Annotated in this window: 86 protein-coding genes, 2 tRNA genes, 2 rRNA genes, 1 other RNA gene and 2 pseudogenes (1 of these 93 running past the window's edge); 34 read left to right on the top strand and 59 right to left on the bottom strand. The window is 60.4% G+C overall.

Features of this window, described 5'->3' with window-relative positions:
• From truB to rlmE, 13 genes are all read right to left on the bottom strand, one after another.
• Positions 1–334, bottom strand: partial view of a tRNA pseudouridine(55) synthase TruB gene (gene truB / locus Q6A48_RS10585; RefSeq protein WP_304554057.1) — the start only. 584 nt of this gene lie to the left of the window's left edge; only the first 334 of its 918 coding nucleotides appear in the window; it begins with the start codon at positions 332–334; the stop codon falls past the left edge of the window.
• A gap of 3 nt (positions 335–337) precedes the next feature.
• Positions 338–733 (bottom strand): 30S ribosome-binding factor RbfA, encoded by a 396-nt coding sequence (gene rbfA, locus Q6A48_RS10580; protein WP_304554056.1) that lies wholly within the window; start codon positions 731–733, stop codon positions 338–340.
• Positions 734–892: 159 nt separating this feature from the next.
• The gene (gene infB, locus Q6A48_RS10575; RefSeq protein WP_304554055.1) at positions 893–3,409 is read right to left on the bottom strand and encodes a translation initiation factor IF-2; all 2,517 of its coding nucleotides are present in this window, start codon (positions 3,407–3,409) and stop codon (positions 893–895) included.
• Between the two features lie 27 nt (positions 3,410–3,436).
• Positions 3,437–4,918, bottom strand: a complete 1,482-nt coding sequence (gene nusA / locus Q6A48_RS10570; protein ID WP_003177868.1) for a transcription termination factor NusA — start codon at positions 4,916–4,918, stop codon at positions 3,437–3,439.
• Positions 4,919–4,977: 59 nt separating this feature from the next.
• Entirely contained in the window at positions 4,978–5,436 is a 459-nt protein-coding gene (rimP, locus tag Q6A48_RS10565) for a ribosome maturation factor RimP (protein ID WP_042728716.1), read from the bottom strand.
• Between the two features lie 140 nt (positions 5,437–5,576).
• Positions 5,577–5,653: transfer RNA gene (locus tag Q6A48_RS10560), tRNA-Met, on the bottom strand.
• A 97-nt stretch (positions 5,654–5,750) separates the two neighbouring features.
• Positions 5,751–5,836: transfer RNA gene (locus tag Q6A48_RS10555), tRNA-Leu, on the bottom strand.
• Positions 5,837–5,857: 21 nt separating this feature from the next.
• Positions 5,858–6,241: a preprotein translocase subunit SecG gene (gene secG, locus Q6A48_RS10550; protein ID WP_003197714.1), complete on the bottom strand. Its 384-nt coding sequence runs from the start codon at positions 6,239–6,241 to the stop codon at positions 5,858–5,860.
• A gap of 4 nt (positions 6,242–6,245) precedes the next feature.
• The gene (gene tpiA / locus Q6A48_RS10545; protein ID WP_304554054.1) at positions 6,246–7,001 is read right to left on the bottom strand and encodes a triose-phosphate isomerase; all 756 of its coding nucleotides are present in this window, start codon (positions 6,999–7,001) and stop codon (positions 6,246–6,248) included.
• A gap of 66 nt (positions 7,002–7,067) precedes the next feature.
• On the bottom strand, positions 7,068–8,405 hold the full coding sequence (gene glmM, locus Q6A48_RS10540) for a phosphoglucosamine mutase (protein ID WP_304554053.1): 1,338 nt from the start codon (positions 8,403–8,405) through the stop codon (positions 7,068–7,070).
• A 16-nt stretch (positions 8,406–8,421) separates the two neighbouring features.
• On the bottom strand, positions 8,422–9,273 hold the full coding sequence (gene folP / locus Q6A48_RS10535; RefSeq protein WP_304554052.1) for a dihydropteroate synthase: 852 nt from the start codon (positions 9,271–9,273) through the stop codon (positions 8,422–8,424).
• An 8-nt stretch (positions 9,274–9,281) separates the two neighbouring features.
• Positions 9,282–11,192 (bottom strand): ATP-dependent zinc metalloprotease FtsH, encoded by a 1,911-nt coding sequence (gene ftsH / locus Q6A48_RS10530; RefSeq protein ID WP_304554051.1) that lies wholly within the window; start codon positions 11,190–11,192, stop codon positions 9,282–9,284.
• A gap of 190 nt (positions 11,193–11,382) precedes the next feature.
• On the bottom strand, positions 11,383–12,033 hold the full coding sequence (gene rlmE / locus Q6A48_RS10525; protein WP_304554050.1) for a 23S rRNA (uridine(2552)-2'-O)-methyltransferase RlmE: 651 nt from the start codon (positions 12,031–12,033) through the stop codon (positions 11,383–11,385).
• Between the two features lie 107 nt (positions 12,034–12,140).
• On the opposite strand from rlmE, the gene Q6A48_RS10520 reads away from it, so the two are divergent.
• Positions 12,141–12,449: a YhbY family RNA-binding protein gene (locus tag Q6A48_RS10520; protein WP_304554049.1), complete on the top strand. Its 309-nt coding sequence runs from the start codon at positions 12,141–12,143 to the stop codon at positions 12,447–12,449.
• A 10-nt stretch (positions 12,450–12,459) separates the two neighbouring features.
• Here Q6A48_RS10520 and Q6A48_RS10515 read toward each other — a convergent pair whose 3' ends face one another.
• From Q6A48_RS10515 to grpE, 8 genes are all read right to left on the bottom strand, one after another.
• Positions 12,460–12,864: an MFS transporter gene (locus Q6A48_RS10515; RefSeq protein WP_304554048.1), complete on the bottom strand. Its 405-nt coding sequence runs from the start codon at positions 12,862–12,864 to the stop codon at positions 12,460–12,462.
• 28 nt (positions 12,865–12,892) lie between these two features.
• Positions 12,893–13,369 (bottom strand): transcription elongation factor GreA, encoded by a 477-nt coding sequence (gene greA / locus Q6A48_RS10510; RefSeq protein ID WP_304554066.1) that lies wholly within the window; start codon positions 13,367–13,369, stop codon positions 12,893–12,895.
• Between the two features lie 2 nt (positions 13,370–13,371).
• The gene (gene carB / locus Q6A48_RS10505; RefSeq protein ID WP_304554047.1) at positions 13,372–16,593 is read right to left on the bottom strand and encodes a carbamoyl-phosphate synthase large subunit; all 3,222 of its coding nucleotides are present in this window, start codon (positions 16,591–16,593) and stop codon (positions 13,372–13,374) included.
• 105 nt (positions 16,594–16,698) lie between these two features.
• A complete protein-coding gene (carA, locus tag Q6A48_RS10500; protein WP_304554046.1) occupies positions 16,699–17,835 on the bottom strand; it encodes a glutamine-hydrolyzing carbamoyl-phosphate synthase small subunit in 1,137 nt (378 codons plus the stop codon).
• Between the two features lie 255 nt (positions 17,836–18,090).
• Positions 18,091–18,897, bottom strand: a complete 807-nt coding sequence (dapB, locus tag Q6A48_RS10495) for a 4-hydroxy-tetrahydrodipicolinate reductase (protein ID WP_304554045.1) — start codon at positions 18,895–18,897, stop codon at positions 18,091–18,093.
• A 9-nt stretch (positions 18,898–18,906) separates the two neighbouring features.
• The gene (gene dnaJ, locus Q6A48_RS10490) at positions 18,907–20,031 is read right to left on the bottom strand and encodes a molecular chaperone DnaJ (protein ID WP_304554044.1); all 1,125 of its coding nucleotides are present in this window, start codon (positions 20,029–20,031) and stop codon (positions 18,907–18,909) included.
• A gap of 367 nt (positions 20,032–20,398) precedes the next feature.
• Positions 20,399–22,351 (bottom strand): molecular chaperone DnaK, encoded by a 1,953-nt coding sequence (gene dnaK / locus Q6A48_RS10485; protein WP_256207084.1) that lies wholly within the window; start codon positions 22,349–22,351, stop codon positions 20,399–20,401.
• A gap of 65 nt (positions 22,352–22,416) precedes the next feature.
• The gene (gene grpE / locus Q6A48_RS10480) at positions 22,417–22,983 is read right to left on the bottom strand and encodes a nucleotide exchange factor GrpE (RefSeq protein WP_304554043.1); all 567 of its coding nucleotides are present in this window, start codon (positions 22,981–22,983) and stop codon (positions 22,417–22,419) included.
• A 241-nt stretch (positions 22,984–23,224) separates the two neighbouring features.
• Here grpE and recN point away from each other — a divergent pair, with 241 nt between their 5' ends.
• Entirely contained in the window at positions 23,225–24,898 is a 1,674-nt protein-coding gene (gene recN, locus Q6A48_RS10475) for a DNA repair protein RecN (RefSeq protein ID WP_304554042.1), read from the top strand.
• A gap of 89 nt (positions 24,899–24,987) precedes the next feature.
• On the opposite strand, the gene fur is transcribed toward recN, so the two are convergent.
• A complete protein-coding gene (fur, locus tag Q6A48_RS10470; protein ID WP_304554041.1) occupies positions 24,988–25,392 on the bottom strand; it encodes a ferric iron uptake transcriptional regulator in 405 nt (134 codons plus the stop codon).
• Between the two features lie 97 nt (positions 25,393–25,489).
• Here fur and Q6A48_RS10465 point away from each other — a divergent pair, with 97 nt between their 5' ends.
• A complete protein-coding gene (locus Q6A48_RS10465) occupies positions 25,490–26,017 on the top strand; it encodes an outer membrane protein assembly factor BamE (RefSeq protein ID WP_042730877.1) in 528 nt (175 codons plus the stop codon).
• Between the two features lie 58 nt (positions 26,018–26,075).
• Here Q6A48_RS10465 and Q6A48_RS10460 read toward each other — a convergent pair whose 3' ends face one another.
• The 3 genes from Q6A48_RS10460 to Q6A48_RS10450 are packed head-to-tail and all read right to left on the bottom strand — an operon-like array spanning position 26,076 to position 28,229.
• Positions 26,076–26,378 (bottom strand): RnfH family protein, encoded by a 303-nt coding sequence (locus tag Q6A48_RS10460; RefSeq protein ID WP_304554040.1) that lies wholly within the window; start codon positions 26,376–26,378, stop codon positions 26,076–26,078.
• Positions 26,375–26,818: a type II toxin-antitoxin system RatA family toxin gene (locus tag Q6A48_RS10455; RefSeq protein ID WP_042730879.1), complete on the bottom strand. Its 444-nt coding sequence runs from the start codon at positions 26,816–26,818 to the stop codon at positions 26,375–26,377. The genes Q6A48_RS10460 and Q6A48_RS10455 overlap by 4 nt, the downstream gene beginning before the upstream one ends.
• Before the next feature lie 7 nt (positions 26,819–26,825).
• Positions 26,826–28,229 (bottom strand): sodium-dependent transporter, encoded by a 1,404-nt coding sequence (locus tag Q6A48_RS10450; RefSeq protein ID WP_304554039.1) that lies wholly within the window; start codon positions 28,227–28,229, stop codon positions 26,826–26,828.
• A 118-nt stretch (positions 28,230–28,347) separates the two neighbouring features.
• Between Q6A48_RS10450 and smpB the strand changes: the two genes are divergently transcribed.
• Positions 28,348–28,830: an SsrA-binding protein SmpB gene (gene smpB / locus Q6A48_RS10445; RefSeq protein ID WP_042730880.1), complete on the top strand. Its 483-nt coding sequence runs from the start codon at positions 28,348–28,350 to the stop codon at positions 28,828–28,830.
• A gap of 186 nt (positions 28,831–29,016) precedes the next feature.
• On the opposite strand, the gene Q6A48_RS10440 is transcribed toward smpB, so the two are convergent.
• Positions 29,017–29,784: an FCD domain-containing protein gene (locus tag Q6A48_RS10440; RefSeq protein WP_304554038.1), complete on the bottom strand. Its 768-nt coding sequence runs from the start codon at positions 29,782–29,784 to the stop codon at positions 29,017–29,019.
• A gap of 261 nt (positions 29,785–30,045) precedes the next feature.
• Between Q6A48_RS10440 and Q6A48_RS10435 the strand changes: the two genes are divergently transcribed.
• The 10 genes from Q6A48_RS10435 (at position 30,046) to Q6A48_RS10390 (ending at position 42,207) form a co-directional block, all read left to right on the top strand.
• Entirely contained in the window at positions 30,046–31,740 is a 1,695-nt protein-coding gene (locus Q6A48_RS10435) for a lactate permease LctP family transporter (protein WP_304554037.1), read from the top strand.
• A gap of 150 nt (positions 31,741–31,890) precedes the next feature.
• Positions 31,891–32,715 carry a (Fe-S)-binding protein gene (locus Q6A48_RS10430; protein WP_304554036.1) on the top strand — a complete coding sequence of 275 codons (825 nt, stop codon included), beginning with the start codon at positions 31,891–31,893 and terminating at the stop codon, positions 32,713–32,715.
• On the top strand, positions 32,712–34,169 hold the full coding sequence (locus tag Q6A48_RS10425) for a LutB/LldF family L-lactate oxidation iron-sulfur protein (protein WP_304554035.1): 1,458 nt from the start codon (positions 32,712–32,714) through the stop codon (positions 34,167–34,169). Before Q6A48_RS10430 ends, Q6A48_RS10425 begins: the two co-directional genes overlap by 4 nt.
• The gene (locus Q6A48_RS10420) at positions 34,166–34,837 is read left to right on the top strand and encodes a LutC/YkgG family protein (RefSeq protein ID WP_304554034.1); all 672 of its coding nucleotides are present in this window, start codon (positions 34,166–34,168) and stop codon (positions 34,835–34,837) included. Before Q6A48_RS10425 ends, Q6A48_RS10420 begins: the two co-directional genes overlap by 4 nt.
• The gene (locus Q6A48_RS10415) at positions 34,834–37,644 is read left to right on the top strand and encodes an FAD-binding and (Fe-S)-binding domain-containing protein (RefSeq protein WP_304554033.1); all 2,811 of its coding nucleotides are present in this window, start codon (positions 34,834–34,836) and stop codon (positions 37,642–37,644) included. Before Q6A48_RS10420 ends, Q6A48_RS10415 begins: the two co-directional genes overlap by 4 nt.
• A 126-nt stretch (positions 37,645–37,770) precedes the next feature.
• Complete coding sequence (locus Q6A48_RS10410) at positions 37,771–38,061, top strand: PA2433 domain-containing protein (RefSeq protein ID WP_304554032.1); 291 nt, start codon at positions 37,771–37,773, stop codon at positions 38,059–38,061.
• Positions 38,062–38,155: 94 nt separating this feature from the next.
• Positions 38,156–38,552, top strand: a transfer-messenger RNA (tmRNA) gene (gene ssrA / locus Q6A48_RS10405).
• 187 nt (positions 38,553–38,739) lie between these two features.
• Positions 38,740–39,996, top strand: a complete 1,257-nt coding sequence (locus tag Q6A48_RS10400) for an integrase domain-containing protein (RefSeq protein WP_304554031.1) — start codon at positions 38,740–38,742, stop codon at positions 39,994–39,996.
• A gap of 952 nt (positions 39,997–40,948) precedes the next feature.
• Positions 40,949–41,929 (top strand): integrase domain-containing protein, encoded by a 981-nt coding sequence (locus tag Q6A48_RS10395; RefSeq protein WP_304554030.1) that lies wholly within the window; start codon positions 40,949–40,951, stop codon positions 41,927–41,929.
• Positions 41,926–42,207: a hypothetical protein gene (locus Q6A48_RS10390; RefSeq protein WP_176683253.1), complete on the top strand. Its 282-nt coding sequence runs from the start codon at positions 41,926–41,928 to the stop codon at positions 42,205–42,207. The genes Q6A48_RS10395 and Q6A48_RS10390 overlap by 4 nt, the downstream gene beginning before the upstream one ends.
• A 9-nt stretch (positions 42,208–42,216) precedes the next feature.
• Here the strand turns inward: Q6A48_RS10390 and Q6A48_RS10385 are convergent, their stop codons facing one another.
• From Q6A48_RS10385 to Q6A48_RS10370, 4 genes are all read right to left on the bottom strand, one after another.
• Positions 42,217–46,029 (bottom strand): RNA-directed DNA polymerase, encoded by a 3,813-nt coding sequence (locus Q6A48_RS10385; RefSeq protein ID WP_304554029.1) that lies wholly within the window; start codon positions 46,027–46,029, stop codon positions 42,217–42,219.
• Between the two features lie 226 nt (positions 46,030–46,255).
• Positions 46,256–47,398, bottom strand: a complete 1,143-nt coding sequence (locus Q6A48_RS10380) for a beta family protein (protein WP_304554028.1) — start codon at positions 47,396–47,398, stop codon at positions 46,256–46,258.
• Complete coding sequence (locus tag Q6A48_RS10375; protein WP_176683250.1) at positions 47,395–48,609, bottom strand: ImmA/IrrE family metallo-endopeptidase; 1,215 nt, start codon at positions 48,607–48,609, stop codon at positions 47,395–47,397. Before Q6A48_RS10375 ends, Q6A48_RS10380 begins: the two co-directional genes overlap by 4 nt.
• Complete coding sequence (locus Q6A48_RS10370; RefSeq protein ID WP_176683249.1) at positions 48,599–48,877, bottom strand: type II toxin-antitoxin system HigB family toxin; 279 nt, start codon at positions 48,875–48,877, stop codon at positions 48,599–48,601. The genes Q6A48_RS10375 and Q6A48_RS10370 overlap by 11 nt, the downstream gene beginning before the upstream one ends.
• A 665-nt stretch (positions 48,878–49,542) precedes the next feature.
• Between Q6A48_RS10370 and Q6A48_RS10365 the strand changes: the two genes are divergently transcribed.
• The 3 genes from Q6A48_RS10365 (at position 49,543) to Q6A48_RS10355 (ending at position 52,844) form a co-directional block, all read left to right on the top strand.
• Entirely contained in the window at positions 49,543–49,926 is a 384-nt protein-coding gene (locus Q6A48_RS10365; RefSeq protein WP_176683248.1) for a nucleotide pyrophosphohydrolase, read from the top strand.
• Positions 49,927–49,950: 24 nt separating this feature from the next.
• Positions 49,951–51,819, top strand: coding sequence for a DUF2075 domain-containing protein (locus Q6A48_RS10360; RefSeq protein WP_304554027.1), 1,869 nt, complete (start codon positions 49,951–49,953; stop codon positions 51,817–51,819).
• A 416-nt stretch (positions 51,820–52,235) separates the two neighbouring features.
• Positions 52,236–52,844: a hypothetical protein gene (locus tag Q6A48_RS10355; RefSeq protein ID WP_304554026.1), complete on the top strand. Its 609-nt coding sequence runs from the start codon at positions 52,236–52,238 to the stop codon at positions 52,842–52,844.
• Between the two features lie 958 nt (positions 52,845–53,802).
• Here the strand turns inward: Q6A48_RS10355 and Q6A48_RS10350 are convergent.
• Both Q6A48_RS10350 and Q6A48_RS10345 read right to left on the bottom strand, forming a co-directional pair.
• Entirely contained in the window at positions 53,803–54,879 is a 1,077-nt protein-coding gene (locus Q6A48_RS10350; RefSeq protein ID WP_304554025.1) for a BsuBI/PstI family type II restriction endonuclease, read from the bottom strand.
• On the bottom strand, positions 54,879–56,801 hold the full coding sequence (locus Q6A48_RS10345) for an HsdM family class I SAM-dependent methyltransferase (RefSeq protein WP_304554024.1): 1,923 nt from the start codon (positions 56,799–56,801) through the stop codon (positions 54,879–54,881). The genes Q6A48_RS10350 and Q6A48_RS10345 overlap by 1 nt, the downstream gene beginning before the upstream one ends.
• A 346-nt stretch (positions 56,802–57,147) precedes the next feature.
• Here Q6A48_RS10345 and Q6A48_RS10340 point away from each other — a divergent pair.
• A pseudogene (locus tag Q6A48_RS10340) lies at positions 57,148–57,299 on the top strand (site-specific integrase); the annotation flags it as partial.
• A gap of 22 nt (positions 57,300–57,321) precedes the next feature.
• Positions 57,322–57,873, top strand: a complete 552-nt coding sequence (locus tag Q6A48_RS10335) for a hypothetical protein (RefSeq protein ID WP_304554023.1) — start codon at positions 57,322–57,324, stop codon at positions 57,871–57,873.
• Between the two features lie 169 nt (positions 57,874–58,042).
• Here the strand turns inward: Q6A48_RS10335 and Q6A48_RS10330 are convergent, their stop codons facing one another.
• Positions 58,043–58,903, bottom strand: coding sequence for an NmrA/HSCARG family protein (locus Q6A48_RS10330; RefSeq protein ID WP_304554022.1), 861 nt, complete (start codon positions 58,901–58,903; stop codon positions 58,043–58,045).
• A 157-nt stretch (positions 58,904–59,060) separates the two neighbouring features.
• Here Q6A48_RS10330 and Q6A48_RS10325 point away from each other — a divergent pair, with 157 nt between their 5' ends.
• On the top strand, positions 59,061–59,936 hold the full coding sequence (locus Q6A48_RS10325; RefSeq protein ID WP_304554021.1) for a LysR family transcriptional regulator: 876 nt from the start codon (positions 59,061–59,063) through the stop codon (positions 59,934–59,936).
• 21 nt (positions 59,937–59,957) lie between these two features.
• Here the strand turns inward: Q6A48_RS10325 and Q6A48_RS10320 are convergent, their stop codons facing one another.
• A complete protein-coding gene (locus tag Q6A48_RS10320) occupies positions 59,958–60,896 on the bottom strand; it encodes an AraC family transcriptional regulator (protein ID WP_304554020.1) in 939 nt (312 codons plus the stop codon).
• Positions 60,897–60,916: 20 nt separating this feature from the next.
• A complete protein-coding gene (locus Q6A48_RS10315; protein ID WP_304554019.1) occupies positions 60,917–61,750 on the bottom strand; it encodes an oxidoreductase in 834 nt (277 codons plus the stop codon).
• A gap of 199 nt (positions 61,751–61,949) precedes the next feature.
• Between Q6A48_RS10315 and Q6A48_RS10310 the strand changes: the two genes are divergently transcribed.
• The 3 genes from Q6A48_RS10310 to Q6A48_RS10300 all read left to right on the top strand — a co-directional run bounded on the left by Q6A48_RS10310 (position 61,950) and on the right by Q6A48_RS10300 (position 65,925).
• Positions 61,950–62,465 (top strand): sigma-70 family RNA polymerase sigma factor, encoded by a 516-nt coding sequence (locus Q6A48_RS10310; RefSeq protein WP_304554018.1) that lies wholly within the window; start codon positions 61,950–61,952, stop codon positions 62,463–62,465.
• Positions 62,452–63,432 (top strand): FecR domain-containing protein, encoded by a 981-nt coding sequence (locus Q6A48_RS10305; protein WP_304554017.1) that lies wholly within the window; start codon positions 62,452–62,454, stop codon positions 63,430–63,432. The genes Q6A48_RS10310 and Q6A48_RS10305 overlap by 14 nt, the downstream gene beginning before the upstream one ends.
• A 120-nt stretch (positions 63,433–63,552) precedes the next feature.
• Positions 63,553–65,925 carry a TonB-dependent siderophore receptor gene (locus Q6A48_RS10300; RefSeq protein WP_304554016.1) on the top strand — a complete coding sequence of 791 codons (2,373 nt, stop codon included), beginning with the start codon at positions 63,553–63,555 and terminating at the stop codon, positions 65,923–65,925.
• 66 nt (positions 65,926–65,991) lie between these two features.
• Here the strand turns inward: Q6A48_RS10300 and Q6A48_RS10295 are convergent, their stop codons facing one another.
• The 4 genes from Q6A48_RS10295 to pmrG form a co-directional block, all read right to left on the bottom strand.
• Positions 65,992–67,473, bottom strand: coding sequence for a leucine-rich repeat domain-containing protein (locus Q6A48_RS10295; RefSeq protein ID WP_304554015.1), 1,482 nt, complete (start codon positions 67,471–67,473; stop codon positions 65,992–65,994).
• Positions 67,474–67,557: 84 nt separating this feature from the next.
• On the bottom strand, positions 67,558–67,899 hold the full coding sequence (locus Q6A48_RS10290) for a DUF6124 family protein (RefSeq protein WP_304554014.1): 342 nt from the start codon (positions 67,897–67,899) through the stop codon (positions 67,558–67,560).
• A gap of 628 nt (positions 67,900–68,527) precedes the next feature.
• Positions 68,528–69,370, bottom strand: a complete 843-nt coding sequence (locus tag Q6A48_RS10285) for a phosphatase PAP2 family protein (RefSeq protein WP_304554013.1) — start codon at positions 69,368–69,370, stop codon at positions 68,528–68,530.
• Positions 69,371–69,394: 24 nt separating this feature from the next.
• Positions 69,395–70,066 carry a lipopolysaccharide core heptose(II)-phosphate phosphatase PmrG gene (gene pmrG / locus Q6A48_RS10280; protein WP_304554012.1) on the bottom strand — a complete coding sequence of 224 codons (672 nt, stop codon included), beginning with the start codon at positions 70,064–70,066 and terminating at the stop codon, positions 69,395–69,397.
• Between the two features lie 263 nt (positions 70,067–70,329).
• On the opposite strand from pmrG, the pseudogene Q6A48_RS26210 reads away from it, so the two are divergent.
• Both Q6A48_RS26210 and Q6A48_RS26205 read left to right on the top strand, forming a co-directional pair.
• A pseudogene (locus Q6A48_RS26210) lies at positions 70,330–71,343 on the top strand (methyl-accepting chemotaxis protein); the annotation flags it as partial.
• A 42-nt stretch (positions 71,344–71,385) separates the two neighbouring features.
• Complete coding sequence (locus Q6A48_RS26205) at positions 71,386–72,249, top strand: methyl-accepting chemotaxis protein (protein WP_440137891.1); 864 nt, start codon at positions 71,386–71,388, stop codon at positions 72,247–72,249.
• 53 nt (positions 72,250–72,302) lie between these two features.
• On the opposite strand, the gene Q6A48_RS10270 is transcribed toward Q6A48_RS26205, so the two are convergent.
• Together Q6A48_RS10270 and Q6A48_RS10265 are read right to left on the bottom strand one after the other, a co-directional pair.
• Positions 72,303–72,722 (bottom strand): type II toxin-antitoxin system VapC family toxin, encoded by a 420-nt coding sequence (locus Q6A48_RS10270; RefSeq protein WP_304554010.1) that lies wholly within the window; start codon positions 72,720–72,722, stop codon positions 72,303–72,305.
• A complete protein-coding gene (locus Q6A48_RS10265; RefSeq protein ID WP_304554009.1) occupies positions 72,719–72,964 on the bottom strand; it encodes a FitA-like ribbon-helix-helix domain-containing protein in 246 nt (81 codons plus the stop codon). Before Q6A48_RS10265 ends, Q6A48_RS10270 begins: the two co-directional genes overlap by 4 nt.
• A 266-nt stretch (positions 72,965–73,230) precedes the next feature.
• Between Q6A48_RS10265 and Q6A48_RS10260 the strand changes: the two genes are divergently transcribed.
• From Q6A48_RS10260 to Q6A48_RS10245, 4 genes are read left to right on the top strand one after another with little or no spacing between them, the layout of a single operon-like run.
• Entirely contained in the window at positions 73,231–75,774 is a 2,544-nt protein-coding gene (locus tag Q6A48_RS10260; protein ID WP_304554008.1) for a Tc toxin subunit A, read from the top strand.
• A 36-nt stretch (positions 75,775–75,810) separates the two neighbouring features.
• Positions 75,811–80,367: a Tc toxin subunit A-related protein gene (locus tag Q6A48_RS10255; RefSeq protein ID WP_304554007.1), complete on the top strand. Its 4,557-nt coding sequence runs from the start codon at positions 75,811–75,813 to the stop codon at positions 80,365–80,367.
• A complete protein-coding gene (locus Q6A48_RS10250; protein WP_304554006.1) occupies positions 80,364–84,851 on the top strand; it encodes a SpvB/TcaC N-terminal domain-containing protein in 4,488 nt (1,495 codons plus the stop codon). Before Q6A48_RS10255 ends, Q6A48_RS10250 begins: the two co-directional genes overlap by 4 nt.
• Complete coding sequence (locus tag Q6A48_RS10245) at positions 84,848–87,658, top strand: RHS repeat-associated core domain-containing protein (protein ID WP_304554005.1); 2,811 nt, start codon at positions 84,848–84,850, stop codon at positions 87,656–87,658. Before Q6A48_RS10250 ends, Q6A48_RS10245 begins: the two co-directional genes overlap by 4 nt.
• Before the next feature lie 142 nt (positions 87,659–87,800).
• Here the strand turns inward: Q6A48_RS10245 and Q6A48_RS10240 are convergent, their stop codons facing one another.
• From Q6A48_RS10240 to Q6A48_RS10225, 4 genes are all read right to left on the bottom strand, one after another.
• On the bottom strand, positions 87,801–88,169 hold the full coding sequence (locus Q6A48_RS10240; protein WP_304554004.1) for a glyoxalase superfamily protein: 369 nt from the start codon (positions 88,167–88,169) through the stop codon (positions 87,801–87,803).
• 137 nt (positions 88,170–88,306) lie between these two features.
• Positions 88,307–89,767, bottom strand: a complete 1,461-nt coding sequence (locus Q6A48_RS10235) for an N-acyl-D-amino-acid deacylase family protein (RefSeq protein ID WP_304554003.1) — start codon at positions 89,765–89,767, stop codon at positions 88,307–88,309.
• Position 89,768: 1 nt separating this feature from the next.
• Complete coding sequence (locus tag Q6A48_RS10230) at positions 89,769–90,629, bottom strand: MurR/RpiR family transcriptional regulator (protein WP_304554002.1); 861 nt, start codon at positions 90,627–90,629, stop codon at positions 89,769–89,771.
• A gap of 27 nt (positions 90,630–90,656) precedes the next feature.
• Positions 90,657–92,006 (bottom strand): GntT/GntP/DsdX family permease, encoded by a 1,350-nt coding sequence (locus tag Q6A48_RS10225; RefSeq protein ID WP_304554001.1) that lies wholly within the window; start codon positions 92,004–92,006, stop codon positions 90,657–90,659.
• 411 nt (positions 92,007–92,417) lie between these two features.
• On the opposite strand from Q6A48_RS10225, the gene Q6A48_RS10220 reads away from it, so the two are divergent.
• A complete protein-coding gene (locus Q6A48_RS10220) occupies positions 92,418–93,863 on the top strand; it encodes a SulP family inorganic anion transporter (protein WP_304554000.1) in 1,446 nt (481 codons plus the stop codon).
• A gap of 141 nt (positions 93,864–94,004) precedes the next feature.
• On the opposite strand, the gene Q6A48_RS10215 is transcribed toward Q6A48_RS10220, so the two are convergent.
• The 3 genes from Q6A48_RS10215 to mdaB all read right to left on the bottom strand — a co-directional run bounded on the left by Q6A48_RS10215 (position 94,005) and on the right by mdaB (position 96,585).
• Complete coding sequence (locus Q6A48_RS10215; protein WP_304553999.1) at positions 94,005–94,910, bottom strand: NAD-dependent epimerase/dehydratase family protein; 906 nt, start codon at positions 94,908–94,910, stop codon at positions 94,005–94,007.
• A gap of 103 nt (positions 94,911–95,013) precedes the next feature.
• Positions 95,014–95,925 carry a LysR family transcriptional regulator gene (locus Q6A48_RS10210; RefSeq protein WP_304553998.1) on the bottom strand — a complete coding sequence of 304 codons (912 nt, stop codon included), beginning with the start codon at positions 95,923–95,925 and terminating at the stop codon, positions 95,014–95,016.
• Positions 95,926–95,994: 69 nt separating this feature from the next.
• A complete protein-coding gene (gene mdaB / locus Q6A48_RS10205; RefSeq protein ID WP_304553997.1) occupies positions 95,995–96,585 on the bottom strand; it encodes an NADPH:quinone oxidoreductase MdaB in 591 nt (196 codons plus the stop codon).
• A 201-nt stretch (positions 96,586–96,786) separates the two neighbouring features.
• On the opposite strand from mdaB, the gene Q6A48_RS10200 reads away from it, so the two are divergent.
• Positions 96,787–97,101, top strand: coding sequence for a putative quinol monooxygenase (locus tag Q6A48_RS10200; protein ID WP_304553996.1), 315 nt, complete (start codon positions 96,787–96,789; stop codon positions 97,099–97,101).
• Here Q6A48_RS10200 and Q6A48_RS10195 read toward each other — a convergent pair.
• Positions 97,091–97,855 (bottom strand): sulfite exporter TauE/SafE family protein, encoded by a 765-nt coding sequence (locus tag Q6A48_RS10195; RefSeq protein WP_304553995.1) that lies wholly within the window; start codon positions 97,853–97,855, stop codon positions 97,091–97,093. The two genes, Q6A48_RS10200 and Q6A48_RS10195, sit on opposite strands and share 11 nt — an antisense overlap.
• A 211-nt stretch (positions 97,856–98,066) precedes the next feature.
• Here Q6A48_RS10195 and Q6A48_RS10190 point away from each other — a divergent pair, with 211 nt between their 5' ends.
• Together Q6A48_RS10190 and Q6A48_RS10185 are read left to right on the top strand one after the other, a co-directional pair.
• Positions 98,067–98,948: a LysR substrate-binding domain-containing protein gene (locus Q6A48_RS10190; protein ID WP_304553994.1), complete on the top strand. Its 882-nt coding sequence runs from the start codon at positions 98,067–98,069 to the stop codon at positions 98,946–98,948.
• 98 nt (positions 98,949–99,046) lie between these two features.
• Positions 99,047–99,391: a cupin domain-containing protein gene (locus tag Q6A48_RS10185; protein ID WP_003177747.1), complete on the top strand. Its 345-nt coding sequence runs from the start codon at positions 99,047–99,049 to the stop codon at positions 99,389–99,391.
• A 226-nt stretch (positions 99,392–99,617) separates the two neighbouring features.
• On the opposite strand, the gene mmsB is transcribed toward Q6A48_RS10185, so the two are convergent.
• Complete coding sequence (gene mmsB / locus Q6A48_RS10180) at positions 99,618–100,505, bottom strand: 3-hydroxyisobutyrate dehydrogenase (RefSeq protein WP_304553993.1); 888 nt, start codon at positions 100,503–100,505, stop codon at positions 99,618–99,620.
• Between the two features lie 10 nt (positions 100,506–100,515).
• Positions 100,516–102,042 carry a CoA-acylating methylmalonate-semialdehyde dehydrogenase gene (locus Q6A48_RS10175; RefSeq protein WP_304553992.1) on the bottom strand — a complete coding sequence of 509 codons (1,527 nt, stop codon included), beginning with the start codon at positions 102,040–102,042 and terminating at the stop codon, positions 100,516–100,518.
• Between the two features lie 138 nt (positions 102,043–102,180).
• Here Q6A48_RS10175 and Q6A48_RS10170 point away from each other — a divergent pair, with 138 nt between their 5' ends.
• Positions 102,181–103,128: a LysR family transcriptional regulator gene (locus tag Q6A48_RS10170; RefSeq protein ID WP_304553991.1), complete on the top strand. Its 948-nt coding sequence runs from the start codon at positions 102,181–102,183 to the stop codon at positions 103,126–103,128.
• On the opposite strand, the gene yfiB is transcribed toward Q6A48_RS10170, so the two are convergent.
• The 8 genes from yfiB to Q6A48_RS10130 form a co-directional block, all read right to left on the bottom strand.
• Positions 103,125–103,628, bottom strand: coding sequence for an outer membrane lipoprotein YfiB (gene yfiB / locus Q6A48_RS10165; RefSeq protein WP_304553990.1), 504 nt, complete (start codon positions 103,626–103,628; stop codon positions 103,125–103,127). The two genes, Q6A48_RS10170 and yfiB, sit on opposite strands and share 4 nt — an antisense overlap.
• Before the next feature lie 3 nt (positions 103,629–103,631).
• Complete coding sequence (dgcN, locus tag Q6A48_RS10160; RefSeq protein WP_304553989.1) at positions 103,632–104,897, bottom strand: diguanylate cyclase DgcN/YfiN; 1,266 nt, start codon at positions 104,895–104,897, stop codon at positions 103,632–103,634.
• On the bottom strand, positions 104,894–105,469 hold the full coding sequence (gene yfiR / locus Q6A48_RS10155) for a regulatory sequestration protein YfiR (RefSeq protein WP_304553988.1): 576 nt from the start codon (positions 105,467–105,469) through the stop codon (positions 104,894–104,896). The genes dgcN and yfiR overlap by 4 nt, the downstream gene beginning before the upstream one ends.
• Before the next feature lie 127 nt (positions 105,470–105,596).
• The gene (gene recD, locus Q6A48_RS10150) at positions 105,597–107,696 is read right to left on the bottom strand and encodes an exodeoxyribonuclease V subunit alpha (RefSeq protein WP_304553987.1); all 2,100 of its coding nucleotides are present in this window, start codon (positions 107,694–107,696) and stop codon (positions 105,597–105,599) included.
• Positions 107,693–111,382, bottom strand: a complete 3,690-nt coding sequence (recB, locus tag Q6A48_RS10145; RefSeq protein WP_304553986.1) for an exodeoxyribonuclease V subunit beta — start codon at positions 111,380–111,382, stop codon at positions 107,693–107,695. The genes recD and recB overlap by 4 nt, the downstream gene beginning before the upstream one ends.
• Complete coding sequence (gene recC / locus Q6A48_RS10140) at positions 111,379–114,831, bottom strand: exodeoxyribonuclease V subunit gamma (protein WP_304553985.1); 3,453 nt, start codon at positions 114,829–114,831, stop codon at positions 111,379–111,381. Before recC ends, recB begins: the two co-directional genes overlap by 4 nt.
• Positions 114,832–114,984: 153 nt before the next feature.
• Positions 114,985–115,100: ribosomal RNA gene (gene rrf / locus Q6A48_RS10135) — 5S ribosomal RNA — on the bottom strand.
• A 141-nt stretch (positions 115,101–115,241) separates the two neighbouring features.
• A 23S ribosomal RNA gene (locus Q6A48_RS10130) occupies positions 115,242–115,343 on the bottom strand; the annotation flags it as partial.

The raw sequence follows: 115,343 nt of genomic DNA, 5'->3' as shown, positions 1-115,343 counted from the left end.
GTACAGCCTCGATATCAGCCTGACCAACGGTCACCGGACGCTCCCGCAAGACCTCGCCCTCGGCGTCCGCCGTGGTGGTGGTCTTGCCCAGTTGCGCCAGGGTTTCATAGCCCTTGTCGGAATCGAGCAGGTACTGGGAGAACTTGGTCGCCTCGCCAAAGCACAGCGGCAGCACGCCGGTGGCCAGTGGGTCGAGGCTGCCGGTGTGGCCAGCCTTCTCGGCATTGAGCAGCCAGCGAACCTTCTGCAACGCCGCGTTGGAGGTAAATCCCAGCGGCTTGTCGAGCAGGATGATGCCGCTGACGTTACGGCGGATACGTTTGACCTGGGCCACCGATTACTCCTTGGAGTCTTCGGGTTCAGTCGCGTGCTGGCTGTCTTCAGCCACCGCGCGCTCGATCAGCGCCGACAGGTGCGCGCCCCGCACGACGCTTTCGTCGTAGTGGAAGTGCAATTGCGGAACGCTGCGCAGCTTCATTTCACGGGCCAACTGCATCCGCAGGAAACCGGCGGCCGAGTTGAGCACCTTGATGCTCTGGGCGATTTCATCGGCACCGTCCTGGCCCATCACGGTGATGAAAATCTTCGCATGACCGACGTCACGGCTGACTTCCACAGCGGTAATGGTGACCAGGCCGACACGCGGGTCCTTGACTTCGCGGCGGATCAACTGGGCCAGCTCGCGCTGCATCTGATCGCCGATTCGTTGGGTACGGCTGTATTCTTTTGCCATGTCTTGTTACCTGTTACTGCCCTGCGGGAAACCCGCAAGGTCTGAAAGCGGCAAACGCCCGGCCTGGCAAGAAGCCGGACCGGGCGTTGCGTTTAGAGTCCGCCAGCGAGGCAGCGCATGTTCATGCGGCTGCCCGTTGCGGCTCTTGAAGTACGCGAGTCAGAGGCTGCGAGCAACCTGGACCTTCTCGAAGACTTCGATCTTGTCGCCGACCTTGACGTCGTTGTAGCTCTTGACGCCAATACCGCATTCCATGCCGGCACGGACTTCGGAAGCGTCATCCTTGAAGCGACGCAAGGACTCCAGCTCGCCTTCGAAGATCACGATGTCTTCACGCAGTACACGGATCGGACGGTTACGGTGAACGACACCCTCGATCACCATGCAACCGGCGATGGCACCGAACTTCGGCGAGCGGAACACGTCGCGCACTTCGGCCACGCCCAGGATGTTCTCCCGCACGTCGCTGCCCAGCATACCGGTCAGGGCTTTCTTGACATCTTCGATGATGTCGTAGATCACGTTGTAGTAACGCATATCCAGACCTTCCTGCTCGACGATCTTGCGCGCGCCGGCATCGGCACGCACGTTGAAGCCGAACAGTACCGCGTTGGAAGCCAGGGCCAGGTTGGCGTCGCTCTCGGTGATACCACCGACACCGCCGCCGACCACGCGCACTTGCACTTCGTCGTTGCCCAGGCCGTTGAGAGCGCCCTGCAAGGCTTCCAGGGAACCACGGACGTCGGATTTGAGGACGATGTTGAGCGTCTTCTTCTCTTCCTGGCCCATGTTCTCGAAGATGTTTTCCAGCTTGCCGGCATGGGCGCGAGCCAGTTTGACTTCGCGGAACTTGCCTTGACGGAACAACGCCACTTCACGGGCCTTCTTCTCGTCAGCCACAACGCTCATCTCGTCGCCAGCGTCCGGCGTGCCGTCCAGGCCGAGGATCTCGACCGGGATAGCCGGGCCGGCTTCCTTGATCGGCTTGCCGTTCTCGTCGAGCATGGCGCGCACACGGCCATAGTTCGAGCCGACCAGCACCATGTCGCCCTGACGCAACGTACCGTCCTGGACCAGGACCGTGGCGACCGGGCCGCGGCCCTTGTCCAGGCGCGATTCAACCACGACACCACGGCCAGGGGCCGATGGGGTGGCGGTCAGTTCGAGCACTTCGGCCTGCAGCAGGACGGCTTCGAGCAATTCGTCGACGCCGGTACCCATCTTCGCCGAAACCGGTACGAACGGGGTGTCGCCACCCCAGTCTTCGGAGGTCACGCCGTGGGCCGACAATTCGCTGCGGATGCGATCGAGGTCGGCACCCGGCTTGTCGATCTTGTTCACCGCAACCACCAGTGGCACGCCAGCCGCCTGGGCATGCTGGACGGCTTCGATGGTTTGCGGCATCACGCCGTCGTCCGCCGCAACCACCAGGATCACGATGTCGGTCGCCTTGGCACCACGGGCACGCATCGCGGTAAACGCGGCGTGACCCGGGGTGTCGAGGAAGGTGACCATGCCGCGTTCGGTTTCAACGTGGTACGCACCGATGTGCTGGGTGATACCGCCGGCTTCGCCCGCGGCCACCTTGGCACGACGGATGTAGTCGAGCAGCGAGGTCTTGCCGTGGTCAACGTGACCCATGACGGTCACGACCGGCGCACGCGGAACCGCTTCACCTTCGAACTTCAGCGACTCGGCCAGGGAATCTTCCAGGGCGGTGTCGCTGACCAGGGTCACCTTGTGGCCCAGTTCCTCGGCAACCAGTTGGGCCGTTTCCTGGTCCAGTACCTGGTTGATGGTGGCCGGGGTACCCAGCTTGAACATGAACTTGATGATTTCAGCAGCCTTGACCGACATCTGCTGGGCGAGGTCGCCCACGGTGATGGTCTCGCCGATCTTCACTTCACGCACGACAGGGCCGGTCGGGCTCTGGAAACCGTGGGCGTTGCGTTTCTTCAGCTTGGCCTTGCCGCGACCGCCGCGACGGAAGCCATCGCTTTCCTCGTCGGTGGTACGTGGCGCAACGCGTGGCGCTGGTGCCTTTTCCTTGACCGAGGCACGGTGAGGCGCGTTCTTGCGCTCGCCATCGCCACGACGGTTGTCGTCGGCACGAGGCTTGTCGGGACGACGCTGCTCATCGCGCTTGCGGGTATCGGCCGCAGGTGCCGGGGCAGGTGCAACGACCGGCGCGCTTTCGCGCACAGGCTCGGCCACCGGCGCTGGCGCCGCGACGGCTTCGACCGGTTCAGGTTGCGCAGCGACAGGCTGGCGACGCGCTTCTTCTTCGGCGCGACGCTTGGCTTCTTCTTCAGCCTTCTGGCGTGCAGCATTTTCCACTGCACGACGTTCTTCCAGCTCGCGCTTGCGCTCGGCTTCGATTTCTTCCGGGCTACGCTGTACGAAGACTTTCTTCTTGCGTACTTCGACACTGATGCTCTTGCTGCCGGCAACACGCAGGGTGCTGGTGGTCTTACGCTGCAGAGTGATCTTGCGTGGCTCTTCCACTTTAGCCTTGTGACTGCTCTTCAAGTGAGTCAGCAGGGATTGCTTCTCACTGTCGGTCACATGTTCCTCGGCGGCGGTGTGCGGCAGACCTGCCTCACGCATCTGCTGCAACAGGCGCTCTACCGGTGTTTTGACCTCATCGGCCAGTTGTTTCACCGTGACTTGCGTCATGCACTTCTCTCCTCAGGCCGCGCCTAATTACTCGAACCAGTGGGCTCGGGCGGCCATGATCAACTTGCCGGCACGATCATCGTCAATGCCGTCGATGTCGAGCAGGTCGTCAATAGACTGCTCGGCCAGGTCTTCGCGGGTAATCACGCCGCGCACCGCCAGTTCCATCGCCAAATCCTTGTCCATGCCCTCAAGCGAGAGCAGGTCTTCGGCCGGATGGGCGTCTGCCAGCTTTTCCTCAGTAGCGATGGCTTTGGTCAACAAGCGATCCTTGGCCCGAGCGCGAAGCTCGTTGACGATTTCCTCGTCAAAGCCGTCGATGTTGAGCATCTCCTCCACCGGTACGTAGGCAATCTCTTCCAGGCTGGTAAAGCCTTCATCCACCAGCACCTGCGCCAGCTCTTCATCGACTTCGAGCTCTTCGATGAAGTTGCGCAGGATGTCGCCGGTTTCAGCTTGCTGCTTAGCCTGGATGTCCGATTCGGTCATCACGTTCAGGGTCCAGCCAGTCAATTGGCTCGCCAGACGCACGTTCTGACCACCGCGACCGATGGCCTGAGCCAGATTGTCTGCGCCAACGGCGATGTCCATGGCATGGGCATCCTCGTCGACGATAATTGCCGCCACTTCAGCAGGCGACATGGCATTGATCACGAACTGAGCCGGGTTATCGTCCCACAGGACGATGTCCACGCGCTCACCGCCCAACTCGCCGGATACGGCCTGGACACGCGAACCACGCATGCCAATGCAGGCACCTTGCGGGTCGATACGCTTGTCCTTGGAGCGGACCGCGATCTTGGCACGCGAACCCGGATCACGGGAGGCGGCCATCACTTCGATCAGGCCTTCGGCGATTTCCGGCACTTCGATGCGGAACAGCTCGATCAGCATTTCCGGCGCGGTACGCGACAGGATCAGCTGCGGGCCGCGGTTCTCCGTGCGGATTTCCTTGAGCAGTGCACGCAGGCGCACGCCCACCCGGAAAGTCTCGCGGGAGATGATGTCTTCACGGGCCAGCAACGCCTCGGCGTTGTTGCCCAGGTCGACGATCACGTTGTCGCGGGTCACTTTCTTCACGGTGCCGGAGATGATTTCCCCCAGGCGCTCGCGATAGGCGTCGACCACTTGCGCGCGCTCGGCTTCGCGGACTTTCTGCACGATGACCTGCTTGGCGGTCTGTGCAGCAATGCGGCCGAACTCGATGGACTCGATCTTTTCCTCGACCACATCACCGACCTTGGCGCCCGGATGTGTTTCTGCAACCTTGCTCGGCCAGGTCTCGATAGCCGGATCGTCCAGGTCGGCTTCCTCGACGACCGTCCAGCGACGGAACGTCTCGTAGGCACCCGTGTGGCGATTGATCTCCACACGCAAATCAACTTCGTCTTCGAACCGCTTCTTGGTAGCAGTGGCCAGGGCCAGCTCCAGCGCTTCAAAAATCACGTTAGCCGGTACGCCCTTTTCATTGGATACCGACTCAACAACCAGCAGTACTTCTTTGCTCATCGTACGCCTCGCCTTTCGCAAGCCATTGGATCCGCGGGATCCGCAGTATCTGGCACGTATCAGTCAAAACTGGGAATAATGTTGGCCTTGTCGATCATATCGATCGGCAACAGGAACTCATGGTCATCTACCTGCACCACGACATCCTGTTCTTCTATACCGCGCAGAAGGCCTTGGAAGTTGCGTCGACCTTCGAAAGGCGAACGCAGCCTGATCTTCACTTGTTCACCGGCAAACGAAGCGAACTGTTCAAGGGTGAACAGGGGGCGCTCCATGCCAGGCGAGGAAACTTCAAGGGTATATTCGGAGGCGATTGGATCTTCAACATCCAGTACGCCGCTGATCTGACGGCTGACGATGGCGCAATCGTCCACCAACACGCCGCCTTCCTTATCGATATAAACGCGCAACAGTGAGTGGCGACCTTGAGCCGAAAACTCAATACCCCAGCATTCATAGCCAAGGGCCACGACCACCGGGGCCAACAAGGCCTGCAACTGTTCTAGCTTGCTCGACACCTGAACCCCCTCGTGCATGTTTGTGCATGCTGTGCAAATAAAAAAAAATGGGCGAATCGCCCATCCCTGAAACGCCGTCAAGCAACGGCGTTATAAAGTGTCCAGCTAACAAAAAGCCCCTTGGAAGGGGCCTCTGAAACTGGTTGCGGGAGCCGGATTTGAACCGACGACCTTCGGGTTATGAGCCCGACGAGCTACCAGACTGCTCCATCCCGCGACAAAGCTGGGGCGGAAGTATACGACCGATCCATGACAGGGTCAATGTAACCCTTCCACCTACAAGAAAGCCCGCAAGTGCGGGCTCTCCTGATAATTGGTACCGAGAAGGGGACTCGAACCCCTACACCCTATGGGCACAACCACCTCAAGGTTGCGTGTCTACCAATTCCACCACCTCGGCAATACAGCGCTTGAAACCTTCTTACTTCTGCTCTTGAGCTGGAGGTACGTCAGTCGCCGGATTGGCCGACTTTTGCTCTTGAAGCACCGGGACATCATCAGAAGCCGGTTGTTGCTTGGGTGCCTCCAGTACCGCTGGGTTTGGCAAACCTACTTGAGTCAGCTCGTGAGCTTTCTCTTTAGCAAAGTAACCTAACCCCAAGCTGGTCATGAAGAAACCGGCGGCAAGTATAGCAGTAAACTTACTAAGAAAGGTAGAGGAACCTTGGCTTCCGAACACAGTATTTGAAGCACCTGCACCGAAAGACGCGCCAGCATCCGCACCCTTACCCTGCTGCAGCAATACGAGGGCTACTACACCCAGCGCACCCAGCAGATGAAAAACGACTACGACTGTTTCCAGCATTTTTTCAGTTTCCCGCGGCGCGACAGATCGCACCGAACTCATCTGCATTCAGGGAAGCTCCACCAATGAGCCCCCCATCGATATCCGGCATGCCGAACAGTTCGACCGCATTGGCCGCCTTCACGCTGCCGCCGTATAGAAGCCGCACACCTCGTGCCACTTCAGAATTCTCTGCCGCCAACTGCGCGCGGATGGCGGCGTGCACATCCTGCGCCTGTTGCGGCGAAGCAGTCAGCCCGGTGCCAATGGCCCAGACCGGCTCGTAAGCGATGACTGCCTTTGCAAAAGCACCGACACCCAGGTCTTCGATGATGCTGCCCAGCTGACGCCCGACAACTTCAAGGGTCTTGCCGGCTTCACGCTGCTCGAGGGTCTCCCCCACACACAGCACCGGAGTCAGACCACACGCCTGGGCCGCTGCAAACTTGCGAATCAGGGTCTTGTCCTGCTCGCCCATGATCAGGCGACGCTCGGAGTGTCCGACCAGGACCAGGGTACAACCCGCATCCACCAGCTGACTCGGCGCGACCTCACCGGTCAACGCACCCTGCATGGATTCCACCGCAGAGTTCTGCGCGCCGACCGAAATCGACTTGCCTTTCAAGCCATCAATCACTTGATTGATATACAAGCAAGGCGGGAACACCGCGACATCAACACCGCTTGGCAAGGCCAGATGACGAAGGCCATTGATCAGCTCAGCGACGCTGGCGCGGGTACCGTGCATCTTCCAGTTACCAGCTACCATAGGGCGACGCATGCTGTACCTCGTCGGTCAAAGTGGGCGCAGATGTTACCCAACCGATTCATCACTGGCAAGCCGAATTCAGGCAGAAACTTCAGTAACCAGTTTTGCCAGCTCTTCGGCGTAGCCCCGGACCTGTGCTTCGTCCTCGCCCTCGACCATGACGCGCACCAAGGGCTCTGTACCGGACTTGCGCAGCAACACTCGCCCACGCCCCGCCATCGCCTGCGTCACGCGCTCGCTGGCCTGCTTGACCGTCGCGTGCTCGATCGGGTTGGCACCGCCACCGAAACGCACGTTGATCAGCACCTGCGGGCATTTGCGCAACGCCTGGCGCGACTGTGCGAGCCCCTCATCGCGAGCCTTGAGCGCCATCAGCACCTGCAAGGCCGCGATGATCGCATCCCCGGTGGTGGTATGGTCGAAACACACGATGTGGCCGGAATTCTCGCCACCGATCACCCAATTGCGCTCCAGCAACTCCGAGATCACGTAGCGGTCCCCCACGTTGGCCCGCACGAACGGGATATCCAGGTCCGCCAGCGCCAGCTCGAGGCCGAGATTACTCATCAACGTACCGACGACGCCGCCCTGCAGCTTGCCGCGCCCATGCAGGTCGCGGGCGATGATGAACAACAACTCGTCGCCATCGACGACCGCACCGGTGTGGTCGACCATCAGGACCCGATCGCCATCGCCATCGAAGGCGATGCCGAGATCGGCTTGCTCGGCCAGCACCGCAGCCTGCAACGCCTCGGTGTGGGTGGAGCCACAATTGTGGTTGATGTTCAGGCCGTTGGGCTGGGCGGAAAGCACCACCACTTCGGCGCCCAACTCACGAAACACGCTCGGCGCGACTTTATAGGTGGCGCCATGGGCGCAGTCGACGACGATTTTCAGGCCGGCGAAACTGGTGCCGGTCGGCACGCTGCCTTTACAGAATTCGATGTAGCGACCCGAGGCGTCGTTGATCCGCGACACCTTGCCAATCTTGCTCGACTCGACCACCGTCATCGGCGTGTCCAGCAACTCTTCGATCATCAGCTCGATGTCATCCGGCAGCTTGGTCCCCTGGCCGGAGAAGAACTTGATGCCGTTATCGTCATGGGGGTTGTGGGAGGCACTGATCACGATCCCGGCCTGGCCCTGGAACGTACGCGTCAGGTAGGCGATGGCCGGCGTCGGCATCGGGCCCAGCAGCATCACGTCAGCGCCCGCCGAGGTCAGGCCGGCTTCGAGCGCCGATTCGAACATGTAGCCGGAAATACGCGTGTCCTTGCCAACCAACACCTTGCAGGCGCCCATCTTGCGGAACGCCATGCCGGCAGCCCAGCCGAGCTTGAGCATGAAATCCGGGGTAATCGGATATTCGCCGACCCGACCACGAATACCGTCGGTGCCAAAATATTTTTTGCTCATAAGTGCTCCGTCATTCTTATTCGGCTGAATCCACAGCTGCGATCATGCGTACAACGTCCATCGTTTCGGCCACATCATGGACGCGCAATATGCGCGCGCCCTTGGTCAGGGCCAAGGCAGCCAGCGCAAGACCGCCATACAGGCGCTCCCCCACCGGTCGGCCCAAGGCATTGCCTATCATGCTCTTTCGCGACACCCCAACCAACAGGGGGCGCCCGAGCGCATGCAATGCTTGCATATGCTTGAACAGGCTCAGATTGTGATCCAGTGTCTTGGCAAAGCCAAACCCGGGATCGAGGATGATCTTCTCGGCAGGAATGCCCGCGGCGGCGCACTGGTTCAAGCGCTGGGCCAGGAATTCACCCACCTCGCGGGTCACATCATCGTAATGCGGGTCATCCTGCATGGTGCCGGGCTCGCCGAGCATGTGCATCAGGCAGACCGGCAGGCCAGTGGCCGCCGCAGCGTCCAGGGCGCCATCGCGTTGCAGTGAGCGCACATCGTTGATCAGGCCCGCCCCCAGTCGCGCCGTCTCACGCATGACCGCTGGCGTGGAGGTATCGACCGAGATAATGACATCGAGCTCGCGATGGATACGCTCGACAATCGGCGCCACTCGCTCCAGCTCCTCGGTCGGAGAGACCGCCCGCGCACCCGGCCGGGTCGATTCGCCGCCCACGTCGATCAGCGTGGCACCGGCAAGCACCATCGCTTCGGCATGACGCAACGCAGCATCGAGCTGGCTGAATCGCCCACCATCGGAAAAGGAATCGGGAGTGACATTAAGGATGCCCATGACATGCGCCTGGGCCAAATCAAGAACCCGGTTGCCGCAAGGCAACCGGGTCGAGGACTGTACAGAAGTCATTTCACGCCTTAGACATCAGCAGCCGGACCGCCAATCGGAGTTTCCGGACGCTCGCCCTGTACCGCCGGCGGCGTACCGGAAGAACCGGTACCCCCTGACCAGTCACGCGGCTCGCGAGGCACGCGACCCGCCATGATGTCGTCGATCTGCTCGGCATCGATGGTTTCGTACTTCATCAGCGCATCGGCCATGGCATCGAGCTTGTCGCGGTTGTCCGTGAGGATCTGCCGGGCAGTGCCATAGCACTGGTCGATGATGCTACGCACTTCGGAGTCGATCAGCTTGGCCGTCTCGCCGGAGAAACTTGCATTCTGGCCACCACCGCCACGGCCGAGGAACACCTCGCCCTCTTCTTCGGCATACATCAATGGCCCGAGCTTCTCGGACAAGCCCCACTTGGTGACCATGTTCCGGGCGATCTGGCTGGCACGCATGATGTCGTTGGACGCACCGGTGGTCACGCCGTCGAAGCCCAGCGTCATCTCTTCAGCGATACGACCGCCGTACAGCGAGCAGATCTGGCTGATCAGCGCACGCTTGGACAGGCTGTAACGGTCCTCTTCCGGCAGGAACATGGTCACGCCGAGGGCACGGCCACGGGGAATGATCGAGACCTTGTAGACCGGATCGTGCTCGGGCACCACGCGACCGACGATCGCATGGCCTGCCTCGTGGTACGCCGTGTTCTGCTTTTCCTTCTCGGACATGACCATGGATTTGCGCTCTGCGCCCATCATGATCTTGTCCTTGGCCAGCTCGAATTCCTTCATTTCCACCAGGCGCTTGCCCGAACGAGCGGCGAACAGCGACGCTTCGTTGACCAGGTTGGCCAGGTCGGCACCGGAGAAGCCTGGGGTACCACGGGCAATGACCGCCGGAGCAACGTCGTCACCCATGGGCACCTTGCGCATATGCACCTTGAGGATCTGTTCACGACCACGGATGTCCGGCAGACCCACCACGACCTGGCGGTCGAAGCGACCTGGACGCAACAGCGCAGGGTCCAGCACGTCAGGGCGGTTGGTAGCGGCGATCACGATGATGCCGTCGTTCATTTCGAAACCGTCCATCTCCACCAGCAACTGGTTGAGGGTCTGTTCGCGCTCGTCGTGGCCGCCACCCATGCCGGCGCCACGATGGCGACCGACGGCGTCGATCTCGTCGATGAAGATGATGCAGGGGGCGTGCTTCTTGGCTTGCTCGAACATGTCACGAACACGGCTTGCACCGACGCCCACGAACATTTCCACGAAGTCGGAACCGGAAATCGTGAAGAACGGCACCTTGGCTTCGCCGGCAATCGCCTTGGCCAGCAGGGTCTTACCGGTACCGGGTGGGCCGACCATCAGCACGCCACGCGGGATGCGGCCGCCCAGGCGCTGGAACTTGCCCGGGTCGCGCAGGAACTCGACCAGCTCGCCAACCTCTTCCTTGGCTTCGTCGCAACCCGCGACGTCGGCCAGGGTGGTTTTCACCTGGTCTTCGGAAAGCAGCCGGGCCTTGCTCTTGCCAAAGCTCATCGGGCCGCCCTTGCCTCCTCCACCGCCCTGCATCTGGCGCATGAAGAACATGAACACGGCGATGATCACCAGGATCGGGAAGCTGGCCACCAGAAGCTGGGTCCAGATGCTTTGCTGTTCAGGCTGCTTGCCTTCGACCACGACATGATTGTCCACCAGGTCGCCGATCAGGCCGTTGTCCTGGATCGCCGGACGAATGGTCTTGAAGCTGTCGCCATCGGTGCGCTTGCCGGTAATCACATAGCCATCGACGGCTACGCGCTCGACCTTGCCATCCTTGACCTGCTGGATGAAGTCGGAATAGTTGAGGGTCTGCGGCTCGTTAGGGCTGGAGAAGTTGTTCATCACGGTCACAAGGACAGCGGCGATGATCAACCACAGGATCAGATTCTTTGCCATATCGTTCAATTAACTACCCTCTGAAGCAAGCTCCGCTACTGGCGCGCGCTTCGCATGATATTCACCGGCCTAACTTACTACATTACCTACGACTTGGCAGGCGCCGTCTGTAACCCTTTGTGAAACTTTGACCGCATCATTTTCATTACACGGCGTTTTCAACGCGAGACAAAAAAATCTATCGCCCCTGTCAGAGACGCTCATCGCTGGCAGCGCCCTCGATACCGCGAAACCCCCGTGCCAGCAGGTACTGCTCGCGGGAACGGTCGCGGGACGACAAGGGTTTGCGCATCTGCACCTTGTCGAACAGCTTGCGCATGCCCTTGTGGTACTCGTCGAAGCCTTCACCCTGGAAGACCTTGATCAGGAAATCACCACCCGGACGCAGAACCCGCCCCGCCAGATCCAGGGCCAGCTCGCTGAGGAACATCGCACGGGGCATGTCGACAGCCGCCAATCCACTCATATTGGGGGCCATATCGGAAATCACAAGGTCAACCTCGGTATTTCCGACGGCTTCGAGGATTTTCGCCAACACGGCGTCCTCGGTGAAATCGCCCTGGATGAAGGTCACATCGGGGATGCCGTCCATTTCCAGGATGTCGGAAGCGATCAAGCGCCCTTGACCACCAATCAGACGACTGGTCACCTGGGACCACCCGCCCGGCGCCGCACCGAGGTCGATCACGGTCATGCCGGGGCGGATCAGGCGATCCTTTTCCTGGATCTCCAGCAATTTATAGCTGGCGCGAGAGCGATAGCCGTCCTTTTGCGCCATTTTGACGTACGGATCGTTGAAATGCTCTTTGAGCCAGTTCTGGCTAGTCTTGGAACGGGCCACGGGCCACCTCTAAAAATAAAACGGGTCGTGATTAAGTGGGCGGTCCCGGACTCGCTCGGGTAAACTGGCCGCCGCTTTTTTACAAGATCAGACGCAGGGGTCAGATTATGCCGCTCACTCAAGAGCAGAAGAAACAATACAAATCCATTGGCCACCATCTGAAACCGGTTTTGACTGTGGCTGACAACGGTTTGACTGAGGGTGTGCTCGCCGAGCTGGAACGCGCGCTGGGTGATCATGAGCTGATCAAGATCAAGCTCAACATCCTCGACCGCGAGGCCCGCCTGGCTGCCGTCGCCGAACTGTGCAAGGCCGGCAAGGCCGACCTGGTGCAGGTCATCGGCAAGATGGCGCTGATTTATCGCAAGAACTTCAGCGTCAACAAGCAACTGTCGAACGTTCACCGCTTCAAATGATGCCAAACGGTCAAGGGTGTGCCTCGCGCACCCTGCCGCTCCATCCGGGAACCGGTTGCAATACCAGCACCAGCCCGGAAAACCCCAGCACCAGGTAACTGAATACCTGCCACTGATTCGCATCCGGCCAGCCAAGCCGCACGGCAGCGAACATCCCGCACGCGTACATGGCCATGAGCAGCAATTGCCCACGAATGTCGCGCCATAGACTGGCAAGGCCCTCGGCCTGAACCAGCACCAAAGCCTGAAACACCACGCACACTGCGCAAAAACCCACCAGCAGTGCCGTCAGCATACTCGCGATTTCATCGATGAGCAGCGGTGCCAGGCCGATTCGGCCCAGCACCGGCAGCAAACCGATGTGCAACAACCAAACGCCGCCCACCCACAACATCTGGGCGAGCTGCCAGATCATGGCGCCGGCACGTAGCGGGCGCCTTCGTTCAGACGTGACGGACTTCGACAATCTCATACTCGATGACACCGCCGGGTGTCTTCACCGCCACCACATCGCCCTCTTCCTTGGCAATCAAGGCACGGGCGATAGGCGAACCGACGGAAATCTTGCCCAGCTTGATGTCAGCCTCATCCTCACCAACGATCTGGTAGGTGACACTTTCATCCGTCTCGACGTTGGCGATTTCCACGGTGGTGCCGAAGATCACCTTGCCAGTGTGGGGAATGGTCGTGACGTCGATGATCACTGCGTTCTGCAGGCGACCCTCGATATCACGAACCCGCGCCTCGACCATGCCCTGCTCTTCGCGGGCCGCATGGTATTCAGCGTTTTCCTTGAGATCTCCCAGCTCACGCGCTTCCCCGATAGCCTGGCTCAAGCGCGGGCGCTCGACCTTGGTCAGGAAAGCGTGTTCTTCCTCCAGGGCCTTGGCGCCCTGAACGGTCATCGGGTACTTGGTTATGCTCATGCCTTCAATCCTGCATGTAGATCCTGCAAGCGGCGCACGGTCTTCTCGGGACCGAACTTGAGCGCTTCGCAGATCGCTTCGCCCGCAGCAATGGTCGTGGTGCAGTAGATCTTGTGCTGCAGCGCGTTGCGACGAATGGAATAGGAGTCGGCGATCGACTGGCGGCCTTCGGTGGTGTTGATGATCAGCGTGACTTCGTCATTCTTGATCATGTCGACCACGTGCGGACGGCCCTCGGTCACCTTGTTCACGCGGCGCACTTTCAGGCCTGCGGCCTCGATCAGCTTGGCAGTACCGGCAGTGGCGACCACTTCGAAGCCCAAGTTGATCAGATCACGGGCCACGCCTGCAACCAGTGGCTTGTCGTCATCACGCACGCTGATGAATGCCGTGCCGCCGGTCGGCAACACTTCGCTGGCGCCCATCTGGGCCTTGGCGAAGGCTTCGCCGAAGGTATCGCCAACGCCCATCACTTCACCGGTGGATTTCATTTCCGGGCCGAGGATCGGGTCTACGCCAGGGAATTTGGCGAAGGGGAACACCGCCTCTTTCACGCTGTAGAAATTCGGAATGATTTCCTTGGTGAAGCCCAGTTCCTTGAGGGTTTTGCCGGCCATGACGCGCGCCGCGATCATCGCCAGGGAAACACCGATGCACTTGGAAACGAACGGCACGGTACGGGACGCGCGCGGGTTGACTTCGATGACGTAGATGTCTTCACCCTGAAGCGCCAACTGCACGTTCATCAGGCCGACAACGCCCAGTTCCAGGGCCATTTTCTTGACCTGCTCGCGCATCTCGTCCTGGATGTGGGCCGGCAGCGAGTAAGGCGGCAGCGAGCACGCGGAGTCACCGGAGTGAACACCGGCCTGTTCGATGTGCTGCATGATCGCGCCAATCACCACGTCCTTGCCGTCGCAGACCGCATCCACGTCCATTTCGATGGCGCAGTTGAGGAAGTGATCCAGCAGGACCGGGCTGTCGTTGGACACCTGGACCGCCTCGCGCAGGTAACGCTTGAGTTCTTCTTCCTGGTAGACGATTTCCATCGCACGGCCGCCCAGTACGTAGGACGGGCGCACCACCAGCGGGTAGCCGATCTTGGCCGCGGCACGAATCGCTTCGTCTTCGCTGCGCACGGTGGCGTTTGGCGGCTGGCGCAGGTTCAGGCGCTCGACCATCTGCTGGAAGCGCTCACGGTCTTCGGCACGGTCGATCGCATCCGGGCTGGTGCCGATGATCGGCACGCCTGCGGCTTCCAGTGCACGCGCCAGTTTCAGCGGGGTCTGGCCGCCGTACTGGACGATCACGCCTTTTGGCTTCTCGACACGGACGATTTCCAGCACGTCTTCCAGGGTCACCGGCTCGAAGTACAGGCGGTCGGAGGTGTCGTAGTCGGTGGACACGGTTTCCGGGTTGCAGTTGACCATGATGGTCTCGTACCCGTCGTCCCGCAAGGCCAATGCCGCATGCACGCAGCAGTAGTCGAACTCGATGCCCTGGCCGATCCGGTTGGGGCCGCCACCCAGGATCATGATCTTGTCGCGGGTCGACGGTGCGGCTTCGCACTCTTCCTCGTACGTGGAGTACAGGTACGCGGTGTCGGTGGCGAACTCGGCCGCGCAGGTGTCGACGCGCTTGTAGACCGGGAACACTTCCAGCTTGTGGCGATGGGCACGCAGGCTCTTCTCGGTCACGCCGAGCAGCTTGGCCAGGCGCTGGTCGGAGAAGCCCTTGCGCTTGAGGCGGAACATCATGTCGCGGTCGATGCTGGACATGCCCAGGGTCTTGACCTTCTCTTCGTCCTTGATCAGGTCTTCGATCTGCACCAGGAACCAAGGGTCGATCATGTTCATGCCGAAGATCTGCTCGACGGTCATGCCGGCCCGGAAGGCATCGGCCACGTACCAGATACGCTCGGCGCCTGGCACGGTCAGCTCGCGCTTGAGCTCGCTCATGCTTTCCGGGTTGCTCAGGTCCAGCTTCGGATCGAGACCGCAGACACCCACTTCCAGGCCGCGAAGGGCCTTCTGCAGGGATTCCTGGAAGGTCCGGCCGATGGCCATGACTTCACCGACCGACTTCATCTGGGTGGTCAGGCGGGCGTCGGCCTTGGCGAATTTCTCGAAGGCGAAGCGCGGCAGCTTGGTGACGACGTAGTCGATGGACGGTTCGAAGGACGCCGGGGTCTTGCCGCCGGTGATGTCGTTCGACAGCTCGTCGAGGGTGTAGCCCACGGCCAGCTTGGCCGCGACCTTGGCGATCGGGAAACCGGTGGCTTTCGAGGCCAGGGCCGACGAACGGGAGACCCGCGGGTTCATCTCGATGACCACCATGCGGCCAGTGTCCGGGCAGATGCCGAACTGGACGTTGGAGCCGCCGGTTTCCACGCCGATCTCGCGCAGGACCGCCAGGGAGGCGTTACGCAGGATTTGGTATTCCTTGTCCGTCAGGGTCTGGGCCGGGGCGACGGTGATCGAGTCGCCGGTGTGCACGCCCATCGGGTCGAAGTTCTCGATGGAGCAGACGATGATGCAGTTGTCCTTTTTGTCGCGGACCACTTCCATCTCGTACTCTTTCCAGCCGATCAGCGATTCGTCGATCAGCAGTTCCTTGGTCGGCGACAAGTCCAGGCCACGGGCGCAGATTTCTTCGAACTCTTCACGGTTGTAGGCGATGCCACCACCGGTGCCGCCCATGGTGAAGGACGGCCGGATGATGCAAGGGAAGCCCAGCTTGTCGAGGACCGCGTTGGCCTCTTCCATGCTGTGGGCGATGCCCGAGCGCGGGCATTCCAGGCCGATGGCCTTCATTGCCTTGTCGAAGCGGGAACGATCTTCGGCCTTGTCGATGGTGTCGGCGTTGGCACCGATCATTTCCACGCCGAATTTTTCCAGGACGCCTTCGCGCTCCAGGTCCAGGGCGCAGTTCAGCGCGGTCTGGCCACCCATGGTCGGCAGCAGGGCGTCAGGACGCTCCTTCTCGATGATCTTGGCCACGGTCTGCCATTTGATCGGCTCGATGTAGGTGGCGTCGGCCATGGCCGGGTCGGTCATGATGGTGGCCGGGTTGGAGTTCACCAGGATGACGCGGTAGCCCTCTTCGCGCAGGGCCTTGCAGGCCTGGGCGCCGGAGTAGTCGAATTCGCAGGCCTGGCCGATCACGATCGGGCCAGCGCCGAGAATCAGGATGCTTTTTATGTCTGTACGTTTTGGCATGGGTTTGTCACTCAAATCCGCAGGTCAGTCGGCTAGGCCGTCGAACAATCTTTGAAGCGCCCGGAGGGGCCGCCGCGCTCGGGGCCGCCCTCGGGCTTCGCGCGGTCAGCGTCGCTTGGCCATCTCGTTGATGAAGCGATCGAACAGCGGGGCCACGTCGTTCGGGCCCGGGCTCGCCTCAGGGTGTCCCTGGAAGCTGAACGCGCTCTTGTCGGTACGCTCGATGCCTTGCAGCGTGCCGTCGAACAGCGACTTGTGGATCGCCCGCACGTTGCCCGGCAGGGTCGCCTCGTCCACCGCGAAGCCGTGGTTCTGGCTGGTGATCATGACGACACCGGTGTCCAGGTCCTGCACCGGGTGGTTGGCACCGTGGTGGCCGTGGCCCATTTTCACGGTCTTGGCGCCCGAAGCGAGGGCCAGAAGCTGGTGGCCCAGGCAGATGCCGAACACCGGGATCTCGGTTTCCAGCACATCCTTGATCGCCTGGATCGCGTAGTCGCAAGGCTCGGGGTCGCCCGGGCCGTTGGACAGGAACACGCCGTCGGGCTTGAGGGCCAGGACGTCGGCGGCCGGGGTTTGCGCCGGCACCACGGTGACGCGGCAACCGCGCTCGACCAGCATGCGCAGGATGTTCAGCTTGACGCCGTAGTCGTAGGCAACCACGTGATACGGCAGTTCGGACGCGTCGATCGTCGGGTGGCTGTCGGTTTTCAGGCTCCAGACCGAGGAGCGCCACTCGTATTGCGCCTTGGTGCTGACGACTTTCGCCAGGTCCATGCCCTTGAGGCCCGGGAACCCCTGGGCGGCGGCGATGGCGGCTTCTTCGGAAATGTTGTCGCCGGCCATGATGCAGCCGTTCTGCGCGCCTTTTTCCCGCAGGATGCGCGTCAGGCGGCGCGTGTCGATACCGGCGATCGCCACGACGTTGTTGGCTTTCAGGTAGTCGGACAGGGACATCGTGTTACGCCAGTTGCTCGCTACCAGCGGCAGGTCACGGATGACCAGGCCGGCGGACCAGACACGATCGGACTCGGCATCTTCCGGCGTGGTGCCAGTGTTGCCGATGTGCGGGTAAGTCAGGGTAACGATTTGCTGGGCGTAGGAAGGATCGGTAAGAATTTCCTGATAGCCGGTCATTGCGGTGTTAAACACCACCTCACCAACGGTCTGACCGTCGGCTCCAATGGCTTCGCCGCGAAAAATGCTGCCATCAGCAAGGGCGAGTATGGCTGGCTTAGTCAAGAAGACCTCCCGTAAATAAAGCCTGAAAGGGCGATCGCAGGTTGTAAAAAAGCGGAGTGACGTATGGACACGTCACCCCGCTTCTTCACTGAATTATTCTGCGCGCTTTTAGTGGACACACTAAAGCTGTAGCTTACAGAAAAAGGCTTTTTTGGTCCACCGCTAATGAGCCTTAAAGGCAGGGGGATGCGACAGGCCGTCGCGAAGCGGTGTAAAACGGGGCCCAGTATAACGTGAACCCCGCTTCCATTGGCATCAACGCAGGTCGAGAACGTCCTGCATGTCGTACAGGCCAGGCTCGCGGCCATCGAGCCACAGCGCGGCACGCACGGCGCCCTTGGCAAAGGTCATCCGGCTCGACGCCTTGTGCGTGATCTCCAGGCGCTCGCCCTCGGTGGCGAACAGCACCGTGTGGTCACCCACCACATCACCCCCGCGCACCGTGGCAAAACCGATGGTGTCCCGCTCGCGGGCGCCGGTATGGCCCTCGCGCCCGTATACGGCCACCTTGCCCAGGTCGCGACCCAACGCATCGGCGATCACCTCGCCCATGCGCAAGGCCGTTCCCGAGGGCGCATCGATCTTGTGCCGGTGATGCGCCTCGATGATTTCGATATCCGCATCGTCACCCAGGACCCGGGCCGCCATGTCCAGCAGCTTGAGCGACAGGTTCACGCCCACGCTGAAGTTCGCCGCGAACACGATCGGAATATCCTTGCCCGCCTCGGCCAGCAGTTGCTTCTGCGCGGCGTCCAGGCCCGTGGTGCCGATCACCATCGCCTTGCCATGCTTGCGGCAGATGGCGAGGTTCTTCAGCATCACTTCAGGCAGCGTGAAGTCGATCAGGACATCGAACTCGTCGAGCACCTTTTCCAGGCCGCCGGACATCGGCACGCCAATGCGCCCGAGCGAAGCCAGCTCGCCCGCATCCGCGCCCACCAGCGTGCTGTCAGGCCGCACGATGGCCGCCGTCAGGCCGGAGAGCGGCGAGCGCTGCTGCACCGCCTCGACCAACGCCTTGCCCATGCGCCCGCCAGCGCCCATCACAGCTATACGTCGCATGCGACCTCCTTACAGATCGCCGAAGAAGCGCTTCACGCCTTCGAACCAACCGGTGGTTTTCGGGGAGTGACTGTTGTCACCCTCCAGCGAACTGCGGAACTCTTCCAGCAGCTCCCGCTGGCGCCGACTCAGGTTGACTGGCGTTTCCACCGCCACGCGGCACATCAGGTCGCCGGCGCCACCGCCGCGCACGGGCGCGACGCCCTTGCCACGAATGCGGAACTGCTTGCCGGTCTGCGTCCCCTCGGGGATCTTCAGCTTGACGCGACCGTCGAGGGTCGGGATTTCAAGCTCGCCACCCAAGGCTGCATCGACGAAGCTGATCGGCACTTCGCAGAACAGGTGCTTGCCGTCGCGCTGGAAGATCGCGTGCTCGCGCACGTTGATCACCACGTACAGGTCGCCGGTCGGGCCGCCCTGGGCACCCGCCTCGCCTTCGCCGGACAGGCGAATGCGGTCACCGGTATCGACACCGGCCGGCACCTTGACCGACAGCGTCTTGTACTCTTCGACACGCCCTTCGCCGTGGCAGGAATCGCACGGGTCGGAAATGATCTTGCCCTGGCCATGGCAACGCGGGCAGGTCTGCTGCACCGAGAAGAAGCCCTGCTGCATGCGCACCTGACCGATGCCGCCGCAGGTCGGGCACGTGACCGGCGAGGAACCCTTCTTGGCCCCCGAGCCATCGCACGGCTTGCAATTGACCAGGGTCGGCACACGGATATTGACGGTGGTACCGCGCACCGCCTCTTCCAGGTTCAGCTCCAGGGTGTAACGCAGGTCGCTGCCACGCTGGGCGCCGCCACGGGCACCGCCGCGACCGCCACCGAAGAAATCGCTGAACACGTCACCGAAGATGTCGGAGAAGTTCTGGCCGCCAAAGCCGGCACCGCCACCGCCCATGCTCGGGTCGACACCGGCATGACCATACTGGTCGTAGGCCGCGCGCTTGCTGGAATCGGACAGGACTTCGTAAGCCTCGTTGGCTTCCTTGAACAGCTCTTCAGACGCTTTATCGTCGGGATTACGATCCGGGTGGTGCTTCATCGCCAGGCGACGATAGGCCTTTTTCAGCTCTGCCTCGCTGGCCCCCCGCTCAACACCCAATATTTCGTAATAGTCACGCTTTGCCATTAGTCTTTGCACTCTTATAGGACGTTCGGCAAACCTCTCCTGAACCTTGCCAAACTCGTCGAGCCCTCACCGTAGAGGCCCAGGCCCAACCACGTCGATTCAACGATCCTGGTCTCGGGCCTTGCACGAAAAGCGCTGCGCGACCTTTCGTGCAAACCCATGTCGTTCAGCCAGGGAACCGGCCAAAACGCGGTGTCACCTGCCCGGGAAGCAGGAGCATTCCCGATCACACCGCCAGCATCCGAACGCTGTCGCATGCCGTAAAAATTCATTGGCTCCAGACACGCCAACGCGGGAGCAAGCTCCCGCGCGGCGACATCCTACCAGCCACCGCACAAACGCAGTCAACCGGCCGACCAACAAGCGATTACTTGTGGTCTTTCACTTCTTCGAACTCGGCGTCCACGACGTCGTCGGCTTTTTCGGCCGATTCGCCCTGTGCCGCCGCGCCTTCTGCAGGTTGAGCCTGCTCGGCGTACATCTTCTGGGCCACTGGCGCGGAGACCTTGGACAGCTCTTCGATCTTCGCTTCGATGGCTGCCTTGTCGTCGCCTTTCACAGCGGCTTCCAGAGCCACCACGGCCGCTTCGATCGCGGTTTTCTCTTCCGCGGTCACTTTGTCACCGGCGTCGGCGATCATCTTGCGAGTCGAGTGCACCAGGGCGTCACCCTGGTTACGGGCGCTGGCCAGCTCTTCGAACTTGCGGTCTTCCTCGGCGTTCACTTCAGCGTCGCGAACCATCTGCTGAATTTCTTCCTCGGACAGGCCGGAGTTGGCCTTGATCACGATCGACTGGGTCTTGCCGGTGGCCTTGTCCTTCGCGCCGACGTGCAGGATGCCGTTGGCGTCGATGTCGAAGGTCACTTCGATTTGTGGCACGCCACGTGGTGCTGGTGGAATCTCGGCCAGGTCGAACTTGCCCAGGGACTTGTTCTGGGCCGCTTGCTTACGCTCACCTTGCAGCACGTGAATGGTCACGGCGCTCTGGTTGTCGTCGGCCGTCGAGAACACTTGGGATTTCTTGGTAGGAATCGTGGTGTTCTTTTCGATCAGCGCGGTCATCACGCCGCCCATGGTTTCGATACCCAGGGTCAGCGGGCTGACGTCGAGCAGCAGAACGTCCTTCACGTCACCGGCCAGCACGGCACCCTGGATGGCAGCACCCATGGCCACGGCTTCGTCCGGGTTCACGTCCTTGCGTGCTTCCTTACCGAAGAAATCGGTCACCAGCTTCTGCACCAGCGGCATACGGGTCTGACCGCCGACCAGGATCACGTCGTTGATCGAGCCAACGTCGATACCGGCGTCTTTCATGGCAATGCGGCAAGGTTCGATGGTGCGCTGAACCAGGTCTTCCACCAGCGCTTCGAGCTTGGCGCGGGAGATTTTCACGTTCAAGTGCTTGGGACCGGTGGCGTCTGCGGTGATGTACGGCAGGTTCACGTCGGTCGACTGGCTCGAGGACAGTTCGATCTTGGCTTTCTCAGCGGCTTCTTTCAGGCGCTGCATCGCCAGCGGGTCACCCTTGAGGTTCATGCCGCTTTCTTTCTTGAACTCGTCGACGAGGTAGTCGATCAGGCGGATGTCGAAGTCTTCACCACCGAGGAACGTGTCGCCATTGGTTGCCAGTACTTCGAACTGGTGCTCGCCATCGACTTCAGCGATTTCGATCACGGAAACGTCGAAGGTACCGCCACCCAGGTCATAAACGATCACGGTGTGGTCGCCCTTGGCCTTGTCCATGCCGTAGGCCAGTGCCGCGGCGGTCGGTTCGTTGATGATGCGTTTTACGTCCAGGCCCGCGATACGGCCGGCGTCCTTGGTCGCCTGGCGCTGGCTATCGTTGAAATAGGCAGGAACGGTAATGACGGCCTCGGTCACCGCTTCGCCTAGGTAGTCTTCGGCGGTTTTCTTCATTTTCTTCAGGATTTCAGCCGAGATCTGTGGCGGCGCCATTTTCTGGCCGTTCACTTCAACCCAGGCGTCGCCGTTGTCAGCCTTGGCGATCTTGTAAGGCACCATCTTGATGTCTTTCTGGACGACTTCTTCGTCGAACTTGCGACCGATCAGACGCTTCACCGCGTACAGGGTGTTATGCGGATTGGTCACTGCCTGACGCTTGGCCGATTGGCCAACCAGAATTTCGCCATCGTTGGCGTACGCGATGATCGACGGCGTGGTCCGCGCGCCTTCCGCGTTTTCAATCACCTTGGCCTTGCCGTTTTCCAGCACGGAGACGCACGAGTTGGTGGTCCCCAGGTCGATACCGATAATCTTGCCCATGTTAACTCTCCCGGAACTTGGATTTGGTTGCCGCAGCAGTGGTGGCTAACTGCGGTAGCACTTAAACGCTTGACTTCTAAATGGGGCCGTTACGACCGATTTCAAGCCTGTTCGTCGATAGAAGGCGAAATCGGTGCAGGCGCCTTGCTGACCACGACCATGGCCGGGCGCAGCAGGCGGCCGTTGAGCAGGTAGCCCTTCTGGAACACCTTCAGGACACTGTTGGGCTCGACATCGGCACTTTCCTGCATCGCCATGGCCTGGTGATGCTCGGCGTTGAAGGGTTCGCCATGAGGGTCGATGGCTTCGAGCTGGTAGCGCTTGAGGGTGTCCTGGAACATCTTCAGGGTCAGCTCGATGCCTTCGCGCATCGGACGGATATTTTCGTCGTCCGGGTTCGACAGCTCCAGGCCGCGCTCCAGGCTGTCGATGATCGGCAACAGGTCGCCGGCGAAACGCTCCAGGGCGAACTTGTGGGCCTTTTCAACATCCTGCTCGGCGCGACGGCGGACATTCTGCAGGTCGGCTGCCACACGCAACGCCTGATCCTGCGCGCCGGCCAGTTGCTCTTCGAGCACTTGTACACGTGCTGCCAGCTCGTCACCCGAATCCTGGGGAGCCTGATTGGCGTCTAGATTTTGCGTATCCTGCGTCTGTTCGTCAGCCATAGATTTCTCCTTTCAATTTCGTCCGCGAGCTCGACTCGCACTTCTGCCCCGGTATATGGGGCCAGGTTTTTCAGCTTCAAGGGCCGGCCGACGAATTAACCTTACAAAAAACAGCTGCATATCCATTCCACCCAGCGCTAAGAAAACCCGCCGCTCAAGCAAATCGAGCTAAGCGAAGGCATTGTCAGGTCAAAACAAAACACTGTATAAATAACCAGACCTAACGCCTGGGAGCGGCCTTATGCTGGTGCACCTGTCCGTACACAACTACGCCATCGTCGAACACCTCGACCTCGAACTCGATCGAGGCATGAGCGTGATCACCGGTGAAACCGGTGCCGGCAAATCGATCATGCTCGATGCCCTGGGCCTGACCCTGGGTGATCGCGCCGACAACGGCGTGGTGCGCCCCGGCGCAGACAAGGCCGACATCCTGGCGACCTTCGACCTGGTCGACATCCCCGAGGCCAGCGCCTGGCTGGCCGAACGCGACCTGGACAGCGACGGCCCGTGCATCCTGCGCCGGGTCATCACGGCGGAGGGACGCTCGCGGGGCTACATCAACGGCACGCCCTGCCCACTGGGCGACCTCAAGGCCCTGGGTGAACTGCTGATCGACATCCACAGCCAGCACGAACACCAATCCCTGCTCAAGACCGACACCCATCGCCGCCTGCTCGACGAATACGCCGGCGCCACCGACCTGGCCCGCCAGGTGCAACTGGCCGCCCAGCGCTGGCGGCAGACGCGACAGGAACTGGACCGCCTGTCCAATTCCGGCGACGAGCAACGGGCGCGCCACCAGTTGCTGAGCTATCAGCTCGAAGAACTGGAGAACCTGGCCCTGGGCGAAAACGAGCTGGAGGAACTGGAGCAGGAACACAAGAACCTGACCAACGCCGAAGCCCTACTGGGCATCTGCCGCCAGGTCGTGGAGCAGTGCAGCGAAAGCGATTCCGGCAATGTGCTCAATGCACTGACGACGAGCCTGAACCGGCTCACCAGCGTGAACAATTCCGTCGGCGCCCTGAATGAAGCGACCAACCTGCTGACAAGTGCGCAGATCCAGGTCGAGGAAGCCGTCGGGGAACTGAACCGTTTCCTCGATCACTTCGATGCCGACCCCGCGCGCCTGCAGTACCTGGAAGAACGGTTGGACACCATCTATACGCTGGCGCGCAAGCACCGCGTCCAACCGACCGACGTCGTCGAACTCCAGCAGCGCCTGCTGGAAGAACTGGAAACCCTGAACGCCAACGATGAATCCATCGAGCGCCTGGGGGATGAGCTGGCGTCCTATGCCCGTCATTACCAGGAGAAGGCCAAGGAACTCAGCGACCTGCGGCACCAGGCCGCGACCGGGCTGGCCAGTGCCGTGGAACAGGAGATCCAGCGCCTGGGCATGCCAGGGGGCCGCTTCACCATCGAGCTCAAACCCAACGCCAGCGACGAACTCCAGCCCAACGGGTTGGAGCAGGTGGAACTGTTGGTCAGCGCCAACCCTGGGCAACCGCTCAAGGCCCTGGCAAAAGTCGCCTCCGGTGGCGAGCTGTCACGGATCAGCCTCGCCATCCAGGTCATCACCGCACAGACCTCACGCGTGCCGACACTGGTGTTCGACGAAGTGGACGTGGGCATCGGCGGCCCGACCGCGGAAATCGTCGGCCAGTTGCTGCGTCGACTGGGCGAACGTGGCCAGGTGCTGACGGTGACCCACTTGCCCCAGGTGGCCGCCCAAGGGCACCAACATCTATTCGTGCACAAGGTGCGTGGCGAGGATGCCACCCGGACGGCCGTGTCCAAGCTCAACAAAAACGAGCGCGTGGAAGAAGTGGCGCGGATGCTGGGGGGGATCGATCTCACCAAGGAATCCCTGGCCCACGCGAAGAAAATGGTCGTCGCCGCAAAAACCTGACACACAACCAGATAAAAGCCGCAAAGCAAGAAGGCGACCCTGGGGTCGCCTTCTTTCGTCTCGGGAGCCCTTGGGCTCAAGCAACGTGCCTACTTCTTTTTGCGCACATGCAGGACGAGGTGGTGATCGATCAGCTCGAAGCCATACTCTTCCGCAATTGCCTTTTGCAGCTTTTCGATTTCCGGACTGACGAATTCGATGACCTCGCGGGTTTCCACGTCCACCATGTGGTCGTGGTGCTCCCCATCAGCCAATTCAAAGACCGCATGACCGCCATCGAAATTGTGACGAGCCACGAGACCCGCCGCCTCGAATTGAGTCAGGACACGGTAGACCGTGGCCAGGCCAACGTCCTCGCCAGCTTCCATAAGCGCCTTGTAGACGTCTTCGGCACTCATGTGGCGTTGCTCGGCAGAATCGAGCATTTGTAGAATCTTGACCCGTGGCAGGGTCACTTTGAGGCCGGCTTTGCGTAGTTCGCTATTTTCAACCATGGTCAGCTTTCTCGCGATGCTGCTTCGCAGCTTCTCTTAATGCGGGTATGATCGGCGTTTACGTTGTCCCAGCCAAGATAGTGGAAGTCGCCCACCGATGCAAAACACCAAGCTCTTGCTAACCAGTTTCACCTTCGTGGGACTGCTCGCACTCGCCGGTTGTTCATTCCCCGGGGTTTACAAAATCGACATCCAGCAGGGCAATGTCGTCACGCAGGACATGATAGACCAGTTACGCCCGGGAATGACCCGCCGGCAAGTACGGTTTATCATGGGCAACCCCCTGCTCGCCGACACGTTCCACGCCGATCGCTGGGATTATTTGTACAGCTTGCAGCCAGGTGGTGGTGAGCGCCAACAGGAACGCATCAGCGTTATCTTCAACGGCAATGACCAACTCGTCAGCCTGTCGGGCGACTTCATGCCCGGCGTGAGCCGTGACGAGGCGATCATGGGCAAGGACAGCGGCACGACCGTCACCGACCCGACCCAGAACGCCGAGAAACCGAAACCGGAAAAACCGGCCAAGCCAGGGTCGCTGCTGGACCAGATCCAGAAGGATGTGGACAACGTCGAGACCGTACCTGTGCCGACGCCAGAACCCCTGGACACCTCGCCACAATAAATGGCGACATGAAAAAACCCGGCAATGCCGGGTTTTTTATTGCCTCGACTTTCGCGGGCTACGGTTCGGACTGGCGCGCCTGGGCTGCCTTGAGGGCACGCAAGCGGCGAATTTCCTTCGGATCCGCCAGCAACGGTCGGTAGACCTCCAGGCGATCAGCGGCCTGCACCCGCTGGTGCTCGGGATCGGCAACCACCTTGCCAAAGATCCCGACCGGGCAAGTTGCCAGATCAAGCTCGGGAAATGCCTCGGCAACCCCAGAGGCTTGCAACGCCGCGCGCACGCTGGTGCCTTCCGGCACCGCGAATGCGCGCAGGAACTGGCGCTCCACGCCGGCATGCACCACTTCGATTTCAATCAACGCTTGAGCTCTGCGTTCTGCTTGGCACGCTGGCAGAACGCATCGACCAGGGTATTGGCCGCCTGATTGAACAGTGGCCCCAATGTCGCTCGCACGAGCGGGCCGGCGTAATCGAACGACAGGTCCAGGCTGATCTTGCAGGCCTTGTCACCCAGGGGCTTGAACACCCAGACACCGTGAAGCTGGTTGAACGGCCCCTCTTCCAGGTTCATTTCGATGGATTGGCCCGGCACCAGGGTATTGCGCGTCACGAAGCGCTGGCTCAACCCGCCCTTGGCGATGTCGAGGCTGGCGCGCATGTGGGTGTCGGAGCTTTCCAGCACCTCGGCGGACGAGCACCATGGCAGGAACTGTGGATAGCTCGCCACATCGTTGACCAGGTCGTACAGCGCCTGCGCCGGATAGGGCAGCAAGGCCGAGCGTTGAATATGTGTCGTCATGTAAGCGTCACTTCCACAGCTGGGCGGCAAACACTACGAGAATGCCGATGGGCGCCACGTAGCGCATCAAGAACAGGCTCAAGGCAAACAATACAGGGCTGCGCAACGACAATTCATCACGCACCGCCTCACGCCCCATGATCCATCCCGCAAACACCACGAAACACAAACCACCCACGGGCAGCATGATCCGTGATGTGAAGAAATCAATCACGCCGAAGAAATCCAGGCCTCCGGTGGCTCCCCACTGGTAGAGATGGAACAGGCCGTCTTCGTTCACGAAAAACTTTGCCTGCTTCCATATATTGAAGGAAAACACCGTGCCCAGGCCGACGAACCAGCAGGTGAAGGCCAGCCAGAACGTGACCCAGGCGCGGCCGATGCGCGTCCGCTCCACCAGGTAAGCCACCATGGGCTCCAGCAGGGAAATCGCCGAACTCCAGGCCGCGATGGCCACCAGGACGAAAAACACCACACCCATGACTTGGCCGAACGCCATGCTACCGAAGGCAAAAGGCAGGCTGACGAACATCAACCCCGGCCCTTCGCTGGGGTTGAGGCCGGCCGCGAACACGATCGGAAACAACGCCACGCCCGCCATCAGCGACACGAAGGTATCCAGCAGCGCGACGCCGACGACGGTGCGGGTGAGGGAGGCGTTCTTGGGCATGTAGGCGCCGTAGATCATGATCGAGCCAACCCCCACGCTCAAGGAGAAGAACGCGTGCCCCATGGCCGGCAGCAAACCGTCCAGGACTTTCTCCGGCTTGAAGTCGAACATGAAGTGCAGGCCTTCCATGAAATGCCCGGTGGTCATGCTGTAGCCCAGCAGCACCAGGATCATCACGAACAGCAGCGGCATCATGATCCGCAGGCTGCGCTCCAGCCCGGCGACCACGCCCTTGGCAATCACCACGGCCGACAGCACCATGAAGATCGTGTGCCAGAGGGTCAGCCGCCAGGGGTCGGCGATCACCTGGCCGAAATACGCGCCGACCTGGTCTGGCGCGACGCCCTGGAAATCCCCGCGCCCCATGTCGATGATGTAGTCCAGCGACCAGCCACCGACCACGCTATAGAACGACAGGATCAACAACGCCGTGATCATGCCGGCGAAGGCGCCCCACGACCATTTGGTCGAGTGCCCGGCTTCCACGGCGAGGACCTTCAGGGCGTTGGCCGGGCTTTGCCGGGCGCGACGACCGATCAGGGTCTCGGCGAGCATGACCGGCGCGCCAATGAGCGCGATACACGCCAGGAACATCAATACGAAGGCGCCGCCCCCGTAGACCCCGACCATGTATGGAAACTTCCAGATACTACCCAGCCCCACCGCAGAACCGGTCGCGGCGAGTATGAAGACCCAGCGGCTAGCCCAACTGCCGTGGACAGAAACCTTGTCTGTCGACATCGTGATCACGCCCAAGCGTTCAAAAAAGAGGCCGCATTGTCCGGGATTCACTCAAGGTGCTCAAGCATGCAGCTTCACCGTAGCCGACACGCACGCAACTGCCTATAATGCCGCCCCTATGGCTAAACAGAAGAAACACCCCACAGGGACCATCGCGCAAAATAAAAAGGCGCGACACGATTACTTCATCGAACAGCGTTTCGAGGCTGGCATGGTCCTGGCCGGCTGGGAAGTAAAGAGCCTTCGCGCCGGCAAGGCGCAGCTGGTGGACAGCTACGTGCTGCTCAAGGACGGCGAAGCCTGGCTGCTGGGCAGTCACATCACCCCGCTGACCACGGCCAGCACCCACGTGATTGCCGATCCGGTACGTTCGCGCAAGCTGCTGCTCAACAAGCGCGAGCTGGAAAAGCTCTTCGCCTCGGTGCAGCAAAAAGGCTACACCTGCGTCTGTACGTCGCTGTACTGGAGCAAGCACCTGATCAAGTGCGAAATTGCGCTGGGCAAGGGCAAGAAGGAATACGACAAGCGCGATACCGAACGCGAACGCGACGCCGGTCGCGAGCTGCAGCGTGCGGTGCGCAACAAGGGCAAGGAAGACTGATTCTCTTGCCTTGAGACCGCATTCGCGCCCACACCAGATCCCGGTACGCCTATCCCGTGTTCACCGAAGATCCATGTGGGAGCGAGCCTGCTCGCGAAAGCGGCGCCACGTTCGGCGTCGATGCGCCAGGCAGACCGTTATCGCGAGCTGGCTCGCTCCCACCTGGGTTGAGTGAGAGACCGCGGCCTACATGCCCTTGCGCCGCTCCGCCCGTGCCACTCGCTGCACCTCCTGACGCACCTCTTCCAAGACTTCCTGCACATACAGGATATGCCGGCTGGACACTTCCCGGGCCCGCTCGGCGTGGCCGTCCATGATCGCCTGGTACAGCTCCCGGTGCTGGCTGATCAACATGTCGCGGGTTTCACTGCGCTGCTTGTACATGCCGCCGATGTTGGTCACCACATTGCGCTTGAGCAGGTCGAACAAGCCGCGGATAGTGTGCAGCAATACCGCGTTATGGCTGGCCTCGGCAATCGCCAGGTGGAACCGCGCATCCGCCGCCCCCTCCTCCGCCCGACTCACGTCTTCGTGCCGCGCATAGCAATCCTGCAGCGCTTCGAAGGCCGCCGTCAGCCGTTCGCGATCGACGTCCGTGGCCCGCAGCGCGGCGTAATAGGCACAAGAGGCCTCCAGGGTGTGACGAAATTCCAGCAGGTCCCGCTGCGCGTCGGGGTTGCTTTCCAGCAGTTGCAACAGCGGGTCACTGAACGTCGAGCCCAATGATTCCACGACGTAGTTGCCGCCGCCCTGGCGGCTGACCAGCAAACCCTTGGCCGCCAGCTTCTGGATCGCTTCACGCAGCGAAGGCCGTGACACGCCGAACTGTTCGGCCAGGGTCCGCTCGGCCGGCAGCCGTTCGCCAGACTTCAGCGTACCCTCGAGGATCATGCCCTCAAGCCGCTCGACAATATCGTCAGACAAACGGCGCTGACGAATCTGATCAAACCCCATAACTCACTCTCCACGATCCCGACGGCTCGCCGGGCTCTCTATTCTGGCCCATCCGGGCCTCGTCCACACCCTTCAGAAGCCATTTGCCGGAACAGATCAGATGCGATCTGCACCGCTTATTCGACGAAAGTTTCCAGGCGGCAAATTGACACACGACAACCAAGGCTTTTACCCTAGCCGACAGCGTTTGTAAATTGGTATTACCAATTATCCACTTTCGCTGATCAGTGCCTGACCAACAACAATTAGGGGCCCACCCACATGCAAACCTGGCAACAGCTCTACAGCCCGCTCGGCAGCCTCGGCTTGTCCGCACTCGCGGCCGTCATTCCCATCGTGTTTTTCTTCCTGGCCCTGGCGGTGTTTCGCCTCAAGGGCCACGTGGCCGGCAGCATCACCCTGGCCCTGGCCATCGCCGTGGCGATATTTGCCTTCAACATGCCCGCCGACATGGCCTTCGCCGCCGCCGGCTATGGCTTTGCCTACGGCTTGTGGCCCATTGCCTGGATCATCGTGGCCGCGGTGTTCCTGTACAAATTGACGGTCAAGAGCGGCCAGTTCGAGGTCATCCGCAGCTCGGTGCTGTCGATTACCGATGACCAACGCCTCCAGGTGCTGCTGATCGGCTTCTGCTTCGGCGCGTTCCTGGAAGGCGCCGCCGGTTTCGGTGCGCCCGTCGCGATCACCGCCGCGCTGCTGGTCGGCCTGGGCTTCAACCCGCTGTATGCCGCCGGCCTGTGCCTGATCGCCAACACCGCCCCGGTCGCGTTCGGCGCCTTGGGCATCCCGATTATCGTGGCCGGCCAGGTCACCGGCATCGACGCTTTCAAGATCGGCGCCATGACCGGTCGCCAACTGCCGTTGCTGTCGCTGTTCGTGCCGTTCTGGCTGGTGTTCATGATGGATGGCCTGCGCGGCGTGCGGGAGACCTGGCCCGCTGCGCTGGTGGCCGGCCTGAGCTTTGCCGTCACCCAATACTTCACGTCCAACTTCATCGGCCCGGAACTGCCAGACATCACCTCGGCCCTCGCCAGCCTGATCGCGCTGACCCTGTTCCTGAAAGTCTGGCAGCCCAAGCGCACCGCGGGTGCCCAGATTGCCGGCGCCACGTCCAGCGCAACGGTCACCGCCAGCGTAGGCGGTTTCGGTCAACCCCGCAGCACCGTGGCTTCGCCCTACAGCCTGGGGGAAATCTTCAAGGCCTGGTCGCCGTTCCTGATCCTGACCGTGCTGGTCACGATCTGGACGCTGAAACCGTTCAAGGCGATGTTCGCCGCGGGCGGTTCGATGTACGGCTGGGTATTCAACTTCGCCATCCCGCACCTGGACCAGATGGTGATCAAGGTCGCGCCCATCGTAGTCAACCCCACGGCCATTCCAGCGGTGTTCAAGCTCGATCCGATTTCCGCCACCGGCACGGCGATTTTCTTCTCGGCACTGATCTCGATGCTGGTGCTGAAGATCAACGTCAAAACTGGTCTTACCACTTTAAAAGAGACCTTCTTCGAGCTGCGCTGGCCAATCCTGTCCATCGGCATGGTCCTGGCATTCGCCTTCGTCACCAACTACTCGGGCATGTCGTCGACCATGGCCCTGGTGCTGGCCGGCACCGGCGCGGCGTTCCCGTTCTTCTCGCCCTTCCTCGGTTGGCTGGGAGTATTCCTGACCGGTTCCGACACCTCGTCCAACGCACTGTTCAGCTCCCTGCAAGCCACGACTGCGCATCAACTCGGCGTCAACGACACCTTGCTGGTGGCAGCCAATACCAGTGGTGGCGTGACCGGCAAGATGATCTCGCCGCAATCGATCGCCGTGGCGTGCGCAGCGACCGGGCTGGTGGGCAAGGAATCGGATCTGTTCCGGTTCACCCTCAAACACAGCCTATTCTTTGCAACGATCGTCGGCCTGATCACCCTGGCCCAGGCCTACTGGTTTACCGGCATGCTGGTGCACTGAGTCCTACGGGCAATACTGAAAGAACCGACGCCGAATCCCGATTCGGCGTCCGCAAATGAACACCGGGTCTGCAAGGCTGCTGAAAGTTTCGAACCCTATATTCAGCAGCCTCAGCGGACGGATAACCGGGACCACCCGGAGACACGCCTGATGAGCGAGCTTTTTTACAACGCTGTGCCGAACGCGACCCGTGTCGCCCCGCCGCTGCCCGAACCCCGGCAGTACCCCAGCGCGAAGCCGCAACGGGTCTACCTGTTCGGAACCTGCGTGGTGGACCTGTTCTACCCCGAAGCCGGGATGGACGCGATCCACTTGCTGGAACGCGAAGGGATCCGGGTGGAGTACCCGCAAGGGCAGAGTTGCTGCGGGCAACCGGCCTATACCTCGGGCTACACCGAGCAGGCGCGCACGGTGGCGCGGGCGCAACTGGCCCTGTTTGCCGAAGATTATCCGGTGGTCGTGCCGTCGGGTTCCTGTGCCGGCATGCTGCGCGAGCACTACAGCGACCTGTTCAAGGATGAGCCCGACACGCTCGCACACGTCCAGGCCCTGGCGGCGCGGACCTACGAGCTGGCTGAATTCCTGCTGTTTGTCTGCAAGGTGCAATTGAACGACAGCGGCGAGCCGGTGAAGGTGGCCCTGCACACCTCCTGCTCGGCACGACGGGAAATGAACACCCACCTGCACGGCCGCGCCCTGTTGGCGCAGCTGCACAATGTGGAGCGAGTCGAACACAGCCACGAAAGTGAATGCTGCGGTTTCGGTGGAACATTCAGCGTACGCCTGCCGGATATTTCCGGCGCGATGGTGGCCGACAAGACCCGGGCGCTGAAGGAATCCGGCGCGCACAAGGTCGTCAGCGCCGACTGCGGTTGCTTGATGAACATCAACGGCGCGCTGGAAAAACAGCAGGCGGCGTTACGCGGACAGCACCTGGCGAGCTTCCTCTGGCAGCGAACCGGAGGTGGCGCATGAGCACGCCGACGCTGATCCCGACCGTAGAGGTGCAGGAAGATTTCCGCGCCCGAGCCCACAAGGCTTTGGACGACACGCAACTGCGAAGCAACTTTCGCAGCGCGATGGATTCACTGATGACCAAGCGGGCAACGTCCTTCAGCGATGCCCACGAACGAGAACACCTGCGAGTGCTGGGCAATGCCGTCCGCGCCCGTGCGTTATCCAAGTTGCCCGACCTGCTCGAACAACTTGAAACCAACCTGACCCGCAACGGTGTGACAGTGCACTGGGCGGAGACGGTGGACGAAGCCAACGGCATCGTCCTCTCGATCATCCGCGCTCACGAGGCGCGGCAAGTGATCAAGGGCAAATCGATGGTCAGCGAAGAAATGGAGATGAACCATTTCCTCGAGGGTCGGGACATTGAATGTCTCGAATCCGACATGGGGGAGTACATCGTCCAGCTCGACCACGAGAAGCCTTCACACATCATTATGCCGGCGATCCACAAGAATGCCGGTCAGGTCGCGTCCTTGTTCCACGACAAACTCGGCGTGGAGTACACCAAGGACGTTGACCAACTCATCCAGATCGGTCGCAAGGTGTTGCGGCAGAAATTCTTCGAAGCCGACATCGGCGTATCAGGCGTCAACTTCGCCGTGGCCGAAACCGGCACCCTGCTGTTGGTGGAAAACGAAGGGAACGGGCGGATGTCCACCACCGTTCCACCGGTGCACATCGCCGTGACCGGCATCGAAAAAGTGGTGGAGAACCTGCGCGATGTCGTGCCATTGCTCTCGTTGCTGACCCGTTCGGCCCTCGGCCAACCGATCACCACCTACGTCAACATGATCTCCGGCCCGCGCAAGGCCGAAGAACTGGACGGCCCCCAGGAGGTTCACCTGGTGCTGCTGGACAATGGTCGCAGCCAGGCCTTTGCCGACAGCGAATTGCGCCAGACCCTGAACTGCATCCGCTGCGGCGCCTGTATGAATCATTGCCCGGTGTACACCCGAATCGGCGGCCATGCCTACGGCGAGGTCTACCCGGGGCCTATCGGAAAAATCATCACGCCCCACATGGTCGGCCTGGCCAAGGTGCCGGACCACCCCAGCGCCTCATCGCTGTGCGGTGCCTGTGGAGAAGTGTGCCCGGTGAAGATCCCGATCCCGGCCTTGTTGCGGCGCCTGCGCGAAGAAAACGTCAAAGCGCCAGACAGCCCGAACCCGGTGATGCGCGGCCAGGGCAGCAAATACTCGGCCAAGGAACGCTTCATCTGGAACGCCTGGGCCAGGCTCAACAGCTCGCCGCGGCTGTATCGGCTGTTCGGTTTCCTCGCCACGCGCCTGCGCGCCCTGACGCCGAGCAACGTCGGCCCCTGGACGCAAAACCACAGCGCCCCGCAACCCGCCGCCCGCTCATTGCATGACCTGGCGCGCGAACACCTGAACCGCCCGGGAGACCGTCGATGAGCGCCAAGGCCAACATCCTCGCCAAGTTGCGTAACAGCCTGACCGGCACTACGCCGGTTGCCGACAATTACGACGTCGACCTGGTGACGCAAACCTACCGCTACACCCGCGAAGAACGCATCCCGCAGCTGCGCAAATTGATGGAGGCGGTGCACACCGAAATCCACCTGACCACGGGCGAAGACTGGCCGGCCCTGTTGGCGCAACTGCTGCGCGACCGCCAACTGCCGAGCCTGCTGATCGCACCGACGACGCCACACGGGCAAACAATCACACAGTTCTGGGCGAACAATCCGGGCCTGCCAACCCTCAAGGCCTACGACCGGCCGATCGAGGAATGGAAGGCCGAGCTGTTCAACGACACGCCCGCCAGCCTGACCGGCACCCTCGGCGCCATCGCCGCGACCGGCAGCCTGATCCTCTGGCCGACACGGGAAGAGCCACGCCTGATGAGCCTGGTGCCGCCGGTGCATTTCGCCCTGCTCAAGGCCAGCCAGATCCGCGACAACTTCTATGAAGTGCAACAAGAATTCGCCTGGGCCCAAGGCATGCCCACCAACGCCCTGCTGGTGTCGGGCCCGTCGAAAACCGCCGACATCGAACAAGTACTCGCCTATGGCGCCCACGGTCCGAAGGATCTGGTGGTCTTGATCCTGGAGGACCAATGACGCTTCCTGCCGCTTTCCTACATGACGTCCAGCAACTGATCCCGCAAAAGCGCCGTTTCGACGACCCTCTGTCGACCTTGGCCTTCGGCACCGACGCCAGTTTCTATCGGCTGATTCCGAAACTGGTGGTGCGGGTCGAAAGCGAAGATGAAGTGGTCGCCCTGCTGCAACTTGCCCAGCGCGACCAAGTGCCCGTCACCTTCCGCGCGGCCGGCACCAGCTTGTCTGGCCAGGCCATCAGCGACTCGGTGCTGATCGTGCTGGGGGATAACTGGAACGCCCGGGAGATCCGCGGGCAAGGCGCGCAGATCCGCTTGCAACCCGGCGTGATCGGCGCCCAGGCCAACGCCTGGCTGGCCCAGTTCGGGCGCAAGATCGGCCCTGACCCGGCCTCGATAAACGCCTGCAAGATCGGCGGCATCGTGGCCAACAACGCCAGCGGCATGTGCTGCGGCACGGCGCAAAACACCTATCACACGCTGGCCGGCATTCGCTTGGTGCTGGCCGATGGCACCCGCCTCGACACCGAAGACGCGGTCAGCGTCGCGGCGTTTCGCACCAGCCACGGTGACTTGCTGGAGCGCCTGGCGACCCTGGGCCGCGAGACCCGCGACAACACCGAACTGGCCGCACGAATTCGCCACAAATACCGTCTGAAAAATACCACCGGGCTGTCACTCAACGCCCTGGTGGATTTTGATGAACCTGTGGATATCTTGAGCCATCTGCTGGTGGGCTCTGAAGGCACCCTCGGCTTCATCAGCGCGGTGACCTACAACACCGTGATCGACCATCCGCACAAAGCCTCGGCACTGATTGTGTTTCCCGACGTGGAAACCTGCTGCAACGCGGTCACCGTACTGAAAAGCCAGCCGGTGTCAGCCGTGGAATTGCTCGACCGCCGCAGTCTGCGCTCGGTGCAGGACAAGCCGGGCATGCCGGATTTCGTACAACAACTGTCGACGAATGCCTGCGCCCTGCTGATCGAATCCCGCGCGGCGTCTTCATCCCTGCTGCAAGAGCAACTGGCCCGGATCATGGCTTCGCTGGCCGGCTTCCCGGTGGAAAAACAGGTCGACTTTACCGAAGACCCACGGGAAAACGCCCGGCTCTGGGCGATCCGCAAAGACACCTTTCCCGCCGTGGGTGCGGTTCGCAAAACCGGCACCACGGTGATCATCGAAGACGTGACCTTTCCGGTGGAACAACTCGCCATAGGCGTGAACCGCCTGATCGAACTGTTCGACAAACATCACTACGACGAAGCGATCCTTTTCGGACATGCACTGGAAGGCAATCTGCACTTCGTCTTCACCCAAGGCTTCAACAGCGCCGAAGAAGTCGCACGCTACCAGGCGTTCATGGACGACGTCGCGCAACTGGTGGCGGTGGAGTTCGGCGGCTCGCTGAAAGCCGAACACGGCACCGGACGCAACATGGCGCCGTTCGTCGAACTGGAATGGGGCAGCGATGCCTACCAACTGATGTGGCAACTCAAGCGCCTGCTCGACCCCAACGGGATCCTCAACCCGGACGTGGTCCTCAGCGAAGACCCGCAGATCCACCTCAAGCACCTCAAGCCGCTGCCGGCCGCCGACGAGATCGTGGACAAGTGCATCGAATGCGGCTTCTGCGAACCGGTGTGCCCCTCCAAGGACCTGACCTTGAGCCCGCGCCAACGCATCGTCATCTGGCGCGACATCCAGGCGAAAAAACGCGCAGGCACCGACACCACCGAACTGGAACAGGCCTATCAATACCAGGGCATCGACACCTGCGCGGCCACGGGCCTGTGCGCTCAACGCTGCCCGGTAGGCATCAACACCGGTGAGCTGGTGAAAAAACTGCGCAGCCGCGACGCCACGCGTACGAAAACCGCCACTTGGGTCGAAGGAAACTTCGCTACCACACTGCAAGGCCTGCGCTTCACCCTGCACGTCGCCAACGGCGCCCGCATGCTGCTGGGCGCACCGCGCCTGGCAAAACTGTCGGCCACCCTGTCACGGCTGTCCAAGGGCCAGGTGCCACAATGGACCAACGCCATGCCCCAGCCAGAAAAGGCCATCCGCTTCACCCCAGCCGTGGCGGACCAACGCCCGCGCGTAGTCTACCTGGCGGCCTGCGTGTCACGGGTCATGGGCCCGGCGGCGGGGGATAAAGAGCAGGCGTCGCTGTACGACAAGACCCAGAGCCTGCTGGAAAAAGCCGGTTATCAAGTGGTCATTCCCGACAATCAGGACAACCTGTGCTGCGGCCAACCCTTCGCCTCCAAAGGCTACGCCGAACAAGCCGAACACAAACGCCAGGAACTGATCGCCGCCCTGCTGCACGCCAGCCGCGGCGGACTCGACCCCATCTATTGCGACACCAGCCCCTGCACCTTGCGACTGGTCCAAGACCTGGGCGAAACGCGTTTGGATTTGTACGACCCGGTGCGCTTCATCCGCACCCATTTGATGGATCGCCTGGACTTCACCCCGCAAGAAGCGCCTATCGCCGTGCACGTGACCTGCAGCACCCAGCACCTGGGCGAAAGCCAGGCGTTGATCGACCTGGCGCGCCAGTGCAGCACGAACGTGGTCATCCCCGAAGGCATCCACTGCTGCGGCTTCGCCGGCGACAAAGGCTTCACCACGCCGGAACTCAACGCCCACTCGCTGCGCACCCTCAAGGACGCCGTCCAACATTGCAGCGAAGGCATCTCCACCAGCCGCACCTGTGAGATCGGCCTGACGCAGCACGGCACCATCGACTACCACGGGCTGGTCTACCTGGTGGATCGAGTCACCCAGCCGAGGGCCACCTGAAGAAAAATAGAACCCTGGCGCCCGGCCGCAGTCCACAGGATAAGTCCCGCAAAAGCGGGACCTTTCCCTAACTGGTAGCCGTCCTGATGGCCAGCGTAGCCTGCGCCACAGTTCAAGGAGAGACACATGAAACGCTCTGTACTGCTAGGCCTGTTCGTCACTGCCTCCATGATGGCGTCGTCTTCGTTTGCCGCCGGCGGCACCGACAATCTCTGCGACACCAACATCACCACCCTCGAGAACGCCAAAACCCAAGTCCAGGGTTCTGACCTGGAAGGCCGGCTCGCGAACACTCTCCAGCAAGCCAAAGCCAATCGCGACGAGAAGACGGAAGCGGCCACCAAAAAATGCGTGACCGATACCACCCAGATGCTGCAAGAGATCCAGAAGGTCAGCAAGGACGGCAAGAACTCCTGACCGCCACAGGCCAACCTTCGGGTTGGCCTCGCAGGCGGATTGGCGTACACTGCACACGCCTGTCTCTCCAACCGATCCACGGAGCGACAGGTTCGGGGCCGTTTAGGATTCGACGCTGGTTGCGAAACTCTAGGTGCATGCCGAGTTGGTAACAGAACTCGTAAATCCACTGTTGCAACTTCTATAGTTGCCAATGACGATAAATACGGCCAGGAATTCGCTATCGCTGCGTAAGCAGCCTTAGATCCTGAGCTTCTGGTACCTTCGGGTCCAGCAATCATTAGGGGATGTCCGTAAACCCGAAGTGATTGTCATATAGAACGGAATCGCCGTGCAGTACGTTGTGGACGAAGCGGCTAAAACTTACACAACTCGCCCAAAGCACCCTGCCCGTCGGGTCGCTGAGGGTTAACTTAATAGACACGGCTACGCATGTAGTACCGACAGCGGAGTACTGGCGGACGGGGGTTCAAATCCCCCCGGCTCCACCAAATGATCAATCAAAGACGTCCACGGACGTCTTTTTTTGTGCCTGCGAGCCAGCAAATACGCGGCTTCCAGCGCTTTTGCGGTCTTTTGAGAGTTTTTGAGTTCCAGCCATTCGGGTATTCCAAGCGGTATTCCACCTCATCCGGTGCTAATCTTTGGAATACCGAATCAGTGCCTGAGGACAATCTCATGCCTGCTCAAAACCTCCGCCTCTCCGATCGACAACTCAAGGGAGTCAAACCCGCGTCCAAGGATTATGTCCTCACGGACGGTGACGGTTTGCAGCTCCGCGTACGCAGCAATGGCTCGTTGCTGTGGAATTTCAACTACCGCGAACCGGTGACCAAGAAGCGCATCAACATCGGCTTCGGGACCTATCCCGAACTGTCACTGGCGAATGCACGAAAGAAGGCAGTCGATGCACGCGAGTTGCTCGCCCAAGGCATCGACCCGAAGGTGCAGCGCAATACGTTGAATGAAGCCAAGCGCGCAGAAACTGAACACACCTTCGAGAACGTGGCCACCGCCTGGTTCGAGCTCAAGAAAGACTCGGTGACCCCGGCCTACGCCGAGGACATCTGGCGGTCGCTCACGCTGCACGTGTTCCCCGATTTGAAGACGACACCACTCGCGAAGATCACCGCGCCGATGGTGATCGCATTGCTTCGTCCAATCGAAGCGAAAGGCAGCCTGGAGACAGTCAAACGTCTCAGCCAGCGGCTAAACGAGATCATGACCTACGGCGTAAACTCCGGCCTGATCTTCGCCAACCCGCTCAGCGGCATCAGGGCTGTATTCAAGAAGCCCAAGAAAGAGAACATGGCTGCACTTCCGCCAGAAGAGCTCCCCGAACTCATGATGGAGATCGCAAACGCCAGCATCAAACGCACGACCCGCTGCCTGATCGAATGGCAATTGCACACGATGACTCGCCCTGCCGAGGCGGCAACTACTCGCTGGTCAGACATCGACTTTGAAAGGCGTGTCTGGACTATCCCGGCGGAGCGGATGAAGAAGCGCCGCCCACACAGCATTCCGTTGAGTGATCACGCTGTCGCACTGTTGGAGTCACTGAAGACTCACAGCGGCCATCGCGAATACGTCTTCCCGGCAGACAGAAACCCACGCACCCACGCCAATAGTCAAACGGCCAACATGGCGTTGAAACGCATGGGGTTCCAGGATCGGTTGGTCAGCCACGGCATGCGCTCGATGGCCAGCACTATCTTGAATGAACATGGCTGGGATCCTGAGCTCATCGAAGTCGCCCTGGCGCATGTCGACAAGGATGAGGTGCGGAGCGCCTACAACCGAGCCGACTACATCGAGCGCCGGCGCCCGATGATGGCCTGGTGGAGTGAGTACATCCAGAAAGCCGCCACCGGCAGCCTGCTCGCCTCAGCATACGGCCAAGTCAGAGACAAGAACGTGGTGCCGATACGCTAGCGCTATGCAGGCGCAACAACGGCAGCAACAACAACTGAGCGTTCAATATTCAGGGCGAGCAGCCTCGCTTATCCGCTTCTCAGCGCGGGTCCATCCAAACAGGGCTGCAAAGCCGCCCTGTTTGGATGGACCTTACTTTGAAGAGCTAAAAGCCACGACGTTGTCCGGGATTTACCACGGAATTCCACCGATGGATAACCGCTTTTCACGTCCACAAGAGCGCTGAATCTCGGCCCTTGACCGGGTTTATCCACAGGCGTAGAACTGGCCGTGCAAGCGCTGTCGATGACAGCACCCCAGGTGACCCGAACCTTAAAGGTCACGCCGCTCCCGCGGTGGTTCTCCCCAAGGGCGATTCGCATCCGGCAGCTCGCCCGGTCACCTCCCCGGTGATGGATGCCAACTACATTTCATGGCCTTCGTGCGCCAGACGACACTTCCTATTGCGCTGCCCTGCAGCAACCTATCCGCTTGGCCGAATCTTGCGCCAACCTGTGCCCGTCTCTTTCTTCTGGAAAGAGACGGGCACTTCTAACACTGCTGCAGCCCTGATCGCATATGGCTTTGCGGCAATCCCCCTCGTGACAATCGGCGTGACAAACGCCGATGTCACCAGCAACAGCGCTGTAGATGATGGTGCCGCAGACCAGGGAATGGACTGCACCTGACTGACAGTCAGGCATGCCCCGGTCATCGCATTGCTGCTTGCACCTGACTCAGGATCTTCAGGCGCTGGTCTCGTCAGCCAATGCTGCCTCCACCCGCCCACCGGTAACGGTGCTCAGGAGGCCAGATCATGAGATGCCCTTGCTCCCGGACGTAAGGAGCCGCCAGTCCTGCGTAGTGGACGTTCCCCCACAGGTCGCAGGGGCCTTGATCCCTGATAACACTCAACATTCTTGGCGGGATGACGTGGGGCGAGGACCGGAGAACGGCAGATGAGGTGACCGATATGGCATTGGTGGGTAGACGCGATGGTCGTAATTTCGGTTACGGCAGACAATTGAGCTACGCAGGACCGCAGGCGCTGAAAGACATGTTCGGCGGCGGCCACTACGGCACTGTGAAGGCACACTGTGATCGGTGGCAGTCATTCGTTAAGTGGTGCCGCTCCGAACAGGGGCCCGGTATCAATGATGCACGGCAGATTGATCGAAAGGTATTGGCCGACTATGCGGCGTATCTGCGCGACATTGTTAGGCGTGGTGATCTCGCCGTCAGCACCGCGCAAAACCGCCTATCCAGCGTTAACAGGACCATGGCAGCGCTTCGCGGTGATCACCATGTGAAACTGCCAAGTCCGAGCAAGGCATTGGGTATGCAGCGCAGCGGGGTTCGTCACGCAGTCCCTCAGGGCCAGAATCGCAAACAGGTTGAGCAGATCGTCGATGCGCTTTGCAGTCGCGACCAGAGACGGGCCGCCGCGATCGTATTGTTGGCGCGAGCCACAGGCATGCGCCTGCGTGAGACCATCTTGGCTGACCTGCCACGGCTAACCCGTGAGGCTAACGACCTAGGCAGAATTAATATTCAGGATGGCACCAAAGGCGGTCGTTCCGGCGCTTCGGCACCGCGTTGGATTGCGGTGGACGACCATATTCAAGGTGCGCTTGGGTTTGCACGGCAGGTGTCGCCTGCTGGTAGCCACAACCTAATTGCGCCACACGAAAGCTATCTGAATTTTCTGCAAAAAATCATCCGCCCTGTGCGGTGCATCCTGCATGCACACAACCTAAAAGGCTTCCATGAGCTGCGAGCGGCATACGCATGTGAGCGCTATGAACAAATCACCCAACACCGTGCCCCTATCAACGGAGGCCAGTATTACCTCGTAGATAAGAACCTTAATCGTGAGGCACGAAGGCAAATCAGCTATGAACTGGGGCACGGTCGAGTCGATGTGGTAGCTGCCTACATTGGAGGGCGCGCATGAGTAAGCCATTCGACATGGACCTATTCCTGGCAAGCGTTTTGACCGGTTCTTACTCCACCCGCCAACGCCACATTTGCCAGGCGAAGACAATTCAAGCAGCAATCGCTGAGCGGTGGAGTAGAGATAATCCATGGGCCTGGAAACGCAAACATATTGCTTGGTTTCTTGCAAACAAAAGAAATGGCCGAAGCGAAGCCACTTGGAATTACTATAAAATCACCATCAGATTAATAGTAAAGCGCCTTGAAAAACAAAACGCCTTTAAAAACATCCTATAACAAGCCAGCTCACCCTGCAGGTTTAGTTTTTACCTTTTTACCAGACCTATAACTAGACCCAACGCTGCGAAAATCAAACATGTTCATTTCAAAAGAAGATATCGACACTTGATTAGAACCATGAACATGAGTTACAAGTTTATCATAGCGCTCTTTATATGGCGCCTTTGCAACCGAACCGCCAAACTCTCCAGTATTAACCAGCGCAACATGCTGGTACATATGATAATACAAAGCATCCACCATTGAGTCAAATGTGGTCACATCTTGATTCAATGCAACGACCAAGTATGCATCCGACTTATCTTTCAAGTCAGCACTAATCTTTATATCAGTAGCATCGTAGCATACTGACCCCGAGAGCGTAAATCCTTTATCCTTCGGAAAAGCCGGGTGAACTAACTCAATTAACAGCTGATAAGGACGCCAAGGTTTCACCTTGCCTACTTCGTCCTTCATCATATTAAACTTACCTTGAAGCCTACTTATAAATTTCTTACCCGCTGAAAGCTTTTGAGGTATGAGCCATTTTGCTACATTATTAGGCCCCTCCACCCCATGAAGCTTCATAAAAGTTAAACCTGTAAAGATCATTGCCCCAGTTTTATTCGCGAGCTGATGCAAAATATCAACATCTTGTTCACTAACTGATAATTCTGGCCAAATTATAAGATCTATACTACTATCTTTGTAGTTAAGATCATCAATACTACGCTGACTATGAGCTTTGTGTAAAATTAACTCAGCAACAGAAGCTATGTGCCTACGGTGTCTGGACCTATATTTTGGTGTATCCAACATAAGCCCATGCTCTTGGAAGTCGCCCTTCAATGGCAACAAAGATTGGACCATAACAACCTTTAGTGACTTCTTGTCTTTCTGCCAATCAAAGCTAAATCTTTCTACATATGCAGGAATACCTGTCATCGTACAGAATAGTTTCTTCTGATACCTCAAGCGCTCAATTGTTAATTTCTGAAGGGATTTAATATCCCAAATTTTTGGCCATTCATAATTCCCCTCGTGCAAATTGGTTCCCGGCCATTGCAGTAAAGCAAACAAAAGACTGGAAACCCAGTTAGACATAGGTGCCGTCTCACCATTCAAAGCTTCAGGAGAGTGCATCATGCCTAACTGACGCTTCACAAAACTCGATCTCAAACCTATATATCGAGCCTGACTTGAGTCAGCAGAGCTCATTGAAGACCAGTCAACATTTCCCATTAAGCAACTACGGAGGAAGATGCCTAACCTGTATAGAGGCTTGTGATTTTCCTCGATCCATTCCGGCAAAGGAAATATCGGATCTTCATCGAAGTCAATCACGATACTGAATCGAACATCCAACGACTGAATCTTGCCCCAGTTTGAGCATGTTATCGTACACTTCCCTAGATCAATATTAGAAATGAGATCTAACGAATATTCAGTTAAAGAATCCAATTCACAATCGAAGTCACCACCACTCAGCAACGCCTGCAACAAAGCAAGAGCGGAATTCTCATGTGCAAACGGATTATCTGACCTTTTGACAACCCCAAGTAATGAAATAGGCTTTCCATTAAAACGGTTAAGGTCGCCGGTAATGGCCAACTGAAATAGGCCGGCCTTTTCCATAACGTCTTTGCATTCAGATATCCAACGGCAATCGTTATTTTTCGCATAATCAGCTAAGGCAGACAAAAAAGCTGGTGACTCAACAGCTATTTTTTTGCAAAATATTTTTACATCTAATCTACATAGACTACCGGCAGGCAAAGGAAAAACCTTTGCAAAAGCCTTTTCTAGCAAACAACTGACAGCACGAACAACCAATCCCTTATCACACGACAACTGATAGGATAGAAGTGCATTTGCCACAAAATCGGCGGCACTCATTTTTGCTGAAATATTACGATATCCCTTCATCATCTTTGTAATGACATTAAAATCATCACTACTTGTATCTTGATCTAAGGGAGAGTCATTTCTAACCAAGCAATAAAACATTGCCTGATCAATAAGATTTTTATGAGCAGACGAAGAAGAAATGATATTTACCGCTAGATTTTGCAGGTGCTCAAAAAAACCATTTGTGTCAGCATGCGCTGGAAATGTCCATTTATCTTTTGTGTGTATTACTGTTGCCGCATGACGAAAAATCTCCCCCAAACAATATTGAGCAACTTGCTGTTGGTGGACTTCAGCCTCACGCTGAGCGACCGACATTAGCTGACCCAACACAGGCTTCAGGACTCGCTTATCTGGAAATAGTTCTAATCCTTTTTTCAACAAAAGAGTTAAAGATGGATCTTTACTCCAACATGAAATAAATTTTCGGGCCATCCTTTCCTGTAGGTAATCCCAGGTTCCTGGTTTAGGGTTACCATTTTCATCTAGTTCTTGCGAAAAAAAACTTCGCTTTTGCTTCAACAAGGAATGAATCTTATTAGCCGAAAATCGTAACAGCGTGTCATCACGAACGTCATTACTAGGCGCTTCGATAATTGCAAGCGGGTTGGTGTTATCCTGATCAGTTTGGGAGTCTCGCAGACTGTCCGCCAGACCAATCAGTCCCTCCAGATGACCAAGCTGCTCATCTACTTCCGAGGCAGATAACGGGCCGCTGACCTTGCTTTGAATATCCTTAAGTTTCGTAGAAATTCCAGAACGCTTATATATAAACTTCTCTACTTTAGTCTTATCATGATTGAATTTCAGGCCAAGCGCTAGAAGATAGCAACCTATCTTTTCATCAATCACAGACCTAATTTCTTCCGAACGAATACCGTCGTCCACTAACAGAATCAATCTCATATCGTCGACATAGCGACAGTAATCTACAAGACGGATTTTATCCGAAAGATCTTGACCTATTAGAACCTGAGCTACCTCATCAAAATTCAAAAGATAAATATTCGCTAGAAAACCACCCACAACCAAGCCCTGCGGGATCCCACTTGGAATATTTTCTTGATCACTTTTGCATACTTCTTCATAAATAGCTGGACTAGCTGCGTCCCACTTCCAACTAACAAGGCTTTCTAGCAACCGCTCAACGATCGGATCTTGATTGTTATCACACAGGTCTCGAATACCAGACACTAACTTGTTACGATCTATATTATCGTAAAACTTAGCTATATCTAAATGAACTTCAAAGACTTGTTGCCCCTTGTGCTTCTGCTGCAGCGCCTCCGCTCCAAAATATAAAGGCCTGGCAAGGAATTTTTGGTAATCCGAAAAGTACTTACTATAGCTCGTACTGTTACCCCATGCGAATGTCGCATCAGAGTCCTTGAATTGACAATAGAGGCGATTACCATAATTCACTATTTTTTTCTGGTGGACTTCATTTAGAGGTGTAGCCGCATTACCTTGACTAGATTCGACCTTATTTACCAAGCACATCATGAGTGCCATCAGTAAGCATTGATCACGAATGGAAACATGGGCTAAAGGTCTAAGTGGTTTCGGTTTTTTTGCCTCGGGAGACCATCTATGAGTATAAGTTTCTGATGCATCAAAAGTCCAATCGTGCAACACCATATCTAATACATTTAGATCTTGAGCCTTAATAAAAGCCCAACGCTCAGCTTTAGGCGCAGGCACTAGCCGTAATGCGTCGAAAGAAAATTCAGGGCTCTTTAATTCTGCAATCCAATGATTGAGACGTTCATCTAGATCTAGTGCAGACCTATCGAGCTCAAAGTTGTCAGCGTACCAATTCGTCGACCGAATATACTGATGCGCCTTTTTCCAGGCTTGAGCAAGCACAACTTTATCTGTCAGATACTCAAAGGTAGGTTGTAGCGCACGATATTTACTTGCAAGTAATCCCATTTTTCATAGCTCAGAAATTTACAATCATTCTAATTTGTTGTACTAATTACAAACTAATTGAAATCACTACATATCGTATGCATACCTACCCCGCACTAACCATATCCGCGATTGGCTAAAATACGAAACCTAAATCACTGAAGATACTTCATGCACGAAAAGCTGTAACATGCTATTTCAGCTAATCACCTGAACGGCCAATTAAAAGCAAATTAAAACAACAGCTTCATACAAACTGCCTTGCATGCTTTGCAGCAACAAGTTCTTTATACTCTATTACCTCATGCACAACCGAGTGTATATGGTGGTTGGTGTCAATAGAGATCCAATCTGAAGACGTCCCCGAAAATTCACCCTTACTACAACGATAAATCTCATTGTCACCCCAACTGAACTTTTCTGTAGCCCAGTGACCTGATGCAATAACTAACCTTGCAAGCCCCTGATGCTGAGCACCTTTGAGCCCCTCTGTCAGAGGGTAACCTCTAGCGATGAACATCTCTTCCTGAATGGTATAACGAATTTTTCCGTTCGCATTCGACGGCCCACCTGTCTCTTTAGAATTGGGACCGCGGATGCCATAATCGCTAAAACCTAGCGACTCGAATCCCGGCTGTACAACCAAAGTTCTCCATGCAGACATCTCTTTGCGAAGAACCAAGCCAGTGCTATTTTGATCCTTAATCGCCGTAGATATAAAAGCAGGAAGCGAACAGCCCGCCACTCTAAAATTATTAAATCCAACTCTTTTCAACAAAGCTATCGCCTTTTCCGACTTAGACACAATATCAGGAACAGTGTGCTTTTGGGAGGATACGTCTCCAAAGTCGATCATAACCATGACAAGGACTGGATCAAGGTCCAAAGTATCAGTTATCTCATTCAGACGTTCTAATACAAAATCCTCTTCAGAGAGTTCCTCCACGGTATCTGAATCCATAACAAGACGCAGAACAAAATCACACGCTGAGGATAGGCGAGCTCCACGAAGCGCATTAACGTATACAGGATCATCCCATCGAACATAATCGACAACTAGATTTGTTTTAACGCGAAACGATTCCAGCTGGTTTCGTAGAAATGGAATAACATGCTCCCCACCCTCTGTTTGAGCATTAGTAGACCACTTTGGCATATCTAAGAAAATTTGACGACCTTTCCAAACAGTGGAGATCTCTGCAGCAATACCACTCAAATAGGATTCGATCGGAGGAAACAGCTGACCGCTAAGCTTTTCTAACTTATCATCGTTAATTGGTGAAATATCGAACCAAGGTACAATTTTTTCTGCCGCAAACTTTTTTAGCTCGGCAAGAGCAGTGAGTTCACCAGGTTTAGCTTTCAAAATTGGGACGTAAATAAGTTTCATAACTCACCATTAAGATTATTAGAAAGCATTTTTCTAACTTCGCCACGCCCCAACAAATCAGAAAACAACTGGTAGTTTTCTCTCTCTCGCTGGATTCTGCCTGCAATAATAGCAGGATGTATCTTTAGCTCTCTGGATAATTTATCTATGTTTTCCCTGCTGGGATCTAAGTAGGCGCCAGAGCGCTTCCAAGTAACCCTAGGTATACAAGCTTCTCTCGCTATTCGATTTGCTTCCGACTCTCTTCTATCTTCTGAAGAAGCATCTAAGTCATCTAGGAAAGCCTCTTCATTACCAATATGCTTCCATATATGAGCAACTTCGTGAAGCAACGTGAACCAGAAGTTATCTAACCGATCGTGCCTAAGCGTCAAGCCTATAACAGGAGTTCCATCTACATCTTTCAACGCAGCACCATCTAACATGGTACCCTTCAGATGAGGTTCAATTATCACTGCTATTCCATGCTTCTTAAGAAACTCGATTGCTAGGAGAGGTCCATTCTCAAACCAACTCAACTGGGCCAAATCCTTCAAAAATGAATTCGACAGCTTACTCTGGTCAAATGTACCTAAAAGATGACTACTCTCTCTAGCACGTTGAATAACCCTAAGAAGCCATACATACAGAGAATATTTCGTAGTCGGTGAGTATGCATCACCCAATGGTGTACGCCTGAATGCAGCCTCACCGAACTGCCATCCTATAAGGGACACGAACTCCCGAAGCGTTTCCTCAGTAGTTTTGGAGGCCTTCCCTATAGCTTTATCAATCCATCCCCTAGCAACCATCTCTTTCACTGGGAATCTAGACCAGTCAACTTCGTCGGTCGATTTCTTTTCTTCTGTATGGGATAACCCAAGTAAGGTCTCTGCCGAAATCCCCAATCCGACCGAGAGAGCCTTTATCATAGGAACAGTCAGGGGACGTTTGCGACCCAGAACTTCCGAAACCCTACTTCTAGTGCCAAAGTAAGGAATCAGATCTGCTTGCTTTAAATTTCTCTCGTGCATCCTAAACAGAATTGCATCGATTGGGTCAGGGGCATCTATCGGATGTTTTTTACTCTCATAATCTTCAATAAGAAGAATCAGAACCTCAAGGCGATTACTTTCTGAAGAACCAGGCTTAGGCATCATTGACATCAACCTATCCACTTCACTCAGATAAGCTCGATGCTGTTCTTCTGTTTTTATGACCTTAGTGTCCATCAATTTCTTCTGCACCTAATAGCGCGGTTATGAGGGCTATTTTTTGAGGAAACAAAATTTTCACCTCTAACCAGCACTTTGCTAAATTCACTTCAAAAATAAAAACACCGGACTTCCGCTCTTTTGCCGAGGGAAACTGGTCAAATAGATCAGATTCCTGCGTCCACACCGCATGGATAATTTCAGCAACCCACGCGCTGACCCACGTGTCAATTTCTGGTCCACGCCCTCTCAGCCTATCGAGTATGTCCTTGCCAACCAGATGCATAGTAATGTTCCCAATTTGGGATCAATATAAATCCCTTTCGAACGCGCGTCAATCGCATAAATTCCCAAAACGGGAACACCGCATGAATCCAATGGTAGCGTTTTACCATCGCCCGCAACAAGCAGCTGAATCTGTGGGGGATTGGCGGTGGATAGCTAGGGAAGCCCGCAAGAAATCTAGCTCGGCCACCATGCGCCGCATCGTTACTCTAGGTAGCAACGACACTGCTGCTGTGTCCCCACGTGTAAGGCCAGAAACTGCGCAGATTGTCACCTGCCGCCTCACGATTGGAGTCTGCCGACCTCGCAAAGCTAGGTGAGCGACTGCTTAGCAAACAGGCGGCAATTGGAAAGTGCCAACCACAGGAACGCACTGCCGCTCTATCTGCACACGCTATGAGGGCGAAGAAAAGGCCGCTGTTCGCTGGGCATAATCGTTATTGCGGTTAACCGAGCTACGCCCACCGACAAGCAGTGGAAGACTTGTTTTTTGACGGAACAATTCCCCACGCCCAAAGCAAGAACGCCGACAAGGAGTTCCGCCGGCAGACCGCACGTGAGAGAGAAAACACAAAAAATCTGCTCATACAGCGAAAACCCTTACAATCCAAGACCGGATTTCCTACACCTGATTCAGCCCCTCACCGATACCCAAGAGATAAGCCCGTGAGTCACTCAGACAGTTCATCAGCGCCACTGGTTGACGTAGTGAAGCTTGCCGCATCGCTCCAGCGGTTCGCAGATGATCGCGACTGGCAGCAGTTCCACTCCCCCAAAAATCTCATCCTGGCTCTCACTGGCGAGGTAGGTGAGCTCTGCGAGATTTTCCAATGGATGAGCGATGCGGATTCGATCTCCTCCGCAACAGATCCCGAAATCGGCCAAGCCATCAAGGATGAGCTGGCGGATGTTCTGATGTACCTGGTTCGCCTGAGCAGCGTACTTGGCATTGACCTCAACGAGGCGGTGACACAAAAACTCGCCTCGAATGACCAGAAGTACCCGGTAGATAAAGCCAGAAGCACCAGCAAAAAGTACGACCGACTCTGACCAACACGCACCTAAGGACAAACCGTGATCGTTTACGCTGCGACCAAACAGCAATTTCTTAAAGACAACGATAACGATGACATTGAGGAGGTGATCCTCAGGCACTACAAGGAAGCTACCGGCAAGAACGTCGGCTCCTCGGAAATCAGGTCGTGGCAAGGGTCCCTGACGTACATGGCCAAGGTCCTTAGAGATGAAGGCCTGCCGAGCGATGCAGGCCTGGCCATCGAATTGCACATCCCGCAGTCGTCGAAGCGAATCGACTTTCTACTCACCGGTCGCGACGAAAACCAGGCAAAAAAGGCCGTACTGATCGAGCTGAAGCAATGGAGTAAGGCCAACGCCACTACCAAGGATGCCATCGTCAAAACAGCATTGGGTGGCGGCCTCATTGAGACCATTCACCCGTCCTATCAGGTGTGGTCATATGCAGCGCTGTTGGAAGGCTTCAACGAGGCGGTGTATGACAAAAGCATCGAAATCCGTCCGTGCGCCTATCTCCATAACTACGTCAGCGACGGGGTCATAGATTCAGCCCACTATGAGCCCCACATCAGCAAGGCTCCGCTGTTTCTGAAAGGCCCGGAAGAGCTCAGTAAACTCAGAAACTTTCTGAAAAAGCATATAAGCCATGGCGACAACAAAGAGGTGCTGTACGAGCTGTCCGAAGGAAAAATTCGCCCATCCAAGGCGCTAGCCGAAGCCCTCGGGGGGTTGATGAAAGGCAAACCCGAGTTCGTATTGATTGACGATCAGAAAGCAATTTTTGAGTCGGCGCTGGCGGCGGCAAGCGAGGCCTCGGACCAAGCACCAAAGGTGATGATCATCGAAGGTGGGCCGGGCACCGGGAAGACTGTCCTGGCTATCAATTTGCTGGTGAAGCTCACCGAATTGAAGCTGATGAGCAAATACGTCTCCAAGAATGCTGCCCCTCGCAAGGTCTACGAAAGCAAACTGGTTGGCACCATCAAGCGCAGCCATTTCTCGAATTTCTTCTCAGGCTCTGGGGCATTCATCGACACTGAGCCCAACACATTCGATGCGCTTATCGTGGACGAAGCTCACCGGCTAAATGAGAAAAGTGGGCTTTATGGAAACCTTGGGGAAAACCAGATCAAGGAGCTGATTGACTCAGCGAAATGCTCCATTTTCTTTATTGATGAGGACCAGCGTGTAACCTTGAGCGATATCGGCAGCAAGCAGGCGATACGCGCCTTTGCAAAAGCCAAGGGTGCTGTGGTTGAAGAACACGTGCTGTCTTCGCAGTTTCGCTGCAGTGGTTCTGATGGTTACCTGGCATGGCTGGATGACACGCTAGGCATTCGCCCGACGGCAAATCCGACGCTTGAGACCCAAGAGTACGAGTTTAAGGTGTTCGACTCACCTCAGGCGATGCATGACGCAATCAACGAGAAAAACCACGGAAACAAAGCTCGTGTGGTCGCGGGCTATTGCTGGCCTTGGTTGAGCAAGAAAGACCCCACCGCTGCTGATATCGTGATTGGTGACTACAAACGCCAATGGAACCTGGATCAGGATGGCAGCCTATGGATCATCGCTGAAAACTCCATCGAGCAGGTTGGCTGCATTCATACCTGCCAAGGTTTGGAAGTCGACTACATCGGGGTGATTATCGGACCAGATCTGGTCGTACGTGACGGTCAGGTAGTGACATCCCCGGATGAGCGCGACAAGCACGATAAATCGATTCGCGGCTGGAAAAAAATGATGAAAGAGCAACCTGCCCTCGCGAAAAGTGAAACAGACCTGATCATCAAAAATACGTACCGAACCCTGATGACAAGGGGGATGAAGGGTTGCTACCTGTACTGCACTGACAAAGAGACGGCGCAATACTTCGAGAGTCGGCTTAGCCAATACAGCAATCATTGACGGTATCGTTTGCTAGGAGCCCCTGTACCGGCGAGCGCAGGGGCAACGATCAACAGTGCGACCATCTGCTTTATAGATTCGGCCACGATTCGTTTTTGGGCGCGATTCTCAAAAAGCACCGTCCATCGGAATCCAGGCCACGCAGCGTTCCAACTGGTATTCCAAGCAAGTTGATCAAAAAATTATTTACTAGCCAAAACAGGTAGATACCGACTGGTTTCAAATTACCCCGGCTCCACCAAATAAGCTATATAAATCAGGCACTTAGCGAATATCGCAAGTGCCTTTTTTGTGCTTGAATGGGTGGTTTTGGCTCGGTTATGCCAGCTTAATGACAGCTTTTATAGCGCCCTGTTCATCTACTGCCTGAGCGCTCTCCTACGATTGCGGATAGGCGCAGGGCTATCGAGGCGATGATGGGTGTTAAGGTTTTCGAGAGTGCCTTCAACGAGCTCAGGGCGCGTTTCGCCGGCCTGACGAAGGATGTATATCTGGTAGCACGCGAGCAGATGAAGGAGGAAACTGACCTTCTACGACTGTGCGGAGTTGAGTACGACGAAAAGCTCTATTTCAACGACCAAGCGGCTGACTTGGCTACCTACAGAACCACTGACGCCGGAGGCGTAACTATCAATTTTCTACGGGGCGGCAGTGGTCGTAGTGCGGTCTTCATTAACGAGAGCTGCATGCCTGAGGGTACCCGGGAGGATCTCGTTTGGCTCTGGCGGTACAACTCGCTACATCACGAGCTGATGCATGCCCTTGATTTTAATAAGCAGAAGAATTTCAACACCTCCACACGAACGATGGATCTAGTAGGTGCTGAAGTCTTCGCCGACCAAAGGACCTTGCTGCATTTGAAATCTAAAATGTCCAACGGATTCATGAAAATTGCCTTGCAGCAATATGTCCGAAACGCCCAGACGATGGGCAAAGAGGGGGGAATTAGGACTCAGATCTACCAGCGTCTCCTAACCAAAATTGATCAGAAAACCATAAATTACTGGATGACAATGGAAATCTAGAGGCACAGCTAATAATCCCCTGGCCCTGCTATGTGAGCTGATTTTGAAGGTGGGCGCGAAGCTTTGGGCCCAGAGTCCACTGAGCGCGCCATTGACTGGAACTATCTGATGAGCCATGCCCAGCTGGCGGTATGGCGCGGCAATCAACGCGCTACTACTGGGGGCACGGTTGCTCCTGGAGCGTCAGCAGAAATTACCCGAGCCGCTTACCGCACGAGAGATGGGCCAGAACAACTGGGACGGGATTGGCCTCGCAGGACATCGTGAATAATGCGCTTGCAATTCTGGTGGAACACGACTTCATCGTTGGCACGAGGTTGCCGGTGAGAAAGGTGGCTGCACATCGACACGCTATGCCTGGCGAAAAACGTAGCCTCGCCCGAGCCTGTTTGCTCAAAAGGTAGCCCTACCCCTGGCTGGGATACGAAACTACTGGCCAAACAGCGATATCCAACCTCATACCTACTGTGCTGAACGAGAACGCGTTTATACACCTGGGGCGACATATATTAGGGAACGCCAGACAGTTACATCGGTACCATGGCTTTCTGGTTGCGTAGTCGGTTGCACACGTCCAGTTTTTTCGATCAACCCTTGCCTATGAGCCCGACGCATCACCCCACCTAAGGCGCGCGCTTCACCAGGCTTCTGAAGTCCAGTTGCCCATATATCGTCAGGCGTGAACTCTGACTGTCTCTCAGCAACCTGACGCACTGCGGCGTATGCCAATTCGGCCCAAATGTTACCTGCCATGTGCCCCCCCTAAAATACCTTTCCAGAGATAATGTTTGCGGTTCGTACGTCAAGTAATCAGCACTAGAAAGGTTTCTCAACATGCCTCCCTGGAAATCACTCCAGCCCAACAACGCTCTGCTTAAACGGAGCACTGAATTGGTCCAGTGAACTGAAAACTGACTTGATTCCTATCCAGTTGCCCCTCGCGCTTTGCTCGTGTTCCCTAAGGAGCTAATAGCTGGTTCAAGCTAGACAGAGGGCTGACTCCGTCACGAAGCATGAAAATTTTATCGGGCTCACTCATAAACCAGGCAAACGACCCCCAGGCCAAGCCTGTGACGGTCTTCTTGAAGCCTGCCGACTCCCGATCCGCATACGCAGTGACAAAAGCGACTTGCGAGCGCTTGAAGCCGCCTTTGTCCGTCAGATCGAACAAGGCATCCTGGCGGCGCGCGGTGATTGCCCCATCGGTGGCCACCACCTCGATAAAGACGATCAAGGGATTGCTCGGTCCGAGATCCACCAGGATCAGATCGGGTAGATTCTTCTGCGCCTCGATGTCGAGTCCAATGGTGGAAGCCATGCGCAAGTCCTGCATGGCGACCTTGTTACTCGACTCACTGAGCCAAAGCACAGCAGGTTTCTCCAGGAACTGCTTGGCGAAGGCCTCAACGACTGCCCGTGAAATCAGCGAGCTGGGGCCATGGGAGAGTGTGCGCGTTTCACCGTTGGGGAAGCGTACAAGCACGCCTTCCTGGTCGGCAGCGCCCATACGCATCAGCGAAATCCGCGCAAGCGCGCCTTTGTTCAAGTGTTCATCTTGCCACTTGAGAATAGCGCCCTCTAACTCTTCGCCCTGGAGCGCAGGGTCGAACAAGGCAGCCAGATCAGTCTTGAGTGCATAGCGCGGCTTACCAGACGTAGTGGGCACGTCCTTGTCTTCCATGACGGCGCCAACTGCTACAAGACCTTCGCGGAGGGTCTCGTCGCGGATGGGTTCACGGGTGTTGTCGGCGTACCAGCGCTTGCCGGGAACCTCGTACGTTTTCTTACGCAAGTTAGACCTATAGCTGAGGCGCTCCTCGTCGCTGTCATTCGCCGCCTGTGCGTCGGTCATGCGATAGACATGCACCGGTCCCAGCCGAGCGCAGGAGTGCTCGACAGCCCCAATATACAGCATGGCAAATACAGTGCTTGCAGCTAGTTCGCGAATGCAGTAGATCCGATTCGGAGTTCCTTCCGGGAAGATCAGCGGGAGCCTTTCAGCGACCAGTTCCCTTGATACGTACGGTGGCAGCACTACATATCCCCTTCAAACAAACGACTGCATGCAGCCTCAATGGATTCGCGATCGGCACCAGCATCGACCAGCCGGGTTAGCTCCACGAGTTTATCGGGGCCTGGCAGCGGTAGCGACTCCAGCTCATAGGCAGAGACCGCGACAGAGCCACTTACGCAGCGAAACGCGCGGTCTGCTGCGGCGCTGTTGATAAATGCACCCAGCACCTCGGCGCTAACCTGGGGCACTTCGGTGATCGGCCGAATCATATTGATGTGGTTCTCGATGACGACGCCGCCATGCCTCTCTAGGAACTCAGCAGGCAGCGCTGCGGCAATCAGACGGCGACTCTGTTCCTTGGCCGTGGTGCGTTGCAGCAGAACGCAGGGCTTAGTGGTCACCAGCCAGTCATCCCCGACATTCAGCTCGAAGTAGGGTGCGTGGTTCTTCTTGTCTGCGCGGAACACGAAACGGCCGTCGGCAGTGATTGCCTCGGCCCAGATCAACGGTAGGCGTTTACTACTTGGGCGGTGTGCGAGCTGGCTCTTGAAACGGTTCCACACCAGAGGTCCGGTGCTCACGCCATATCCCCAATCGGCCAGACGATGGGGCATGTGTGTCAAGAGCTCGACCAAGGCGCTTTGCTCGGTCGTACGGGGCAAGAGCCAGGGCAGGGAAGGATCAGCCGGGAGGGCGATAGCGCCTGTCTGCTGGACCTCCAACCCGTCCCTGGAGGGGGCAATCTCGGCAACGACGACCGGAGTGCTATCCCCCCCGCGACGATAGGTCGCCAGGGCCGTTTCCTGCAGCACATCATCAAAAACGCCCTTACGGGCGGTGACGAAATCGATGGTCAGTGGCGGCGCTGAGCGCCCCAGCAAAGCCCGCAGATTCTTAAAGTAGACGCCGGCCAGGAATGAAGTCGGGGTGACGTAGGCAATCACGCCGCCCAACTTGGTGTGACGCAGCGCCAGATCGGTGAACAGCCCATACAGGTTGGCATGGCCATACAGCGAGCGCTTGTAGCGTTCGCGGGTCTCGGTATCGAGCTTGGCCCGACCATATGGAGGATTACCAATCACTAGGTCGAAACGGTCTTTCGGCAGGCTGCGGCGAAGCGAATCGCAAACCGTTACCATGACAGGCAGCTTGCGCCCAGCCAGCCGGCTAATCGGCAGTACCACAGCATCCAGGGTGACCTGGCTGAGCCAGGCACCGAAGGGATCAATCTCGTAGCCGCGCAAGCGGTTGCCTATGCTCTGCATCAGTAACTTCGGGCTGCAATCCTTCTGCTCGTCCATTATCCGCTGGGCGATGGGTGCCAGGAAGGCTCCTCCGCCGCAGGCTGGATCAAGCACGCGACACTTTGCCCAGTCAAGATTGGCTGCCGTTATTTGGTCGAGCAGACGGGCAGTCAAAGCAGGTGGAGTGTAGAAAATGCCGTACTCCCCGCGATGTTCTGCTGGGAGCATGCCGGTATAGGTAAGACCAATCTGGTAGGCGGCGGTCTCGGCATCAAATTTAGCGGCAGTGCGACCGATGGTTTCCGCGAGTGTGGCGGCAGCCTCTGGCAGCGGCTCGGTAGGGAACGGCTGGAGCGGTGAGCGTAGTTCCTGGGGAACGATGTCGACGCTGCTCAGACCACACCACCAAGCCTCGATCAGGCGAACGCCGAAAGCACGCGCTAGGGCCAGTTGGTGATCCGCTGGGAAAGTGGTAGCCAGGGCGCGAGCCATGACTCTGGCGGAGGCCAGTACTTGGCTCGGGGATTCCGCAGCCGTTTGGTCTGCCTGCCGTGCCTGTTTTGTCTGTGCCGTGCGAGCCATATTTCCCCCTTTTTTCGCGGGCCGTGATTCTACAGGATTCGGCATCCCGCCGACCGCTTTTGCGCAATATTGCGTGATTACGTGATACTCAACAATCGCAGGGCGCCAGTTACGCAACCGAACTACCCCTCAGTTCGAGCCAGGCCAGATGGTACGCAACGTCTTCGGCGAGCGTTTGGTAGTCGCGTCCCAACTGGATGCCAAGTCTTTGTTGAGGGTAGAACCGACTGGTATCACCCAACAAAGCTGATTCCATACAGCACAAAGCCGTCTGCTGAAGAACAGGCCATGGCATAACCCGTGCCCCCCGCTCTCTCTATCGGCGAGATGCGCTTAAAGAATACTGTTCAAATATACAGCATAACTGAGCTCGCGCCATTTCTTTCCAGGCCTCATAGAGAGTCGCCAAAAGCTTGAGTATGTCGCCAGCAACGACATGTCTACTGCAACGTTTTCTGCCCTCACCAGACACGCCTCGATGATGCTGTCAGCAGACGCGCACCCGATGTGGGTGGAAAGACGGGACATTCTGACTGGACTATGATCGCCAGGGTATATGAAAGGTGGATGCCATCAGGCGATACGCATGCCGGCGGCAAAGCTGAGTGCATGTGAATGGTCAAAAAGGAGAAGGTAAATGACAGAACTGGATAGAGTTATGCGAGGGCCTAGTGAGGACACAAGAGCTATCGCATTGTTACTTAGTGCGAAACTTGAGAGTCAGGCACTGTCCATCATCTACATGACAATCGATCGCGCGGCATGGGTGATATCGGAAAAAGAGGAAATCGATAAAAACGATTTCATCGCCTGGGCTCAAAAATTTCTAATCGCCGATAACGAAGTGGACTTCACCGGTCTTGATCTATGGGCGGCCAGGTGCGGTCTACTCCATACAGGCGCGGCAGAATCCCGTGATTATCGAAGAAACGGCGCAAACTTGATTTATTACAAGGTCAAAGCCGAAATGGCAGAGGAAAAAGTTTTAATTCTGATCGGTGATTGGCTGACAGAACTTGGAGTAACTCCTGAACGTGTACGATTTGTGGATTACTTCTGGCTAGCACATGAACTGATTGAAGCCTTGCAGCGATTCGAGGCATGGCTTAGGAACGAGCCGGAAATTTGTGCGAGGGCGGCCGCCAAGGCGGATCGACAAATATCATTCCAGCCATTGCCGAAAGAATGACAGCGTTATAGCAGCTACAGACTGTTACTCACGTAATTGCTGAATCAGACGCAGGTTCAAATCCCCCCGCCGCCCCCAATCCAAATAAAAGAAGACGCCAATTGGCGTCTTTTTTATGCCCAGAATTCAGTCACCTAAAGCTCCAACGACCGCCCCATCCCCACTCCAATCACCCCACCTCCCCCACAAACCCCTCATACCCCCGCAACGCCCGCCCAAGAATCCCCTCAATCCTCCCCACCGCCCCCTCCCCCGCCCGCATCCCAAACGCCTGAATCCCTTCCATCATCAGCCGCATGTCATACGCCAACCAGGCCGGCCCATACGCTGCCAACTGCCCTTCGAACGCCGCGACGTCATCCCCGCCGTAAGCAATCTCACGCCCCAACGCCTCACTCCAGATCCGCGCCACGGCCGCGCCGGTGAGCGCTTGGGGCCCGACCAGGTCCAGGGTTAATCGGTCGAGCGCCGAGGGTGATCGGTCGCGCCGCAGCAGCTCAGTCACGGCGACGTCGGCGATGTCGCGTGTGTCGATCATCGAGACGCCCGCCGAGCCGATGGGCATGGGGTAGACGGAGTAGTCCTGGATCGCCTGCAGGACCATGCGGTCGTTTTGCATGAAGTAAGCCGGGCGCAGGATGGTGGCGGGGATGTCGAGGCTTTCGATCATGCGTTCCACCGTGTGCTTGCCGGTGAAGTGCGGGACGTTGGTGAACGTGTCGGCGTGGATCACCGAGAGGTAGACGATGCGTTCGATGCCGGCCTCTCGTGCGAGGTTCAGGGTGATGAGGGCCTGGGTGACTTCGTCGGGCGTGACGGCGTTGAGCAGGAACAGCGTGCGTACCGAGGACAGTGCTGCGCGCATCGAGGGGACGTCGATGAGGTCGGCGACGACTTCGGTGACGCCTGCCGGGAATTCACGTTTGCCCGCCTGGCGCACCAGGGCTTTGACGTCGGCGCCGGCGTCAGCCAAGCCTTGGGTGACGAGTGAACCGATGGTGCCGGTGGCGCCGGTAACGAGAATGCTCATGTTGAAAACTCCTGCAATGGGTTGAAAGTGCGATTGCGTTCGAACGGCCTGGGCGTGCTTGGTTTGGCTCGGCCGTTCGATGGAGCGACAGTATTGCGTTGCACTTGGAAAACGAAGACCACAGAATCCAGACACATCGTTTCAAAAACGGAACACCATGAACCTGAACGCGCTGATCGATTTCATCCTCGTCGCCACCCACGAGGGCTTGGGCAAGGCAAGCCGTGCGAGCGGTATTTCCAAGGCCACGCTGTCGCGGCGGATCGCCGAGCTGGAAGAGCAATTGGGGGTGAGGCTGATCGAGCGCAGTGCGCGCGGGTTGAAGCTCACCGAGGCGGGCGAGCGGCTGATGGCTCGGACGGAGGGTCCGCTGGGTGAGGTCGGCGAAGCCATGACGGCGGTCCGCGAGGGTGTTTCAACGCCGCGCGGTCGCTTGCGGGTGGCTGCGCCGGTGTTGTTTTCCCAGCTCGCGATGGGGCGTATCGGGGCTGAGTTCTGCGCGGCCTATCCGGAGGTGGTGATCGATGTCGTGGCCGAGGATCGCACGGTGGACCTGGTGGAGGAGCAGTTCGACGTCGCCATCCGGATCAACCCCAGCCCGGACAGCAACCTGGTCGGTCGCTGCTTCGCCAGGGACCGGTTGGTCGTCGTCGCGGCGCCTGGAATCCCCAAGCCGCTGCCCGGGGCCATCCGCGCCGTGCCCGCTGTCGTGACGTCGTTTTTCCAGCCCACTCAGTGGAGTCTCGATGGCGGGAAGCTGATGCTGGAGCCGATTCCGAAGCTGCAATTTTCCTCGCTGCTGATGGTCCGCGATGCGGTGATCGCCGGGGGCGGTGTCGCGCTGATTCCGCAGTCCATCGCCTGGCAACAGTTGGCCCGTGGCGAGTTGGTTGAGTGGGGCACGGTGCCGGGCGCCGAACCCGCGCTTTGGGTCCTGCATACGTCCAGGCGCCTGGCGGCACCCAAGGTTCGCGCGTTCGTGGACTTTATTTGCGCGGCGCACCCGGACATGTCGTTGGTGTTGAGGGGGTAGCGTGGCGTGTGCCCCTGGGCACTAATGCGACGACACATAAATCGAAGATGCCGTCGGCGCGGGCAACGCATAAGTCGCCTTCATCCACTCCACCTCGGCCTGGGGCGTGCGGCCGAACAGGCGCTTGAATTCGCGGCTGAATTGCGAGGCGCTTTCGTAGCCGACGCTGAATGCCGCCGTCGAGGCGTTCATGGCGTTGCGCAGCATCAGCAGTCGCGCCTGGTGCAGGCGCGTGGACTTCAGGTATTGCATGGGCGAGGCGTCGGTCACGCTGCGAAAATGCAGGTGGAAGCTGGGCACGCTCATGTTGGCCTCGCGGGCGAGGGTCTCGACGTCCAGGCGTTGCGGGTAGCTGCTGTGGATCTTGCGGATCGCACGGGTGATCTGGCCGAAGTGGCCCTGGCGGCTCAGCGCCGCGCGCATCGAGCCGCCCTGCTCGCCGGTGAGGATGCGGTAGTAGATTTCCCGCACCAGCGACGGCCCGAGAATGTGCGCTTCGCCCGGTGTGGCCATGGCTTCCAGAAAGCGTAGCATCGAGGTGCACAAGCCATCGTCCATGGGCGAGGCGTACATGCCCTTGGGCGGGGCATCGCTGGGGCCGAGCGCTTCGTCGACCTGCAGCATCAATTCGCTCGCCAGTTGCAGGTCCAGGCGCATGTAGACCGCCAGCATGGGCTCGGCCTCGCTGGCGTCGGTCTCCATGGTGAAGGGCACGGGAACGGAGACGACCAGGTAGTGCTGGGCGTCATAGACGTAGACGTCGTCCCCCAGGTACCCGCGCTTGCGCCCCTGGCACAGGATCACGATGCCGGGGTCGTACAACACCGGCGTGCGACTCAGTGGCCGGTTCGAGCGCAGGAAGCGCACGTCGTCCAGCGCACTGAGGTTGTAGCCTTCCACCGGCGCCAACCGTTCCATCAACGTCACCATGCGCGCGGTGCGCGGGTCGGCCTGGGTCATTCACGTCTCCTTCAGGTTGCTCAGCCGTCGGTCGAACGGGTCAGCGCTTCCCACTGATCGATCTCACTGGCCGTCCGGCTGAGCTTATCGCGCACCAGCCTCAGTGCATCGCTGCCCAGCAGCAGATGGGCGGGCGGCGCCGGGCTGGCGATCACCTGCAACATCGCTTGCGCGGCCTTGCGAGGGTCGCCCAGTTGCCGGCCGCTCTTCGCCTGGCGTGCCTGGCGAACCGGGTCGAAACTGGCGTCGTAGTCGGCGATGCTGCGGGGCGTGCGTTGCATCGAACGACCGGCCCAATCCGTTCGAAACGAACCGGGGGCGACGGCGGTCACGAAGATGTTGAACGGTTGCAGTTCCTGGCTCAAGGTATCGGAGATCCCTTCCAGGGCAAACTTGCTCGCGCAGTAGTAGGCGATGCCCGGCATCGTGATGGTGCCGCCCATCGACGTGATGTTGAGGATATGCCCGGCCCGGCGCTGGCGAAAATAGGGCAGGAACGCCTTGGTCACGGCCACCGCGCCGAACACGTTGACGTCGAACTGGCGCCGCATCTCATCCAGCGGCGATTCTTCGAAAATACCTTCATGGCCGTAGCCGGCATTGTTGACCAGCACATCGACCGGGCCGTGGGCGGCTTCGGTGGCGGCGACCACGCTGTCGATCCGGGCGAAGTCGGTGACATCGAGCAGAACGCCATGGGCCCGCTCGGCAGACAATTGCTCGAAAGCCCGCAACGCCGCCTCGCTGCGCACGGTGCCGATGACGCGATGACCGGCCGCCAGCGCTTCCTGGGCCAGGGCGCTGCCCAAGCCACTGCTGACGCCGGTGATGAACAGGGTTTTCAGGTGGTGCATGACGAGCTCCCATGGGTAGATGTGCGCCATGGTAGCCACCGGCACCCGGGCCACCTATGCCGGTTTGCCTTGCAACCTTGCCTATTCCTATCAGGGCAAGGCATCGCGTGGCGAACGGCGTATCGCGCAGATTTGCCCTGGCGTCTGCGGCCTGAATATAATGCGATTCATTATCAATTATGTAGTTTCCGGGATGCTGATGCGCAGCAACGACACTCTGGGCAATGCCGATCTTGCGCTGCTCTATCGCAGCCACCACTCCTGGTTGCACAGTTGGTTGAGCCGACGCATCGGGTGTCGCGAAAGCGCGGCGGATCTGGCGCAGGACACCTTCGTGCGTCTGCTCAAGTCTCGCCAATCCAGCCCCTTGCGCGAGCCTCGTGCCTACCTGAGCAGCATCGCCCGTGGGCTGATGATCGACCGGTACCGTCGTCGCGAACTGGAACGTGCCTACCTCGAGAGCCTCGCGCTGTTCCCGGCCCAAGACGTTCCTTGCGAAGAAGAACGGCTGCTGATCCTCGACAGCCTCGAACGGATCGACCGCCTGCTGGACCTGCTCAAACCGAGGGTTCGCGAGGCATTCCTGCTGGCCCAGCTCGACGGCCTGACCTGCCAGCAGATCGCCGACAAGTTGTGCGTGTCCCGCTCCACGGTCGAACGCGACCTGGCCAAAGCCCTGCAACACTGCTATCGCTTGCGTTATGCCGAACAGTGACGCGCGGGTGCTGGAGGCGGCGGTAGTCGACCAGGCGATCCACTGGCTGGTGCGCCTGCGCTTCAATCCGGCCGATGAACACACCCAGCGCACGTTCGAGCACTGGTTGCAGCAGCGCCCGGAGCATTTGCAAGCGTGGCGGCGAGTGGAAGCGCTTGGCGATGACTTCGCCGGCCTCCCGCCGGATCTCGCCCGGCGCACCCTCAAGGGCAGCCGCGCGGGCCTGCATCGACGCCAGGGCCTGAAGCTGCTGGGCGTGTTGGCCACGGTGGGCGGCGCGGCCTGGCTGGCCCGGGACTACACACCGCTGCCGGCCCTGTTCGCCCAACAACACAGCGGCACCGGCGAGCGCAAACGCGTCCAGCTCGATGACGGCAGCGTGATCCAGCTCAACAGCGACAGTGCCATCGACAGCTATTTCGATGCACAGCGGCGCCTGGTCATCCTGCGGCGCGGCGAGATCATCGTGAACACCGGCGCAGATGCCGGCGCAGCTCAACCGCGGCCTTTCTGGGTCCAGACCCGGGATGGCCTCGTTCGCAGCCGCGATGCCCGGTTCCTGGCGTACGCCCGTGATGACGGGACCCTCCTCTCGGTACAGCGCGGCGCCGTCACGGTGTTTCCCGGCACGCGCCAAACCCCGCTCAACGCCACCGTCCAGGCGGGGAGCCAACGGCTGATCACCTCCACGGGCGTGGCTGAGTTCAAGGATAACGGCCTGGACCCCTGGGGTTGGAGCGACGGGGTGATCAGCGCTCGCGACATGCGCCTCGGCGACTTCATCGAGGCCTTGTCGCGCTATCGCCCCGGCGTGCTGCGCTGCGCCGAAGAGGTCGCGGGCCTGCGCGTTTCCGGCACGTTCCAGCTCGCCAATACCGATCAGGTGCTGGCGTTGGTCGCGCAGTCACTGCACCTGCGCATCGATTACCGAACCCATTATTGGGTGACGTTAAGCGCCGACAGCTGAGCTTTTTTGGTCGCGGGCCGATACCAAATAAAAATGAGGTGATTTCTCATTCTCGTTCGGCATGTAAGAAAGGCTGGAATACAAGCCGATCTGCCGATCCCCTTCCCACGGAGCGAGTTAATGAGTTCGTCCCCGGTTTCACAGCGCGTTCGACTGAATCGCGCCCTGCACGGCGCGGTCCTTGGCGTCATCGTCAGCAGCCACGCGCTACCATCCCTGGCGCAATCCTCGAGCGTTGGGCAGACCTACCCGGTCCATCAATGGAACATTCCCGCCGGCCCACTGGCCCCGGCGCTGGATCGCTTTGCGCGCGAGGCCGGCATCAGCCTGTCCTTCGACGCGCCGAGCGTGGCGAACCGCACGACCCGGGGCGTGAGCGGCACACTGGCGACGCCCGACGCCCTGTCATCGTTGTTGCAGGGCAGCGACATGGAGGTCCAACAACAAGGCCCGAACGCCTACCTGCTGACGCCGCAAGCCAAGGCCGACGGCGACTCCGACGACTACCGCCTCGCGCCCATCCTGGTCAACGCCAAGGCCAGGGTCGATGGCACCGAAGACACCCAATCGGTGGTCGCCCAGGAGCTGTGGGTCGGCGGCAAAGTCGCCACCAGCATCCTCAACACGCCCGCCTCGGTCTCGGTGGTGACCGACAAGGAAATGCAGCAACGCAGCGTGAGCACCACCGAAGAATTGCTGCAATACACCCCGGGGGTCATCACCGACTATTACGGCACTGACGACCGCAACGATTACTTCCAGATCCGTGGCTTCCAGGCCACCACCTATCGGGACGGCCTGACCCTGGGTTCAATGCGCGGCGTGCGCGAGGAGCCCTTCGCCTATGAGCGCGTCGAGGTGATCCGCGGGGCCAACTCCACGCTGTTCGGCCCGGCCGACCCGGGCGGCTCGGTGAACTTCGTCAGCAAGAAGCCGCGCTTCGAGCAGTTCGGCCAGGGCTATGTCACCTACGGCTCGTTCGATCATGTCGAATCCGGCATCGACGTCGGCGATGCGCTGAACGAAGAGAAGACCGTGGCCGGTCGCTTCACGGCCAAGATGCAGGACAGCGACCGCGAGTACGACCACTCCCGGGACGACGACAAGTTCCTGATGGGCGGCCTGACCTGGTCGCCCACCGACTTCACCTCGGCCTCGGTGATCGTCGACTACCTCAAGACCCAAAGTACGCCCAACAGCGGCGGTTACCCGCTGGACAAGGAATACGACCGCAAGAAGTTCTACGGCGAGCCCAGCTACAACTTCCACGATGTCGAGCGCACCAACATCAGCGGCACCTTCAGCCACGATTTCGACAACGGCTTCATCGTGCGCAGCAACCTGCGCTACAGCGAACTGAACGACGATTTCGGCTACGTGTTCCTCAGCGACTCCACGACCCGCACCGGCACCACGGTGCCTCGCTATATCTTTGGCACCGACAGCGAAGCCGAGCAACTGAACGGCAACTTGATGCTGCAATACGATGCCCGTTTCGAAAACATCGACAGCAGCACACTGGTGGGCGTGGAGTATGGCGACTCATCGACCGAAGAACGCTCGGTCTACGCCCCTACAGGCTCCATCGACCTGGCCCACCCGGTGTTCACCGGTGTCCCGAGCGCCGTAGCGCCCTATAGCAACGACAAGCTCGATACCAAGACCAAGGCCGTGTTCCTGCAGCAGAACCTGTCCTTCTACGAGCGCTTCATCGTCACCGCCGGCGTGCGCAACGACTCGCTGGACTTGTCCAGCACCGACATCAACAACGTCAAGACGTCGGATAACTTCTCGGAAACCTCCTACCGCGGCGCGCTGACCTACATCGTCAACGACGAAGTCTCCACTTACGTCAGCATGGTGGAATCGGTCTCGCCGCCTACGGTGGGGGTGGTTCCGAAAACCGGCAAGCAATACGAAGTGGGGGTGAAGTACGCGCCCATCGGCATGGACGCGTTGTTCTCGGCGGCGGTCTACGACCTGACCCAGGAAAACGTCAGCATCGCCGTGGTGTTGCCCAGCGGCGTCATCGAGCAACAAACCGTCGGCGAATCCCGCGTGCGCGGCCTGGACTTGGAAGCCAAGGCCGAGCTGACTCCCAACCTGAGCCTGGTGGGCGGCTATTCCTACATGGAGTCCGACGTGTTGCGCGGTACCTTGTACGACGGCAGCTCACTGAAAGGGAATGAATTCGCCACGGCGCCAAGGCACTCCGCGTCGCTATGGACCTACTACAACGTGCCCGACACCGATGTCAGCGTGGGCCTGGGTGCGCGCTACGTGGGCGCCTATTACTTCGACGCGGCCAACTCCGGCAAAAGCGACGGCACGACCCTCTTCGACGCGGCCTTCAACTACAAACTCTTCAAAGGCACCGACCTGGCGCTCAACGTCAGCAACCTGCTGGATGAGCAACACGTGGTGGGTTCCGGCACCGCGAACTACTACAACCCTGGCCGCGAAATCACCGCGAAGCTGAGTTACAACTGGTAAGCCAGCCGTTCATGAACGTGCTTGACCTGTGGGAGCGAACGGGCTCCCGCAGGATCGCCGCAAGCGTCAAATGCCCGGGCCGGTGACATGGGCCGGCAACCTGGCCAGGCGATTCCAGCCGTCCGCGCTGATCCGCGAGCCATTGCGCAACCACAACCGCTCCAGTGGCAAGCGCTCCAGCACCGGCACCATGGCCGACGTGAGCCGCGACTCCCCCGGCCCCGCCTCAAGCGTCAGGTCCCGCAATGGCAGCCCGGCAAGGTGGGCGACGCCGGCGTCGGTCAACCAAGGGCTTTCGTACAAACCCAGGCGTCGCAGCGGCAGGTGACGCAGGCACGCCAGGTCGTCATCGCGCAGGTCCAGGCCGCTGATCTCCAGTTCCTCCAACGGCAATCCCAGTTCGACGAGCTTGCGCAACACCTTGCCGTCCACGCCCTGGCAGAAACTCAGGCTCAGCCGCTTCAGCGGCAGGCCGGCCAATTGCTTCAGCGCCTTCCAACTGACCTCGTTCAAGGACAAGTCCAGGGACTCCAGGCCCAGCCCTTCAAGATCGCCCAATGTCTGCGCGCTGATGCCCTGCACATCGGAGAGCCCCAGCCGCTTGAGTGGGAAGGCGTGCAGCACGTCGAGCCGCTCGATCATCATCCGTGACGCCTTGAGGTCCAGCTCGGCGAGCGGCATGCCTTCGAGCCCGTCGAAATCGTCCGCGCACACATACGCCGAGTGAAGCGACAGCCGCTCGAGGGGCAGGTCACGGATGGCCTGGAGCGTGTCCTCGCTGGCGTAGCAATCGTTCAGGTTCAGCGCCCGCAACGCCGTCAACTCGCTGAGCCATGCAGGGTCTCGCACGATGGCACCGCAGGAGCCGATGGTCAGTTGTTCCAGTGGCGACGCACACAAATGCCGCATGCCCGCTGGCGTCAACTCCCCCGCGCCTTTCAAGGTGAGCGAACGCAACGGGAGCGACGACAACGCGCGAAGACCGTCATCGGTGATGTCATCGCAGCGATTCAACGACAACGCCTGCAACGGACTGCCGCCCAGTTGCCGGAGGAAACTGTCGTTGAAATCTTCGCCATAGGTGTCCAGCGTCAAGTGACGCAAGCGTTCGAGGGACGGCAGGCTGGTCGCATCGTCCTGGCGGGCGAAGCCGCTGATCTCCAGGGTTTCGAGCGCAACACCCGGCAAGCGCCGCCAGATCTGCGGCCCGCAACTGAACCGCGGACCACTGAGCACCAGCGAGCGCAACGGTAGCCCGGCCAGGGCATCAAGCCACTGCGGCTCTGCACCGTCCAGCGCCACATGATCCACCGGCAGGCCACGCAGTTGGGGCAATAAAGGGCCGGGACGATTGCAGTGGGGCGTGGCGTTCAACGCGGCAATCACCGCCATTGCCGCCGGATCACGCAGCCCAGCCGCCACACGCACGCCCTCCAGCGAACCTTCCCCGGTATCGAGCAGATCACGGTAAAGCGAAGCCCGCGCCGCGACATCATCGGGTGCATGGGAGAGGCGGGTTAACAGGGCGTCGCGGTCAGCGGTTGGCATGGGTCGGGCGTCCGAAATGAACAAGCCGCCTATGCTGCCGCAAAAAATGGGTTTGATCATCGACCAAACCCAAATTTTCAGTGCCTAGCGCGGGTCCACCGTATCCAGCGCCCGGTTCGCCAGCAGTTGACCCAGTTCGATCAACTGTTGCAGCCCCAAGGCAAAATGCCGGCGCGAACCTTCCAGTTCGAATGCCAGGTCCCCGGCCATCACATTGGCCGAGGCCAGGGTTTCGCTGAGGTTGGCCAACAGGCTTTCCGTATCGACGCCCTCCACGAGGGTGAAGAGCAGGTCCGGCGAGGGTTTCTCTTCGGCCTGGGCGGGTTTGGGGTTCAGGTAGGAATCGATGACGCGTTCGGCATTGGCATCGGCGGCGATGTCCAGGTGCGGCGGTGGGACGGGTGGGTCTGGGATGAGCTTGTCCATGGGTACTCCTAACGTAAGTCGGAGCCGCCACGTTCGCTGCTAAACGATGAGGTGGCAGCCATGCGCAGGTTAGCAGACCGGCACGTTAGGAAACCGGCGCACCCGAGGATGCCCTGCGCATAGCCGCCATAAAAATCGGACGATCAAGATGCCCGCGTTCATGGTGATTGCCATGCGCCTAACGTGATTTCCGAGCTGCTAAACCCGACCGCTGAATGGGCAGCGGTGAACAGAGACTAGGCACCGAAATCGGCAGGCGCAAGGGGTTGGAATTTTCTAGGAAATGTCCTGCAAGTCAATGGGAAAGGTGCCTACACAAGGGGATTTCATTGCGAACAAAGCTCGGCTCTCGCAAGCCGCCGTCCTGTGGGAGCGAGCTTGCTCGCGAAAACGGTGTGTCAGCCCACCTGCAAATGACCGGGACGACGCCTTCGCGAGCAGGCTCGCTCCCACAGGCGGGATCTTTGGCAGGTTCTCGCCCCGGTAGCCCACAGTGGCGAGCGAACCTGCCTGCCCCATGAACTTTTCTTCACCCCCGCCGTGGGCATGATCCGGTACAGTCCCCTCGCTCATTCAAGAAACTAAGGTTTTAGCCCGCTCTCCCGCGGGCTTTTTTTTTGCCTGTCATTCATGCCGATGAAGGCGCCCCGTCCAGGCGGGCCAAGGCAGGTGTCGCCGGGGGCCCCTTCAGCACCGACTGCTCCAGGGCCGGCCGGCCGTAGAACAGCAGCGCCATCAGCCAGCAGCTCAACCAGACAAAGATCCCCGCCCAGAAAGTGTGCGACATGTAGTGCCAGCCCTGCAGGACCCGTGTGGTGCCGTAGACAAACCCCAGCGCCAGCGCGCCATACATCAGCGCTTTCGAATGGCGCCAACGGTAACGGCGGGCGACGAAATACAAGGCGAGCATCGTGAAGCCGCCGGAGGCATGGCCGCCGGGCCAGCAGCGACCCTCACCGGCGACTTTCAACACGTCGAAATTCTGGTACCACGCCTTGTGCTCGACCTTGCCGGCGTACTGGGTGGTTTCCACCGGGCAATACACGCTGGTGTGCCCCTTGAGGTAATGAATGACCCCAGTGCTGAGGGAAAAGGCGAACACCACATAAAGGAAATCACGGCGGTGCTTATAGGCAAATCGGAGCGGTTTGCTCAGCCTGGCCTTGTCCAGTATGCGCAGCAACCCAGGGCGTTTTTCCGGTTTGAGCAGCGGCCAGATGAACGACAACAGCGCGCCGATGATGGCCGCTTCGCCGGTCCAGTTCGGGATGATCCTCGCCCACTTGTGGGTGATCTGTTCGAACAGCCGCACATGTTCCAATGGAAACAGCTGATGCACCGGGTCGTAGAAAAGATCGCTGATGGCGATGTCGATGCGGGTCATGTCGAACAGCAAGAACACCACGGCGGCGCAGACCAGGGGAATTCCGAGATTGAGCCCGTAGAAACGGGAGCGAGCAGACGTCAGCATGGGCGGTCCTGATCGTGGGAAAGGTTACTGAAATGCCACCGAGCGCCAGTCAGACGCTTCGATAAAACCGAGCAGTCGAGGCGCCTGGGGTTGTGCGGTGGAAACGAACAGCGACGCGCCATAGCCAAACGCCGAGGTCGGTTGCTTGAGCGCGGTCTCCATGGCCTGCATGCATTCGCTGTGGGTCACCAGGATCAGGTTGCGTCCGGGCACCTTGTGGGCCAGGGCGTTGCGCAGCAGGTCGTGCCGGCAATTGACCAGCCAATCGTCGCCGGCGCTCACCTTGTTGAACATGTACCCCGCCGTCTGGGCGGTGCGGGTCAGCGGGCTGTTGTAGAGGTCGGCAGTGTCCAGGCCCAGGTGCTCGAACCGGGCACCCAAGTCGACCGCAACGGCGCGGGCCCGGTCCGTGATGCCGTCACGCTCACTCAAGCAAGCCGCCTTGGAGTGATCGCAGCGCTCGACATGGCGCACCAGCACGATCATCTCCCCCTTCGCCCAGCCATCGGCCAACGCCCGCGCACCGGCGACGTTGCCATGGGCCAGGTCTGGCAGCGCCGCCGGGGCCAGCAGCCAGAGGCTCAACGGAATCACCAGTAGCGCCGAAGCCACGACGACCAGGGCGTTTTGGTAACGGGCGAAGCGGCGCGTATCGATCGAGCGTGTCAGGCCGAAAAGACTCAGTCTCAGTTCCACATCAAGCCGCCCCGACGGCATCCAACCCATGATTCGATGGCGCGACAGTAGAGGGGCGCACGTAGGCAAGCGGTGAAACCGATGTGAAAAAAAGCTTGGCGCTCGCGCTGATCTTTCGACGCCGTGCAAGACCGGGAAAAAAATCTTTCAGATCCAGGGGCGGTGGCCGATACAGGCCTGTTACATATCTCTGCTGGTGCTTAACAACAACAATCTTCCAGCCAACCGACGACAAGCAGCACAACGTTTCCTGGAGGAATTGGATGAACAGCTGGTTTGGCAACATTAGCGTCAACATGAAACTGGGCCTGGGTTTCGGCCTCGTCCTGGTCCTGACTTGCATCCTGGCCCTGACCGGCTGGACCAGCCTGGGCGGGCTGATCGACCGCAGCAACTGGATGAGCGACATCACCCAGCTCAACACCGGCCTGACCAAGTTGCGGGTCACTCGCCTGCAATACATGTTGACCAACGGCGACGAGACCGCCGCACAAAATGTGCAGACCACCCTCGATGGTTTCGTGGCGCAACAGAATGCGCTGCTGAACAGTTTCAAGAGCCCGGAAAACGTCCGGCTGCTCAAGGAGCAGAGCGCAACCATCAGCGCCTACCAGGTTTCCCTGAACAAAATGCGCAGTGCCTATCGCACGGGCAACACCGCCCGCGACGCCATGGCGGCGAACGCCGAGACCGCCTACAAGCTGATCGAAGCCATCAACGCCGACGTGCAGCAAATGGACTTGAGCGACCAGCGCTTCGAACAGTTCAAGGCGATCACCCGGGCCAAGCAAGAATTCATGTTGGCCCGCTATGAAGTGCGCGGCTACACCGCCAACAGCAACGCCGACACCGAGCGCAAGGCCGTCGCCCAATTGGACGCCGCCATCGCGTCGCTCAAGCCGCTGGATGAACATTTCGCCAGCACCCGACAAGTTGAACTGCGCCAACTGGAAAACGCCCTGCTCCAATACCGCAGTGCGTTGCAGGCCTTCAAGGCGGCCACCGCCGATGCGGTGCAGGCGCGCAAGGAAATGACCGACCAGGGCGCGACCATCGTTACCCTGAGCGAGCAGTTGTACCAGATCCAACTCGACCGCCGTGACGCCGAAAGCGCCCAGGCCCGCACCCTGCAATTGGTCAGCACCTTGCTGGCGCTGCTGGTGGGCATCATTGCCGCCGTGGTCATCACGCGCCAGATCACTGGCCCGCTGCGCGACACCCTGGCCGTGGTCGAACGCATCGCCAGTGGCGACCTGTCCCACACGGTCGTCGTGACCCGTCGCGACGAACTCGGCGTCCTGCAACAAGGCATCGCGCGCATGGGCGTGACCCTGCGCGACCTGATCAGCGGCATCCGCGATGGCGTGACCCAGATCGCCAGCGCCGCCGAAGAACTGTCCGCCGTCACCGAGCAGACCAGTGCCGGGGTCAACAGCCAGAAAGTCGAGACCGACCAGGTGGCGACCGCCATGCACGAGATGACCGCCACCGTGCAGGAAGTGGCGCGCAATGCCGAGGAAGCTTCTCAAGCGGCCGCCGCCGCCGACGGCGAAGCCCGTGCCGGCGACCAGGTGGTCAGCGAAGCCATCGCCCAGATCGAGCGCCTGGCCAGCGAAGTGGTGCGCTCCACCGATGCCATGACCGTGCTGCAACAGGAAAGCGACAAGATCGGCAGCGTCATGGACGTGATCAAGGCCGTGGCCGAGCAGACCAACCTGCTGGCCCTCAACGCGGCGATCGAGGCGGCACGTGCCGGTGAGGCCGGTCGTGGTTTCGCCGTGGTGGCCGACGAAGTCCGTGGCCTGGCCCAGCGCACGCAGAAATCCACCGAGGAAATCGAAGGCCTGGTGGCGGGCCTGCAGAACGGTACACAACAAGTGGCCGCCGTGATGAACAACAGCCGCAGCCTCACCGACAGCAGCGTTGCCCTGACGCGCAAGGCCGGTGCGTCCCTGGAGAACATCACCCGCACGGTGTCGAACATCCAGTCGATGAACCAGCAGATCGCCGCCGCGGCCGAGCAGCAAAGCGCCGTGGCCGAAGAGATCAGCCGCAGCATCATCAACGTGCGCGACGTCTCCGAACAGACCGCCGCCGCCAGCGAAGAAACCGCCGCCTCCAGCGTCGAGCTGGCGCGGCTGGGCAATCAGTTGCAGATGATGGTCAGCCACTTCCGGGTCTGATCATGAAAAACGCCCGGCTCCAGTGGGAGACGGGCGTTTGTGCGAAGCATGATTCAAGCATTCCAGGGGTTGATGACTTCAATCCCTGAGCACTCGAAATCCCGGGTATTGCGGGTGGCAATCAGCGCACCGTGAGCCCGGCAAATTGCGGCAATTTGTGCATCGGCCAAACTTACCGCCCTCCCCTTGGCCTCGCATGACGCAACAAGAGTCGCGTACTCGACTGCGGCATGGGCATCAAAGGGCAAGATCCGGCCAGCAAAATCTTCTTCGAACATGGCCATGGCGTGGGCTTCAAGCCTTTGCTTGCGTTTACCAAACGGTAGCCGGGCGACACCATGAAGAATCTCCGCCACTGTAATGGCGCAAATGACCAGATCCATTGCCGGCTGTAAATCAATCCAGGCCAAGACATTGGCGTTTGGCTCTGTACGCATGAACTCTGAAATGACATTGGTATCGAGCACAATCATTCAGGGAGATCCGCCGCAGTGGCCTTTTCGTCGCGCGAAGGCAGATCCAGCTCAACACCGCCCAGGGCCCTGAATCTGTTTCGGATACGACTCCCCAACCCACCCTCCGGACTCACCCGCGCCAATGCACGCCCTAGAATCAAGCGGGCCTCCTCCTCCATGGAATGACCATTGTGGGCCGCCGCGATACGCAGTTGCTCCTTTATTTGATCGTCCAGGTTTCGAATCGTGATGCTGGCCATGTAACCTCCGCAATCAATGAAATCATTGATTGCAGGCTAGTTGAAAAGTGCGCAGTGTGTCCAGCCACCGTTCATCCACAACCAGCAGCTTCCAGGCATTCAGCACCAATCCCCGTTAGAGCGGGGGCACCGGTTAACCAAACCCGCCCCACGCATCGCCCTTTCATACAACACTTCCCCCGGCGTCCTACCGCCTTTTTTTGGCCGCTCCTGTACGGTTTCCATCTGGACAAGCACCCACCGTGCAAACAGGAGATGGACCCTACATGGACGCAAGCAACGACTCGCCGCTGCACAGGCTCGCCGCCTTTGCCGACGATAAAGGCAGCGCAAAAGCCCGCTTCAGGACAGCCTTGCAGCAACTGGGCGTGGAGTCGGTTTTCGACATCGTGCGCATGGGCAAGGCGCGATTCGTCGCTGAGTTCGCCAGGCACAGCGACGCGGATGCCGGGCAGGCCTATGACAATGCGGCGAGCTACGCCGGGCAGATCAGTCGCCTGTACCAGGAGCATCGCGTCTCGTCCCGCAGCGATGCCCAGCGGCGTGTTCGGCGCAGCCAGGGTTCGGACTCGACGCCGGCATCCGTCGGCTACCAGGCGCTCTTCGAGGAAAACTGGGATCAGTTCAGCGCCGAAGGCGATATCGCGGCAATCGATTCGCCCGTGGCGTACCTGCGTGCCCTGTACCTGTTCGCCAGGCAACTGGAGCAATTACCGACGCCCGCCTCATCCGCGCGGATCACCCTGGAAGCACGGCGTCCGGACCTCAAGAACCTGATGCTCGACCGACAGAGCGCCTTCGCTGCGCGGCCCATGCTCGACATCATCAACGACACCCTGCGCAGCCATATCGAGGCGCACCTGGCAAAAACCGGCGAGAACAGGACCGTTCACCAAGTGCTCGCCAGCGCACATTACCCCTTCTCGCTGCCCTATGACCTGCATCATCACCAATGTGTACTCGGGCTGGGCACGGGCAAGCCCGCGCTGGGCGAGCTCAATTACCGGGTCAGCCCGGGACTGCCGTTTGCGACGGACCGGAATGTTCACGGGAATGTATTCGTCAATTCTGCGCAAGCGCAAAAACTCCTGTCCGGGTTGAGCCCCGAGCAACAGGCGCTGCTCACTGCGCCCACCGCCTCGCAGGCCCGCCTCGGATCGCTGGAAAAAAGCTACGGCACGGGCAACCTCCTTGGCTTGAGTGAGCTTGAGTTCTTCAAGGAACGCACCGGGCTCACGACGCAACAGGTCGAGGAGCTACTGGCGCAAGGCAGGTACAGCCCGCGAACGTCAGCCAACAGCCCGGTTTCTACCCGGATGAATTACGGCGCCAGCTACATCAACGGCGCCGGGGCGACCCCCGCCCTGGGCATCGAGACCCAAGCGGCCCGAAGGGTCTTCGTCCACAACGCGCCTGAACGTTTCGACCGTTTGCAGCGAATGATTCGCCTGCACCGCTGGACCGGTATTCCCATTGCCGAACTGGACTCGCTCATCTTCAATGCCCAACGCTCGGAACGGGTCGAAGCGCTCACCACCAATACCTTGCGCGCGCTGGGCGTCTATCGGTACCTCGATCAGCGCCATGGCATCGCCGCGCAAGAGTTCGCTTCATTCCTCCACGACCTGCCCATTCACGCTTGCGGCGAGCGAGCGCCACTGTTCGATCAGGTGTTCAATCGCACCCAACTGCTCAAAAGTCCTGTGTGGGGCACCCTCAAGGAAAGCCTGCTCGCCGGGGACGAACAGACCCTCAGTTACCTCGGCGCCGGCCTCGGGCTTGCCGTCGCGCCAGATTCATTGCTGTTGTTGACGGAGCAGGCCACCCGGTACGTTGCGCAGGAGGACGATTTGTCCACGGTATCGGCCCTCTATCGCCAGGCACGCATCGCCCGGATGTTCGGGCTGACCCCGCTCGAATGCACCGAGCTGGCCCGCTTGCTCGGAGGAGAAGCTTTCTGCAAGGCCTTGGTGACAGGGGCGCTCAAGGCGACAGGGCCGGACATTCTCGATGTCCTGATGGCAATGGACTGGGCCGTTGACTGGCTCAGGCAAAACAATCGCGACGTGCTGCAATGGTGTCACCTGTTCAACGCCGGTGCACATGACTGGCCGCTGACCCACAACCTGGAACAACGCCTGGAGAAATTCCAGGCGGACACCGCCGCCGCCCAGGATCACGAGCAGCAGGTGGAGGTACTGCTGCATGACATTGCGGACCTGCCCGCCGAGTACGTACCAGGGGTATTGCAAATGTCCGGCACCCACGCCGCGACGATCGTCGCGACCCTCCGGCAAGCCGCGGGAACGATGCCCCCGCTGCTGGCGGCGGTATTGCGCACGGCCGAGGTTTGCCAACGGCTGCACCTGAGCAGCGGCACGCTCAAGGTCCTGATGGAAAACCCGACATGGCTGGCCTCGCGCCCGTCCACGGCCCTGACGCCCCACACGCTGTACCTGCTCGAATGCTTCAGTCATTGCGCCCGCCACCAGGCTCAATCGGAAGAGCACCTGTTGCACTACCTGCAAGTCGCCAACCAGGGCCCGCAGCATTCGGAAGAGGAAGCCAACGGCCTGCTGGCCAAGCTGCTGGATTGGAGCGCCGAGGAGGTGAGTGCCCTGACGGCGTCACTGGACACCAGACGCGCAAGTTCCATGGAGACCGTGGATTGGGTCATGCGCTGCCAGGCGTGCTGCCAGCAAACGGGGTTGTCGGCGAGCCTGCTGATCAAGGCGACCGGACTGACGACCGCCAGCCCTGCATCGGATTGGAAGGTAGTCGGTGAAGCACTGATCGCCGCCTGCCACTGAGGGCTGCACCCCTTTTCAAATTCAAGGATTGAATCGATGACCGAAGCCATGAGAAAGCAGCTCGATGAACGCCTGCGCGAGGCCCTGTTGGCGCTCTACCTGAACAAGGTCGTGTCCGATGACACTGCCACGCGGCTCAAGAGTGCCCAGGACCTCTATGACCACTGGCTACTCGACGTGCTGGTCAGCCAGGACGTACCCACCACGCCGGTCGCCTGCGCCATCGCCAGCCTGCAGCAGTACATCAACCGTATCCTGATGAACCTGGAGCCTGGTTACGGCCCCGAGGACGTCACTGCCGAACACCGGCAGACGTGGCGCGACGAGATGCATCAGTACGCCACCTGGGCGGCCCACCAGAAGTTGCTCCACTTCCCGGCGACTTACCTGGACCCGGTACTGAAGGCCAACAGCAGCGCCAACTTCCAGCAACTGGAAAACGCCCTTAACCAGAGCCGGATTCAACCCGACGCGGTGCAGTCGGCGGTCCTGGCCTATCTGGCCCGATTCGAAGAGGTGGCCAACCTGACGGTGCTCAACGGCTATATCGACGGCGAAGACTTTGCCAACGGCACCTATTACTTCATCGCCAAGTCCCGCACCGAGAACACCTACTTCTGGCGCTCACTGAACATGGCGCAACGACCGCTGGACAGCACGTTATCCCCTCCCGCCAAGCTGGATCAGCCGGATCCCTACGCCTGGTCGGACTGGGAAAAGGCCGATGTGCCGATCCCCGAAAGCGCGGTCGAACATTCGATCCGTCCCGTCTGGTTCAACAATCGCCTGTTCGTCGTCTGGGCAGAATGCATCCATCAGGAACCGTCAGCCTCTAGCAGCACCCCGTCGCAAGCCATCGCCGCAACAGCGGGCGCCCATCGCCCGCTGTTGCGCTTGAGCTATTGCTTCAGGAAGCAAGATGGCAGTTGGAGTACGCCGCGGGTGGCCTTGCAAGGTCATTGCGAGGACGAGACGTTGGCCGGCAAGGACATCGTGGCGATCAAGGCTACGATCGGCACGACGGTCGTGCATTGCCACCAGGGCTCCCATGGCTATCTGTTCCTTGCCTTGTATGCAGGGGGTCCCCTGGCCGCGTCGGGCATTGCCTCTGGCAACAGCGTCGCCTTCAGCAAAACGATCTGCATCGACAAGCACCTGGGGCTCGAAACGGGACGCCCAATGGACTCTGCCGCCGAGAACGCCCTGCTCGGCGCTGCCGCCCAGCGCATCCAGGCCACCACATCCGCAGGCCTTGAACTCGTCGACGCTGCCCTGCCCAGCAATATGGCCGCGACCATGGAGGATTTCGAAAGAGCCTACCGCGATCGGATCAAGCTCAGTTATACGCAGCAGGAATCCAAGCTCACGCTGCACTTGGCGGCAGATATCGGGATGACCGGCACAAGAAAGGCCGATCGTGGATACCTGCCACGCAATCGAATGCGCTTGAGAGTGGACAACGCTCCCAGCCAGGAACCGCACTTGCAGCTCCACCTGTGGTTTCCTGCCAAAAGCCTGCCGAACACCCCCTATATGAGGCTCGATAAGAATTCGTTTAGTCTCGTCCATGCCCGAAGCGCTCTTGACCGACGCTTCACGTTGTCTTTCACGCACACGACAGACGCGCTAAGAGACGATGAGCGATCCCCCAGCGTCATGCTGTCCAGCCAGACCGACCTCGAAGGGAAATTCATTTCCACGCAGGCCGTGAGACATCTGATCGAAGCCTGTCGACGCAACAATGGTAAAAACACCATCAGGCCATCGCAGACCATCACCCTGCAAGCAATGAACGCCGCGCCTCTTGAGGTGACACGCCTCGCCGTTCTCTGTGATGAACCGTTGGACAAGCAATACGTCGTCTTCCGGCAACCGCCCGCCCTTACGGACCGCCCCCTGACCTACGAAGACCTGACCGTCGTGGCCGAGTCCGCCCCCGCAGAACATCTGGCGCCATCCTTCGACGTCGAGTGGCCCGACAGCGATCCCGGTCACGACGGCACTACGCTTCTTTTCGGGGTGGCCTTCGTTCATCCCCTGGAACCCGCGATAAAGCTCTATTCCGTCCTCAAGGCCATTACGCTGAAACGCCCCTTGAAGCGCCAGCAGCCTCCCACCATCACCCAGGTCACGACACCCGGGCTGGGAACCACTCAGTTCATCGCGTTCGACAAGTCCGCGATCGAAGCCAGTGACGCCTCCAGCCGACCGCGCTCGCCGATCCGACTGAACACTGTGTTCGCCGCCGAACTGATCCGCCGCACCGAGAACAGCCTGGATGAACTGTTCGACTGGACGACCCAGCACCTGCAGGAACCCGCGATACCCAGCGACTTGGACAGCACGATGGACTTCCACGGAGCCTATGGCCGTTATTTCACCGAACTGTTCCTCTACGTGCCCTGGTTGGTCGCCCATCGCCTGAACACCGAGCATCGGTACGAGGAAGCCGAACGCTGGCTGCGCCATGTGTTCGATCCGGGTCGCCACGGGGCCGAATGCTGGAGAAGCGTCCCTTTGCTCGACCGTGATACGCCTTCGTACGCCCATCAGGCGCCCCACGATCCTCATCAGATTGCCCGCAGTCATCCGGTGCATTTTCGCAAGGCGCTGTACTTCCTGTACCTGGATATCCTGATCAACCGAGGCGACGCCGCGTACCGTGAATTAACGCCCGACAGCCTCAGCGAGGCGAAGCTCTGGTACGTCCGGACCCTGGACTTGCTGGGACCGCGCCCGGTCGTTCAACCGACCGACTCGTGGACCGACATCAGCCTTCACAGCCTGGGCCTCGCGAACAATGACGACCTGCGCCGCTTTGAAAACCGGCTTCCCCCGCTCACCCTCAGCTCTCCATCGGCCGTGCAGGAAAGTCGTTCCCAAGCCTCCCTGGCGGCGATCGACAGTCCGTACCTGCGCGTGCCGTTCAATCCACAGTTGCTGACGTGCTGGGACGTCGCCGAAAGTCGCCTGCATAACCTGCGGCATAACCTCGATATCGCCGGCAAGCCGCTGCATCTGCCCGTGTTCGCCGCCCCGCTGGACCCGCGCACCCTAGCCGAAAACCGCGCCTCGAATAACCCGAGCGGTGCCGCGGCCCATTTGCCGACGGTCCCCATTCCTCACTACCGCTTCACGGTCATGCACAGCCAGGCACAGCACGCCGTTGAAACCCTCAGCCAGTTCGGTGCCACGCTGCTCTCGCTGATCGAACGCAAGGAACAGGCCCAATTGCAGGAACTGCAACAACAGCAAGCCTGGGACCTGGCGAAAATGTCCATCGACTTGCAACGCCAGGCGTTGAACATCGACCGGCGGCACCGCCAGGAATTGCTGGCCAGCAAAGCGATCGTCCAGGGCCGCGCCAGCCACTACGAAAAACTGCTGAAGGACAATCTGAGCGACCCCGAGACACACGCCACCCAGTACTATCTGCTCAGCGGCGCCTCGGAGCTGGCGGCAATGACCGGCCAGATCACGGCAGCCGGCATGATGATCTTGCCAAATCTCTTTGGCTTCGCCTACGGTGGCAGCCGTTGGGAAGGGCCAGCGCTCGCCGCTTCCGCGGCGGCCCACAGCGCCGCCATCATCGCCCGCACGGCAGCGGACCAATGCGACCGCCTGGCTGCATTCAATCGGCGGTGGGAGGAATGGCATCACGCCTTCGATCAGTCGTGGCTCGAACTGGCCCAGATCGACGCGCAGCTGGCGCATTTCACCGAGCAGGAAACCGCCACCCGCCTGCAATTGCGCCTGGCGGAAAAAACCCTGGGCCAGGCCAAGGCCAACTATGACTTCCTCGGTAAGCGCTTCACCAAGGCCCAACTGTACCAATGGCTGAACGCCCAGCTGGCGGTGGTCTATCGCCAGGCCTACGACACGACCCTGGGCCTGTGCCTGGCCGCCGAGGCCTGTTGGCGCTACGAGATGGCCGACTTCGACCGCCGCTTCATCCAGCCCGGCGCGTGGCACACGACTTATCGAGGGCTCGGCGCCGGCGAGTCGCTCAAGCTGAACCTGCTGCAGATGCAGGCCGCCTACCTGCAACGTCACGAGCGGGAACTGGAAATCCGCAAGACGGTTTCGTTGCGTCAACTGAAGGACAAAACCCCGGCCAGCCACTTGAACAAGGCGTGGCCGCACATGCACGCCGACCTGAAGAAAGGTCGCTGCGAGTTCGAGCTGACGCACCAATTGTTCGAAGACGATTACCTGGGCCAGCAACATTACCTGCGGCGCCTCAAGACCATCAGCGTGACCTTGCCGGCTGTCGTCGGTCCCTATGAAAACATTCGGGCCACGCTGACCCAGACCGCCAGCACGGTATTCCTGGCGCCGGGGGCGGGAGGCAACGCCATGGAGAGCCGGCGCGCCAACCAGCAGATCGCCCTGTCGACAGGGGTCGACGACAACGGGCTGTTCACCCTGAGTTTCAACGACGAGCGCTACTTGCCGTTCGAATACACCGGGGCCATTTCCCGATGGCAGTTGACCTTCCCAAACCCCGAAGCGCAAAAAGACCTGCTTGAATCACTGACCGACGTCATCGTGCACGTGAGCTACACGGCCAGGGTCGGCGGAGGTGCGCAGTGACTGAGCAACCGCTTCTGCCCGTCACCGCGCCGTCATTGCCCAAGGGCGGTGGCGCCATTCAAAGTATCGGCAAAGGATGGGCCGCCATCGGCGCCCACGGTACAGCGTCCTACGAAATCGCCCTGCCGATTTCACCCGGGCGCGGCTTTGCTCCGCCCTTGTCCCTGAGCTATGCCAGCTCCCTCGGCAACGGCGTGTTCGGCATCGGTTGGGGGCTGTCACTGCCCAGCGTGGCGCGCTGCACCAGCAAGGGTGTGCCAGCCTATACCGAGGATGACGAAATCATCGGCCCCAGCGCGGTGATCTGGTTGCCCGAGCGAGATCGGCAAGGCGTCATCTCCTCGACCCGCATCGATCGTTACAACGATCTGGACCTGGGCACGACCTACTGCGTCACACGGTACTTTCCCCGCATCGAACACAGCTTCGAGCGCATCGAGCATTGGTCTGCGCCCGACGACAAGGCGGGCTTCTGGCTGGTGCACAGTGCCGATGGCAGCCTGCACCTGTTCGGAAAGAGCCCCGCCTCCCGCCGAGCCGACCCCCTGGATACGGAACGCGTCGGCGAATGGCTGCTGGAGGAAAGCCTGAACGCCTACGGCGAACACATCCTCTACCAATACAAGACCGACGCAACGGCCCAGCGCTATTTGAGCCAGGTGCGCTACGGCAATTTCAAGGCCGATCCGCACCTGTACTCATGGAAAACAGACCGGCTCGCCTCTGTGCAATGGCACTTCGAATTGGTCCTGGACTATGGCGAGCGGACCACGGCCTACGAACAGAAACCGCCGTACGAAGGTCAGCAGTGGGTAACCCGTGGCGATGGTTTTTCCAGCTTCGCCTACGGTTTTGAACTACGCACCGAACGCCTGTGCCGCCAGGTCCTGATGTTTCACCGCTTTCCCGAGGAACTGGGAGCCGCCCCCGCCCTGGTGCGCCGCCTGCTACTCGATTATCGCCAGACATCCCTCGGCTATCACCAACTGAGCGCCGCCCATGACCAAGCCTTTGGCGACTCGGCCATCGTCGATAGCCGGCCGCCCATCGAATTCAGCTATAGCGAATTCAAGCTCCGGTTGGAGCCCCACGCCTGGCAACGTTTTGCAAACATGCCGGGGCTCAACGATGGTCAGCGTTATCAACTGGTGGACTTGTACGGCGAAGGCTTGCCAGGCGTGCTCTATCAAAGCGACGCGGGCTGGCATTATCGCGAACCCGTACGGGCCAAGGGCAAAGGCGACAATGTGGCTTACGCGCCGTGGCGGACGCTACCCGCCATCCCGGTCGCCGACCTTGCCAAACCGATGCGCCAGTCGTTGAGCGATCTCACCGGAGACGGCCGTTTGGACTGGCTCGTGGCCCAACCCGGGCTGAGCGGTTTTTTCTCCCTCGGTGCCGATCGAAGCTGGTCGGATTTCGCCACGGTCAATGCGCTTCCGGCAGAGTTTTTCAATCCTCAAGGGCAATTGGCCGACCTTTCAGGCGAAGGGCTCGACGACCTGATATTGATCGGCCCGCGTAGCGTTCGCCTGTACGTCAACCAGCGGGAGCACGGTTTCGCCACCCCGCGGGAAGTCGTTCGCGACGAGCATGAGGATGCCCTCGCGATATTCAGCGCCACGCCCGGCGAACTGGTGGCGTTCAGCGATGTGCTGGGCAGCGGCCAGCAGCACCTGGTGCGCATTCGTCACAACGAAGTGCGGTGCTGGCCAAACCTGGGTCGCGGGCGTTTTGGCACGGGCATCGTGCTGGACTTTCCCGGGCTAGCCTACGAAACCTTCGATGCCTCGCGCATCCGCCTGGCGGATCTGGATGGCTCCGGCGCCGTCGACCTGATCTATTTGCAAGCGGACCAGGCACTGATCTTCATGAACCGCTGCGGCCAGGGTTTCCACCCGGCAGTCGCGCTGCCCTGGCCTCCAGGGCTGCGTTACGACAACTTGTGCCAAGTGAGCATTGCCGACCTGCAAGGGCTCGGCTGCTCCAGCCTGATCCTGAGCGTGCCGCACATCACACCGCAACACTGGCGCTACGATTTCGTCGAGGCGAAACCGTATCTGCTCACCGGCACATACAACAACATGGGCGCCAGCGAAACCATCAGCTACCGCAGCTCGGTGCAGGAATGGCTGGATGAAAAAGCCGCCCATACCAAGACCGGCACGCCCCCGATCTGCCATGTGCCCATAGCGCTGCATCTGGTTTCGAGCCAGACCCGGGTAGATGAAATCACCGGCAATCGACTGACCCGCAAGTTTGCCTATCGCCAAGGCTATTACGACGGCGTCGAGCGCGAGTTTCGCGGCTTCGGTCTGTTGCTGGAAACCGACAATGAAAGCAACCCCGACGATGCCGACGCCCAGGGTTTTACGATGCCCAGCCTGAAGAAGACCTGGTTTCATACCGGGCAAACGGTGGACATGCCCCGTATCGGTTACAACAACGACGACCCGCAAGCCGTGGCGCGGGGCAAGGCACTGCTTTGCCAATATCAGGAGGAAACCGGGCGCGACATGCCCGTGGTTGCGCCAACCCCAGCCACCCGCAGTGAAATGGCCCGAGCGTTGAGTGGCCATGTGCTGCGAAGCGAGACATTCGGGGTCGACAGGCGCCGGAAAACCCGGACCCTGTACTCGGTCCAGGAACATCGCTATCGCGTACGCCTGCTGCAAGCGCCCGAGCGCCAGCGGTCCTATGCCCGAATGCTACCGCTGCCGCTGGAAGTCATCACGTATCAATACGAAGGCACGGTCGATGACCCGCAGTGCCAGCTCACCTTGAGCCTGCAACACGATCTGTACGGCGCCCTCACTCACCGCCTGGACATCCATTACGCCCGCCGGAAAACCGCCGACGATCCCCCTCCATTCAGCGACGTCGATCTACAACGATGGTGGCGCGATGCGCACGATCCGGCGCAACAGTTTTACTACCTGAGCGAAACCCGGGCCGAATTCATTCACCTGCAAGCGTCCCAAGCATGGCGCTTGGGCCTGCCTTATCGGCAGCGTACCCAGGCGTTGCGCTGCCCCAAGGCTCCCGAAGCCGGAGGGCTGGCGCCTCAGGACATGAGCTTCGAAACCCTCAGCGAACGCGTGACGCAAACAACCTGGACGGACCGGAGCGTGCTGACTGGCCTGACCGTGCAGCGCTATAAAGACGCTTCGAGCGCAGCCACCCTGGCGGATGGCGTCGCGGACTTCCAGGCCCTGGCCGACCATCTGGAAACGGCCGAGCTGGACGAAACCGCCCTCAAGGCCTTCCATTTGCTGCCCCAGGAATTACGCCCCAAGGGAAAAATGCTCGAACGCAATCACTATCACCGCATGGCCGATTTTCTTCCCGCGAGCAGCCGCCCCGTACGACTCTGGTCAGTCAAAAGCGGCTTCGCGACTTATGCCCCATGGGACGGGTTCTACAAAATCCGTACCTTGCAGCCGAGCGAAAGCCATGGCGTGATCGAGATCAGCCACGACAACCCTCACTGTGTGATCACCCGGTTCCAACAGCCTGATGGCTGTGCCATCGAAGCGACCTACGATTACCGTTCACTCCAACCCCGGCGTATCACCGACCCAAACGGCAATGTCCAGGAAAGCCTGAGCGATGGTTTCGGCCAAGTATTGGCGACCTCTTTTTATGGCGACGAGCAGCGCACGCGCCGGGGCTTCAAGCCGCTCGCGCAGTTCAAACAGCCACCGTTCCGCAGCCCGGCAGAGGCCATCAGCCAAAGCCGGGACGCGCTGCAGGATGCCGCCACGGCGCTCTATTACGCGCCCTTCAGTTGGATGGGGCGCGTATCCAAGGCAGCCCTGGCGGACACCGACTGGCTGGCGCGTTGCGTGAGCAATGGCGACCTGCTTCCTGCCGGGCATATTTGCGCGTCGGCTCGGGTCCGGCTGGCGGCGCTTCAGGCATTCTCCGCCGACGACCTCAAGCTCAAGCACGAACTCGAGGCCGTGCCGCGTGAACCCGTGCACGTCGCCACACTGGTCGCCGACCGCTACCCCGATGACGATCGAAAACAAATCCGCATCGCCGTCACCTGCTTCGATGGTTTCGGACGAACCCTGCAAAGCAAGCAACTCGTCGAACCGGGCCTGGCTTACATCGTCGACGCCAAGGGCGACCTGACGCTGATGGATGGAGCGCCCATGGAGCAGATCGTCGCAAGGCGCTGGCGGGTCAGCGAGCGGGTGGAATACAACAGCAAGGGTTTGGCGGTACGCATCTACCGCCCTTATTTCGCTGATCAGCATCGCCGTATCAACGATGTGTCCATGCGTCAGTTCGGCCATTGCGACCGGCAGTTCTATGACGCCCTCGGTCGCCCCACCCTCACGCGCCTGGCCAGGCAAGCCGGCCTCTCCTACATGCGGCGCCACACTCGCCACCCCTGGTACACCGTGGACGAGGACGAAAATGACACGCTGCAAGAAGTCCAGTCCGAACACGCCGCTACGGCCGGAGGTGGCGCATGACCGCACGCCTTCATCACAAGACACCGACGATCAATGCCGTCGACGGCCGTGGCCTGCCCGTGCGACAAGTCGCTTACTACCGGCGCGATGCCCAGGAACCCTCCCAGGCGCGCATCGCCCAGCAAGACTACGACGTGGCGGGACGGCAGGTGGCACGGCGCGACCCTCGGTTGTTTGCCAAGGCAACGGGCGGGTCGAACCTGCAGACTGTCTACAGTTTGTCCGGCAAGACGCTATTACTCGACAGTATCGATGCCGGGTGGCGCCTGTACCTGCCTGGGGATGCCGGGCAGGTATCGCACTGCTGGGATCAGCGAGGCACTTATTGGCGGACCACCTACGACACGCAATTGCGCATGACCGCCCTCCATGAGCAAGGGGCAGGCGACGTGCCGCGCAGGGTCGAATGCCTGCACTATGGCGACAGTTCACCGCAGTCCGCGGCGCACAACCAGTGCGGTGCGCTGATCCGTCACGATGACAGTGCCGGCACCCTACTGATCCATGACTATGGGCTCTGCGCCAAACCGATCAGCCAGACCAGGCACCTGCTGGCCTCCGCCGAACGACCCGACTGGCCAGAAGAGGAAAAAGACCGCGACCGCTTGCTGGAGCCGGGCGACGGCTACACCACGAGCTGGCGCTACGACGCCCTCGCCGGGTTGATCCAGCAGACCGATGCCGCCCAGCACCAGCAGCGCTACTCGTTCGATGTCACGGGTCAGCTCAAGTCCATGGGTCTGCAGATAAGACACACGGCGATCGAAAAAGTCATCGTGAGCGATCTCGTCTACAACGCGTCCGGTCAGATCGAGTCCCAGACGGCCGGCAACGGTGTCGTCAGTCGCGCTGTGTACGATCCGGCCAACGGTAGACTGACCGCCCTGCGCACATCGCTGGCGGCCAGGACCCTGCAGGACCTGCGCTACACCTGCGACCCGGTGGGCAACGTGACGCACCTGGAGGACAAGGCCCAACCGGTGCGGTTCGGCAGTAACCAGCGGGTCGAAGCCTCCAGCACATTCACCTACGACAGCCTGTACCAATTGATCAGCGCGACGGGCCGGGAGGCTGCCGGATTGACCAGCCCCCCGGACCTTCCGACCCTCGGCAAAACACCTATCGACCCCAGCCAGTTGTTCAATTTCACCGAACACTACGAATACGATGCTGGCGGCAACCTGATCGAATTGCGCCATCGTCGCGACGGCAATCACTACACTCGAACGCTGAACGTGACCGCCGCGAGCAATCGTCTGCGCGCCTGGAACAAAGGCCATTCGACGCCCGACGTGGCCGTGGGCTTCGATGCCAATGGCAACCAGCAGGCACTTTCCCCGGGCCAGGCACTGACCTGGAACCTGCGCAATCAGCTCGACGGCGTGGTACTGGTGCGGCGCGAAAATGCGTCCGATGACATCGAGCGCTATCGCTACGACAGCGGTGGCCAACGCGTGCGCAAGATCCAGACAACCCAAGGTGCGACGAGAATCCACACCCGGGAAGTGCGCTATCTACCGGGCCTTGAGATTCGCACGCGGGATAACGAACGCCTGGAAGTCATTACCCTGCAGGCAGGACGCTGCAATGTGCATTATCTGCACTGGACTCAAGGCCGTCCCTCCGCCATCGCCGGCGACTCACTGCGCTACAGCTTCGGCGATCATCTGGGCTCAAGCTCACTGGAACTGGATGATCAGGGCGGGCTGATCAGCCAGGAAAGCTACCTGCCCTATGGGACCACCGCTTGGGCGGCGTCCCGCTCGGCCGTGGAGGCTGACTACCGGACCATTCGCTACTCCGGCAAGGAACTTGATGCCAGCGGCTTGTATTACTACGGGCAGCGTTATTACGCGCCGTGGCTGCAACGTTGGATCAGTCCCGACCCGGCGGGGGCAGTCGACGGGTTGAACCTGTATTGCATGGTGGGGAACAACCCGCTCCGGTTCGTCGACCACCAAGGATTGGGGAAAGATGATGTCATCCAATGGGTGAAAGCTGATGGCCAGGCCCGCTCCCGGACGATGATGCAGGAGCCACCGACAAGAAAGGCCAACAGAGGTGCCAGGGTTCATCAAGAAGTCCCTCTCGACCCCGACGCCAGCTCCAACTTCAGTAAAACTCAACGCAAGGACCTGGTCGTTCACTCCTATGGCGTAGTCCTGGATCGCAATGGCGACAATCACGTGGGCCTCAACGAGTACCATAATCTCACCGGCCCCAAATCCGGCCCGAAGAACTACCGCGGCGTGGACAAGGATTATGACGGCTCGGCCAAAAGCGAGAGGTTCTACCTGAATTTCGGCAGCTACAAGATCGGCAATACCGCTGAATACCTGGCCGACCTGGCCGAACGATACAGCGCCGCGAATGACAATAAGCCCCATCGACTCGACATAGATCCTGATGTGTTGAAGCTCGAGCCAACGCTGAGCAGGACGGTCGAGACCATGCACGAACTTCAGCAACCCACCCAGCACCTCATCGCCACGCACATCGAGAAATCCAACGGCATCATTCCCGAACGCGCTGGAGGGCCTGGGGCTCATGGGGAAGTCCGCGTGCTCAACTCAATCGTTGCGCTCTTTCCGGGGCAAGCAGAAAGGGTGCTTTCGGATACGCATCTGTTCACTGAAAAAATCACCAGCGTGACGCAACCGGAGCCTTTCATCGCCTGCTTCAACTGCAGCGGCATCATCCCCGAGGAGGTCAACATCCCGACGGGGCGCAACCCTCGAGACTATGGGTCGTACAACCGTCACGTCTTGGAAATAAATCGACCTCGGCGTTCTGGTAGTACGTCTTGACCGGGCGTCTTGACGCAGAACTTGCTCGGTTCAAATTGGGTCGGCCATGCCCTGGGTTTCAGGGTATGGCCTGAAATGCGTGAACGGTCGGATAAAACCCATTATCAGGACTGCTCAGGATTGATTACCTCGATCCGACGGTTCACACGTTAATCGCATTGGTAAACACCAGCCGGTTCCCGAACGGATCACTGATCGCCATGTCTTGGCTACCCCAAGGCATCGCCTGGATCTGCGGATGAGCGTAGCGATACTCCCTGGCCTGCAATTGTTGGTGGAAGGTTTCCAATTCGTCGGTCTCGATCCGCAGCGCCGAACCTGGCGTGCAATCGCCATGGTGCTCGGACAGGTGCAGCACGCAATCGCCCCGGGAGACTTGCAGGTAGAGGGGGAAGTTGTCGCCAAAGCGGTGTTGCCAGTCGACGTTGAAGCCCAGGAAATCGACGTAGAACTCCAGCGCCTTGGCTTCATCGAAGATCCGCAGGATCGGAGTGGTTTTACCGAAGCTCATGGGGTTGCTCCTGGCTGAAAAAGACCCAGTGTAGATGGGTTGAACCCAGTGCTTCGGCCTGGAGCCCCGCTTCTTTAGTGTCTATGTGCCATTATCGTGGCGCCAATTTAAATGAAATCGGCCCTCAAACGCCCCTTCTATGGGATGAATCCTTCGCGCAGATCCCCCTGGCGCGCCAGAAACCGTCCTTCCCGGCGCCCATTCGCTTGCCCCGCGCCATAGCTCAGGACACCGTTGACCCAAACCCCGTCAATGCCTTCGGCAGCCCGTTGTGGCTGGTTGAAGTCGGCCACGTCACGAATGGCCTGCGGGTCGAACAGCACCAGGTCGGCCCAGTGGCCTTCACGAATTTCGCCCCGGTCCTTCAAGCCGAAGCGCGCCGCCGACAACCCGGTCATCTTGTGCACCGCCGTGTGCAGCGGAAACAGCCCGACATCACGACTGAAATGTCCCAGCACCCGTGGGAAAGCGCCCCACAAGCGCGGGTGGGGAAACGGGTCTTCGGGCAGTCCGTCGGAGCCGACCATGGACAGTGGATGGGCGAGGATTCGCCTGACATCGTTTTCATCCATGCCGTAGTACACCGCACCCGCCGGTTGCAGGCGCCCCGCCGCTTCCAGCAACGACACCCCCCACTCGCCAGCGATGTCGGCCAGGTCGCGCCCGCCCACCGAGGGATGAGGCGTCGACCAGGTGATGGTGATGCGATGGGCATCGGTCACCTGCTTGAGATCCAGGGTCGAAGAGCTCGCGGCGTAGGGGTAGCAATCGCAACCGACGGGATGGTGCCGGGCGGCGTCTTCCAGGGCGGCGAGCACCTGTGGGCTGCGGCCCCAGTTACCGGCGCCGGCACATTTGAGGTGGGAAATGATCACCGGGCTCTGTGCATGACGACCGATCTGGAACGCCTCGGCCATGGCCTCGAGTACCGGTTCGAACTCGCTGCGCAGGTGGGTGGTGTAGACCGCGCCGAACGCGCTCAACTCTTCGGTCAGTTGCATGACTTCGTCGGTGGTCGCGCAGAATGCATTGGCGTAGGCCAGGCCGGTGGATAAGCCCAGCGCACCGCCCTCCAGGCTTTCGCGCAATTGCCGGCGCATGGCGGCGATTTCTGCCGCGCTGGCGGTACGCAGCAGATCATCCAGGTGGTTGCTGCGCAGCGCGGTGTGGCCCACCAACGCGGCGACATTGACCGCCGGGGCCGCGGCCTCCACCGCATCGCGATAATCGCTGAAGCGCGGGTAGGCGAATGCCCGGGCAGGACCGAGCAGGTTCATCGGGTCGGGTGGATCGCCCCGCAGGCTCACCGGTGCCGCGCTGATGCCGCAGTTGCCCACGATCACCGTGGTCACGCCCTGGCTGAGCTTGGGCAGCATGTGCGGTTGGCGAATCACCACCGTGTCGTCATGGGTGTGCACGTCGATGAACCCCGGCGCCAGCACGCGCCCAGCGGCGTCGATTTGCGTCGCTGCCCGGGCCTCGCCGAGGTCGCCAATGCGCTCGATGCGCCCGGCGCGAATCGCCACATCGGCGCTGTAGCCCGGCGTGTTACGGCCATCGATGACCCGAGCGTTGCGGATAAGCGTGTCGTACAGCATGTCAGTCTCCCAGCGGCAGGTCGTCGTCGCCGCCACGGTAGTCGTCCAGCGCGAGCTTGACTCGCCGCAGGCGCTCTTGATTGTCTTCGGGGTTGGCCAGGGCGAGTTCGGTGGCGAGCACGTCGATGGCCAGCAGCATGCCGTAGCGCGCCGCCGTGGGTTTGTAGATGAACGAGGTTTCGGCGCCTTGCAGGGGCAGTACGCCATCGGCCAGCCGGGCGAGCGGCGAGTCGGCTCGGGTAATGGCCAGGATCGACGCGCCATAGTCGCGGGCCAGCTCAACGGCACCGAGCAATTCCGGGGTGATGCCGGTGAGCGAACAGGCGATGACCACGTGCGCCTCGCTCAACGAGGTGGCGGTGATGCGCATCATCACCGGGTCGCGGCACGCGGCAATCGGGTAGCCGAAACGCACCAGGCGCACCTGCAATTCTTCACTGCACAGGGCCGACCAGCCGCCGAGCCCGAACGCATGGATCATCCGCGCCTTGCCCAGCAGGCGCACGGCATCGGCGAAGCGTGTCTCTTCGAACGCCGCCAGGTGCTGGCGCAGCGTGGATTCGATATCGCCGACAATCTGCCCGTAGAACGCCGATTGTTCGGGCGCGCCCGCCGGGTCGAGAAACCGGCTGCCGACGCCGCTGGCCTGGGCCAGTTGCAGGCGCAAATCCCGCAGGTCGCGACACCCGACGCTACGGGCAAACCGCGACAGCGTGGCGCTGCTGACGTCGGCGCGCCGGGCCAGCTCGTCGAGGCTGGCGGAGGCGGCAAAACCCACGTCGTCGAGCATCAAGCGGGCGATCCGGCCTTCGCCGGCGCTGAAGGAATCCTGGCGGGCGCGGATCTGGTAGAGGATGTCCATGCGGGCTCCTGTGTGGTTGCGTTGCGCTCAGAGCAAACGCGCAAGCCCAAGGGTCAGGCCGAAGGCGACCAGGGAAATCAGGGTTTCGAGCACTGTCCAGGTCTTGAAGGTCTGGGCAACGGTCATATTGAAGTATTCCTTGATCAGCCAGAAGCCGCCGTCGTTGACGTGGGAAAAGATAACCGAGCCGGCCCCGGTGGCCAGCACCAGCAATTCGGGATGGGGATAGCCCAGGCTGATCGCGACCGGTGCGACGATGCCCGAGGCGGTGGTCATCGCCACCGTGGCCGACCCCGTGGCGACCCGCATCAGCGCCGCGAACAACCAGCCCATGACCAGCGGCGACAATTGGAATGCCTCGGCCAGGCCGACGATCTGCTGGGTGACTCCGGCGTCCACCAGGATCCGGTTCAGGCCGCCACCGGCCCCCACCAGCAAGGTGATGCTGGCCGTGGGCGCCAGGCATTCGTTGGTGAACTTGAGGATCGACTCGCGGTTGAAGCCCTGGGCCAGGCCGAGGGTCCAGAAACTGAGGACCGTCGCCAGCAGCAGGGCGATCACCGAGTTGCCGATGAATAACAGGAACTGGTTGAACCCGCTGCCGGGGGTGGAGATCAGGTTGGCCCAGCCGCCGATGAGCATCAGGATCACCGGCAGGAGAATGGTCCCCAGGGTGATGCCGAATCCCGGCAACCTGGCCCGGGGTTCGCGGTCGAGAAACTGCCGCTCCAGCGGGTTTTGCGCCGGCAACGAGATTCGCGGCACGATGAATTTCGCATAGAGCGGCCCGGCGATGATCGCGGTCGGGATGCCAATCAGGATCGCGTACAGCAAGGTCTGCCCCACGGACGCCTGGAACGCCTGCACCGCCAGCATCGCCGCCGGATGCGGCGGCACCAGGGCATGGACCACCGACAGCCCGGCAACCATCGGCAACCCCACCATCAGGATCGACACCCCGACGCGCCGGGCGATGGTGAAGGCGATGGGCACCAGCAGCACGAAGCCGACTTCGAAAAACAGCGGCAGCCCGACCAGGAAGGCGATGCACACCATTGCCCAGTGGGCGTTGCGCTCGCCGAAGCGCTCGATCAGCGTCTGCGCCATTCGCTCCGCACCGCCGGACTCGGCCATCATCTTGCCCAGCATCGTGCCCAGGGCCACCACCAGCGCAATGTGCCCCAGCGTCTTGCCCACCCCGGCCTCGTACGCCCCCACCACGCCCGACGGCGGCATCCCCGCCAGCAGCGCCAGGCCGATGGACACCAGGGTGATCACGATGAACGGATTGAGCCGGTAACGGGCGATCAGCACGATCAGCGCAATGATGGCGATGGCCGCGTAGACCAACAGCCAGTATCCGAAAGCAGGTGCCATGCGGTACTCCTTGAACAGGGTCACGTCTATGAGTTGTGAAACTCATAAATCATTTCAAGGAGACGTTTTCAAACAATGTGAAAGTAATTTTCGCGAACAGATAAATCTTGTCGCTGACGGACATCGCCAGACAGGCCCGATGAAAATCCCGTGCAAAATATTCATTGAAAAATGTTCCTTTGTGGCGAGGGGATTTATCCCCGCCGGGCTGCACAGCAGCCCCAAGGCATCAGTCTCAATGCCAACTGACACACCGAGTTGCCTGGTTGGGGGCCGCTTCGCAGCCCAACGGGGATAAATCCCCTCGCCACAAACGGTGGTCGCTCCACACACAATTCCGTACCATCGCCCCCTGTTTTTTGCACCACATCCCCGGCAGCCGAGTCTCACCGGCGCCCAGTCAGGTAAACCATGAAACCAGCACGCCTTCGCGCCGACGTCCTCGCCGGCCTCACCACGTCATTCGCCTTGCTTCCCGAATGCATCGCCTTTGCCCTGGTCGCCCACCTCAACCCACTGATGGGCCTGTACGGCGCGTTCATCATCTGCACCCTCACCGCCCTGTTCGGCGGGCGTCCGGGCATGGTGTCCGGCGCGGCGGGGTCGATGGCGGTGGTGATTGTCGCGCTGGTGGTGCAACACGGCGTGCAGTACCTGCTGGCCACCGTGCTGCTGGGCGGGCTGATCATGATGGCGTTCGGGCTGTTGCGACTGGGCAAGCTGGTGCGGATGGTGCCGCACCCGGTGATGCTCGGCTTCGTCAACGGCCTGGCCATCGTCATCGCGCTGGCCCAGCTGGAACATTTCAAGAGCGGCGACACCTGGCTCAGCGGCACCGCGCTGTACCTGATGGCGGGCCTGGTGGCGTTGACCATGGCCATCGTCTACCTGTTGCCCCGCCTGACCCGCAGCGTGCCGCCGGCCCTGGTGGCGATCCTGGGCGTCGGCCTGGCGGTCTACCTGCTCGGCCTGCCCACCCGCACGCTCGGCGACATGGCCCACATCGCCGGCGGCCTGCCGACCCTGGCCTGGCCGGACCTGCCCTGGAACCTGCAAACCCTGCAGATCGTGGCGCCCTATGCGGTGATCATGGCGATGGTCGGCCTGCTGGAAACCCTGCTGACCCTCAACCTGACCGACGAAATCACCGAGAGCCGCGGTTACCCCGACCGCGAATGCGTGGCCTTGGGCGCCTCGAACATCGTCTCGGGCCTGTTCGGTGGCATGGGCGGTTGCGCGATGATCGGCCAGACGGTGATCAACCTGAGCTCCGGCGGACGCGGTCGCCTGTCGGGCGTGGTGGCCGGGGTGATGGTGTTGCTGTTCGTGCTGTTCCTGTCGCCGCTGATCGAGCGCATCCCGCTCGCCGCGCTGGTGGGGGTGATGTTCGTGGTGTCGCAGCAGACGTTCGCCTGGGCCTCGCTACGGGTGATCAACAAGGTGCCGGTCAATGATGTGCTGGTGATCATCGCGGTGACCGTCATCACCGTGTTCACCGACCTGGCCGTCGCCGTGCTCTGCGGCATCCTCATCGCCGCGCTGAACTTCGCCTGGCAGCAGGCGCGGGAGCTGTACGCCGACGCGCACCTGGAAGCCGACGGCAGCAAACTCTACCGCCTGCACGGCACGTTGTTCTTCGCCTCCACCACACCGTTCCTCAACCAGTTCGACCCCGCCAACGATCCGGCCCAGGTCACCCTGGACTGCCGCCACCTGCGCTTCGTCGACTACTCGGCCATTGCCGCGCTCATGACCCTGCGCGAGCGCTACAGCAAGGCCGGCAAGCACCTGCGGGTGTTCCACCTGTCCGAACGGTGCAAGCAGATGCTCAAGCGCGCAGGCGTGCATCACGACTGATGACCGAGGAGGATCCGGACACCCTGTGGCGAGGGGATTTATCCCCGCTGGGGCGCGCAGCGGCCCTACTACTTTTGGGGCTGCTACGCAGCCCAGCGGGGGTAAATCCCCTCGCCACAGGGGTACCTTCGCGTCTGTCTATCAGGCCTGGGGGCGCACCATTTCATCAAGAATCCACTCCACCACCGAACTGCGCTTCGGCGTCCAGCCCAGTAGCTCGCGGGCGTTCTTGCCTCGCACGCGGCTGTTGGAGCCCAGGCCGTAGTTGGCCATTTCGTAACCCCACTGCGCTTCGGCATCGGCCAATGGCCAATCCTGCGGTTCGCCAAGGTTCAACGCCCGTGCCATGGCGGTGGTCATGTCGATGAACGAGGCTTCACCGCTTTCGACAAAGTAGAAGGTGCCCGGCTGGTTGCGGGTCAGGGCCAGTGTGTACAACTCAACCACATCCTCGATGTGCACATTGGACCAGATGTTCTGTCCCGGCCCGACATGCCGCACCACGCCGCTTTTCACGGCCTGCTTGAGCAAGCGCGGCAGTTGCACGCTGTCACGCTTGACGCCCAGGCTGTGGCCGTAGATCAAGGTGTTGCAGATCACCGCCGAGTTCACGCCTTGCTTCGCCGCATCCAGCACCCGGTTGTCGATGGCGACCCGGGCGGCTTTGTCGGCGGTGGGGGCCGGCAGGTCATTTTCATAGTAGATAGCATCGCTGGAACGACCGCCCGAAGCGTCGCCGACGATGCTCGAACCGCTGGTGTGCAACAGCACCTTGTTCGAACCCTGGAGCCCTTCGATCAACGCCTCGACCGCACCGCGGTGGTCGCTGCTGGCCGCATTGATCACCGCATCGGCGGCGCGGGCCTGCTCGGTCAGCAGCGCGCTGTCTTCGAGGGTACCGATTACCGGCTCGATGCCCAGTGCCGTCAGTTCGTTCGCCTGTTCGGCGCTGCGCACCAGACCGGTGACTCGATGCCCGGCGCGTACCAGGCCGGTGGCGATGGAACCGCCGATGAAACCGGCAGCGCCGGTGATGAATACGTGCATGGACAAACTCCTTGGCCAGATCAGTGATGGAACGAGTATCGCGGTCCTTTTCCTGACGAAACAGGCCTCATTGCCCAAATCACTCTTGCCTTGAAGTCACGAATCAGTCCTTGGACTCCCGCAACGCGTAATCGGCGAGCTTGCCTTGGATGAAGTCCAGGAAACACTGGATCCGCAAGGCCAGTTGCGAGTTGCGGTAGTACACCGCATGAATCGGTTGGCGATAACCGCTGTTGGCATCGGCCAGCAGCACCTTCAATCGGCCGCTGCGGATGTCGTCGCGGGTCATGAAGTCCGACAGGCAGGCGATGCCTTGGCCTTGCAGCGCCAGGTGGCGCACGGTCTCGCCGCTGGACGCGCTGATGGCCGGCTGGATCGGCCAGCGGTCACCGTGTACGTGACGCAGTGGCCACTGGTTGAGGCCGTCGTTCTGGGCGAACCCCAGCAGCGCATGACCGGCCAGTTCGGCGACGCTGGTGGGGGTACCGTGCTGCTTCAGGTAAGCCGGGCTCGCCAGGATGTGCAGCGGGCTGCAACCCAGGGCGCGGGCGTGGAGCGTCGAGTCGGTGAGGGTGCCGATGCGAATGGCCACATCGGTGCTTTGCTCCAGCAGGTCGATGATCAGGTCGTTGCTGTTGAGTTCGAGTTGGATGTCCGGGTAGAGCCTGCGAAACGCTTCGATGTGCGGGACGATGGCATGCAGCATGAATGGCGAGGCCGCGTTGATCCGCAAGCGCCCGGCCGGTTGTTTCTGGCGGGACGACAAGCGCTCTTCAAGCTGCTCCATCTGGTCGAGAATGCCCTTGGCCTGCTCGAAGAAATACTTGCCCTCCTCCGTCAGGTCCATGCGCCGCGTGGTGCGGTTGATCAGCGTGGTCTCCAGCTTGGCTTCCAGGCGCGACAACGTGCGACTGACCGCCGACGGCGTTTGCCCGACCTGCTCGGCGGCGGCGGAAATGGACCCGCACTCGATCACGCAGACGAAAACCTGCAATTCGTCGGATCTGGCTTTCACAAACATCCTCTCGTGGCATGCACATCCTGTGTGAAGGATGCTTTCAGGCAAGTCCCGATAGTAGCCGGATTACCGCGAAAGACCGAACACCTCGCGCAAATGCTGCTCATACCGCGCCACGTCCGCCTCGATGTTCGGACGCTTCATCACATCCACGCACAAGAAGGTCGGCAGCGCGGTCATGCCGAGGAACTGATTGGCCTTGTGAAACGGGAAATACACCGCGTCCACGCCCTTGGCCTCGAAGAAATCGGTCGGGTCGTCGAAGGCTTGCTGCGGGGCGTTCCAGGTCAGGGACAACATGTATTGCTTGCCCTGGATCAGGCCGCCGCTGCCGTACTTCTGCGAAGCGTCGGAGCGCGTACGACCGTCGCTGGCGTAGAGGCTGCCATGGCCTTCGGTGAAGACTTCGTCGATGTATTTCTTCACGGTCCACGGCGCGCCCATCCACCAGCCGGGCATCTGGTAGATGATCACGTCGGCCCAGAGAAACTTGGCGACTTCTTCCTTGATGTCATAGCCGCCATCGATGAACGTGGTCTTCACGTCCAGGCCGCCACGGTCCAGTACGCTGAGCGCCGTGTCGTGCAGGGTGGCGTTATAGCGACCGTCGGAGTGGGCGAATTGTTTGCCGCCGTTGAGCAACAGGACTTTTTTCATGGGAAGCGCCTCATCGGGTTCCACGGCGAGACCGGTCTATGGCTGCCGAATGGGAAGGTTGAAAAACGATGGCGGCAGAGTACCGACGAGATTCACGCGGAGTAAGCACCACGCCCGCAAAAGTGTTTTGACTTTAAAGCACGAATCTAACGCTTATTGTTGCTTTAAAATTCGATTTCCTTTCATTCCAGGAGCCGCCCGATGAGCGAGCAACACGCTTTCATCCTTCACGCCAAGACCCGCCCGGAACGAGCCGAGGCCTTCGAAGCCCTGTTTCGCGCCTATGTCGAACCGAGCCGCGCCGAGCCCGGCTGCATCGAATATCACATGCTGCGCGACCAGCAGGACCCGACGCTGTTCATCTTCTACGAAGTCTGGGCCTCCCAGGCGCACCTGGATGTGCATTCGAACCTGCCGCACATGAAGCAATTCTTCGAGCAGCGCATGGAGTACCTGGAGCGGGATTTCGAGATCCGGCGCATCGACATGCTCAGCCCGTCCTCGGCTAGCCGCTGATCAGCAGATGCCCGCCGAGCACGCCGAGGCCGATGAAAAACACCCGCTTGAACACCTCGGCACTGATTCGCTGACGCAGCCACTGCCCCAGCCACATCCCCAGCAACGCGGGTACCAGCGCCAGCAACGAAGCGCTCAACTCCCCGCCGCCCAGGGCGCCGCGCCACAGCAGGCCGGCGCCCAAGGCCACTGTAGAAACGGTGAACGACAGGCCCAGGGCCTGCACCAGCTCATCCCGGCCCAAACCCAGTGCTTGCAGATACGGCACTGCCGGAATGACGAACACGCCGGTGGCCGAAGTAATGAGGCCGGTGAGCAGCCCGCAAATGGGGGCGAGCCAATGTTCGGCGTGGGGACCCACCCTCAGCGTCGGCAATAACAGCCCGCTCAGCGCATACAGCAATAGCGCCCCGCCCAAGGCTCGCACCACCCACGCCCCGCCCGCCATGCCAATCCACAGCGTGCCGAGCCCGGTGCCGATGAAGATCGCCAGCAGCAGCGGCCACAGGCGCCGGATCAAGGTTTGCAAGTGACCGCCGAAGGCCAGTTGCCAGGCATTGGTCACGGTCGCCGGAATGATGAGCAACGCCGCAGCCTGCGCCGGTGCCATAGCCAGGCCGAGCAAGCCCATGGAGATCGTCGGCAGGCCGAGGCCGATGATTCCCTTGATGGTGCCGGCCAGTAGGAAGGTACCGATAACCAGCAGGGATAGGGCCAAACCGAGGTTTTGATAGAAAGCGATGAGTGTGTTCATGGGGGTATCGTGCGCCCCGGGCCTTGGCTTTAAAATCTGCCATATACTGAGGCAGCCTATTGCGCGACAAGAGGCTTTGAATTCGCTGATGCGGCCGACGCCATCGCGAGCAAGCTCGCTCCCACAGGGGGATTGCATTTCAACTGTGGGAGCGAGCTTGCTCGCGATGACAATAAACCAGGCGCCACAGCACTTGAGACAGGATCCCCTCATGCACTTCGACCTCACCGACCTGCGCCTCTACCTGAACATCCTCGACAGCGGCAACATCACCGCCGGTGCGGCTCGCAGCCATTTGTCCCTGGCCGCGGCCAGCGCACGAGTGCGAGCCATGGAAGCCTCCCTGGGCATCGACCTGCTTGAGCGCGGGCGGCGTGGTGTAACACCCACGCCCGCGGGCAAAGCCCTGGTCGAGCACGCCAGGCTCCTGCTGCAACAGGCCGAACGGCTGCAACAGGACCTGGCCGAATACGCCAAAGGCGTCAAAGGCCGGGTGCGGCTGCTGTGCAACACCAGCGCCATGACCGAGTACCTGCCCGAACTGCTGGCCGGCTTCCTCAACACCCATCCCAACCTCGACATCGACCTGCAGGAACTGCCCAGCTCACGGATCACTCATGCATTGCGCCAAGGCGCGGCGGACCTGGGGATCGTTTCCGACGCAGTGGACACCGATGGTCTTCAGACCTGGCCTTTTCGCGACGATCCGCTGGTATTGATCCTGCCGACCGGACACCCCCTGGCTGACGGTCGCGCCGTACGTTTCAGCGAGACCCTCAGCCACGATTATGTCGGCCTGAACGCATCCAGCGCCCTGGCGATCCACCTGGAAGAGCAGGCCCTGCACATCGGCTCACGCATGCAAGTGCGTATTCGTGCCGAGGGTTTCGACGGGATGATTCGCATGGTCGCGCATGGTGCAGGCATTGCCATCGTGCCGAAAGCCGCTATCGACCGGCGCCCACCCGAGCCTTCGTATCAATGTGTCCCGCTGCAAGAAGCCTGGGCGCACCGGGCGTTGCTGCTGTGCGCCCGCAACTTCGACGGTTTGCCTGCCTACGCCATGGCCCTGGCTCGGCATCTGGCCGATTGATGCGCGCTTCTGGATAGCCCGGTGTCGACCACAGACATCTACCCGCTCATGCCGCGCGTTAGGGTGCCCGTTCTCTCTTGCCCCCTTTCGGAGCTCACATGACCGCACCCATCACCGTCCTGCGCGACACCCATCCATTGCCCGTACTCGACGCCTGCAAATGGGAAAAACTCGAAGGCGACCCGCACACCGTCAACCTCAACGCCTACACCAGCGAAGACGGCAGCAAGATCATGGGCACCTGGATCTGCACCCCCGGCAAATGGCGGGTGGATTATGTGAAGTGGGAATACTGCCATTTCCAGGAAGGCTATTGCGTCATCACCCCGGACGGCATGGCGCCGATTCACCTGCGTGCCGGCGACATCTTTGTCGTCGAGCCCGGCATGAAGGGCACCTGGGAAGTGGTCGAGACCGTACGCAAATATTTCGTCTTCGCCTGAAACAAAAAACCGAGAGGCCCCCCGACAGGGTCTCTCGGTAAACAACTTCTGGAAATGCAGCCCCCTGTGGCGAGGGGATTTATCCCCGTTGGGTCGCGAAGCGGCCCCAAACAGTCAGCTCTATCCATCTGGCACGCCGAGGCGTCAGATTTCAGGGCTGCTGCGCAGCCCAGCGGGGATAAATCCCCTCGCCACAAAAGCTCCTTGGCACCCGCCAAAGCGGGCCTTACTGCGGCTTGCGATAGCTGTTCACAATCGCCGAAAAGTCCTTGCCGCCCTCGCCCCGCTGGCTCATCGCCTGGTACAACTGCTGCGCGACCGCTCCCAGCACCACCGGCTGACGGGCCTGTCGAGCGGCTTCGGTGGCCAGGCCCAGGTCCTTGAGCATCAGGTCCGCGCCAAAACCACCGGTGTAGCCACGGGATGCCGGCGCGGTTTCGATCACGCCCGGCCACGGGTTGTAGGTGTCCGAACTCCAGCAGCGACCCGTCGAGCTGTTGATGATGCCGGCCAGCACTTGAGTGTCGATGCCCAGGGCATCGCCCAGGGCCATGGCTTCGCTGACGCCCACCATGGAAATCCCCAGCAGCAGGTTGTTGCAGATCTTGGCGATCTGTCCCGTGCCGACCTCGCCGCAATGGACGATGTTACGGCCCATCTGCGCCAGCACCGGTTGCAAAGTGGCGAACAACTCGGCCGTGGCGCCGACCATGAAGGTCAACGTGCCCGCCGCCGCACCGCCGGTGCCGCCCGAGACCGGTGCATCGGCCATCGCCACCCCTTGTTTCGCCGCGGCAGCCGCCACGTCCCGGGCGGTTTGTGGATCGATGGTGCTGCAATCCACAGCCGGCGTGCCGGCGGCGATGCCAGCCAGCACACCGTCCTCACCCAGCCAGACACTGCGCACATGGGCGGCGGCCGGCAACATGGTGATCACCAACCCCGCGCCCTGGGTCGCATCGCGCGGCGAGGCGCTGATCGTGCCGCCCAACGCCGCCAACTCGGCCAGGACCGCCTGGTTCAGGTCGAACAGGTTCAACGAATGGCCGGCCTTGAGCAGGTTGCGCGCCATGGGGGCGCCCATGTTGCCAAGGCCGATGAATGCGATGTTCATGTCCGGCTCCTTAACGCAGGTTGATGGTGGTGTTCACGCCGTCGTTGACGCTGTCATCATCGAACCAGCGTGCGGTCACGGTCTTGGTCTGAGTGTAGAACTGCACCACCTGTTTGCCGTACGGACCGAGGTCGCCGAGTTTGGAACCCCGCGAACCGGTGAAGCTGAAGAACGGCACCGGCACCGGGATCGGGATGTTGATGCCCACCTGGCCGACGTCGATCTCGCTCTGGAACTTGCGTGCCGCCGCGCCGCTCTGGGTGAACAAGCCCGTGCCATTGCCAAACGGATTGGCGTTGACCAAGGCAATCGCCTGGTCGAGGGTGTCGACTTCCAACACCACCAGTACCGGCCCGAAGATTTCCTCGGTGTAGATGCGCATGTCGGTGGTCACCCCGGAAAACAGGGTCGGCCCGACGAAGTTGCCCTGCTCGAATCCCGGCACGCTGATGTCACGGCCGTCGAGTTCCAGCTTCGCGCCTTGCTGCACGCCGCTCTCGATCAACTCGAGGATCCGCGCCTTGGCCCGCTTGGAAATCACCGGGCCAACATCAGTACCCGGCTCGCTGCCGGCATTGACCTTGAGCTTCTGCGCCAAGGCCTTCAGCTCTGGCAGCCATTGCCTGGCCGCGCCCACCATCACCACCACCGAGGTGGCCATGCAACGCTGGCCCGCCGCCCCGAAACCGGCCCCGACCAGGGCATTGAGGGTTTGCTCGCGATTGGCATCGGGCAGCACCACCGCGTGGTTCTTGGCGCCCATCATCGATTGCACGCGCTTGCCATGGCGGCCGGCCAGGTCATACACATGGGTACCGACCGCCGTCGAGCCGACGAAGGACACCGCCTTGATGTCCTTGTGGGTGCAGAGCGCATCCACCACATCCTTGCCGCCGTGCACCACGTTGAGCACACCCGCCGGCACGCCGGCCTCGATGGCCAGCTCCACCAGCAGCATGGTCGACAGCGGATCCTGTTCCGACGGCTTGAGCACGAAAGTGTTGCCGCAGGCGATGGCCATCGGGAACATCCACAGCGGAATCATCGCCGGGAAGTTGAACGGCGTAATGCCCGCGCACACCCCGATCGGCTGGCGCAGGGTGTAGGTGTCGACGCCACCGGCGACGTTCTCGGCGAATTCACCCATTTGCAGGGTACCGATGGAACAGGCGTGCTCGACCACTTCCAGGCCACGGAAAATGTCGCCCTCGGCGTCCGCGAGAGTCTTGCCCTGCTCAGCGCTGAGCACGGCGGCGATGCGTTTGGAATGCTCGCGAATCAAGGCCTGCAGCTTGAGCATGATGCGCATGCGCGCACCGATGGGCGTCTGTTTCCAGGTCTGGAAGGCGTGTTGGGCGGCCGCGATGGCGGCATCGACTTCCGCGGCGGTGGCGAAGGGGACTCTCGCCAGGACCTGCTGGGTGGCCGGGTTGACGATGTCGTGCCATTCGCTGGACTGGGACTCCACCCACTCGCCATCGATCAGCAGTTTGACGGTTTGCAGGGTGGTGTCGCTGGGCGTAAGGGAAACGTTCATGCTGGCCTCCGGGATTGTTCTTATAGAGAGCGCTGCTTCAGCAGAAACCAAGGCGCACAGACACCTTGGTGATAAGACGGTTTTTGGAGTATAGATGTGCAAACTTCTAATAAGAACGCACATAAAAACCGGTCCATCATGCAAAAAAACATCACCTCCCTGGGGTCGCTGAACTGGGACGACCTCAAGTTTTTCCTCGAAGTGGCCCGTACCCGCAAGGCCAGCACCGCGGCCAAGCGCCTGGCCGTCGACTACACCACGGTGTCGCGGCGCATCAGCTCGCTGGAAGCTTCATTAGGGACATTGCTGTTCGAGAAATCCCGGACCAACGGTTTTGTCCTGACCGCCGAAGGCCAGCGCTTGCTGGGGTACGCCGAATCGATCGAGAGCACCCTGCACATGGCCTGCGAGCAGGTGTCCGGCTCCGGCGTCGCGCTGTCCGGCCACGTGCGCATGGGCTGTACCGAAGGCTTCGGCAGTTTCTTTATCACCCCGCAACTGAGCCACTTCGTCGACGCCTACCCGGCCATCTCGGTGGACATCCTGCCACTGCCGCACTTCATCAGCCTCTCCAAGCGCGAAGCCGACATCGTCATCGCCCTCGAACGCCCGGAACATGGCCCGTACGTGTGCTGCAAACTCTGCGACTACCGGCTCCAGCTCTACGCCACCCAGCCCTACCTGGACAACCACCCGCCCATCCAGCGCCCGGCGGACCTGGGCAAGCACTCGTTCATCAGCTACGTGGATGACCTGGCGTTCAGTTCCGAACTGCTCTACCTGGCGAACGTGCTCCCCGGCGCCAATGCCCACCTGCGCAGCACCAGCGTGATCGCCCAGTTCGTCGCCGCGCAGCAGGGTCGGTCGCTGGCGATCCTGCCGTGCTTCCTCGCCGCCCAGGACCCGCGCCTGCTGCCGGTGCTGCCGGAGGAGATCACCATCACCCGGCAGTTCTGGATGTACTGCCGGGAGGATCTGAGGAAGCTCAAGCGGATCACCTTGCTGTGGGATTACATCCGCGAGGTGACCGAGGGCAACCAGGCCCTGTTGATGGGCGAAAGCCGGGAGATGGTGTTCGCCGATTAATCGGCGATGACCACGATGGCGACGCGACGGTTTTCGGTGCGGCCACTGGCCGTGTCGTTGGAGGCGACCGGTTTGCTGCTACCCAGGCCGCGCAGCTCGATGTTCTCCTGGCGCATGCCGACGCTCGCCAGCACCGTGCCGACGCTGCTGGCGCGGCGTTTCGACAACTGCTCGTTATAGGCTTGCGACCCCGAGGCATCGGTATGGCCATCCACGCGCACCCGCTGGATGCCTGCGTCCAGCAACGCCTTGCCGATGCGCTCGACGATCTCGGTGCTGGCCGGGTTGAGCTTTTCCACGTCGCTGCCAAACAGCACCTTGCCCGACAGGCCGAAGGCCCAGCCGTCGTCAGTCAGCTCGAAACCCTGTTGCTTGAGGACGGCCACCTGGGCCGGGCTCAACCCTTTTGGCGGGGCGGTCTGGCAACCGGCCAGGGCCAGGGTGGCGATCACGATGAGCGCGGCGAACCGCTGCAAGGACAGTTGAAGAAGTACACGCACGAATCAGCTCCTGGTTTGAAGATCTGTGACAGGGTGCTCCGACCCCGCCATGTGTTGGCCGCCTCGGGCGAGGCGCTTGGCTTGGTACATTGCCGCATCGGCCGCATGAAGCAGTGCGCCGGGGGTGGCGCCATGATCGGGGTAAACGGCGATCCCGACACTGAGGGACGTCAAGACCGAGGCATCGCCGGGCAGCTGAATGGGCAATTCCATGCAGGCGATGATCTTTTCCGCGATCCGTTCGGCGTCCTCGGCATCGTGCAGGGGGGCCAGCAGCACGGCGAATTCGTCGCCTCCCAGGCGCGCCACCAGATCATCCTCGCGCAACTGCGCCCGGACGCGGGTCGCCACCGCCGTCAGCACCGCATCGCCGGCGGCGTGGCCGAAATTGTCATTGATGCCCTTGAACCGATCGCTGTCCAGGTACAGCACCGCCAATTGCTCGTCGAGCTTGCTGGCGTTGCGCAGGGCACGGATCAACCGGCCCTCGAAGAACGCCCGGTTGGGCAACCCCGTCAGGCTGTCGTGGCTGGCCTGATGGGCCAGGGTTTCGTTTTCGCTTTGCAGGTGGGTCTGCCAGGACTCCAGCTCGTCGAGCAGCGCATTGAAGTCATTGCCCAGGTTGTCCAGCTCGGCGATGGCGGCCGGTGGCACACGCCGGTCCATAGCGCGCTCGCTGCGCGCCGCGTGAGCCACTTCGGCGAGACTGCGCAGGGGCCCGGTGATCGCCCGCAACTGGCGTCGCGCCAGGTATAGCGCCACGCAGGCGCTCACCGCCGTGCACAGGATGATCCCCGCCAGGCCGCTGAGCAGGAAGCGCAACAGGCTGCCGCCATGGCCTGCCAACTGGATCCTGCCGATGTTCTGCCCCTGGTGGACGATCGGCAGGCTGATGGGCTTTTCCAGAAACGCCTTGGCGATGTGCCTTTCCAGTTCGGACAACAACCCGATATCGGGTCGTTGCCAGCGTGCCAGCAAGCGTCCGTGCTCATTGAACACCTGGGCCTCGGCCACTTCTTCGGTGCTGGCGATCAAGGCCAGCGCCTCGGTGGCCGCGGCCGAGTCATCGAACACCACTGCCGCTTCCACGGTGTAGTTGATGGAGCGGGCGATCAGGTGCAGGTTGTGATCGGCGTAGACCCGCAGCGCGAGTACCCCGAGCAACGTCAGGGAGACACTGGCCATGGCCACGGCCACCAGCGCGACGATCAGGTGTCCACGACCGATGACCGAGCCCAAGGTCGGCCGGATACGCTGGGGCCGGCTCATGGGCTTGTCGTCCGGCGGCGGGAAAGCTGCAGGACGCTCGGATGGATGCGCACGCCACTGCGCGCCACCGAGTCGAGGTTGACCTCGAACGACACCTGCTCGTCTCCAACCCTCAGGCAGAACAAACTACCGACGGTGCAGTGATCGCCCCCTTCGCTGATGCTCAGCACGGGTTTGTCGACCAGCGAGGCAAACAGCCGCGTGCGTTCATCGTCGGTCAGCCGGCCGATGTAGAGGGCATTGCAGTCCGTGGCGATGCCAGGGCTGTCGGCCAGCAGTCGCTGAACGGTCACGGGCCGGCCGGTGGCCTGGGTGGTGCCATGGATCAGGTCGTCGGTGTATTGGGTCGGCCCGACGATGCACAACGCCAGTCGCGTTGGCTCCACCGGCCAACGGGCATAACTGAGAATGCCCAGGACAACCTGCGTGACGGATTCGGCACGCAACTCGGCCTTGCTCGGCGACGCCGGGTCCTCGGCCAGCACGACAGGCGGCAGCAGGCACAAGAGAATGGCGAGCACGTAGTGCTTCCAGCCTCCGCAGCGCATTGCCCCCCGCACAGCCACACCCATGGCAAGTCTCTATCCAATACAAAAGTGTCGGAACGATAGCACAGTGCCAAAAAGCCAGCGAGACGCCGCATTTCAGTTACTTCTGACAGAAAAGCGTCAAATCAGTGTCGGATCGCTTCCCTATCGTTCATTCCGCCTCCCCCTCCAGTTCCAGCATCAAGCCGCTCAGGCGCTTGACCTTGCGCCGCACCGCCTCCTCGAATACGCCCGCACGCGGCTCGATCAGGCTGAACCACTGCTTGGCCCGGGTAATGGCCGTGTACACCAGCTCCTTCGTCAGTACCGGGTTCAGCGCATCCGGGAGGATCAGGGCGGTGTGGGTGAACTCCGAGCCCTGGGATTTGTGGACAGTCATGGCGTACACGGTTTCCACATCGTTCAGGCGACTGGGCAAGACGAAACGCACGCCGCCCTCGCCGTCGTTACGCAGGAAAGCCACCCGCAAGACCTGCTTGCCGGCGTCGGGCCCGGCCCGCTCGGGCAGCTTGAGAGCGATCCCGATATCGCCGTTCATCAAGCCCAAGCCATAGTCATTGCGGGTCATCAGCACCGGCCGTCCTTCATACCACTGGTGATCGCTCTCGATCAGCCGGGCCCTGAGCAGCGCGTCGGTGATCCGCTGGTTCAACCCGTCGACGCCCCATGGGCCCTTGCGCACGGCACAAAGCAATTGGAACGCGTCGAACGCCGACAGCACTTCCCGGGCCCAATCGGCCCAGCAAGGCTCCTCCAATGGGTGGGTTGTGGCCGGGCGACGCTCGCGCATTACATCCAGGTAATGCCGGTAACCCTGAGGCCCGCCGGCGTGGCCATCGAGCAACAAACGCTCGAGCTTTCCATCGTGCTCCCCCTTCAACGCCAGGGAAAACAGGTCGGCATACTGGCCGCCCGCCAATGCCTGGCGGGCTTTTTCAGGTTGTTGCTGATTGACCTGGCGAGCCATCTGGCCAATCCCGCTGCCTTCGCCGAAACGCCGGGAATGCCTGAGCATGACCACTTGCTGCGCCAAGGGATGCGTGCCGTCGAGGTCCTGCCGCAAGTCGCTGGCCGCGAGGTTTTCACCGCTGACCGACTCAAGCCAGGCTCGGGTCCTGGGGTTGTACCAGCCGTCCTCGGCGTCCCGGCACAAATCCCCCAGCACCGCCCCGGCTTCGACCGAGGCCAACTGATCCTTGTCCCCCAGCAGGACCAGTCGTGCATGGGGCGGCAGCGCATCCAGCAAGTTGGCCATCATTTCCAGGTCGATCATGGACGCCTCATCCACCACCAGCAGGTCCAGCGGCAACCGATTGCCGGCATGGTGACGGAAATGCCGGGTGCCGGGACGGCTGCCCAGCAACCGATGGACCGTGGTCACATCGCAGGGAATGCGCTCGCGCACCGCGTCATCCACATCCAGGGTGCGGACCTGCTGGCTGATGGACTCGGTCAGGCGCGCCGCAGCCTTGCCGGTGGGGGCCGCCAGGCGAATCCGCAGCGGCTTTCCAGCCTCCACCGCCGGCGCCTGCAGCAAGGCCAGCAGGCGCACCACCGTGGTGGTCTTGCCGGTGCCGGGCCCCCCCGTCACGATGCTGAAGGCTCCCCGGGTCGACAGCGCGCAGGCCAGCTTCTGCCAATCGATCGGACCCGCGGCATCGGCCGGCCCGAACAACCCGTCCAGACGCTCACGCAGATCGCCCGGCGCGGCCTCCTGTTCAGCGAGCCGTTGGCGCAATGCCTCGTCGATTCGTCGTTCGTAACCCCAGTAGCGGCGAAGGTAGAGCCGCTTGCCGGACAGCACCAACGGGCGTTGCCGGGCTTCTTCGTGCTCATCGACCGCCAGGGCCACCAGGCGGCTGGCCGCCAGGACCTTGCACCAATGGGCGCCGTCCAGCGTGTGCAGCAACTGCGACGGCAGCAGCATGGCACCGGCCTGCTCGTCGCCCTCCGGAGGCAGCGACAGGGCGAAGTCCGGTTCCTTGAGGGTTTCGAACAGGTCCAGGCAGACGTGCCCATGGCCCAACTGATGGCTGGTGAGTGCCGCAGCGAGCAGGACCAATGGATCGCCGTCTGGCGCCAGTTCATGGAGGAATGCGACGAAGGCCTTGTCCAGGGCACGCAACCAGCCTCGCTCGACCCAGCGCGTCAGCAACAGCAGCAGGTCCTCGGCCCGACTCAAGGGGGCCAGGTCGACCAGGCGCTCGTCGTCCGACGGCGTGGGTAAGAGATCGGCAAAGGAACGACTCATAGCAATTCTCCCTGTACCCAGGCCGGCTCGGCCTTGGGTTCGGGCACGCCCTGGAACAGGCGATCGAGCTGTTCGATCAACGCCCGGGGCGGCTTGGTGAAGTACACCCCACGGCTGGCCGAGCGCGTCCCGCGAAGGAACAGGTACAGCGCACCACCGACGTGCCGGTCATAGTCATAGTCGGGCAACCGCGCCTTGAGCTGGCGGTGCAGGGCCAACAGGTACAACACGTATTGCAGGTCGTAGCGGTTATCCAGGATCGACTGCTCCATGGCCTGTGGGGTGTAGGCCGCGTCATCGACGCCCAGCCAGTTGGACTTGTAGTCGGCCACGTAATACCGGCCGCCATGTTCGAACGTCAAATCGATGAAGCCCTTGAACATGCCGTTGAGCAGCACCGGCTCGGCGGCGACACGCGCAACGCCGCCATGGGTAAGTTGGCAGACCAACCGGTCGAGCTTTTGCACGTCGACCTTGTGGCTGGCGAACCAGAACTCCATCTCGACCTGGAACTGGGCCAGGTTTTCGAGCACCACCGGTGCCTGGTCAGGGCCGACAGGCATAGGCGTCTTGACCAGGTGCAGCAGCCAATCACTCAGCGTGGGGATCCAGCCTTTCCAGCCGCGGCGATTGCAGCGCCGGGCAACCGCGTCCCCGATAACCGCCGGCGCAGGGCAAAAGCGTTCCTCCGCCGCCCACTCCAGGAGGCCATGAAGAAACGTGCCCGGGTTGGGACCGCGAGGGAAGCGATGGATGTCGCCGCCCACGGCGTTGACTTCCCGGGGCGCCTCGGGGTCCAGTCGCTCATCGTCGAACAGCTTCTGGGCCTGCGGATTCTCGGGCGCGGCATCGGTGCCCTCGCTCAGGACCTCACCAATGCGCAACGCGCTATAGGAGGCGATCCACCAGTGCTCGCTGGCCTTGCGCAGGGGCACCAGGGGATCGAGCAGCACGGCTTCGTTGCGAGGGGGGTGATAACGCTCGTCGGTGGCCTCGGGCATCTCTTGGCAACTGATGGCCTCGCTGCCTTGCTGCAGATCTTCCAGCCAGCGCTTCAAGGCGACCGACTCGGCCAGCGGGACGCCGCCGCCCAGCAGGTAGCCCAGCGCGGAGAGATGCAGGATCGAGCGGCTGTTGCTGCCCCGCTTGAGATCGGCGACGCCCAGCCAGCAGGCATGTTGCGCCCGGGTGAGCGCCACGTAGAGCAACCGCAAGTCTTCGGCCAGGCGCTCGTCGTCGGCCTTGGCAATCAACTCGGCGGTGGGCTGCAGACTGATCTGCGCCCTGCCGGCCTCGTCGTGGTAATGCAACGGCAATCGACTGCCGTCCACCGGTTTCGTCGAGCAGATGAAGGGCAGGAAGACCAGCGGATACTCAAGGCCCTTGGATTTGTGGATGGTGACCACCTTGACCAGTTGCTCATCGCTTTCCAACCGCAGGATCTGCTCTTCCCCGGCCTGCCCGGACAACGCCAGGTGTTCGGACAAATGCCGAATCAGGGCCTGTTCGCCATCCAGCTCGCCGGCCGCCTGCTGCAGCAACTCGCAAAGATGCAGCAGGTTCGTCAGCACCCGCTCGCCATCGCTGCGCGCCATCAATGCCTGGGGCAGTTCAAAGTCATGCAGCAGGCGCCGCAACATCGGTAACACGCCCTGGGTCCGCCAGACGGTGCGATAGCCACGGAACTGCATCACCCGGGCTTCCCAGGCCAACTCGTCCTGGTTGAGACGCTCCAGCTCCGTCAACGGCAGGTTCAACGTGATGCTGGCGAGCGCAGCCCGCAGCGGCCGCTCGACATCCGGCTCGGCGCAGGCCCTGAGCCAGGTCAGCAGGTCCCGCGCTTCCTGGGAAGCGAAGACCGAGTCCTTGTCCGACAGATAGACGCTGCGCACACCCCGGGCGGACAACTGGTCTCGTACGGCCTGCGCCTCCTTGCCGTCACGTACCAGGATGGCGATGTCCGCGGGGCACAATCCACGGAATGCCCCGTCATCGCTCCTGAAGCCGTCGCGTCCCACCTGGCCGCCATTGAGCAACCCAGTGATCTGGCTGGCGCAGGCGGCGGCCATGTGTTGCCGGTACACCGCGCCGGAGACGGGTTGATCCGAAGGCAACTGCCAGACGTTCAATGCCGCGACGGGTTGCCCGGCGACCTGCAAGGACTCCTTGCGACCCTGGGACGCCACGGCCAGGAACGGCACCGGATTGTCGCCCGACCGTTCACGGAACAGGAAAGCCCCGCGCCCCTCTTGGCGGGCTTCGGCGTTCAGGAAGATGTGGTTGACCGCGCCAACCATGGCATGGCTTGAACGGAAATTGGTGCCCAGCGTGTGCAGCCGGCCTGCGGTGGCTTCGCGAGCACGCAGGTAGGTGTAGATGTCGGCGCCGCGAAACGCATAGATCGCCTGCTTCGGATCGCCGATCAGGAACAGCCCGGTGTCAGGGTGGTTCGCTTCGATGCGATAGATGCTCTCGAAGATCCGGTATTGAACCGGGTCCGTGTCCTGGAATTCATCGATCAGCGCCACTGGAAACTGCTCGCGAATCAGGCTCGCCAGGCGTTCGCCGCCATCGGCCTGCAGCGCTGCGTCAAGCCGCAGCAGCATGTCGTCAAAGCCCATTTCGGCACGACGGCGTTTCTCTGACTCGAAGCGCGCACCGACCCATTGCGCGGCATGTTGCAGCACGGCGGCATCGGGCGTGGGCAACGCTTCGAGGCTGGCCTTGAGGCCGGACATGGCGTCCAGCCCGGGATGGCTGGGCACTTCGCCTTTCCAGGCCTCGGCCATGCCCTCGGGCGTCAGCCGGGTGAAACCGCTGCCGATGTCCAGCAGTTCGAGGCTTTCGTCCTCGACCCAGGCGGTGATCTTCTGGAACCACGGTTCGAAGTAACGCGCCTGCATCTTGCGTCCATCGACGCTCTTGCTGGCGACGCCTTGCTGGCAGATCTGCAGCAACTCCACGGCCCATTGACGCCAGGGCGCCTTGAGATCCAGCAAGGCGGCACTGCGTTCCTGCAAGGATGCCGCGATCAGTTCGGCGGGTTCGGCCCCGTCGCCTGTATCGCGCTCGCTGGAAAACAGCCCCCTTACCCGGGGCAACAGCGCAGCCGGGCTTCCCCAATGGCTACGTACCCAATTCAACGCATCGCCTTGCATCGAGTAGCAGAACAACCGCCAGTAATCGCGCAGCACCTCGCCGAGCAACTCGCTGTGATCGGTCTCCAGGGTCTGGGTAAACAGACTGCCGCTGTCGAACGCATGCTCGCGCAGCATCCGCTGGCACCAACTGTGGATGGTCGAGACGGCCGCTTCGTCCATCCACTGCGCGGCAATGTCCAGCCGGTTGGCACAACCCGGCCATTGCCCGGGGTCGAACTCATCGCGCAATTCGGCGATCAACGCGTCCGGCGCGGGGATCTCGTCACGAAAGAAGCGCGCCGCTTCGGCGAGGCGGGTGCGGATCCGTTCGCGCAACTCCTTGGTCGCCGCGTCGGTGAAGGTCACCACCAGGATCTGCGGCGGAAGCAACTCGCGGCCAAACCCGTGGTCAGGCCCACCGTGGCCGAGCACCAGGCGCAGGTACAGCGCCGAGATGGTGAAGGTCTTGCCCGTACCGGCGCTGGCTTCGATCAGTTGGCTGCCACGTAGCGGGAACGCCAGGGCCAGGGGTGCCTGTCGACTCATGGACGAACCTCCTCGCCAACCGATGAATGCCAAGGTGCCTGGAGCAATGGCCGGTACAACGCGTCACACCAATCGGGGAAGGTTTCGTCGGCCATCAGCGCGTCGAAGTCAGGAAACTGGCGAGCCAGGGCCGGGCTCTCCCGCCGCTCGCCTTCAGAGGTCTGCCCATCGCCTTCATAGGCTTTTCGAGCGGCCGCCTCAGCCTTGGGCGGTTCGCCCTGGCCGAGCCAGGCGAAGGCTGTCTTCACCGCAACAGGCAGCGGCTGGCGCATGCCGGCTTGCCAGGCTTGCAACAGATCGTCCAACAGTCGTTGTGCCACGCACGCCTCGAAAGGCTCCAGCAACAAGCTGTCATCACTGGCCACCAAGGCGGTCGTCAGCGACAGGCCATTGGCACAGGCCACGAGGTGGTTGACCCACGGCCTTATCAACCGGTGCCATTTGCGCGTCTTGGGGGAACCAATGCCATTGGGTATCGCGGTGATCGCGAGGACAGCGCCATCGCCGCGCTGGTGCAGGCCGCTGAGCCAGCCTTCGACGCTTACGCCTTGCGACTGCACGGTGACTTGCACCGCGCTGGTCAGCGGTGTGGGCCATAGGGCCAGAAGCGCCTGGTAGCGTTGGAGCAGGCCCGGCAAGGGTTCGATCAACTCGCGCTGCATGCATTCGCCGAAACCGGCCATGGGTAGCAGGCCGCTGTTCTGTAGCCGCTTGGCGTGGGCACTCAGGGCCAGGTCCGGCTGGTCCAGGCGGACCAGCGCGGCTTCCAGCAAACTGTCGCTCAGGCTGTAGCGTTGCAGGGCGTCGAGCACGAAGGGTTCGTCGTCGGCGAGCGGCGCTTCGATGACTTCGAAGAACACCTTCAGTCGCTGGCTGAAGAAATGGCGGACGGGATTGCGCAGGAAGTCCTGCAACTGGCCGAGGCCCAGGGGTTCTTCCTGGACGTAGGGTGGCAGAATCTGCGGCTTGCCGGCGTGATCCCCGGCATCGTGTAGCATCCGCCATTCGCTGGCGTAGCTGAACAGCTCGTCGCCTTGATGAAAATAGCGCGCACTGAACGGTTGCAAGGGGTGTTCCTGGGTCAGGGCGTCGAGAAGCGCCTCACGGCCATCGGCTAACCGCCACCCGCTGGCCAGATGATCACGCAGTTGGCCGATCAATACCGATGCGGGGCGCTCGCTGTTGTCACGGATACTGCGTCCCACCCAACTGATGTAGAGTTTTTCCCGGGCCGAAAGCAGCGCCTCCAGCAGCAGGTAGCGATCATCCTCGCGACGGGAGCGATCGCCGGGGCGATAGTCGCTGCCCATGAGGTCGAAATCGAGGGGCGGCTGGGCTCGCGGGTAGTCGCCATCATTCATCCCCAGCAGGCACACCAGCTTGAAGGGAATCGCGCGCATCGGCATCAAGGTACAGAAATTCACCGCTCCAGCCAGGAAGCGTTGGGACAATCGACCTTGATCCAGGCCCGCCAGCCAGGCCTCACGCACGACCGTCAATGGCATTTCGTCCTGCAAGCCAACCGACTCGCACGTTTCCAGCCAGGTTTCACGCAGGTCTTCGAGTTGGGCGAGCAGGTAGTCGTCGTGTTCGTTGCTCGCCTGGAAAAACAGTTGCAGGAGATCGTGCAGGCGTGCCCCCCATTCCTGTGGGGACGCCGGCAGGGTAAGGGCCTGGTGGGCGACCTCCAGCGCGTCCAGCAAAGCCACCAGGGGACCGATCAGGGCGGCGTCCAGGCCGCCGATCTCATCGTAGGGCTCGATGCCTTCGTAAGCGTGCGAGCTGCCGACGGCGTACCCCAGCAGCATTCGGCGCAGGCCGAAACGCCAACTGTTCTGCTCAAGCTCCGCCGGCAAGCCCAACCCGGCGCGATGTTCGGCGTTCATCCCCCAGCGGATACCGGCCCCTTCGATCCAGAGGTGCAGCGTGGGCAGGTCGGCCTCGTCGATACCGAAGCGTTCACGCAGTGCCGGCACATCCAGCAAATCAAGGATCTCGCTGACAGGGAAGCGACTGTCAGGCAGCTTGAGCAGGTGTTCGACAGCGATCAGCAGGGGATCACGTCCACGCTGGCCTTGGTCCGTCAGCGTGAAGGGAATGAAGCGCGGGTCCGTTCGATCGAGCTGGCCGAATACCGCGCGAATATGCGGGGCGTAGCTGTCGATGTCGGGGACCATGACAATGATGTCGCGGGGACGCAGGGTCGGATCCGCGCTGAAGTGAGCCAGTAACTGGTCGTGGAGGATCTCGACTTCGCGCTGGGCGCTGTGGGCGACATGGAAGCGGATCGAGTCATCTTGCGTGGTATCGACAGCAGGCCAGTGTTCCCGGGTTTCGTTGAGGGGGCGCAGTTCGAGGATGTCGTCCTGCAACTGGCCAAGCAACGTCGTGGGAGTCGTATCACTGAACAGGTCGATACGCCCGTCGCGAAATACCGAGCGATAGCTGTTGGGCTCATCGTAGCTGTCGAGCAGGTTGATGTAGTCACGTCCCTGTTTTCCCCAGGCCGCCAGGAGCGGGTGGGCATGTTGATGCAAGGTCTGCGGGTCAAGGACGACCGGCATGCCATGCTTGCGGGCCTGGCGCTTGTATTGATGGCGCAGCAGATCCTTGTCGGCCACGATATCCGCCCAGTGGTGGCGGCACGGGTTATGGACGCACAGCAAGACCTGGCTGAACCTGGAAAGCCCGGCAAGCGCCTCGAGGGCCTGGGCGGGCAACGATGAAATGCCGAAGACGATGACCCGCGCCGGCAGGCCTGGGGGCGCGACGTCCAGGCTGTTGATGCGCTCGATGTAGCGCTGGTGGACACCGGCGCGGCTTTGCGCCATGCCGGCCTCTCCCACATCCAGCAACAAGGCTCGCCACAGTTCCGCCTGCCAGCAATTTTCCGGCGCGAGGGGTTTGGTTTCGCCTCGGACATTTCTTGTCTGGTGCCGGCCGTCGGTCCAGTCTTCCAACCAGTCGGCACGGTATACCTGGTATTGGTCGAACAGGTCGGCAAGACGTTCGGACAACTGATAGCGCTTGCGCAAATCGGTGTCATGGGTAAGGAAGCGTCGCAACGGTTCGAAATGTGGCTGCTCGATCAATTGCGGCAGCAGGCGCATCAGGCGCCAGGTTAACGGAGACTTGTCGAGCAGGGACTTGGCCGGGATCTCGTGTCGTCCCAGGACGGTCCGGTACAGCTGCCACATGAAGCTGCCAGGCAATTGCACATCAATTGCCGCGGCGATACCGCAGCCGCCCGTATCATCGTCCTCTGGGTCTTCCGCCAGTGCCAGCTTGAGCCATTGGGCGATGCCGTTGCTCTGTACCAGGGCGATTTCATTCTCAAGAGGTGCCAACGGATAGCGCCGCATCAGGTTGATCACCAGGCTGCGCAGTTCATCGAGGCGATTCCCGTGAACCACCATGAACGCTGGACTGAGGGATGTTGCGTCCGGCATGAAGGGCATCCTTGAAAATGCAAAAGCTAGGGCAGAACCTTAGCATTGTCGGGGGGCTGTGACAGCCGGGAGCTTTCCGGCCTTGTTGTCAGAACTTTCCTGCGGGCAAAACAAAACCCCAACTGCTTTCGCAATTGGGGTTTCGGAATTTAATCTTGACGATGACCTACTCTCACATGGGGAAACCCCACACTACCATCGGCGATGCATCGTTTCACTTCTGAGTTCGGGATGGGATCAGGTGGTTCCAATGCTCTATGGTCGTCAAGAAATTCTTGAGCTAGCGCGCCTTGCGGCGTTCCAGCGAATTGGGTATGTGATTCGGTCGTGAGTCGCAAACTTTCGGTTCGTTTCGTCTTCACCACCGCAATCTGGTGCCCGTTCAGGTCAACAAATTGCTTGGGTGTTATATGGTCAAGCCTCACGGGCAATTAGTACAGGTTAGCTCAACGCCTCACAGCGCTTACACACCCTGCCTATCAACGTCGTAGTCTTCGACGGCCCTTCAGGGA

The sequence above is a fragment of the Pseudomonas citrullilanati genome, from assembly GCF_030580855.1.
Taxonomy (GTDB): Bacteria; Pseudomonadota; Gammaproteobacteria; order Pseudomonadales; family Pseudomonadaceae; genus Aquipseudomonas; species Aquipseudomonas citrulli.
This window is presented reverse-complemented; position numbering and strand designations above follow the sequence as displayed.

What these genes read in the sequence shown, in the direction of transcription:
- rbfA (WP_304554056.1), bottom strand. Translation starts at nt 733, where the DNA reads ATGGCAAAAGAATACAGCCGTACCCAACGAATCGGCGATCAGATGCAG.
- infB (WP_304554055.1), bottom strand. Translation starts at nt 3,409, where the DNA reads ATGACGCAAGTCACGGTGAAACAACTGGCCGATGAGGTCAAAACACCG.
- nusA (WP_003177868.1), bottom strand. Translation starts at nt 4,918, where the DNA reads ATGAGCAAAGAAGTACTGCTGGTTGTTGAGTCGGTATCCAATGAAAAG.
- secG (WP_003197714.1), bottom strand. Translation starts at nt 6,241, where the DNA reads ATGCTGGAAACAGTCGTAGTCGTTTTTCATCTGCTGGGTGCGCTGGGT.
- tpiA (WP_304554054.1), bottom strand. Translation starts at nt 7,001, where the DNA reads ATGCGTCGCCCTATGGTAGCTGGTAACTGGAAGATGCACGGTACCCGC.
- glmM (WP_304554053.1), bottom strand. Translation starts at nt 8,405, where the DNA reads ATGAGCAAAAAATATTTTGGCACCGACGGTATTCGTGGTCGGGTCGGC.
- folP (WP_304554052.1), bottom strand. Translation starts at nt 9,273, where the DNA reads ATGACTTCTGTACAGTCCTCGACCCGGTTGCCTTGCGGCAACCGGGTT.
- ftsH (WP_304554051.1), bottom strand. Translation starts at nt 11,192, where the DNA reads ATGGCAAAGAATCTGATCCTGTGGTTGATCATCGCCGCTGTCCTTGTG.
- Q6A48_RS10520 (WP_304554049.1), top strand. Translation starts at nt 12,141, where the DNA reads ATGCCGCTCACTCAAGAGCAGAAGAAACAATACAAATCCATTGGCCAC.
- Q6A48_RS10515 (WP_304554048.1), bottom strand. Translation starts at nt 12,864, where the DNA reads ATGATCTGGCAGCTCGCCCAGATGTTGTGGGTGGGCGGCGTTTGGTTG.
- carB (WP_304554047.1), bottom strand. Translation starts at nt 16,593, where the DNA reads ATGCCAAAACGTACAGACATAAAAAGCATCCTGATTCTCGGCGCTGGC.
- dapB (WP_304554045.1), bottom strand. Translation starts at nt 18,897, where the DNA reads ATGCGACGTATAGCTGTGATGGGCGCTGGCGGGCGCATGGGCAAGGCG.
- dnaJ (WP_304554044.1), bottom strand. Translation starts at nt 20,031, where the DNA reads ATGGCAAAGCGTGACTATTACGAAATATTGGGTGTTGAGCGGGGGGCC.
- grpE (WP_304554043.1), bottom strand. Translation starts at nt 22,983, where the DNA reads ATGGCTGACGAACAGACGCAGGATACGCAAAATCTAGACGCCAATCAG.
- recN (WP_304554042.1), top strand. Translation starts at nt 23,225, where the DNA reads ATGCTGGTGCACCTGTCCGTACACAACTACGCCATCGTCGAACACCTC.
- fur (WP_304554041.1), bottom strand. Translation starts at nt 25,392, where the DNA reads ATGGTTGAAAATAGCGAACTACGCAAAGCCGGCCTCAAAGTGACCCTG.
- Q6A48_RS10465 (WP_042730877.1), top strand. Translation starts at nt 25,490, where the DNA reads ATGCAAAACACCAAGCTCTTGCTAACCAGTTTCACCTTCGTGGGACTG.
- Q6A48_RS10455 (WP_042730879.1), bottom strand. Translation starts at nt 26,818, where the DNA reads ATGACGACACATATTCAACGCTCGGCCTTGCTGCCCTATCCGGCGCAG.
- Q6A48_RS10450 (WP_304554039.1), bottom strand. Translation starts at nt 28,229, where the DNA reads ATGTCGACAGACAAGGTTTCTGTCCACGGCAGTTGGGCTAGCCGCTGG.
- smpB (WP_042730880.1), top strand. Translation starts at nt 28,348, where the DNA reads ATGGCTAAACAGAAGAAACACCCCACAGGGACCATCGCGCAAAATAAA.
- Q6A48_RS10440 (WP_304554038.1), bottom strand. Translation starts at nt 29,784, where the DNA reads ATGGGGTTTGATCAGATTCGTCAGCGCCGTTTGTCTGACGATATTGTC.
- Q6A48_RS10435 (WP_304554037.1), top strand. Translation starts at nt 30,046, where the DNA reads ATGCAAACCTGGCAACAGCTCTACAGCCCGCTCGGCAGCCTCGGCTTG.
- Q6A48_RS10430 (WP_304554036.1), top strand. Translation starts at nt 31,891, where the DNA reads ATGAGCGAGCTTTTTTACAACGCTGTGCCGAACGCGACCCGTGTCGCC.
- Q6A48_RS10425 (WP_304554035.1), top strand. Translation starts at nt 32,712, where the DNA reads ATGAGCACGCCGACGCTGATCCCGACCGTAGAGGTGCAGGAAGATTTC.
- Q6A48_RS10420 (WP_304554034.1), top strand. Translation starts at nt 34,166, where the DNA reads ATGAGCGCCAAGGCCAACATCCTCGCCAAGTTGCGTAACAGCCTGACC.
- Q6A48_RS10415 (WP_304554033.1), top strand. Translation starts at nt 34,834, where the DNA reads ATGACGCTTCCTGCCGCTTTCCTACATGACGTCCAGCAACTGATCCCG.
- Q6A48_RS10410 (WP_304554032.1), top strand. Translation starts at nt 37,771, where the DNA reads ATGAAACGCTCTGTACTGCTAGGCCTGTTCGTCACTGCCTCCATGATG.
- Q6A48_RS10400 (WP_304554031.1), top strand. Translation starts at nt 38,740, where the DNA reads ATGCCTGCTCAAAACCTCCGCCTCTCCGATCGACAACTCAAGGGAGTC.
- Q6A48_RS10395 (WP_304554030.1), top strand. Translation starts at nt 40,949, where the DNA reads ATGGCATTGGTGGGTAGACGCGATGGTCGTAATTTCGGTTACGGCAGA.
- Q6A48_RS10390 (WP_176683253.1), top strand. Translation starts at nt 41,926, where the DNA reads ATGAGTAAGCCATTCGACATGGACCTATTCCTGGCAAGCGTTTTGACC.
- Q6A48_RS10385 (WP_304554029.1), bottom strand. Translation starts at nt 46,029, where the DNA reads ATGGGATTACTTGCAAGTAAATATCGTGCGCTACAACCTACCTTTGAG.
- Q6A48_RS10380 (WP_304554028.1), bottom strand. Translation starts at nt 47,398, where the DNA reads ATGAAACTTATTTACGTCCCAATTTTGAAAGCTAAACCTGGTGAACTC.
- Q6A48_RS10375 (WP_176683250.1), bottom strand. Translation starts at nt 48,609, where the DNA reads ATGGACACTAAGGTCATAAAAACAGAAGAACAGCATCGAGCTTATCTG.
- Q6A48_RS10370 (WP_176683249.1), bottom strand. Translation starts at nt 48,877, where the DNA reads ATGCATCTGGTTGGCAAGGACATACTCGATAGGCTGAGAGGGCGTGGA.
- Q6A48_RS10355 (WP_304554026.1), top strand. Translation starts at nt 52,236, where the DNA reads ATGGGTGTTAAGGTTTTCGAGAGTGCCTTCAACGAGCTCAGGGCGCGT.
- Q6A48_RS10335 (WP_304554023.1), top strand. Translation starts at nt 57,322, where the DNA reads ATGACAGAACTGGATAGAGTTATGCGAGGGCCTAGTGAGGACACAAGA.
- Q6A48_RS10330 (WP_304554022.1), bottom strand. Translation starts at nt 58,903, where the DNA reads ATGAGCATTCTCGTTACCGGCGCCACCGGCACCATCGGTTCACTCGTC.
- Q6A48_RS10325 (WP_304554021.1), top strand. Translation starts at nt 59,061, where the DNA reads ATGAACCTGAACGCGCTGATCGATTTCATCCTCGTCGCCACCCACGAG.
- Q6A48_RS10320 (WP_304554020.1), bottom strand. Translation starts at nt 60,896, where the DNA reads ATGACCCAGGCCGACCCGCGCACCGCGCGCATGGTGACGTTGATGGAA.
- Q6A48_RS10315 (WP_304554019.1), bottom strand. Translation starts at nt 61,750, where the DNA reads ATGCACCACCTGAAAACCCTGTTCATCACCGGCGTCAGCAGTGGCTTG.
- Q6A48_RS10310 (WP_304554018.1), top strand. Translation starts at nt 61,950, where the DNA reads ATGCGCAGCAACGACACTCTGGGCAATGCCGATCTTGCGCTGCTCTAT.
- Q6A48_RS10305 (WP_304554017.1), top strand. Translation starts at nt 62,452, where the DNA reads ATGCCGAACAGTGACGCGCGGGTGCTGGAGGCGGCGGTAGTCGACCAG.
- Q6A48_RS10300 (WP_304554016.1), top strand. Translation starts at nt 63,553, where the DNA reads ATGAGTTCGTCCCCGGTTTCACAGCGCGTTCGACTGAATCGCGCCCTG.
- Q6A48_RS10295 (WP_304554015.1), bottom strand. Translation starts at nt 67,473, where the DNA reads ATGCCAACCGCTGACCGCGACGCCCTGTTAACCCGCCTCTCCCATGCA.
- Q6A48_RS10290 (WP_304554014.1), bottom strand. Translation starts at nt 67,899, where the DNA reads ATGGACAAGCTCATCCCAGACCCACCCGTCCCACCGCCGCACCTGGAC.
- Q6A48_RS10285 (WP_304554013.1), bottom strand. Translation starts at nt 69,370, where the DNA reads ATGCTGACGTCTGCTCGCTCCCGTTTCTACGGGCTCAATCTCGGAATT.
- Q6A48_RS26205 (WP_440137891.1), top strand. Translation starts at nt 71,386, where the DNA reads ATGGGCGTGACCCTGCGCGACCTGATCAGCGGCATCCGCGATGGCGTG.
- Q6A48_RS10270 (WP_304554010.1), bottom strand. Translation starts at nt 72,722, where the DNA reads ATGATTGTGCTCGATACCAATGTCATTTCAGAGTTCATGCGTACAGAG.
- Q6A48_RS10265 (WP_304554009.1), bottom strand. Translation starts at nt 72,964, where the DNA reads ATGGCCAGCATCACGATTCGAAACCTGGACGATCAAATAAAGGAGCAA.
- Q6A48_RS10260 (WP_304554008.1), top strand. Translation starts at nt 73,231, where the DNA reads ATGGACGCAAGCAACGACTCGCCGCTGCACAGGCTCGCCGCCTTTGCC.
- Q6A48_RS10255 (WP_304554007.1), top strand. Translation starts at nt 75,811, where the DNA reads ATGACCGAAGCCATGAGAAAGCAGCTCGATGAACGCCTGCGCGAGGCC.
- Q6A48_RS10245 (WP_304554005.1), top strand. Translation starts at nt 84,848, where the DNA reads ATGACCGCACGCCTTCATCACAAGACACCGACGATCAATGCCGTCGAC.
- Q6A48_RS10240 (WP_304554004.1), bottom strand. Translation starts at nt 88,169, where the DNA reads ATGAGCTTCGGTAAAACCACTCCGATCCTGCGGATCTTCGATGAAGCC.
- Q6A48_RS10235 (WP_304554003.1), bottom strand. Translation starts at nt 89,767, where the DNA reads ATGCTGTACGACACGCTTATCCGCAACGCTCGGGTCATCGATGGCCGT.
- Q6A48_RS10230 (WP_304554002.1), bottom strand. Translation starts at nt 90,629, where the DNA reads ATGGACATCCTCTACCAGATCCGCGCCCGCCAGGATTCCTTCAGCGCC.
- Q6A48_RS10225 (WP_304554001.1), bottom strand. Translation starts at nt 92,006, where the DNA reads ATGGCACCTGCTTTCGGATACTGGCTGTTGGTCTACGCGGCCATCGCC.
- Q6A48_RS10220 (WP_304554000.1), top strand. Translation starts at nt 92,418, where the DNA reads ATGAAACCAGCACGCCTTCGCGCCGACGTCCTCGCCGGCCTCACCACG.
- Q6A48_RS10215 (WP_304553999.1), bottom strand. Translation starts at nt 94,910, where the DNA reads ATGCACGTATTCATCACCGGCGCTGCCGGTTTCATCGGCGGTTCCATC.
- mdaB (WP_304553997.1), bottom strand. Translation starts at nt 96,585, where the DNA reads ATGAAAAAAGTCCTGTTGCTCAACGGCGGCAAACAATTCGCCCACTCC.
- Q6A48_RS10200 (WP_304553996.1), top strand. Translation starts at nt 96,787, where the DNA reads ATGAGCGAGCAACACGCTTTCATCCTTCACGCCAAGACCCGCCCGGAA.
- Q6A48_RS10195 (WP_304553995.1), bottom strand. Translation starts at nt 97,855, where the DNA reads ATGAACACACTCATCGCTTTCTATCAAAACCTCGGTTTGGCCCTATCC.
- Q6A48_RS10190 (WP_304553994.1), top strand. Translation starts at nt 98,067, where the DNA reads ATGCACTTCGACCTCACCGACCTGCGCCTCTACCTGAACATCCTCGAC.
- Q6A48_RS10185 (WP_003177747.1), top strand. Translation starts at nt 99,047, where the DNA reads ATGACCGCACCCATCACCGTCCTGCGCGACACCCATCCATTGCCCGTA.
- mmsB (WP_304553993.1), bottom strand. Translation starts at nt 100,505, where the DNA reads ATGAACATCGCATTCATCGGCCTTGGCAACATGGGCGCCCCCATGGCG.
- Q6A48_RS10175 (WP_304553992.1), bottom strand. Translation starts at nt 102,042, where the DNA reads ATGAACGTTTCCCTTACGCCCAGCGACACCACCCTGCAAACCGTCAAA.
- Q6A48_RS10170 (WP_304553991.1), top strand. Translation starts at nt 102,181, where the DNA reads ATGCAAAAAAACATCACCTCCCTGGGGTCGCTGAACTGGGACGACCTC.
- dgcN (WP_304553989.1), bottom strand. Translation starts at nt 104,897, where the DNA reads ATGAGCCGGCCCCAGCGTATCCGGCCGACCTTGGGCTCGGTCATCGGT.
- yfiR (WP_304553988.1), bottom strand. Translation starts at nt 105,469, where the DNA reads ATGGGTGTGGCTGTGCGGGGGGCAATGCGCTGCGGAGGCTGGAAGCAC.
- recD (WP_304553987.1), bottom strand. Translation starts at nt 107,696, where the DNA reads ATGAGTCGTTCCTTTGCCGATCTCTTACCCACGCCGTCGGACGACGAG.
- recB (WP_304553986.1), bottom strand. Translation starts at nt 111,382, where the DNA reads ATGAGTCGACAGGCACCCCTGGCCCTGGCGTTCCCGCTACGTGGCAGC.
- recC (WP_304553985.1), bottom strand. Translation starts at nt 114,831, where the DNA reads ATGCCGGACGCAACATCCCTCAGTCCAGCGTTCATGGTGGTTCACGGG.